Consider the following 115343-nt stretch of genomic DNA (forward strand, 5'->3'; position numbering starts at 1 on the left):
ATCTCACCACTGTTTAGAGGACGAACAACCTAAAAAAGCAACTGATGTGAAAATTACGACGAACGGATTTTTCTGGTAATGACAAATGTAAGGCATTTTATTTAATAGGGTCGCTACAAGCTTAACGTACCGCTGTAGAGGCCATAGGCTGCATATATGGCACTGACAGTAATGACTGCAAGCACCACTTTTTCGGCTGTATTGAACAGCTGATGCTTGTACTCTCTGCGTGCTTTTATATAGAGAACCACACCAGGAAGATACAATAAAGCGGATAGTAAAAAGTACTGAATACCGGCAGCATACAACAGCCAAATACTATAAAACAGTGCAGTTACCCCAATGATAATATCTTTTGTGGCGCTCTCAGATGTTTTGTAACCTTCTTTGCGATAGGCCACCAAAAATCCATAAGCGGCAGAAAAGAAATAGGGAATCAAAATCATGGAAGTGGACAGATAAAAAATATTGTTATAAGTACTTTTACTAAAGTAGGTGATGACTAAGAATAACTGTGTCGCTGCAGAAGACACCAATAGTGCATTTACCGGCACATCAACGGCATTTGTTCTATAAAAGAACTTCGGCATGGTTTCGTCTTTGGCGGCAACGAATAAAACTTCGGCGCAGAATAGCGTCCAAGCCAATAAACCACCGAGCAGCGAGACGACCAAACCTACTGAGATAAAGGTCGCGCCCCACGGGCCAACGGCATACTCTAGCAAATAAGCCATCGACGGGTTTTTCATCGCTGCAAGCTCAGGGAGTGATCTAACACCCATCGCTAAAAAGTTAACCATCATTAATAGTACTAACGTAAAAATGAATCCCAATACGGTGGCTTTGCCAATATCAGAGCGTTTTTTGGCGCGTGCAGAATACACACTGGCCCCTTCAATACCAATAAATACCCATACCGTCACCATCATCATGTTTTTAACTTGATCAGGGACTGACCCTAGATCCGTCTCTCTGCCCCAAAAGTCGCTATTAAAAAGATCCATATTAAAGACCGTAAAAATAATGACAATAAAGGTGAACAGCGGTATCACTTTGGCGATGGTGATCAACGTATTGACTGAGGTAGCCGTCTGGATACCTTTAGTAATCATGAAGTTATATGCCCACAATAATACAGAGGCACCCACCAATGCAGTCAGGGTATTACCATCTCCAAACACATTAAAAAAATAACCCAGCGTACTAAATATCAGCACGTAGTAACTGACGTTGCCTAACCAAGCAGAGAGCCAGTAGCCCCATGCAGAGTTGAAGCCCATATAATTACCAAAACCTGCCTGCGCGTAGGCATAAACCCCACTGTCAAGTTCAGGCTTGCGATGTGCTAAATTTTGGAACACGAAGGCAAGCATCAGCATACCGATGCCAGTGATTACCCAGCCAATTAATGAGGCACCAGGGCTTGCGGTTTCAGCGATGTTTTGCGGCAATGAGAATATACCACCGCCTATCATAGAGCCTACGACAAGAGCAATGAGTGCGGTAAAGTTTAGATTTTTCTCGGATGGATCATGCGTTGTTTCAGACATGGTGAAGACCTTTTATTCTCTAATTGAGAAATATATGAAAGCAACAAAATAGATACGGCCTTGAAGAATACTTAAAAACAGTATTTAATATATGAGAACTCCACAATATTAGCATGGATTATCGTGGTTTTGTTAGCTCAATGGCCATCATTAAAAATATTTATGTATCTATATCAGTAAAATAACTGTGATAACTCATGATAAAAATGTTTGCTATGGCAGCAGTTTTTGTACAACCAGTATCCTGAGTTGGTCAAAAAATTTGCAGGGCTATATTGGATAAATCATACAACACTCAAAATAAATTCAGTTTCCGATGGTTTATTGAGGTGGTATCGAGTACCATAACCACAATATAATTATGGATTTATTGGTATTTCTGACTAGGTCGTGTCCTAATCGGCCCAATATCCGATGATTCAACTGTATGCCGAACATCTTATATAAATCACTCACCATTCCGCCTTGGTGTAGAAATTGTCTTGTGCTCACACAGCGCCAATATTGCCAGTCATCTTGATCAACACGAGATGTGCATGATCTGATTTCCTATATTCAACACGCCCTATACTAAAAAATCATTAAAATTTCAAATTGAGGATATGCCCTAATACGGTTAAAAGACGTATTGGCTGGTTATTTTCTGTTTTATTTCCGCATATAAATAATATATAGGAACCGTTATGAAGAAAGCCTGGGTTTTGATTCTATTGCTTGTCGTAGCCGCTGCTGCCGGTTGGTATTACTGGCAACAGCAGCAACTTGCACAAGCCCTACCGCTAGGGATAGTCAGCTCAAACGGTAGGCTGGAGCTTGAGCGGTTTGATATTGCTAGCCTTTATCCAGGCAGAGTTGAGCAAATGCTGGTGGCGGAAGGGGAAGATGTCGATGTCGATCAGCTGCTTGTTAAGCTGTCTTCTTCACAAAGCGAAAGTCAGTTAGTAGCGGCACAGGCAACCGAGCAGCGCGCACATGAAATGGTGTCACAGGCACGGGCGGGTCGTAAGCAAGGAGAGCAGGCAATGGCGCGTGCTAACGCCCAAATTGATGCGCAGATTGAACAGCAAAAAGTAGCCAAAATGGAGTTGGATAATGCCCGCAAGATGCGCCGTGAAGATTTGGTTTCAGACTCAGAAGTGACCAAACGCCAAGCGGCATACAATGGCGCGGTTGCGGTCGTGCAAGCGGCTAGAGCGGCGTATGCAGAAGCGCAGGCAGCCGTTCAACAAATCGATGCTCAAGTAGCGGAAGCAAATGCTGGCGTCAATCAGGCCAAAGCTCAAGAAAAATCTGCCGCATCGATGAATGACGATATGTTGATACGCAGTCCTAAAGCTGGCCGCGTGGAATACCGAATTGCCGAGGTTGGTAGTGTGATTGCAGCAGGCAGCAAAATGGTTAGCCTGCTAGATACAGAGGATGTGTCTATGAATCTTTTCTTACCTAATGGGCAGATGAGTGGCCTACAAGTCGGTAATGACGCGAGAGTCGTGCTGGATGGTCTGGATAGTGTGTGGCCCGCAAAAGTATCGTTTATTGCATCACAAGCACAGTTTACGCCCAAGTCAGTGGAAACACAGAACGAGCGCGAAAAGCTCATGTTTAAAGTGCGTATCAAGTTACCTGTGGCAATAGCCAAAGAATACAAAGGCCTACTCAAAAGCGGCATGACAGGTAATGGTTATGTGCGTAGCAATACCGACGTAGCATGGCCGAATAACCTTGCTATAAACCTTCCCAAAAAAGGCCAATCCTAGTTTCTCACGTTCGAGTATGACAGCAGAAAATGAGGTCATAAATTATTCAGAGGGTTTTACAACCGAAGAGTTATCTTTATGAATAAATTAACGATACAAACTGAGAGATAACGTATGGATAGCCAACATACCGCCGTTGAAATTAACACTGTTTCGCATACATATGGCAAAACGGTTGCTCTTGATAATATTTCCCTAAATATCTTACAAGGAAGCACTGTTGGGCTAATTGGTCCTGATGGTGTTGGAAAATCAACGTTGTTGTCTCTTATTGCAGGGGTCAAGGTCATTCAAAATGGCTCTGTGCAAGTATTCGGTAAGAATATGGCAGAAAAATCTGCACGTGAGGCGCTGTCAAAACATATCGCCTTTATGCCACAAGGCTTAGGGCATAATCTTTATCCAACCCTGTCGGTATATGAAAATGTGGAATTTCATGCGCGACTGTTTGGATTGAATGCGCATGAGCGCCATGTACGAATAGCCCGTTTGCTTGAGGCAACTGGGCTAGCACCGTTTCCTGATCGTGCGGCTGGCAAGCTATCGGGCGGAATGAAGCAAAAACTGAGCTTATGCTGTGCGTTGGTGCACAATCCTGACTTACTGATTCTTGATGAGCCAACCACAGGGGTAGACCCCTTATCACGCCGTCAGTTCTGGTCATTAGTGGCCTCGTTACAAGCTGAACGTGAAGAGATGACAGTCATCGTGTCGACAGCCTATATTGATGAAGCCAAAAATTTTGAATACCTGCTAGCGATGGATGATGGCAAGCTCTTAGCCAATCAGCGGACGCAAACCGTCATGACAGAGCTGAATGTCACATCACTTGAAGAAGCCTACATCAAGCTATTGCCACCAGAGAAACAAACGAATGCAGGCGCGTTGGTTATCAAGCCATTTGTCCCTGATCCTGATGCGCCGCCAGCTATTGAGGCAAAAAACCTAACCAAACGTTTTGGAGATTTTACGGCGGTTGATAATGTCAGCTTTTGTATTGAGAAAGGTGAGATTTTTGGTTTTTTAGGCTCTAATGGTTGTGGTAAATCGACCACGATGAAGATGCTGACTGGATTGATTGATAAAACAGAGGGCTCAGCCAAACTGCTGGGTCAATCTATCGATGCAAATGATATAGCGACAAAAATGCGTGTCGGTTATATGTCGCAGTCTTTCTCGCTCTATGAAGAATTGAGCGTACGTCAAAACTTAGAGCTGCATGCAACCCTTTATCAAATAGAAGGGGAGCGTGGACAGGAGGCCGTAAAGGATGCATTAGATAAATTTGACCTCAGTGCCGTGGCGGATACAGCGCCAGCCTCATTGTCACTAGGTATCCGCCAACGATTACAGCTGGCAGCGGCTTGCCTGCATCATCCTGAAGTATTGATTCTGGATGAGCCAACCTCAGGTGTCGATCCTGGTGCTCGTGATATGTTTTGGCGACAGTTATTGACGCTTTCACGAGAAGATAAAATCACGATATTTATTTCTACTCATTTTATGAATGAGGCCAGCCGATGCGATCGTATCTCCTTTATGCATCGTGGTCGCGTACTGGTCGTTGGTACACCGACAGAGCTGACACGTAATAAACAAGCAGAGGATCTCGAAGAAGCCTTTGTAGAGTATCTGCTGGAAGATGAAAAAAATGACAATGAACCCACCAGCCAAAACGACACGACTGAAAATACGCCAGCAGAATCAGCGATCATAGCGTCTGAATCTGATAGTCAAACCGACAAAACCGACACGCTTAAGTATTGGTTTACCACTGTTTGGACATTTGCCACGCGTGAATTTAAAGAGCTATTACGCGATAAAATCAGGCTGTTTTTTGCTATCGTTGGGCCCATTATTTTGATGGTCATGACCGGTTGGAGTATTTCTTTCGATGTGCATGATCTACCGTATACGATACTCGATCAAGATCACTCTGCACAAAGTCGACAGTTGACGGAGTACTTTTCGGGCTCAGAATATTTTACATCTACGTCACCCGTAGACTCTATAAAGGCCGCTGAATACGCGCTTAGAAGCTCTGAGACGCAATTGGTCATTGATATTCCAGTGGATTATGGACGTGACTTATTGGCCAATAGACAACCAGAAGCGAGTTTTTACATTGATGGGACAGTGCCATTCAATGCGGCCAATATTGAAGGCTATGTAGGGGGGATTATGAGGATATATATCACAGACCTTCTTCAAGATACTGGCTTGCCTATCGATTTAGACCCTGCTGCTGAGGTGGTTCCACGCTTTATGTATAACCAAGATTTCAAAAGTGTGAACGCGGTCATTCCCAGTGTGCTAATGATGATACTCATGTTGATTCCGGCAATGATGACCACGCTGGGTGTGGTACGTGAGCGCGAAGTTGGCTCGATATCAAACCTCTACACATCACCAGCCAGTGTGCCTCAATACCTGCTCGGAAAGCAGCTACCTTATGTCGCTCTAGGGCTGATCAATTATCTCATACTTGTGCTCATGGCCATATTTTGGTTTAAAGTGCCCATAAAAGGCTCTTTCTGGGCAATGTCTTTTGGCGCATTGCTGTTGGTCTATGTGTCTACAGGACTGGGGCTGCTTGTGTCTAGTTTGGTTCGCACACAGGTTGCCGCCTTGTTTGTCACCGCCATCGTCACTCTGATACCCACGATTAACTACTCTGGGTTGTTGTATCCGCTCTCTAGTATGGACGGCATCGCTTATGCCATTGGGGTCGGGTTCCCCGCATCTTGGTATCAGCGTATCAGTATTGGCGGGTTTACTAAAGGACTGAGTTGGTCCAGTTTTTTGACGGAGTACATGGTTTTGACCGCTTTTGCCTTGGCATTTATCACATTTGCCTCTATTTTCCTGAAAAAGCAGGAGGTATAAGTGCAGACTTTTAAAAATATCTGGACGTTGACCATCAAAGAATTGCGCAGTCTGTTTGGAGACAAGATACTGTTTCTCATGATTGGCTTCGTGTTCTCTGTCACTATTTATACTGTGGCAGAAGGCATCAATACGGATGTACGTAATGCGCCTGTAGGTATTATAGATTTAGACCGCACAGCCCTGACCAGACAAATTCGAGATGCTCTACAACAACCTTACTTTCTGCCTCCTGTCGATGTGAAACGCGAAGATGTCGATGAGTTGATGGACAAAAGCAAGCTTATTTTTGTGCTGGAATTTCCACCTGGGTTTGAACGAGATGTGCTGGCTGGACGAAAACCGCAAGTTCAGCTGTTAATTGATGCCACCACCATGACTCAAGCAGGTATTGGGCAAGCCTATATTCTCCAAATATTTAATCAGGAAGTGAGTGATTTTTTAAAACAAGCCGATCCACAGTTATTGGTCAAGCCAGTACTGAACATGATATTTAACCCAAACGGAGACAGCTACTGGTACACACCAGTTATGGAAGTCTGCAATATGATTGCGCTCTTGGCAATAGGGTTGTCCGGTGCCGCTGTTATCCGTGAACGCGAACGTGGCACCATCGAGCATCTCTTGGTGATGCCCGTTAATACAACAGAAATCGTGATTTCAAAAATACTTGCCAATAGCTTGGTGATTTTATGTGCCTCCATGTTATCGATGGTTTTTGTGGTCCAGTATCTGCTTGGCATTCCCATTAACGGGTCCCTGCTTTTATTCGGTAGTGGTGTGGTCGTGTATCTGTTCTCCATATCTTCTCTCGGCATTATGCTATCAACCATGGCACCGAGTATGCCGCAGTTTGCCTTATTGATGTTGCCTGTCTTAGTCGTATCGTTACTCTTATCTGGATCTATAGCGCCGCGCAGCAATATGCCCGAAGCGGCACAAATGATAAGCGAGTATTGGCCCACGACCCAGTTTGTCAGTTTTACTCAAAATGTTTTATTCCGTAATGCTGGCTTGGACATTGTTTGGCCTGAGCTATTAGTCATGACAGGTATTGGCGTCATGTTTCTTATTTTTGCTTTAGTACGCTTTAAAGCGATGCTTGAAAAGCTAGGATAATGTACAAAACAGGCTGGCCCAATTTGGCTAAATAAAAGCCAGTCATACATATAACGACATCTTAGGATAAGTCCTAAAAGACGTTATAGGGCGTGTTTGATATTCGATCATGGCACTGAATTAAAAATAATGATAGAGAATATAAGGAGAAGAAGCGCATGTTTCCATTATCCAAAATTGTGAGTTTGGGAGCATTGGTCTTGATCTTAAACGCCTGCCAAAGCACACAGGTTGTACGCCAAAGTGACATTTCTATTCCGACAACATTTGACGAAAACAAAGCGGCGAAGGGCAGTCCAGAAATTAGCCACTGGTGGCGACAATGGCAAGATCCGTTATTGAGTCGCCTGATAGAGCAAGGCTTACAAGACAGCCCCGATATCCGCATCGCTGAAAGTCGTTTTGCAGAAGCAGTGGCAATCAGTCGTCTTGCCACTGCTGATCTTGGGCCACAAGCTGGCGTCAATGCTTCAGCGGGCATTATAAATGGTTCGGCTCATCTGTCTGCAAATGACAACCTCAGTCGTCTATTGGGTGCTAGTACAGCGCTGCTGGAGACGCACCAAGATATAGACAGCAATCATGCTAATGCAGGATTCTCTGCTGCGTGGGAGCCAGATATATTTGGCAGAAAACAAAGTGATGCTGATGCCGCCCGTTATGCGGCGTTGGGTGTACAAGAAAAAGTATATGGCGCGCAAATGCTACTGGCAGATCAAATTGCTGATCACTATTTTCAAGCCCGTGCCGCCCAGCAGCGTGAAGTCATTACCGCCCGCAATGTAGAGATATTGATGCGCTTTGAGCGATATATAAAAGGGCGTTTCCAAGCAGGTCAAGTCACCATGTATGAAGTTAATAATGTCCAAAGTAAACTCAATGCCATGCGTGCGAAAAAAAGCACAATCGATGCAGAGTATGCAATGCACGTACGTAGCATAGCCGTACTTATCGGGCAAGTACCGCAAGGTTTTGAGCTGCCCTCTACGACTGTAGACATTCTCAATCATCAACCGAGTGCGCCCAGTGGCCAAACGCCCCAAGGGTTGCTAGAACGTCGTCCAGATCTGCGCGCCTATGGCGCACAAGTCAATGCCTATTCTGCCAAACTGGCAAGTGCCAAAGCCGATCTGCTGCCACGTTTTTCCATTCGTTTTTTAGGTCAAGGTGGGCGTATTGACGTTGACAGTGATGTGCCAGATTTGAAAGGTTGGGGCAGTATATTGAGTGTGGGTATACAGGTTCCCATTTTTACAAATGGTCGGATTAAGGCCAATATCGAAAGCGCAGACGCTCGATTGCAAACGGCGCTACTGCAATATGATCGACGGCTACTGCGTGCGCTTGGTGAGGTGGATAATACCTATCAGGCGCATCAGGCTCTACAGCAGCAACAAAAATTGCTGAACAAGTCTTATCAGCAGTCTGCCAAGCGTGCCAGCGATGCCGAAAAACTGTTTCGTTATGGTTATCAAACGTTAGATGAAGCTCTGACAGCGCAGCTGGACTCAGAACAAATACAAGAAAACTTGATTTACTCGCAGCTTGCTCGAGCACAAATGCTACTGAACCTTTATAAATCACTAGGAGGAGGGTGGGTAGAAAATGTCACTGCTGAGGTATCATAAATTTCGCTAACTATTTGCTACTGATTTGCTCATCCCAGTACGGCGGCGTGCCATAGTAGTCCATCATAAAATTGTTAAAATATCTGACTTTATGGGGCAGCAGTTTTAGAGAGGCTGAACCGCCCCGAGTATACCGGAGGCTGATTTACTTGAGTCAGGCAGTGATGCCTGACAGGATTAAATTATCATAATACCGTCTTTCAAATCAGACCTATATGCTCCATTGACCGTTTCAGCCAATGCATTGTCGTATGAACCACCAGTCGTGCCAACAGAAGCAATAATGCTAGAGTCAGTCATTTTATCCTTGATCGTTGCGTGTTTATATTTAACACTCCAGTATTTTACTGTTAGTAGCAATATCAGCATTATTGTTAGTTTGGTTGGTTGCTGGTTACTTAATCCGTATGGCAGCGGTTAGAGCAAAGTGGCGATTACCCGTATTCCATTTGTTAGAAACTTCTAAATAAAATAATAACCCTACCGTTATAAAGATGTCTACGAGCGAGCTGTGTTGTTTTAGAGAGTCGTTATTATCTGTGAACATCTCATTTTTATCACCATTTTTAAAATGAGGATACGCCTGAATACTACTATACAGTGAGCGTAATTTTACCCACTGCTTTACCTGATTCAAGGTGATCATGTGCCCGTGCTACCTCCCAAATAGAGTAGTTACTATCATCTATGATAGGCGTGATTTTGCCAGTATCAACTAGCTCTGCAATCATTGTCAGGATACGACCGTGCGATTCATGGTTGACGCCATGAAATAATGGAATGAGCACCAAAACACCGTGAAAGGATAAGGCTTTGAGAGCAACTTGCAATGGATCAGCAATGGGTAAAATAGTGGCGACATGGCCATTGAATCTAACGGCTTGAAAAGATTTTTGAATATTATCACCAGCCACTGTATCGAAAATTTTGTCAAAACCCACGCCGTTAGTATACGTCGCCACATAATCATCAACCTCCGCTGTTGTATAATCCACTAGATGATCCGCGCCTAGTGTTTGTGCTAATGCACTATTAGCAGGAGAGTAGGTAGCGGTGACTGTCGCGCCAAGTACTTTTGCTAGCTGAACGGCAATATGACCAACGCCCCCTGTTGCACCATGAATCAAGACATTATCGCCTTCTTTGACATTCATTTTTTGTACGAGTGCCTCATAAGACGTGAGTGCGACCAACGGCAGGGCTGCGGCTTGCTTCATGCTGAGTGTTTTAGGCTTTTTAGCCATTAAACGCACATCGACCAACATGAATTCAGCAAGTGCACCATCAATACCGTTGAGGCCACCAGCCATACCATAAACTTCGTCACCAACACTAAATTCAGTGACGTCGGCACCTATCTCGCTCACAATACCAGCTACATCACCGTGTAGTATCTCTGGCAAATTTTCTGACCAAGGCAGCTCGACTGAGCGTAGCATAGTATCAATAGGGTTCACACTAGTGGCTTTCACTTCCACAACCATGTGACCTAGTGTTGCCGTTGGTTTTGGTTTTTCTGCCAATTGAAAAACTGCAGTTGTACCGATTTCTCTAATGATCATCGCTTTCATGTTATTACCCTTTACTGGTGTGGATGTCTTATTGTTTGTTTCAGGACAATCAGTTTAGACGTTGCTAATCCAGCAAACCATTACCCAGTAAACAAATTACTTTTGCCTTTTGAGCAAGCCATGGTTACAGTTAAATGGAATACCTATTAACTTAATAAAGGAGTGGCAATGAGCTCAATAAATCGATTGGCATACTTCAATAGTGTTGTCGAAACCGGTAGCATTTCAGAGGCCAGCCGCATCTTTGATGTACAGCCGTCTTCTATTTCACGGCAGTTAGCAGTGCTTGAGAAAGAGCTGGGCGTACGTCTGCTCAATAAAACGACCAGAAACACCAGTTTGACTGAAGCGGGGCACAAATATTACGAATACTCTCAGCGAATTGTGTCAGAGTTTGATAATGCCAAAAGAGCCGTTAATGACTTACAAATAACGCCACAGGGTAAGCTTAAAATAAGCATGACAGTTGGTTTTGGTGAAAGCATGGTATTACCGTTAATACCGAAATTTATGTCGTTATATCCAGATATTGATATAAAAATTGAGTTAACAGAGCGGGTTATAGATCTTATAGAAGAAAATATTGACGTGGCTATTCGAAGTGGACGCCTATCTGATTCGACCATGATTTCCAGACGCTTGGTATTTAATGATTTTCTGCTGTGTGCAAGCCCCCAATATTTAAAAAATAATGGCACGCCTTGTAGCATTGACGATCTAGCTGATCACCAATGTATCCGATATGGTTATAACGGTTGGAAAGAGTGGTTTTTGATAGCAGAAGATCGTAAAAAGTTGGTGATTAATAGTCAGGTTTCAGTGAACTCGGTGAATGGTCAGAAGCAGCTGGTATTGAGTCATGCAGGCCTAACGCTAATACCATTGTGGGCTGTTAAAGATGAATTGGCGAAAGGGTCATTGGTTCAAGTCATGCCAGATCATATTTTTAGTCCCTATGAAGAGCTTAGTGCTACTTACGCTATTTATTTAAAGCGAGATATGGTCTCACCAAAAACGCGCGTTTTTTTAGATTTTCTGGTAGAACACATGATAGCGATTTGATTTTGGGTCTGCAGCTTGATCGCACGAATTTTTATAGTCAACGACTGCTAAATGCACTTTCATGAATATTGATATTTTTAAAGACCGAGTATGAATAGTTTATGAAAAAATAGGAGACTGCCCAATCCGCGGATTATTTCATATACGATACATGGCTAGGCACTCATGACTTGATGAATGCTTCTAAATTTAAAATGACTATTACTCTTAAATATCAGCCTATGGAGCTTTTATGACATCTAAACTATTTATCAGTGGCTCAATTATGCTGGCCCTTGCTGCACTGTCTGGACTGATGGAAAGCTTATTTTACGGTGACATTGGTTCTGATGGCGTGCTCCAAGAAAGCTTGTTTTTACATCTGGCTTTTATTTTTTTAGCCTTAGCACTAATTCTTTATTGCTTATCATTAATCATGCACATAAAAACGAGCGTGACAGGTACTCAAATGAACTAGGGCGTGTCTTCAATTCACTCGATAGTCATCTCAATGGGCTAAAAATGGCTAAATCTTGCCAAACATCGTCAAATAGCTGGTTAATATCCCGATATTATCTGCGCTATTTTCCTTGTTTGACGGCAATTTATCTCATTTTTATCACCATTTCTGAAATGAAGACACGCCCTAAACACTTACTCCACAACCACATTTATTGTTCCCAAGAGAGCAATTATGATAAATGGATTTGATGCAAAAAACCTAATTCGCAAGATGCGTATATATTGAAAACATTAGGATGCTTTTTTCAAATAGTCTAACCAGAGGTATCTAAAGAGTTCATCAAAGCAGTCACCACTAAATTGTTTACATTTTTGAGTGAAAAAACCACCTCGTCATAATCTGAAGGTAGCTCCGCAATGGGCACCTTCACAAAACCATCCTTTCTTATTGTGCTTTCGCTCCATGCAAATCCTACACCTAAGTTTTGGTAAACCGCATCGTAAACACTTTCTTGGGTGTTTACGATATACGTAGGGGTTATCTCTAAATTAATTTTTACCAGTGCCTCATTTATAAGTTTTTGAGTGGTAGAGCCGTGCGTGCGGAATATAACGGTTTCCGACGCCAGTTCAGTTAAGCTTATAGACTCTCTTGATGCAAAAGGGTGGTTCGGTGAGCATAAGGCAACGAGCCGCTGGGTAGCACACTTCTTAAACTGCAACCTATCATCCTTTGGCATATTTGCAAGAATGCCAACATCTACTTGACCGTTAACGACTCTACTGAACGTTTCATAGAAATTACCAAAATAGATTTCAGTCTGTAGCTTGGGATAGCGCTTACTAAACTGCCTGATAATTTCAGTGCCCGGCAGCGGGCTGCATAGAGCTACCTTTAATATAGCCGCTTCAAAGATTTTACTTCTTTGAATCAGCTGCTCTAGATCATCTTCAACTGCTCGTATTTTACTCGTCAATGACCCAAGCTCTAAGCAGTAATCTGTTGGCACAAGGTGCCTGCCACGCTGCATAAATAGCTTAAATCCAAGATTGTTTTCAAGCGTAGATAGTGCTTGGCTAATGGCAGATTGAGACACGCCCAAACGTCTAGCTGCCTGCGTGTAATTACCTTCCTCAAGCACCGAATTTAATATGTTTAGCTGATTATAAGTGTAAGGTTTTTTCGTCATATGACCGCCGTTTCTCGTATCGGTTTCAGAGATTGTCAGGCCTATCTCTGGGAAGTACGAGAAGTTATACACGATAAATAAGACTGAATGATTAAATGTATAAGCTAACCTTATATTTGACGCCAAACTGTCATATTCATCTTCTATATTAGTTACATGTAAACGATTAAAGCATTGAACAATTTACCTAAATGTATTTGCTTGAGCTATCACTCACTGCCAATACCAAAATATAAGTTTGGGCTTGAATTATGTTAGAACTAAGAAATGTGACTAAGAAGTATGATGGCAAAGTTATTTTTGAGGATATCTCCCTAAAAGTGAATAAGGGTGAGATTGTTTCAATATTAGGCCCATCTGGCTGTGGGAAAACCACGTTGCTGCATATTATTTTAGGTCTAACCGATATTAGTTCTGGTCGGCTTGCTTATGATAATGAAGACATCACACGTGTGCCTATGAAGCACAGAGGTTTCAATATTGTATTCCAAGACTATGCGTTGTTTCCTAACTTGAATGTAAAACAGAATATTGAATATGGGCTACGTAATAGACCTAACGTCAGTACGCAAGCGGAGGTTGATGAGCTAGTTGATCTTTTGGAGATTAAGCCGCATTTGAACAAGCGAATCAGCCAGCTCTCTGGGGGACAAAAGCAGCGTGTTGCATTAGCGCGTACTTTAGTGATGAAGCCTAAAATTTTATTATTAGATGAGCCTTTATCTGCCTTAGACGGGGTTATTAAAGAGACCATTAAGGCACGTATTCGTGAGATTGCAGAGCGTTATGAGCTAACCACTTTGATTGTGACACATGATCCTGAAGAAGCGATGACACTCTCTGATCGCATTTTGTTGTTATCAGACGGCAAAGTAGCTCAATATGCTAAACCATCAGAAATCATCAAAAACCCTGCCAATGATTTTGTTAAGAGCTTTATCTTGAATCAGCTAAATATCAAACGTCGTAATATCTTGAGCCTATTTGAAGCGGACAATGCGCCAGCTGATCCATTAGAAAAATACACTCAAATGAGACCTGCACTAAACAGTAGCTCAGTCACTGAAGATATCAATTCCATAATCCAGCGCACAGCTACTAAATCAATTAAAGACACCTCCAAAGGTTAATCGCACTAGGCCAACGCTGGTCTCTCAAAACTTACTTATTTCGCGCGTAGGTCATTATGAAACTTAATAACTCACCGCTAATGAAAGCTTCGTGGCTTTTCATTGGTGCGCTATTTCTCGTCTTTATGTTTGTGCCTTTGGGTAAAATGTTGGTGCTGTCATTTGATGTGGCTGATGGATTAGATCTAAGCCATTACGTCGATATCATCAGCAGTAATGACTTCAGACAAGTGATGTTAAATAGTTTTTTTGTCGCCATTGTTAGTGCGATGAGTGCCACCTTTTTAGCATTTATCCTTGCTTATACGGTGCACTGGACTAACTTGCCAAAGGGTTTTAAACAAACCATTAAGCTTGCGTCACTGTTCCCTATGCTATTGCCAACAGTGACTTATGGGTTTGCCATTATTTACACCTTTGGTAAGCAAGGTCTACTCACCAAGATAATTGGCTTTCAGTTGTTTGAAGACATATATGGCTTCTATGGTATGTGGCTTGGCTACACCATCTATACCTTGCCAATAGCCTTTTTACTGCTTAACAATACCTTTCAGTATTTGGATAAGAAATTCGTAATCGTATCAGAACTGATGGGCGATTCACGCTTACGCCAGATAGATATGACGGTCATTCGTCCTTTAATTGGTACGTTTGCAGCCGCTATCATTCAATGCTTCTTTTTAGCCTTTACTGACTTTGGTATTCCAGCCTCTATTGGTGGTCAGTACAAGGTTATCGCCACTGAGCTTTATACCCAAATACTGGGTGCATCTCCCTCGTTTGAAAAGGGATCTGTGGTTGCTTTGTTTATGCTAATCCCCTCTGTTTTGAGCATTCTACTGCTTTGGTATGTGGCTCGATTTAATGTCAGATATGACTCAGTAGAGCATTTTGACTTGCCTACCTCTAAAGTCAAAGACAGAATTCTGGGTGTGTTGTCCAGTGGTATTTTGATTTCACTATTATTCGTATTTGCTGTGATATTCATCATTCCATGGATTAAGACATGGCCTTACGAGATGGTGTTTAGTACAGACACATTTACTAAGGTGACCGAGTCCTCGAACCTAATGCGAGTGTATAAGAACTCACTTATTGTCGCCACACTAACGGCTGTTTTTGGCACCATTATTACCTATGTTGCCGCGTTAATATACGAGCGTTCAGGGCTATTCAAGATAGGTAAGTTGACGATCGAAAGCTCAGCATTAGTAACCAATACAGTGCCAGGTATGGTTATTGGTATTGCTTACCTGATGGTTTTTTCAGGCTCATCGATATCGAACACCATCTTTATTATTGTGATTAGTAATATCATTCATTACTTCTCCACACCTTATCTCATGAGCAAAAATGCACTGTCAAAAATGAACTTAGGCTGGGAGACCACAGCTTCTTTACTTGGCGACTCATGGCTACAGTCTTTACGCCGAATTGTTGTACCCAACTCAATATTTACACTGATCGAAGTGGCCTCGTACTTCTTTATCAGTGCGATGGTCAGCATCAGTGCAGTGATATTCATTTCAGGTGCGAAGACGATGGTGCTGACTACAAAGATTGTTGAATTACAGCACTTCGCCCGCTTTGATGAGATCTTTATCTTGTCGCTGATGGTGCTACTCACAAATATCACGGCATTAATATTCTTCGCAGGGGCGCGATATCTTTATACCAGAAACATGTATGGAACAACAAAAATAAAATCAAAAAAAACTACAGTGACGACGGTTGCCTAAATATCTCCATCTACTTTAGGCATTAATGTGACGAAACCAATGTCACCTTTAATTACTCAAATAATCAGGAATAACAATGAATTTATTTAAAACTATAATAACGGGATTGACTTGTGGAGTTTTAGTGGCAGGTTGTGGGTCGCAAAGCTCGGACGATACAGCTGGCGAGGAGGTGATTATTTATAGTAATGCTGATGAAGAGGCAGTCGAGGTTATTCAAGAGGTGCTTGATGAGGCAGGCTTTGAAGGTCAATACATATTTCAATCGTTCGGAACGGGTGAGCTGGGTGGGCGACTATTAGCTGAAGGAAAAAACATTGAAGCTGATATGGTGACAATGAGCTCGTTTTATATCGAAAGTGCTCAAGCAAAGAACCCAATGTTTAAAACGTTAGCATTTACGGCAAACCCACAGATTGCAACGCCTAATTATTACGCACCGATTCTCAGCTTTACAGGTGCTATCTTACTCAACACCAAAGAGATGGAAGTCAATAATCTTCCAATACCTACCAGTGCCAAAGACTTAGCCAATCCTATTTATAAAAATCAAATTTCTATGGTTGATCCAAATGGCTCATCAACCGGTTGGTTGTTTGTACAGGATATTGCTGCTGAATATGGCACCGATGCTGAAGGTCAACAAATCATGAATGCTATTCGTGAAAATGCAGGACCTAATTTAGAGCTATCTGGCTCTGGTCCTCTTAAAAAGGTAATGGCAGGTGAGGTGCCTATCGGTTTCGGTCTACGTCATCAGGCAGTCGCTAATAAGGCAAAAGGTTTACCAATTGATTTTGTTGATCCCAGTGAAGGTAATTACACATTGACTGAATCGGTTGCTGTTATTGATAAAGGAGAGAAAACCAATCCTAAAGCAATGAAAATGGCTGAGTTAATTGTCACTAAAGCTCGCCCAGGTTTATTAGAGATTTATCCAAATATTTTGTATGACGGCGAGACAGTAGCTGCTGAGAATCAGATTGATAACTCTAAGACCTATCCAGAGCCATTAACTGCCGAGCTGTTAGATAAGCACCGTGCTTTTTTCCATGGTGAGTAATTTTAGTTGAATCAAAATAATGCCCATTCATGCTTAGCTATATTAGTTCATAGGTTAAGCAAGTAGAGGGCTAATTAATAAAGATGTATGGGAAGAGCAGATATGACAATGAGCAAAATACTTTCTGATAAAACATACGATGTCGTCGTCGTAGGTGGGGGTATCGTTGGGCTGGCAAGCGCCTACGCCGCCGTTAAAAAGGGGCTGAGTGTTGCAGTTGTAGAACGCCAGTCTCAGAACAAAGATGCTTCTGTTCGTAATTTTGGATTTGTGACCGTTAGTGGTCAGCGTCGAGGTGAGCATTGGCAACGCGCCATGCACTCGCGTAATGTTTGGGCCGAGATTGCCCCAAAAGCAGGTATTCAGGTAGAGCATATCGGTTTGCATATGTTAATGCAGAGACCTGAAGCGGTAGATGTTGCACAAGCTTTTTTAAGGACGGAAATGGGTGAAGGGTGCCGACTACTGACACAGTCTGAAGTTGATAAATCCGTACCTTATCTAAACAAGGGAGAAGGGGTGTTATATAGCCCGCATGAGCTTAGAGTAGAGTCCAATACTGCAATTGCTAAGCTGGCTCATTGGTTACAAGAGACGCAGAGTGTGGACTTTTATAATCACACCACGGTGACTTCGGTGGAATTACCAAAAGTGCATACCAGTCGTGGTGTACTTAACGCTGAGCACTGTGTGGTCTGCCCCGGATCGGACTTTACTGGCTTATATCCAGACGTGTTCGCTAAGACCAAAGCTAAAATGTGCACGCTAAATATGATGCGAGTCATGCCCAAAAAAGCATTTAGATTAAATGCCGCTGTCATGTCAGATTTAAGCTTTGCCCGTTATGATGGATTTGCTCAGTTACCTGAAGCTACGGTACTAAAAAGCTTACTTGACGATATTCAAAGTGCAGAGCGTCAAGCAGGTGTCCACCTAATTGTGGTTCAGTCTGAAGATGGATCACTAATCATCGGCGATAGTCATGATTATAGTGATAGAGAACTGCCGTTTAGAGACACCCGAATTGATGATCTAATCATTAATGAATTTAAGCAGGTGATGGATATTGGTGAGATGGATATTACTCAGCACTGGTTGGGTGTATATCCAAGTGCAGATGATGTGGTATTTAAGACATCACCTGAAAAAGGCGTGGTAGTCGGTTCAGTCACTAGTGGTACAGGGGCATCAACAGGTTTCGCTTTTGGCGAAGAGTTAATTGAATTGGTATTGGAATCAAAGCAATGAATACAGTAAATAATAATATAATAAGCAGCAGCTCACATAGTGATAGTTTAAACAATATTAAAAACAAATTTTTTGATATTAAGCTCTGTGTGTTTGATATGGCTGGCACAACAGTAGATGAAGGTAACCTAGTCTATAAAACCGTACGTAATGCGATCAATGAAGTACTGATGCGCGCTGGCAAGTCAGATAAGCAAGTGAGTCTTGAGTTGTGCTTAGAATATGGTGCAGGTAAAGAAAAACGCAACGCCATCCGCGATATTTTGAACATGCTAGATTTATCTGATGCTGATATTGAATCATTAACGGATACGGCGTTTGCAGCCTTTAAAGTCAATCTTGCAACTGCTTATAGCAAGGACACCTTATTTGAGTTTGAAGGCATGTCAGAGTTGTTCGAGCAATTGAAGGCGAGCGGTCGTCATGTGGTATTAAATACAGGCTATGATGCTAAGACTGCTAATAAAATTTTAACTATTTTAGGTTGGTCTGTGGGGGATCAAGTAGATGCATTAATAACAGCCGATGATGTAGACAATGGCCGTCCAGGCCCTGATATGATTACTCTTGCGATGAAACAGTTCAATGTTGATAATTCACAACAGGTGTTAAAAGCAGGGGATAGTGGTATCGATATTGAAGAAGGCCAAAATGCAGAGTGTGGGCTGGTTTTAGGTGTGCTATCTGGTGCACAAAACGAGCAGCAGCTAGTGAAATATTCACCTGATGCGATTTTAGATAAGCTGACTGATTTAAAGGCGCTTATTTAACTTAAAGCTAGGTCTAAGCTTCAATATATAAAACAGAATAGGAAAGCCATAAGAGCAATGACTTTTATGGCTTTTTTAATTTGGCTACGCTATCAATAAGCGCATAACCATTGAACGGTAAGGTTCTTTCAGCATAGATCATTTTCAAACTACAATACAAATCCGTAAATTTACCCTGCATAAGTAAAATATTTATTCGCTTATTTGTATCAGTACCAGTAAAATGCGCGAATGTTTTCTATACTAGTTTGTGAGTAACCAATGATACGTTTAACTGAAATTAAATTGCCGTTAAATCATGCACCTGAAGAGCTAACGACTGCTATAACGACAAAACTTAAAATTTCTGCTGAGCAAATAGACGCAGTTGTTATGTTTAAACGTGGTTATGATGCTCGTAATAAAAGAAATATCCAATTAATTTATACGCTAGACATCACACTGACCGACTCGGATTTAACCCATGATTTACTGGTTCAATTTGAGTCAGACAACCATGTTAAAGCAACACCAGACACAAGTTATAATTATGTTGGCCAAGCACCAGAGGATTTAACTGAGCGTCCTATCGTTATTGGTTTTGGACCTTGTGGATTGATGGCTGGACTTACTCTTGCCCAAATGGGTTTTAAACCTATCATTATTGAACGTGGTAATGAAGTAAGACAACGCACCAAAGATACCTTCGGCTTTTGGCGTCAGCGCAAATTAAACACAGAATCTAACGTACAATTCGGTGAAGGCGGAGCCGGTACCTTTTCCGACGGTAAATTATATAGCCAAGTGAAAGATCCCAATCATTATGGCCGTAAAGTCATGACGGAATTTGTAAAAGCCGGCGCACCAGATGAGATTTTATTTGTCAGTAAACCGCACATAGGTACTTACAAGTTAGTCACCATGGTAGAAAAAATGCGTGCTGAGATCATAGCACTCGGTGGGGAAGTCCGTTTTGCTACTCGCGTAGACGACTTGCACATCACTGACTCAAAAGTAACTGGCGTGACACTTAATAGTGGCGAAACCTTAAAAACTAGCCATGTTATTCTTGCTGTGGGTCATAGCGCCCGTGATACCTTCCAAATGATCCATGATAAAGGCGTGTATGTTGAAGCAAAACCTTTTTCAATTGGCTTTAGGATTGAACACAAACAGTCAACCATAGACCAAGCACGCTTTGGTGACAATGCTGGAAACGAAATACTTGGCGCTGCGGATTACAAACTGGTTCATCATTGTAAAAATGGTCGTTCTGTTTATAGCTTCTGTATGTGTCCAGGCGGAACCGTTGTTGCTGCCGCATCAGAAGAAGGCCGTGTTGTCACTAACGGCATGAGCCAATATTCAAGAAACGAGCGTAACGCCAACAGTGCTATTGTTGTAGGCATCGACCCAGAGCGAGATTACCCAAACCATCCTCTTGCTGGTATCGACTTGCAAAGACAACTAGAAACCTTAGCGTTTGAATTAGGCGGCAAAAACTACAATGCACCAGCGCAAACCATTGGCGATTTCTTAAAAGGCAAACCAAATTCAGAATTAGGGGATGTTAACCCGTCTTACACACCAGGCATTACCTTAACCGACTTAAGCAAAGCACTACCTGATTTTGCCGTGGATGCCATACGTGAAGCCATTCCAGCGTTTAATAAAAAAATCAAAGGATTTTCATCTGACGACGGTTTACTAACTGGCGTAGAAACCAGAACATCGTCACCAATCAGTATTAAACGCAATAAAGAATTTCAAAGCATTAATACCAAAGGCTTGTTCCCTGCAGGCGAAGGCGCTGGCTACGCAGGTGGAATATTATCAGCAGGGATTGATGGCATTAAAGTGGCCGAAGCTGTGGCAAAATCGATTTTAAAGATAGAGTAAGAGCGGCTTTAGGCAAATCATAATATTAGGGTCTGTTGAACATTCAAATGTGGTGCTGGGAGTTACTATTTTTTAGGCAATATGCAGTGAAATTTTTGATGCCTAGTCGTTCTAGGGTAGACAATTTCGCCATGTATTGGCAAAAAAGAGTATTGCCCTGAAAGGCCGATGCTAAAATCCCCAAACTAGGTGCAAGCCTAGCTAAGGTCTCGACATTATCGTCGGTTTACGCCTGATTTGATAAAATGTTTGATGCAATTTTAGCGATCAGCAGTCCTAATATTTGAATGTTCAACAGACCCTAATATAACGAAAAATATTAAAATAAAATAAACTCAAAAAATTCTTATATTAAATAAGGACAATCTATTTATTCATAGTGATGCTAGAAAGTAACCAACATAGACCTACCTTTAGATGATTTTTGATGCCCGAACATTACTAACGTTTTCAAAAGGTTGTTACTGCTTGACCCTTGACAACAGTTGATGCTATATTTCGTAGCGTGGCGAATTCCAACCAAATTTAGGATGTTTCGATAAATAATCTTAGGAATAAAAATAAATGATAAAAAGATTTGATCGGGCGGATGTTGAAAAGCTTTCACTAGAGTTTGCTAAAGAGATGATCGATTTTAGCGATGACGGTAGTAATGCAATGATTGAAGATCATTTAATCAAGCGTGCTACAAACATGGCTATTGCTTGGCTTGAAGGAGAGGATTTACGTTCGAAAATGTTTGAGCAGCAATGTGCTAACTGGATCGATTTGGCTGAGGTAGATATTTCAAGTCTTAATTTAGAGTCATATAAAAAATATTGGTTTATAGCGCGCGAGCACGGCTCTACTAATCCGCTTGAGTTGATTCATGGTAAGTTTATAAAGCCAGTTGAAAGTAAGCTTGTAGATGCTGGAAAATATAATAAATACTATGCCTCGTTTGCTGATATTCAAGATGACAGAGGCAACAATTACATAGCTCAGTATATTATCCCTGCAGAAGATGGGGCGATATTTAATCAAGACTTTGAGCCATTAGCACCCAAAGGTGTAGTGGTCAAAAATAAAAGCTTTTCGTCCACTATACATATACAGCCGAAACACTAATTGAGTGCGAAAAACGGTATTATGATAATTTAATCCTGTTCGGCATCGCTGCCTGACTCAAGTAAATCAGCCTCCGATATACTCGGAGCGGTTCAGTATTTGCAGATACCTGCTAGGATACCTTTAAAATGTTGTATGAAAATATATCGTAAGTTATATAAAATTAGGATGTAATATATCAAACAATAAAAAGACCCCACAGCGTATAGGCTATGGGGTCTTTTTATTGCTTCTGATAATATTCGTTGGTGCGCCCACCACGCAACGACTAACTTAGCATAATCCTTTATTATTAAGGGATAAGGTAGTTAAGTATTTATTTTTAACAACAAATTTAACAACTTCTTAAGGTCTATTGATTTGCCATCCGATTGAGATTGGCTTTTATATCATGAATGACCTGATTTGATAATTCTTTCTCAATGTTATGATCTTTAATAACAGTCAAAAAGTCCTCAGCAACTGATGCTACCTGATCAATAATAGCTTGTGCCTTGTTTTGCTTAATATCAGCAAGTTTAGCCAGTTTTAACAAGTGAGAGAGGGTAGGATGCCGAGCTTCACCAGTTACATCCATTTGGTGATAACCATTCATACCTGAGTTATAAGCGAGATCATAGACGGGCGATAACGACCACCTGCCAGCCTTGTCCATCATAAAAGAGAAGTTTTTACTATGATCGTCTTTATTATTAAAGATGACATTAAATACAGCATGTCTAAAACCCTCTTCTACAGCAACTTGCGATTGAGTCAACATACGCACGCAGCGCAAATACTGCAAATAATCTATTGAAGGAATACGAAAGTCAATATCTAACAAACCCGCCAGTGTATGAGTATGAACGCGTTGATTGCCCATGCGGTCAAAACGCTCAACCCCAAAAGCAGCATGTTGTTCACCGATATCAAAATAATGATGCGCAGGCATGTTTAGGCCTGCTTGCTTAGCCATATCAGCATAAAGTGACTCTAATAGACAAACGCTTTTATGCTCAGATTGGGCAGGGAACTTAATCAGCCACGGCGTTGCGGATGGCTGTTCGCTTGTTAAGTCCGTAGCAATAAACTCGGTTGCTTCATCATATAGGACAAGTGCTTTTGGCCTTGCGCCTTGTGGTGAGCCACCAATGACGATGAGCTCAGCCAGTATGTCACTATCTTGTCCAGATAAAATCGATTGATTGGCAGCGGCTAGTTTAGATAAAGTAAAATCAGTGATATCTATATCAGCGCCTGACAGGTCTTGTTGTGGCTCAAAGCTAAGCGCACCCATTGCAGAATCACCAATATAAGCCAAACGATCCAAAACATTCACTTGTTGTGCAGAGCTGTCCATAAATTTGCGAAAAAACCTATCCATTAGTAGCATTCCCCAACCATCGGGTAAGCTGTCTGATAATAATCCGCATAAGTAATGGCTCGACGCATGAGTACCATAATACGGTGCTGCTCGTAATGGCATCTCAATGGGTGACAGCTCCAGTCCATCAGCCAGCCACGCTGCATCATAGCCAAAGGTAGGGCGTCGCCCATCCATTGTTAATTTACCGATAAGACGTTTGTCCCCGAATCCCTGGTAGTAAATATTGACAATTGATATCGGTTGATACACTGAATTGGTTACCTTATGTCAGCTTTTATTTGAGGCACGCAAGCGCGAATTTTTCTTAGCGATAACCTCTTCTATGTTGGTAGGTACTATATCAAACAATTCAGCAAAGTGATGGACCATACCAAGCCCCATAGCGAGCCTGATCACGTTATCTAATGTACCGCCTTGACCTGATTCAATGCGAGCTACAGTGCTGACGCCAATACCTGCCTTCTCTGCTAAGGCGGCTTGTGTTAAGTTTAATGCCAATCGCTGCGTTTTTAAGCGTTCACCTAAAATCTCGGCAATCTCACTTGGCGTATAAAAATCAAACCTTACATTCATAATTTAATCAATCATATAAGAGTGTTAAACCATTATTTTAGCACTTAGTCATTCAAATATGAATGCTTATTTTTCTGAAATAAATAATTAGCAAAAAATATTTGTAATTAAACCCCGATATTAAAAAAGTCAGCTAAATAATTTTAAAGATAATAAATGTTTGGTAGGCTATAACATCAGCGGCTAGCGATGACTTTGCACTCAAGATTTTATCTCTTTATGCTGTTGAAAATATTCTATTGTTGATAATGTTGTACGCCAAAAATCTAAGACTGCGGCACCTGATAAAAGTATGACTATCAAAAAAATACTTGATTTCTTCAAGAGCGGCCATAGTGTTAGGGCAATATGTTTTCTTCAGCATAGCCTAGTATTGTAGCTAAGCGTATCACATCATCAAGCAGCATCACTTTAACAGCTCAGTTAGTGGCAAAGGCAACTGCTTTGATAACGCACACATAGAAAGCTTTTCGGGTGGGGAGTACTGCTCCTCAAGTAAGAATGAGCTTATGTATCATCAAGACTTTGAAATAACAACTGGAGCCATCAACGATATTATTAAGTATGTTGAGCTTGATTATAATGAGGAGCGATTAGCAAAGCACTGCTTTGAAACGAGAATTAAAAAAGGTTTAGGCTATAGATCGCCAAGGCAGATGTGGTTTGGTTATTATCGTTAGGTTGCATGACTAAAGTATCTCAAGTTTAATTATATGGATTTGAGGGCAGGGTTCACTACGGTTTCTTCAGCATAGCTCAAGCAGTGTGACAGAGCCCATCCCGAATTCTGTTTAACTACCAAAAAAATGCACTGTGAAGTACACTACAATTATTTATATAACTCTAACCATTACTACCAATAGTCTACAGACCAAGATCCAAGTCCTCACTAGGGTGCCGAACCAGTGAAAGCACTTTATTGGTTCGCAATAGGTATATTCAATAAAATTCAGACGAACAATAGAGGCTCTAAAAACAGAATGCGTTCCTATGTCATTTAGTGTTTTTAACTTTTTTACGCCTACAGGTTCCGACTGTAAATCCTCGATTTTGGATTGTTATTAGTAAAGTAAAGACATAACTAATGGAGGCTAAAAGGGTATGTATCTAAACCATCAAGGCTTAGGTGGGTTTATTATTTTAGAGTAATGAGCATGTAACAGTTGTATTAATTCCTCATTGGTAGCAATCCGACCTTCCACAAAATCGTCAAAAAGGTACTGAGTGTCAGGGTTTGCAGGTATATTGTCTACTGCAAAGCTACCTGAAGTAAGTGCATTGCTATGCCGGCGCTTCGCAATTTCGGCTTCACTTACAAGGATAGGGCGATCATCAGACATTTTTCTTTCCATTTCATAAGTTGAGGCAGTTGTCGCAATTTTTGCGATAACTGCATTTTAGAAAATGGTGTAACTGTCGCAAAATTTGCGATAGTTGCCCATTAACTATTTCTTACTATTTTTTGGGCTCTCGATTTCTGCGTCATTTAGTGTGATAGCGTGCAAATGGTACTTAAACGTTAGATATATATGGAAAGCTTACAAGATTTTAGAAGTCATTGAACAGAATAAAATGTAGCCGTGATCAAATTCCTACCAAACTGAGATTTTCCCAAACTTTGCGTAAATATTGGTGCAGTAGGTAAAGGTCTTCGATGAATTCTACACGGTAAATATATGGCAGCAGTTACCAAATATACTAAAATCTAGAAGAGTAATACACGCTCTGAACCGTCCCGGGATTGTCGGAAACTTAAAGAATGAATATTAATATTTTTAGTTATTTCGTCCCCTGCATAAGAGAGCCCATCCCAGATTCTGTGTAACTGCCCTTTAGATTAAATGCTTACTGATACGATCATCAAACATAATCACAAAACGATTAAGAGCAGCCGTCCAGTTACGAATTGGCAACGACCACTTTTTGGATACCTGCTGGGTGGCTAAGTACACCACCTTGAATGCGGCTTGATCAGATGGGAACACCTTACGCTTATTCACCGCCGTACGAATCACGCTGTTTAGTGATTCTATAGCATTGGTGGTATAAATGGCTTTTCTAATGTTTTTAGGATACTCAAAGAACACCGTCAAGCTGCGTAACTAAAATCTCCCAAGTTTAACTGTACGGATTTGACGGCAGGGGTCAATCCAGGTGAAAATGTTAAAACAGATGAACAAATTGCAGAGTATGCACGATCATCATTTGTCAGTTACCATCACCAAAATGGCACCTGTAAAATGGGAATTGATAGTTTGGCAGTGGTAACACCACGATTAAAGGTTCGAGGTGTTAAAAGATTGCGTGTGGTAGATGCCTCTATTTTCCCGTTCGTTATGGCTGGTAATACCAATGCACCTACAATTATGGTAGCAGAAAAGGCAGCTGATATGATTAAAGAGGACAATGTATAAATTACATATTAAGTCGGACATCTAAATCCGACTCCATGTAAATACTGTTTAGCTTGTAAAATAAATGAAGGGAACCCATAAGCTGATAGCTTATGGTTTTTTTTGGCTATGCTGAGTATCATTGGATATATTGAATTGTATTATAGTCAGACTAGGATTCGAAAGGCTTTAGGTTATAAATCGCCAAGACAAGTGTGGTTTGATTATTATCGTCAAGCTGCGTAACTAAAATCTCCCAAGTTTATCTATACGGATTTGACGGCATAGGTCAAGGAAGGTAGTGCAGATAATATCGAGATATTAGCAAGCTACGTGACACAGTTTGGCAAATATTTATTGTTTAGATTGAGGGCACGCCTTAGTATAGATACCGTCCAGTCGAAAATTCTTGAAGTAACTTAGGGACTTTGTAGGATTGGGAAGTGGTTGAAAAAAATACGCAACGTCTTACAATTTTGTTTACCACAACAAAGAAAAAGGCTATGACGGGTAGCGACGTAAGAGATTGTATCTTTGAGAGATGTGAATGCTCGTTAAGCCAAATTAAAAACGCAACAACAATACGCTAAACTGGTACTTATATGGCTGTCGCCACTTGGTAGAAAATGTTCAGAGGTATTACTACTCGCTTGTGTCTTTATTTAGTTTAGGAACTATAATTTATAGTATTTTGACTTCCACTCTAGCGTCGATCAAGCCAAAAATAATATTTTTATCATCAAAAAAATGGTTGTCTCGTATTTATGAAGCATGTCGCCTTATATTCATGAAAATATAGATTGGACTAAATGACAGTGGTCAGATAAAAAACTGCGGTTATGGGCTAGTAATATGCAAATACCACTAGGCCGGTTACTTGGAAAACTGCTAATGCTATGGTTCAATTTAAATGTTGAGGTACGATTAGATTCTGTTCATAACAAAAAATATCGAATCACTAGACGAACCCTGTGCGAAAGAGCGTACCAACGACAACAAAGGCGACAGAAAACAAAGTGACCAATATGATATTGATTGAAAACCCTTTCAGGGTCTGAACAGACAGTCTGGGTATCCGATAGAAACGAGCGTGTAAAGCAACCAGAACAGTCATTAGCAATAATAGTAATTTGAGACTAATAAGAATACTAAAATCATTATCAAGTTTAAACCATGCAGCAATGTTGGGTAATAGCTGGTAGGCCATCCAAAGTCCAGTGATTATTTGCAGCACCAAAGCTGGCATCCCAACCCTCTCAAACAGCTGCTCAAACTGCATCAGACCATCAATATTTCGGGATGATAGCGCTTTTGGTAATACCACCAAGGTCAAAATCAGATGACCACCTGTCCAGACAGTAGCGCCTAACAAGTGTAATATGAGTATATAATTAAGCATAGATAAAAATCCTTAAATGCTACTGATATATGACTTTATGTCGATTAACTGAGGTACTTAATCATGAAACGCACCGCACAATTACAACCATTATCTCGTCAACATCATCTAGGTCTGAATCTATCTCGCCATGCTAAAGAGTGTGCTGATGAACCTAACGCAATTGCCGAGCATTGGCTAAATATCACGTCTTATATTAACGAGATGCAACAGCATTTTCAGATTGAAGACAATCTAATTGCTCATGCCTTACGGCCTCATAGCAGCTCCAAACCTGAGGTGGCATCGCTACTGAATACACTTGATGCGCAGCACAAGTCCCTGCATGCACTCATGGCAGAGGTTCAGGATTTGCCGCAATCTCAAAGCAATCACGTCACAGTTGGACAAGTCAAAAAACTCGCCACCTTGCTATACGATCATATTCGTTTTGAAGAACGAGAATTGTTTCCTATCGTTGAGCGCTATCTGACGACAGAAGAATTAGAGGTTATTTATGATGCCAGTCCAGACAGTATTAAACGCTCCGATGAGAACCGCTAGAGCGCATCTCGTTCAAAAATGAGTGCATGGATACCTCTGCTTAATGTGCTGGCTTGATGCGTTAAATATAACAGCGTACCCCTTTATTTAGCGCATCTTTTATTAAAGTTATCTTAATCTATAGCGAGATAACCTGCGTCAGAAAAATACTGTTGTCCAGCAGGCGAGCGCAAATAGTTTGAAAAATCTGTCGCGGCAGTAGTATCACTAATCACCAACCCGTCTTGCAAAATAGGGGGGTAAGCGTCTGGCGTTAACGTATAGAACTGCTCAGGTGTGGCCTTAATTGCTGTCAGTTGTGATTGAGCGACAAAGCCATAATCGACATTGCCAGTATGCGCATATTGAAACGCTTGCCCGATATTTTCAGCTTGAATAATGCGACTTTGCTCAGTGAGAGTGTCAAAGATATTTTGCGTTTGTAGATAGGCTTGTGCCGATTTGCCATAAGGGGCAAGTTCTGGATTAGCAATGGTGATCTTGCTATCAGACTCAGACATCAATAATGCATTTAAGGTAGTAGGATTGAGTCCTTTAAGGGATTTGTTAACACTATAGAGTGCCAGCTGACCTCGGGTATAAGTAAAGGGCTCGTGGGTTGCTTCGTCAGCAGATTTTACGTTATCTAGTTTTTCTTTGGCTAGCTTGGTAGGAAATTCTTGATTGGCGGATAAAAATATATCGTAAGGTGCGCCAGAGGTAATCTGCGCATATAACTTACCTGAAGAGGCGTAAGTCACGTCAATCGCTTGTGAAGGCGGGGGTTTATCCGCTTGATACGCAGCAATGATTTCAGTCAATACATCTGATAAGTTGGCAGCTGCAGCGATACGCAGTGTTTGATTTTGCTCAGTGGCTTTGTCGGCGTTTGATTGAACAAGCTCAGCGGTTTGCTCTTTGCTACAAGCGGTTAGCGTTAATGCTAAGCAAGCTGATGATATTGTTATTATTTTAATCATTATTATGAAGCCTTCTTATTATTACTCGCCAGTATCGCTTTGAGCAGTTATTTAAATTACAGTTTTAAGTCCAGTGTTAGACCCAGTTTTTAAGACCTGATTTTCAAGACGGCTTTAGCCGTTATTGCTAAGCCACTTAGAAGAATCGTCTTGGTAATATTCTTGCTTCCAAACTGGAATGTCGGCTTTAATAGTATCCAATATCCAGCGACAAGCATCAAAGGCAGGATAGCGATGGGCAGAAACCACGCCAACCCAAATAGCGACATCACCAATCTCTAATGCACCGATACGATGAATGGCAATGGCATGGGTCATCTCAAAACGCTTTTTGGCTTCTTCGATAATGGCGCGACCTTGATTGATGGCAAGATCTTCGTAGCCATAATAAGTCAAACGATTGACGCTACTGGCATTATTATGATTGCGTACCCGTCCTTCAAAGCAGACAAACGCGCCGCAACTGTCATTATCAAGGGTGCTTTTAAGGCGGCTTTCATCAATATTGGTATCTAACAGCGCAAAACCATCACGTTCAGCGATGAGGTACGCCTCATCGATGCTACGCTTAATGCTCATCGACTGCCCATGTATATTGTCTGTCATAACTATTTTCTCTATTTATTATTTTAAGATTATTAGCGATATAAATAAATATTTGGAGGGTTTTAACCGCCAGCGACCGGCGTGATAAAAACCACACTATCACCCTCATAAATCTCATCTGTCCACTTAGCAAAGTAATCATTTACTGCCACACGTAACTCCGACTGCGGACGACTAAAACGATGCTTTTGGCGTAGTTGTTCGTACAGTTCGGTCAATGAAGTCGACTGTGGCACCTTGATTTTTTCTTCAGGGCAATTGGCTTCATCAGCCAAGCTGGCAAAGTATAAAACATTAATACTCATCGTGGCATCTATCTCTGAATCTGTATTGCTTTCTACTAGAGTGCTCATAGCAATCTCCATTATTTATTCATTACTAATATTTTTGTACATGATATTCATAAAACCAATTTAAGTATGTTGATAGTCGGACTTACCGCCGGTTTTTTTCATAAGATGGATATTATCAATCACAATGTCATGCGAGATGGCTTTGGTCATATCGTAAATAGTCAAGCAGGCGACACTGACGGCGGTCAACGCTTCCATTTCTACCCCAGTTTTATGAGTTACTTTGACAGTTGCGGTCACAGTGATACTGCTTTGGTTGTCATCATATTCAAAGCTTAAGCTGATTTTATCTAGGGGCAGGGGATGACAAAGTGGAATCAGGTCATGGGTACGTTTGGCTGCCATGATACCGGCAATATGAGCGGTCTGGGTGATGCTGCCTTTTTTGGTCATACCGTCAGCGGCTTTGATTTGCGTATAAATATCTGCAGGAAAAACGACTTGTCCGACTGCATGGGCTTCTCTGGTGGTGGGCGTTTTGCCACTCACATCAACCATGGTGATAGCACCGTCGCTATCTAAATGCGATAGGACAGATTGATTGTTTTTTTTATTGTCGTTATTCATTTTCACGTCTCTTAAATGACTGGTTTATCTTAATACATATTTTTATATATCACGCAAAGCAGTGCAGGCACAATCAAACGCATCCGGCGTATTAAAATTGGTTAAATATTGCCAGTTTTGTGGCAGTGCCACAGGTTTTACGATGGGCTTAATAAATCTCATCACTTGTCGCTGTCCATTATCAATATAATGCTTTAAATCAGGTTCAATACTTAAATGATATAAACCTAACAATGGATATAAATGACTGTTATCAGTTAGGCAAATGACAGATTTGTCTGCAGCTTGCGTGATATGAGGTTGCAGTTTTTGCCATAAATCGCTGATAGAAATCAAGCTATCGCAGCTAATGACCAGCAACCAAGATTGCTGCCAGCTTGCGTCTTTCGTTAATTGGTTTGAACTTGCCAAAGCTTGCAATGCTGCTTCAATCGCTACCAATGCGCCACCGGTTTTAATCGGTTTATCATCATTGCTTGACAGAATCTTGTTAGAAAAACCGTTGGCAGATAGATAGTCAGTAATAGGAAAGACTGACGATTGTGGATTTTTCTTAAGAAAATCCGGAGTGATAGTAAAACCACGCTTATTATCCGCAATCATAATAGGCACGTTATTTATAAGGGCTGCACTTAATTCAAGCGCCTGCCTGACATGATAGTCAAGCAAACGTTCGCCTGTTGGTAAGATAAGCTCAGCTTTTGGCGACCCCATACGCTTGGATGCACCGCCTGCCAAGATAACGATACCGGCTAATAGATTCAATCTATCTACTTCGATTAAGCTATCCGCCACTTCAAGCATGAATCAATCATGACCTGGGTTGGTACGCATAAAGTGCGGCACAAAGTTACAAGGACGCGTGCGGCTATCGAGCTGCTCTTGTAAGATACCTTCCCAAGCGGTGCGGCAAGCACCTGACGAACCGGGTAAACAGAAAATACCCGTGCCATTTGCCATGCCAGCCACGGCGCGAGATTGAATCGTCGACATACCGATATCGTCTTTTGAGATTAAGCGGAACATCTCACCAAAGCCATCAACCGATTTATCAAATAATACGCTGACCGCCTCTGGCATGCTGTCACGGATATAGAAACCAGTACCGCCAGTGGTAATAATAGCGTGCACATCTGGGTCGGCAATCCAACCACTAATCACGGCTCTGATTTTATAAATATCATCGATAATCAGCTGACGATCGGCCAGTTGATGACCTGCTGCTGTCAATTGATCGACCAAATACTGCCCTGAGGTGTCTTCTGCAAGAGTACGACTGTCAGAAACCGTTAAGATGGCGATATTAAGCGGGGTAAAGGGGGCTTGCAGCTTACTCATGGATGTTCCTTAATAAATACGCTTGTTATAAAAGGTGAGAAATTTGATTATTAGTATGTTTTTGATTTTATCCGCCAATCATCGACAAGTTATTCATCATGCCACTATTAGACTCATGAAGGTGATGATGCTCAGGTTTAATAGGCATAAAGCTATGTAAAGTGTTCACAAGCCCTGCAACATCATCTTGCTCTAGGTGCTGACGAATATCGTAGTTACCTTGGTCAAATAAGCACAGATGTACCTTGCCTTGACTGCTGACCCGCAGACGATTGCAGCTATCACAAAAATGAGCGGCATAAGGGGCAATCATACCGATACGCCCTTGATAATCTGGATGGCTGTACTCTATCGCTGGGCCATCGTTGCTGCCGCGTACATGGGTTTGCCAGCCGTTTTTTAATAAATAGTTAGTAATAATATCGGACTGTGCATGCTGCGCAAAAAATAAGTCGCTGTTGTCACTGGTCTGCATAAATTCAATAAATCGATAGGTCACGGCTCTGTCTTTGATGTATTCGATGGCATTCATCAGATTTTCAAAGGCCGTTTCTGCCATTAAAATACTGTTTATTTTTAGCTTAATGTCTGTGGTCGCAAGTAAAGTATCCATATCAGCCAAGAGCTGCGGCAACATGTCAAAGCCAGTCATCTTATGAAAAGTAGCAGCATTAAAGCTATCCATACTGATATTGAGCTGATTAAGCCCAGCAGTTTGCCAATTTGCTAAGTGCTTGCCAAGCTTATAACCATTACTGGTCATGGCAACCGTTTCAATACCTTCGGTGTTTTTGATAGTTTTAATGATTCCTACCACATCACGGCGTATAGAGGGTTCACCGCCGGTAATCCGTACTTTTTTGGTGCCAACTTGGGCAAAGCCGCGGATTAACGTGGCAATTTCAGTGACACTCAGCTCATTTTGCGGTGGCTTGCCTTGATAGCCATCAGGCAGGCAATACTCACAGCGAAAATTACAGAAATCGGTAATCGATAGACGCAAGTAGGTCAGACGTCGTGCAAAACCATCGGTTAATGGTTGGGAGAGCGTAGCAGGGGAGTGAATAGACGAGATAGCAGTTTTCGATGCCACTTTCAATGATGAGTCACCATCAGAAATAGCGGGTGCAGTGGCAGGCGAATACAATTGCACATTGCCTGCGTTGGGGGCAAGATGGTTCATAGATGATTACCATTAATATTAAGTATAGTGTGTACTTTTAGGCGTTGCCTCAGGTTATGAGTGGAATGTTCTATTTAGGTATGATTATGACAGCTTACTAGCAAATAACCATTCACCGTAAGTGACTGACAGACTACCACCAAAGTAGTAGCTGCTCATTAATTGTGATTTTTAAAATCAAGACATACCCTAATCAGTTTCTCATGATTCATGACTAATTAACTATACAGTGACTAATAATTTAATTATTTAGCTATTATTCAGCTATGTAACCAAGGGAAGGGCTGCACTTTTACGGTTTCACCGGCAGCTATATTGCCAGAATCTTGCGCCAAGACAATAAAGCAGTTGGCGTGGCTAAGTTGTTTGATACGGTGCGATTGTTGCTTGCTAAAGCTCTCAACTTCAAACTCGCCCGCTTCATTCTGCGACAAAATCCCTCTTTGAAAATCCATACGGCCCGCCGATTTTTTAACATCATTTTTAAGCGTTGCCGTGAGGCTTAACTGCATAGGTCGCTCTTGTGGCGCAGCGCCTACCATCTGCCACAAGGCTGGAATCACAAATTGTAAGCTGCCGACGACAGTCGATAGCGGGTTGCCAGGTAAGCCAAAATATACTACGGGCTTATCCAGTTTTTTATTTTTATCACCAAGCAACTCACCAAAAACAAAAGGCTTTCCTGGTTTCATTGCTACTTTATAGTGATTGATTTGTCCCAACTGCTCAATAACAGTGGTTAAAAAATCATAATCACCTACTGATACACCAGCGGTGGATATCAGTACGTCACACTTTTGTACGGCTTTATTCACAACCTTTATAGTCTTATCCAAATCATCAGGAACAATACCATAGTCATGAATAATAATTGGTAATTGGGCAAGCATGCTTTTGAGGGTTGGGGTATTAGAGTTATATATCTGTGCTGAATCTTTTAATTTATCTCCAAGCGCTACCAGTTCATCACCTGTTGCCAAAATACCGACGATGAGTGGCTCAAAAACTTTTACTTTATCAATTCCTAAATTAGCCAGTAAGCTAATATCAGTCGGATTTAAGCGCTTGCCTTGTTGTAGTATCAATTCGTTCTGTTGTATTTCCTCGCCTTGTTTACGGATATTAGTATCAATATTTGCCGCCTTTGCCAATATAATCTCGTAAGGTTGAGTCTTATCGATGTTGTCTTTTATAAACTCAAAATTAGTATCCTCTTGCATGATGACTGTATTACAGTTAATTGGTACTACAGCGCCGGTAAAAATACGAATACCTTGATCTTTTTTAACTGTACCACTAAAAGGGCTGCCTGCTTGTGATTCACCAACGATCTCAATAGAGCTGGCTTTTGAGATTGTACTACCTGTAGCAATAGCATAACCATCCATTGCTGATACATTTTGCCGTGGTATAGAAAACGGCGATATAATATATTCAGCTAATATCTGATTAAGACTTTCCAAGAGTGGGCAGATTTGTGTTGCTCTTTTGTTTATAGGAGCGTCAATTTTATTGTAAATCTCTATCCGTTTTTTAATAGCAAGAAGTAATTGATCGGGGGTAATCATAAGTGCTAGACCCTTATTGGCTATAACTTTATCAATAACTTCACGTAATTAGGGTATGTGCTCATTTTTAGCCCATTTGATCGCTTTTATTAAGATTGAGGACACACCCTAAGTATCAAAAGTATCAAAAAATAATGAGCTGATATCTCACTAGCCGCGGAACACGTTCTCTTGCTCAAGCATCATCTCGATGCCTTCGATTTCTGCTTCATTGGCTAAGGTAAACAGATAATCGCACAATGATTGATGAAAGGCTTGTTGGCTCAGCTTATTATGAATAGCAGGGCTCACTTGCTCATAGGTCATCTGTATCCCAGCTTCCTTATTCAGCACATCAACGATATGAAAACCGTAACGGCTTTCGACAGGGCTTGGTGCCAGTCCTTTATCTAACTTAAATAACACGCTTTCAAATTCTGGCACGGTTTGTCCTTTACTAATAACACCCAGTTCGCCACCTTGCTCTTTTGAAGGGCAAGCTGAATACTGGCGCGCTAATTGAATAAATTCTGCATCAGGATTGGCATTATTTTTGATTTGTTCAATAAACTCGTAAGCAGTTTTTTTGAGTTTTAAGCGCTCATCGCCATCTTCAGGTAGGCATGCCAGTAAGATATGGCGTACGGTCATGATGGGATCGGTCTTAAAATCAGTGATATTTTGCTTATAATAACGCTCACACGTTACTATGTCTGGTATCGTTGCTTGAACGTTTTGGTCTATCAAATTAGAGATGGCTTTTTCTTCATCTTCCAACCATGCTTTCTCGCTAAGACTTGGTTCATCTAAAACAGCCAATCTGAGTAATTCACGTACAACTAGCGCTTGTGTTGCTAAATATACCGCATCTTCTTTGTTTTCCGCTGGATGATACTGCAGCTCTTGGGCGATATTGGTTCTATCTATCATCACGCCATTAACCGTCACTGATGGCAGCTCATCACGGCTGGAAGCAATCAAGTTTTTATGGTTGCTGCGTTCTTCAGCCATTGCTTTTTCGATAAACTCTTGATCAGAATGTGGTTTTTGTAGATCCGTTAAGGTTGGCATCAGATGCACGATATCATTACCATGGCTATGATTGTGCTCGTGGCTGTGGTCGTGGCCACAATCATGACCGCTGTGTGTGTTATCAGCACCAGTAGCGGCATGATCAGTATGAATGTCACTACTAACGCTATTATTTACGCTGTTACTTACGTTATTAGTCGTCGTGTGGTCGGCTGGATTGTAGGTACTGACAGTCATGGCTTTTGCTCCACTAAAGTTTTCGATAAAAGTTTGAGTACGTAAGCGTTATTGATTAATTATTAAAGGTATAGACTGCTCTACGAATTTATTGAGATTTCTTTTGTCTGACGATCTGATAACGGCGACCTAAATACCATACTGGCGCGCTGATAATATGAATCAGTCGAGTAAACGGGAATATCGCAATCAGCGTGATGCCCAGTGCCATATGCAGCTGATAAATTAAGTCGGTCTGCTCGATACGAGCCGCTGCTTGCCAAGGTCTTAAGATAGTGATGTCTTGTGCCCAACCAGCCAAATTCATCATGGTGTAGCCATCTAAATGCTTCACTGAGGTAAAGATGGAAATAAGACCTAAGTTAAGCTGAATAAAGAGCAGTACAAGGACGAGCTTGTCCGAAAACGATGAGGTGTTTGAGATGCGGTCATCCATAAAGCGCCGCCATATCAGCATTGCTAAACCAAACCAGCAGAATACCCCTGCAATACCACCGACGACCACCGCTAAAATCTGCTTATGACCGGCACTAATAAATCGATCATAGAGAAAATGTGGCGTCAACATACCGAATAAATGCCCAAGTAATACGACGATAATACCAACGTGGAATAAGTTGCTGGCAAGACGCATATTTTTGGTTCTGAGCATCTGCGTTGAGCCTGTCTTCCACGAATACTGAGACAAATCAAAACGTACCCAAGTGCCAATGATAGCGATGGTTAATGCCACATAGGGATAAACACCAAAAAGGAATATTTGCAGCCAATTTAGATTGGCTAAAGACTGTACACTAGGATCTGCAATATTCATGTCCTTTCTCCTTATTATGGTTTAACCGTTGGATTGGTTTTAAAGTCTACCCAGTGCACAGGAGCGTCGACAGCGTTTGGATTGGCTCTAACGCCTGCTTTTGCCGCTAGACTTTGGGTGCTAGTCTGAGACGAGCAACGCTCTTCTTGTTGCGCATCCAAGAACGTGACCACTTCTTCTTCCCACTCTTTGTCCAATGCTTCAAAGCTGTCATCGGGTTTTTCTTTGCTGATTTTTTCTTGATACTCCTCGACCATATCTAGAGGCTTGCCAGCAATCTGCAACAGCGCATTAAAGCAGCCTTTATACATACTGCCGCGGTGTTCAAGTCTGGCAGCAAGCAAAGCAATGATATGGCTAACATCGGCAATATCCATACGAATTTGAATGTCATCTTCGATAACCGTTGCTTGATACGCCAAAAATTCTAGATATAAAGGCAGATAATCAGGCAGTTCTTTGACGCTAATGGCAAAGCCAGCTTCTTCGTACTGACCCATCAAATCGACCATGGCTTGCCCGCGATCACGCGACTCGCCATGTACATGCTCAAACAACCAAAGTGATAAAGAGCGACCGCGCTCAAACAGTCCGTCATAACGCGCTTGTGCTTCAAGAGAGCCGGTATCGATTAAGTCTTCAATCAAGTCAATGATTTGTATGCGGACTTCAGGGCTAATAATGGTGGATCTAGCAACAATCTCTGTGCAGTCAGCCAAGGTATCGCCAATAAACAGCTCATTGCTTGGATAGTCGATAAGTAAGCTTAATACTTTGAGCAGCTTCAATTCTGATGTGCCAATCACTGGTGGCATGACAGAATCAATGACAGCACTGTCGGTATAATATTGAGTAGTTTGCATCTTAAGACTCCCATTTCTGTACAGTATCGATGAAATCACGACGGTTAGTTTTGCGTTGTCCAAACATACTGTTGTCAGAATGTCCTGAACAACCTTCACCGAAAGTGAAACCACAGCCATTACGCTCAGCAAATGCATCACTCAATGCTTCTTCACGATGCGCGGTTGGAATCACAAAACGATCTTCATAGTTGGCGATAGCGAGATAGCGATACATCTCTTCAACCTGAAGTTTGGTCAAACCAACATCATCTAAGATGCTTTGAACCTCTTGTTTTTCGACCAGTTGCATACGTTTGTAGCTACGCATCGCCAGCAGACGTTTTAGCGCAAGACGAACAGGTTCTTCATCACCTGCGGTCAGTAAGTTGGCTAAATAGCGTAGCGGAATACGTAAGCTGTCAACATCTGGAATCAGACCGTCCATACCGACTTTGCCTGCTTCAGCCGCATTTTGAATCGGTGATAATGGCGGTACATACCAAACCATCGGCAAGGTACGGTATTCAGGGTGTAGTGGTAGGGCAAGCTTCCAATCTACGGCAAGCTTATATACTGGCGAGCGCTGCGCAGAGTCAATGACTGACTGCGGCACACCGTCTTTTAGCGCTTGAGCAATAACTTCAGGATCGTTAGGATCTAGGAATAAATCCAATTGTGCAGGATAGATGTCTTTCTCGTTTGGCGTGCTAGCGGCTGCAGCAATTTTATCAGCGTCATACAGCAAGACACCTAAGTAGCGGATACGACCGACACACGTTTCTGAACAGACAGTCGGCAAACCGGCTTCAATACGCGGATAGCAGAAGATGCATTTTTCAGATTTACCGGATTTCCAGTTGTAGTAAATCTTTTTATAAGGGCAGCCTGAGATACACATACGCCAGCCGCGACATTTTTCTTGATCAATCAAGACAATACCGTCTTCTTCACGCTTGTAGATCGCGCCACTAGGGCACGCCGCGACGCACGTTGGGTTCAAGCAATGCTCGCACAGACGCGGCAAATACATCATGAAAGTATTTTCGTACTCGCCGTAGATATCCGCTTGAATATTGTCAAAGTTTTTATCTTTGCGACGTTTTTCAAACTCCGTCCCTAGAATCTCTTCCCAGTTAGGACCCCATTCAATTTTTTGCATACGCTTGCCAGTGATGGCTGAGCGCGGGCGGGCGATAGGCTGATGGGTACTGATAGGTGCGGTATGAAGGTGTTGATAATCGAAATCAAACGGTTCGTAATAATCATCAATCTCTGGCAAATCAGGGTTGGCAAAAATATTGGCCAATACTCTGAATTTCCCACCAATGCGTGGATTGATCGTGCCATTGGCGTTACGTATCCAACCGCCTTTCCATTTGGTTTGGTTTTCCCACTCTTTGGGGTAGCCGATACCAGGCTTTGACTCAACGTTGTTAAACCATGCGTATTCCATACCTTCACGGCTGGTCCAGACGTTTTTACAGGTGACTGAGCAGGTGTGACAACCGATACATTTATCAAGGTTAAGCACCATGCCGACTTGCGAACGAATTTTCATTGATGTGCTCCAAATATTGGTAGAAAAAGCAGCTCTTTATTCTTCATCGATGTCTTTTTAAAAGTTGTTGTTTCAAAATCTGACTTTTAAAAAAACCTATTTTCAATAGAAGAAAACACTTTAATCTTCGATGGTGGTTGGTAATGGACGAGGTAATTCGTTATCTGGTTTATCTTCTAGCCAGTCGATTTTTGACATCTTACGAATTACGACAAACTCATCACGGTTACAACCTACGGTGCCATAATAGTTAAAGCCATAAGATTGCTGGGCGTAGCTGCCAATCATATGCGTCGGTTTCAAGATAGTACGGGTCATTGAGTTATGAATACCGCCACGCGTACCGGTCTGCTCAGAACCTGGAATATTTACCAGTTTCTCTTGGGCGTGATACATCATGGTCATGCCTTCTTTGACACGTTGACTGACGATGGCACGAGCGGTAAGCGCGCCGTTGGCATTAAACAGCTCGATCCAGTCATTGTCGACGATACCTGCTTTTGCCGCATCGACTTCTGACATCCAAACACAAGGTCCACCGCGGCTTAGGGTTAGCATCAGCAAGTTTTCAGAGTAGGTACTGTGGATGCCCCATTTTTGGTGTGGTGTTAAGAAGTTCAGTACAATCTCTTTATTACCGTTTGGCTTGGCATCTTTTACCATCGCCGTGGTTTTAGTATCGATCGGTGGACGATACTGCTGCATTTGCTCACCAAATGCTTGCATCCAAGGATGATCTTGATAGAACTGTTGACGACCGGTAATGGTGCGCCAAGGAATCAGTTCATGGACGTTGGTATAACCTGCGTTATAACTTACTTCATCCGACTCAATACCTGACCACGTTGGGCTTGAGATGATTTTACGCGGCTGCGCGACAATATCTTTAAAACGAATTTTTTCATGTTCGCTAGATTTGGCAAGATGCGCATGCTCGCGACCAGTAAATTCAGATAATGCTTCCCACCCTTTTACCGCAACATGACCGTTGGTTTCAGGTGCGAGCATCAAAATCATCTCAGAGGCATTAATAGCGGTATTGAGACTTGGCCTGCCTTCAGAAATACCGGGCTCAGTCACTCTATGATTTAAATCACCGAGTTGTTTGACTTCGGTTTTCATATCCCAGTTTAAGCCTTTTGAGCCGTTGCCCAGTTTTTCTAGGGCAGGGCCCATAGAAGTGAACTTTTTATAAGTGCTAGGATAATCACGTTCAACCACTTTAATCATCGGACAGTTTTTGCCCGGCACTGGTTTTTCGCCCGCTGTTTTCCAGTCAGTACCCCCGAATGGCTGCGCCAACTCACCTGGGGTATCATGTTGCATAGGCATAGTGACAACGTCAGTCTCAACACCTAAATGACCTTTTGAGATTTCAGAGAAGCTCTTGGCAATGCCTTTATAAATTTCCCAGTCCGTTTTAGATTCCCAAGCTGGGTCTGTGGCGGCGGTTAAAGGGTGGATGAACGGGTGCATGTCTGAGGTGTTCATGTCATCTTTTTCATACCATGTCGCTGTCGGCAGTACGATATCTGAATACATACAGGTAGACGACATACGGAAGTCTAAAGTGACGACCAAGTCCAATTTGCCCGTAGGGCCTTTTTCTACCCAATCCACTTCTTTTGGTTGCAGCTGACCTGCGACATTTTCTTCATTGAGCAAGCCATTTTTGGTACCCAAGAAGTACTTGAGCATGTATTCATGACCTTTACCTGATGAGCCCAATAGGTTTGAGCGCCAGATAAACATGTTGCGCGGGAAGTTATCTGGATTGTCAGGAGATTCACAAGCAAAGCGGATGCTGCCATCTTCAAGAGAGTCAACGACATACTCTTCCACGTCTTTACCACTTACTTTGGCTTTAGCGGCGATAGTCAGTGGGTTGCAGTTTAATTGCGGGGCAGAAGGCAGCCAGCCTGCGCGCTCCGCTTGAATGTTGTAGTCAAGCATGTGTTCTGGGAAGAATTTTTTATCGACAAGCGGTGAGAGTATTTCATGGGCAGAAATAGTTTCATGACGCCACTGTGAGCTGTGCGCATAGAAAAAGCTGGTACCAGCCATCTGGCGTGGTGGACGCATCCAGTCGAGTGCAAATGCCAATGGCAACCAGCCTGTTTGTGGACGCAGTTTTTCTTGACCAACATAATGTGCCCAGCCGCCGCCAGATTTACCGATACAGCCACACAGCATGAGCATATTGATCACGCCGCGATAGTTCATATCGAGGTGATACCAGTGATTCATCCCCGCACCGATGATAATCATCGATTTACCATGGGTTTTATGGGCGTTTTCAGCAAATTCACGAGCTACTTGGATGACGCGTTCACGACTTAGACCAGTAATCACTTCTTGCCAAGCAGGGGTACCTGGTACAGTCGCGTCGTTATAGTCATCAGTGACATGCTCGCCACCCACACCATTATCCACACCAAGGTTAGCAACGGTTAAATCAAATACCGTAGCGACGATAGCAGTTGTACCATCGGCAAGGGTAATGGTTTTACAAGGAACGGTTTTTTGTTGTATCGCTTCGCCTGGTACTGATGCAAAATGTGGATGTTCAACATGACCAAAATAATCAAAGCCAACTATGCAGGTTTCATTGCTGTCTTTTAAAGTTAGTGTTAGATCAATGTCTGCGCCTGTCGTACCATTTTTCTGCTCAAGATTCCATTTGCCTTTTTCGCCCCAACGGTAGCCGATAGAACCAAGGGGAGAAACCAGCTCGCCATCGCTATTTAGACCAATAGTTTTCCATTCTGGGTTGTTTTCTTGCCCTAAGTTATCAATTAAGTCAGATGCACGTAGATAGCGACCTGCATGGCGCGCGCCTTCTTCGCCTTCTAGCATCACTAGGACAGGTAAGTCGGTGTAGCGTTTGGCATAATCTAAGAAGTAATCACTAGGCTGCTTAAGATAAAACTCTTTGATAATGACATGGCAGAATGCCTGTGCAACGGCAGCATCAGTACCTTGTTTAGGATTGAGCCATAAGTCCGTTAATTTAGAGACTTCCGCATAGTCAGGGGTGATCGAGACCGTTTTAGTGCCTTTATAACGAACTTCAGTAAAGAAATGCGCATCGGGTGTACGTGTTTGTGGGACGTTCGAGCCCCAAGCAATAATATAGTCAGAGTTGTACCAATCGGCTGATTCTGGTACGTCAGTCTGCTCGCCCCAAACCATTGGCGAGGCTGGAGGTAGGTCACAATACCAGTCGTAAAATGATAAGCAAACACCTCCAATCAATGATAAATAACGGCTACCAGCGGCATAACTGACCATCGACATCGCAGGAATCGGAGAGAAGCCAACGATACGGTCAGGACCAAAGGTTTTGGCAGTATAAACGTTACTGGCAGCGATGATTTCGTTCACTTCTGCCCATGTTGAACGGATGAAACCACCCAAGCCGCGCTTAGATTTATATTGTTCTGCTTTGATAGGGTCTTGGACAATGCTGCCCCACGCATCAACTGGATCAGGATACTGCGCTTTGGCTTCACGCCATAATTTGAGTAGTGGTTTACGCACTTTAGGGTATTTGACACGGTTAGCAGAGTACATATACCAGCTGTAGCTTGCGCCACGCGGACAGCCACGTGGTTCGTGGTTTGGTAGATCTGGTCGGGTTTCTGGATAGTCAGTCTGCTGAGTTTCCCACGTGACCAAGCCATTTTTGACGTAGATTTTCCACGAGCAAGAGCCAGTGCAGTTGACGCCATGCGTTGAACGCACGACTTTGTCATACTGCCAGCGGCTACGATACACATTTTCCCAATCACGAGACTCATCGCGTGTCTCGCCATGCCCATCGGAGAATTCGCCCTGTTTACGTTTAAAAAAACGGAATTGGTCGAGTAAATGGCTCATTTCTCTATCCTCTGTGTTATTGCCTATGGTGTATCTAAAGCTGAGTGCAGGGTAGTTCTGTATGAGTAACTATATGCACATCAGCCATAAATATTATTCGATAGTGCCATTTTAAATAAACGATCGCTGCCTGACTATCCGCTAACATGAGCAGAGCACTACCACCTTAGTAGTAGCTACTAAAAGTAAAGCGTCTTTAAAAATACGGTTAAGAAACCTTTATCAATGCCTATTAATGCTCATCAATCAGCTAAAATGGCTCGGCTAATGCTAATTGGCAAAAATACCCATAAAAAAAGTGCTGCTTAAGCTGGCAAGTAGCACTATAAAGAGAAACCTTTTAATTTAAAAAAGTGTTCAATAGACTGAATTTTAAGCAAATGACTTTAGCAAGGAATTTCAGCATTACGACCGCTGTAATACCACCATGTCAGAACGATACAGATAATATAAAAGACGATTAGCGCGATAAAAGTGCCAGCAACTCCCAATCCTGAGCCAAACATTTTAGGGATAAAGAACGCGCCATAGGCGGCGATCGCTGATGTAAACCCAACCACAGCTGCAGACTCTTTACGTATCTCGACGAATAACTCTTCTGTCCCTGCTTTTTCTGGCTCACGGCGATCATGGAAGGTTCTGAATATGACCGGAATCATGGTAAAGGTAGAGCCATTACCGATACCTGTAGTAATGAATAGCACCATAAAGGAGATAAAGTAGCCGACGAAGCTGCCCTCATGAGTCTCATTCGGCAAGAAGTACATTACTGCTAAGACGGCCAGCACCATCACGATATAGTTCCAAAAGGTAACCTTTGCACCGCTAGTTTTATCAGATATCCAGCCACCTAATGGGCGAAATAATGCGCCAACGAAAGGACCCAAAAAAGCAAATTTGAGTGCATCAATGGTGGGAAACGAGTTTTTGATCAACATCGGAAACGCCGCTGAAAAGCCGATGAATGAGCCAAATGTCGCCATATACAGGATACACATGATCCAGTTATGTTTACGTTTAAAGATAACGGATTGGTCTTTAAACGAGGCTTTAGCAGTGGCAATATCATTCATGCCAAACCATGCTAGTGCTGAAAATAGCAGGATAAAGGGTACCCAAATAAAGCCCGCATTTTGTAGATAAAATAGCTGACCGCTTGCAGAGACTTGTGGGTCGCCGCCTAAGCTACCAAAGGCTGCTACTAATATAATCATCGGTACAACGAATTGCATCACCGACACGCCAAGGTTGCCCAGGCCAGCGTTTAGCCCAAGAGCAGTGCCTTGTTCTGCTTTTGGAAAGAAGAATGAGATATTGGACATGGAGGAGGCAAAGTTACCACCACCGAAGCCGCAAAGTAGTGCAATGATGGCGAATATTATGAATGGCGTATTAGGGTCCTGAACGGCAAAGCCCATCCATAGTGCTGGAATTAACAGGGATAAGGTGGATATCGCTGTCCAACGACGACCACCAAAAATAGGCACCATGAAAGAATAAAAAATTCGTAGTGTCGCCCCTGATAGCCCTGGTAGGGCAGCTAACCAAAATAGTTGTCCGCCATCAAAATCAAAACCAATCTCTGGCAGACGTACGATGACTGCGCTCCATACCATCCATACCGAAAATGCCAATAACAACGATGGTATCGATATCCATAAATTTCGAGTAGCGACTTTCTTACCGCCGCCTTTCCAGAACTCATCTATTTCGGGTCGCCAGTCAGTGATGAGCTTACCACCTTTGAAGTTGTAATCATTGCTCATATTGTTCCTCACTTAGTAACATCTATGCTTGGTTATAATGAATTTTTATAATGTTAAACAGCTATAAAAATTGTCGTATACATTTGTATGGTTAAGATGACCGCTTGTGTATGTGGTAAATTGATCCGGTCAATTTTTGCTCGTTGCCTACTCCGTTATTTATGATGACAACTAATGTTTTATCTTCTGATAAACAGGCAAATATAATAGCTTCTTAGTACTGATACTCGGCATTACTAAGTATTTATTGCCTGTATAATAAATAAATACTTATAGAGATTAATGACTCACAGTACTTCGTTATCATGGTTATGAGTATTCATACATAGTGGTATACTGATGGCTAAAAGGGGTATATTGTGGGCATAGTTCTTACTGAAATTTTGGGGTTTTATTGTCAAGTAGGTGATTTTTTTAAGCATTTATAGCTTTTGATGTTGGCCTTCTTAATTCTGGTTTTTTGCCAATTTTGATGAGTAAATACAATTCATGAAGTCTATTCAACGACGCCAGTCTTTAACTGTTCATGCTTGGGGCGCTGTCATTATCATTGCTATCTTATCTTTGATGTCAGCGTTAGGAAGTGGTGTGCTAGCTTGGATCGCGCGGCCTGATGCTGAGGCGATTAATACCGCAGGGTCGATACGTATGGCCACCTATCGCATTAGCTTTCAAATTGCGTCTGGGTTTTTGGATAACCATCCTTTTAGCTCAAGTTTAAATATTGGCCGAAACAGCTTAAGTGACAAAGAGAACGATCTGCCTGTTAAACAAGATAAATTAGACTTTTCTAATAAAAGTACTGCTGAAAAGATAGATGTCCTGATTAAGGATATGGAGAATCGGCTCGCGGAATTACAGGTCTATCAGCTTACGAGCGCCAATAAACATGTGCACATCAACAAGCAGCTTGATGAGATAAAAGAGCAATGGTATCAAGACTTAAAACCGGCATTATTAGCGCAAGACAAGCAAGGTTTTTATAGCGTCTCAGCAAGTTATATCGAAGATGTAAATCAATTTGTCGGTGAGCTGCAGTATCGAAACGAGCAGCGCCAGACCTGGCAGCAAAACCTGCAAATTCTCTCGTTGATATTGACCATTATGATTGTGCTGATTTGCATGCGCAGATTGCATCAATTGGTGCTCACGCCTATTTATCAATTGATAAAAGCCAATAACCAATTTAAAGACGGTCAGTTCAATACCAGAGTTTCCATCGCAGGCTATCGAGAGTTTGAAGTGCTTGGCAATTCTTTCAATGATATGGCAAGTACGATTGAGACCTATCAGCGCTCGCTTGAGAGCGAAGTGCAGGTAAAAACCCAGCACTTGGTCAAAGCCAATCAAGTGCTGTCGCTGTTTTATGACTTCTCAAAATCGCTGACCACCAGCCAAGTGAGCTTATATCAGCTCGATGCTTTGATTGCAGATTTCAGTAAGACCTTACCGCATTTAGAATTTACCTTGTGCATACAGAATAAATATATCACCAGTAAAAACGCCATCGTCTTGCATGGCGAAAAAATGAAAGAGCTATGCAAAAAGCTCAATTGTGATAACTGCGCAACTAAAAATGGCGAACATACCAAGTCTTATCCTATTGTTCATCAACAAGAAGAATTTGGTGAATTACGCGTGCGACCAAAGTCGGCGCTAATGATGAATTACTCTTTCATCGCTGATGATGGCATTAATGATGCTAATAATGAGACTGGTCATGGCATCGCGCCAGAGCAGCGCATAAACATGACAGAGGCGGGGAGTGTATTTCCATTTAGTAGTCCTGAATTGGATAAGCAAAATAACGAGCTCATCGTGGCGCTGACCAACTTAATCAGTACCGCCTTATCACTACGTAAACAAAGACAACAAGAGCATCAGCTGATTTTATTTGAAGAGCGTTCGACTATTGCTAGAGAGTTACATGATTCTTTGGCGCAGTCGTTGTCTTATTTAAAAATTCAAGTCAGCGTGCTTGAGCGACACCTTAAAAACGTTGGCAGCGAGCCCGTAAAAGAACCGATAGCGCAAAATATCGAACAGATAAAAATGGGACTAGGTTCCGCTTATCAGCAGTTAAGAGATTTATTGGTAACCTTTCGTTTGACCATTGATAATGACAATTTTGATGAAGCTTTGAACGACGCCGGCAGTGAGTTCGCCTTAAAAGGCGGTTTTAAGATAAAGGTAAACAATAACATTATGACGCTTAATTTGAGCGTCACTGAGCAGATAAATTTGATCCAGATTGCTAGAGAAGCGCTGTCAAATATCAGCCGCCATGCAAAAGCGCATAACGTCGCAATACATCTGAAGTACGAGGACGGCGACCAGTACATCGTCATGAGTATCATTGATGATGGCGTTGGGATGTCTGGCGGTGTCGATCAAACCCAGCATCACGGCTTGATGATTATGAAAGAGCGCGCCCATAATATCGGCGGCGAACTTATCGTGACCGATAATAAACTACGCGGCACTATCATTACGGTCAGATTTGAGCCCAATTTCTTCGACGAAGAGAGTAATAAAGACGCTTATTTATAACCCCATAACATTATGATTTTAGGTAATTAATTAGCTTTCTTTAAATTTGTTTATTTGCGATTTTTTGGTGAGGTTTTCTAACAAGCTTTATTTTCAAATATTATTTACGCTAAGCAGCTTTTAAGTACTGTAATACTGAACTATTAAATTTAAATTATTAGGGTCTGGTGAACATTCAAATATTAGGGCTGCTGATCGCTAAAATTGCACCAAACTAGGCGCAAACCGACGATAATGTCGAGACCTTAGCTAGGCTTGTAACAACGTTTGGGGTAATTTTAGCATCAGCCTTTCAGGGCAGTACTCTTTTTTGCCAATATATGGCGAAATTGTTTAACCTAGAATGACTAGGCATCAAAAATTTCACTGCATATTGTCTAAAAAATAGTTGCTGCCAGCACCACATTTGAATGTTCAACAGACCCTAAATTCTTGTACCATTTTTTTAATTTGTGAGTATGTTATGAGCACCAAAGTTTATACTAGCACGTCGCCCGCTCGCCTATTATTGGTCGATGACCATCCGATGCTACGCCGCGGCATCTCTGAATTATTAAGTCTTGAGGACGATGTCAAAGTCGTTGGTGAAGCCAGCAATGGTCAAGAGGCATTAGTATTTTTAGAAAATAATGACGTCGATTTGGTGATACTTGACCATAAAATGCCGGTGCTTACCGGTATCGAAACCTTAAGAGAAATCAAAGCCCGAAACATCAATACCAAGACAGTATTATTCACCGTTTCTGATAGCGGTGAGGATGTACAAGAGGCGTTAAAATTGGGTGTCGATGGCTACCTATTAAAAGATATGGAGCCTGAGCTGATTATTATTGATATCAGAAAGATACTCCGCGGCGAGTTGGTCATTAGCCCCAATCTAGCCTCGATACTTGCCCAGACGTTGCGCACACCCAGTATCCAAGATATCGCTAGTAATCTGACTAGCAGAGAGTTACAAGTGATTCAGATGATTGCTGAGGGGCTGAGTAATAAGATGATTGCTAATAATCTAGATATCGCCGAATCAACGGTGAAAGTACATGTCAAGCATATCCTCAATAAAACTGGTCTACGGACACGGGTAGAAGCGGCAGTGTGGACGGTGAATCATTTATCTAAATAGCTTGTTAAACTTAATAAGCAAGTTAGAAACCTTTATCTCATTTATCCAAAACTAAAAACTCCACCTAACAATATGCTAGGTGGGTTTTTAGTTTAAGATATAATAATCAGAGAGTATGATTTTTATGTCTTAATTCTTAATTCTTAATATGAATATTAGTGGCTAATATCAGCTTTTAGTATTTACTTTCTGCCGCAATTTGGCGATCAACGGATGACATTTTATATTCATCACCAAAAGCATCTTCCGGTTCTGCCAACCAGAAATAACAGACAACCCATGCAATCATTGCGCCGACTGCAATGATATAAAAGAACTGATTGGGCTCCATAAAGGTATAAATAAATAAGTAGAATACCGCGCCAACGTTGCCATAAGCGCCTGCCATGCCTGATATCTGACCAGTCAGACGACGCTTAATCGAGGGAATAATACCAAAAGTTGCGCCTTCTGCGCCTTGTACAAATACCGAGCATAGAATAGTAAAGACCACGGCGATAAATAGCGGCCATTCCGCATTGAGCATGCCCATCAGCGCAAAACCAATACCGATACCAAACATATAAGTCAGCATCACCAAACGACGATTACCGACTTTATCGGAGATATAACCGCCAAGTGGGCGCGCCCATAAATTGACAAAGGCAAAGGTAGACGCAATCAAACCAGCCGCAGTCGGATCAAGTTTCCAAGTCGCAGCAAAGAACATCGGTAGCATGGAAACCACCGCAAGCTCTGCGCCAAAGTTAGCAAAATAGCTTACATTCAGCGCCGCTACCGATTTAAACGGATATTTATCATCTTCTGGAATGCCAGCTTTAATCATAGGTACATTGACACTGATGGCTTTATAAATCTGATAAATTACCATCAATACAATCACACTATAGGCGATGATAGCACCCATGGTACTCAAAAAATCCATCGCTTGTGTGCGATACACCAGCAATCCCAATATGCCGTATAAGGGAACTATAAATAAGCAATATAACCACAAGTCTTTCCAAGTCGATACTTCTAACGCGCCAGCTTTACGGGATTTTTTATGCGTACCGATTTCTGGTCCATCGGTGATTAAAAACCAATAAGCCACGCCGTACAATGCCATTAATAAGCCAGATAAAGCAATTGCCCAGCGCCAACCATCATCGCCGCCAAAGAACTGTAAAGCGACAGTAGGTATGGTAATCGCAGCTGCTGCTGAACCAAAATTGCCCCAACCTGCATAAAAACCTTCGGCAAAACCGATGTCTTTGGGTTTGAACCATAATGCCGTCATATGAATACCGACGACGAAACCAGCGCCGACGATAGACATAAATAAGCGCGAAACGAATAATTGCATGGCAGAGTCACCAAACGCGAAAAACCACGTCGGTATAGCCATTACCACCATCAGTATAGAAAATACTCGACGTGGACCAAAACGGTCCAATGCCATACCAACGATGACACGCCCCGGAATTGTCAACGCGACGTTGGCAATTAAAAATAATTTGATGTGATCAGGCGTTAAATAGCTTTCTGTCTGCAGCATTGATGTTGCGAGCGGTGCCATATTGAACCAGACATAAAAGGTCAGAAAAAAAGCAATCCACGTATAGTGAAGCGCTCTTATCTCACGGCGTTCAACCTCGAGTAATTCTTTTGCATGCATGATAATGTCCCCATTATAAATTCTGATGCCTGTAATGGGCACAAGATAGCAATAAAGGGGGCGTCATAACTATTGAGCAAAAGCAGTATAGCGACTACTTTCTATACTACTTAATGGGGAGTAGGCAAACACTTTCGGGCGTTATATGTTTATTAATAATCAAGCTCATACAAGGGTAGCAAAACCATTTAAAAGGTGCTATTTTATATTAATGATAATTATTATCAATTGAATATTGACCTTTAAGGCAGATTGAGAAATAAAATCTATATTAAGCAAACTAGCCAAGGAGTTATCATGAGTGCCACTACGAATACTAAAAATACCACTAGCACCACCAATCCCAATCCCGTCATTCCAAGCCATTGGAAAATAAAACGTTCAACACACTTCTTCACCAAAGATAAAGTGCCTAACGCCTTATTAACCCATCATAATACGGCGGAAGGTGTCTACGGGCAGATTTGTGTCATGCAAGGTGTGGTTACCTTTTATGGTTTTTCAGACGAGGCAGCTATCGAGCCAGAAAAGACAGTCGTTATTAACGCCGGACAGTTTGCGGTCAGCCCGCCTCAATATTGGCACCGCGTAGAATTAAGTGATGATGCCCAATTCAATATTAACTTTTGGACAGAAGGAGACACAGGCAATAAGTCGATGTTTAATAGCTCTACTATCCATACTAAACCTATTGAAAAATTATTTGATAAGCCAACTTAAACCCCAGTATTAACAAACCCCAATATTAATCACATCACCTAAGTAAAATACTAACTAGAGAAAGGTTGCTAACACTATGCCTAGTATAGTGTTAGCAACCTTTTTTACTTCTATCAAAATCAGTCATACCGTATATGAATTTATGATCTTGATATTCTTATACCCACACTAACGAAGTAGTTGGCATCTGACAAATATCAAGCCAGCCTATAAAGTGATTTTTCTATAGCGTTAAACTTAGTTAAAGATAGAGTGGATTTTGAGTATCAGTCAAGCTAGATAAGTCATTTTATTATACGAATGAAATGACTTATCTAGCTTGATAGTGGCGAATCCATATATCTGATCAGATAATAAAGAGCTACTCCCAATGCTCTTAACTTAAAGGCATCCGGTCAAGTAAGTCACGTCTGGATCTCCAGTCAGGCATGTACGTATCTAGTGAAGCTTTAGACCTGTCGTTATTGAAAGTGTAATAACTCATACACGATAATACACTCTAAACAGGGAAGGGGCTTTTTAGCTAACTGAAGATTAAGTAATATTCCCCTTTCCTCGATATTGTATCTGCCGAATTTAACTGCGGATCTTTATCCTACAAAATTATTGTTCAATTACCCTCGATTTGTGCAAATTAATTGATAAGTAAATAATAATTGTATATCGTTACGATTCTTCAGGAACTGTGACATTTGTAAGCCATTGCGCCACTACACATCGGAAAGGGGTATAAAATAACTAGTAATCCTTTTTATGTAGTTGTAATCCGTGTGATTGCTAACTAATGATATGAAAGTAAAGATATTAAATAGTTTTGACTGAACTACTAGCTTATTAACACAAGAAGCTTTATGACCTTACTATGCAAATATAAAACTAGTTGTTCATTAGCAATGGAGTATCGTGTGAACGCCCCACAAATAGCAGTGATTATTGCGACCAAAAACAGACCTAATCTACTAAAACAGCGAGCTATAAACTCAGTATTAAATCAAACCATATCACCGAGCTATATTATTGTTGTAGACGACTCTCCAGAACAAATTCAGTGTCAAAACAGACTGATAGTCGAATCTATTCCATCAACTAATTCCCATATTCAATATTTACTAAACCAGCGAACTGTCGGTGCTAGTGGAGCATGGAATACGGCAATAGAGTATCTGAGCAACAAACAAAAACAGGACTTCGGTTCACTATTTCTAGCATTTCTTGACGATGATGATGAATGGCATCCTAACTACTTAGAAAACTGCAAATCGTTAGCAATCACACAGCATTGCAATATGGTGGCAGCTGGATTTTACCGTTGTGAAGGTAATGCACAACAGCCTATCAAATGTATACCTCCTGACTCAATAAATGAAGAGCTGTTCTTGTGCGGAAATCCAGGCATTCAAGGCTCTAACCTATTCTTATCACTAGATATTATGTTGATGGCAGGCGGTTTTGATGAGCAACTATCAAGTTGCACTGATCGAGATTTGTGTATACGCCTCTGTGAATTAGAGGCAACACGCTACTGCAATATAAAAAAACCACTACTAAATCACTATGCCGATAGTGACCGTCAACGCCTTAGTACACCAAACTCACCAGCCAAGAATAATGGGTTGGCAGTTTTTTGGCAGAAATACCATGGACGTATGAGCGTTGATCAAAGTAACGCGTTCCTTGAGCGCGCAAAGCGCCTATTTTTCTGGCAACCAGAAACATTACCAAAAAAAATACTAAAGCAGGAATCTCAAATCGCATTAACTCTTGGCGTTGAATTAGGAAGTCTTTTATTTAACCAATTAGAGCAAGCTATTGAAAAATTTCATCATTTAGGCCAAAAAAATCTGGTTAGCTTCAATATCGTTTTGACCGCAACTAAAAAATTAGATCAGATTGATTTGCGTGCGTTTATTGAACAGATGAATCAACTGGGAGTTACTTGCTATAATTTATGCCATCAGCAAACGTGTATTGAAACAGCCACAGCATTTGTTGCCAAAGAAAATATCGGTAATAGCGTATGGGTATTAAAAGATGGTGACTTTCAAAAGCAACGCTCTATTGAAAGCGAGAACGATTTATCAACAATACTGACGGACTTAGGCGCTCGTCATTTATGTACTAACCGCTGTAATGAGCTTCTCTTAAAACCGCATGCAACACTCGCTAATAGAATAAAACAATGCCGCATTGATGCAGCTAATGATCGTATCAGAAGACTATTTGGTATTCATGAGCTTCTACTACTTGGTGTGGGCTCTGAAGCTGTTGTTATGACAGATGGTAAGCGTATTTTTAAATGCATTGACTATTGGAAAACCAACATACCTACTGAGCAAATCAATTTTTTAAAATGGTTCAGTTCACAACAGTACAATCTACCTGGTTTATATACCCTTGACGAAGTTATATCAGATGGAAAAACTTTGGTACTCACTTATCCCTTTGAAAATAGCATTCCTTATCAAGGTGGCAACTGCGAACAAGTGATTGACTTGCTACATAGTTGCAGCAAAGCAGGAATTGTATGTAATAACATGCATTCGAAAAACTTAATAAAAACCCAGAGTGAAGTGAAACTGATTGATTATGGCGCGGATATTCGCCCATGGAATGAATTAGGGTTCGAACATATGGCTCGGAGGGCTTATCTAAGTATTCATCATGTGGATCATCCAAATCTTAGGCACTTAATGCGACAATCTCTGCATACAATAAATATCCCAGAAATGCAGGGCTATCAAGCATTTCGTCAAAGATTAACAGGTATTGATTGTAACCTTAAACAAGCACAGGAGGCATGGCTGCCACTTACTCTACTAGAAAAACCATCCAAGCCATTTGCACTAACTATTGGTGTGATTACCGGTGATGCGCATAAGTTATTGCCGTTATTGAATAGTATTGCTGATCTTGCACAATGTAATTTTTTATCCAGTATAAACTCCATAGTGCTATGCAACGGTTGCTCAGATACCTCTGTGAAAGAAACGCTTTCATTCAGCAAAAGGCCATTGGGTGATATAAAAATAATAAGCGAAACACAACAGATAGAAGATGCTGCAAACGGCCTATTTGGTTCTGACTTGGCAAAACGACCAAAAGGCCAAGTGGGAATTGCACATGCACGGAGCATGCTGCAAAAATATGTTGGTTTAAAATGCATAACGACTCCAAATAACTATGCTTGGATCCTTGATGACGATATGCGTTTAGATGCCCGAGCCAAACAGTTTCTAGCTTGGCTACCAGTGTTTAAGCAAGCAGATGTCGATGTAGTGATTGGACAATACGAAGGCTCATCGCCTAATCCTCCATTAAATGGTCTACGTGGCCAATTGGTAGATCTGCTTCATAACTTACGCTGGCTTGATAAACTACCAAACAATATCGAATTGCCTGATCGCAGCCACGAAAATACAATACTTCGAGATAAGTATCCTGATTATTACTATGACTTATCTCGTAAACATACGGCTCATATCGAAGCACCATTTTGGCTTGAACCCGCCTACAAAGGTGAAAGCGTCACTGAAGCTCGCTCTCGATTGATTGCACATGCGCCTTTATTGGTCACGGGCTTCCCGCTCACTCGTGGTATTGTTCCAGCATGTTCAACATCTCCATTAGCTGCAGCAAAAGATACGGTAAACCGTGGAGGCAACACCTTTGTACTAAACGCTAAAGCCTTAATACAAACGCCTAACCTAATTTTTAAGATTAACGGCCGTGAAGCTCGCCGTTCAGACATGGTCTGGGCAATAGTCAATAAACATTACCATGGACTAACTATTAAAAGTGCGCCATTTCCTGTTCAACATACTGGGCGCATACAGCACGAACCAATTTTGAATTTAAGTAAAGTACAGGATGAAATCATGGGATCGGCATTGTATGCTGGTCTGCAAGAATTTCTACGAAACAACGAACGACATAACTTGGTCTTTACTGATATTGAGATTAGCCAGGTATGGAAAGCAACCAAATCAGAATACAACACTCGTCTTTCACGTTTAAGGCTCAGTTTTTACCGAATCAATGGTTTAACGCAAGCTTTATCCAAATATCCAGAACTAAGCGAGTTGTATAAATACTTGGCTAGCTCGTTTAACCCAGATACTTTTACTAAATTAGAAACCCAAGTTCAACAAATGAACGAGTGCCATATTTACGAATTTTTAAATCAAATAGTGCCGCAGAGTAACCGCTTTGCAAAAGCACATCAGAAAACCCTTGAGAGAATAGAATAAAATGCCTTTTAAAGATTACTGCGAACTCCCAACACTACACGGCACATTTAGAATGTACGATACTGGCAACGAAATGTTACGAGTAGTCACCTTTGGTGATATCAATAAACTAGAGAGTAAACCAATACTACGATTACATTCTTCTTGCCTAGCTTCTGAAGTATTTGAAGCAAGGGACTGTGACTGTGCCGACCAATTGCGCGAATCCATGAAGATAATGGCACACAATAGAAGTGGGATCATTTTCCACTTACATCAAGAAGGCCGTGGTCAGGGCCTTTCTAATAAGATTCAAGCAGTATACAAAATGCAGAGTGAAGCTTTAGATGCAGCAGAGTCATTTGAGGCACTGGGTTTAGAACAAGACGTTCGCGACTATGCACCAGCCATAGATGTGCTAAAAGAAATGGCAATAAAACAAGTACGATTGGTATCAAACAACCCACGTAAGCGACGCGCACTAGAACAAGCAGGAATCGAAGTAGAACTACTTAATACACACCCACAGATACGGCCTGAAAATATAGATTACTTGAAAAGTAAAAACGAAAAATTAGGGCACTGCCTGCCTTTAAGTTTAGAGTATGACAATATTAACTCTATTTTATTTTACCATTCAGACCAAACCTGGGGAGAGCTTTCCAACTTTTCAAAACATGCCATATATCTGCATAATAAAATTTGGCCGACAGCAGAACACTTTTACCAAGCACAAAAATTTATAGACCCTATATTGCAAGAGCGCATACGCTGTGCAGCAAGTCCTATGTTAGCCAAACAAATGGCTAAGCAGTTAGAATCACAACACCTACAACCTAACTGGCATAACATTAAGGAAGATATAATGCTGCAAGCACTTACAGCCAAATTTACTCAGAACCCTGAACTTGAAGCGTTATTATTATCAACACAGCAATATCACATAGCCGAACATACACTCAATGACAGCTATTGGGGTGATGCAGAAGATGGTAGTGGCTTGAATCGGTTAGGTGAACTGTTAATGCAATTGCGTAATCAGCTACAGTTCAACAAAGAAGCGCAACTATGTGCGGAATAGTCGTGCTTCATGGTGATACCGCCGAACAGAATATATCAGCTACTTTAACTCGCCTTTCTCATCGAGGTCCTGATGACCAACACTGTTGGATCAAAGGGAAATTAGCTATTGGGTTTGCACGTTTGGCAATTAACGATGAAAGCATTACAGGACGCCAACCTTACAAATCCAGCTGTATGATAGGAGCTTTTAATGGCGAGATTTACAATGCAGATTTACTTGCAAAACAATATAACCTCCTCCGTAATAGCGACTGCGATACACATGTAATCGCACCACTATTCGCTCAACTGGGTGAGCAGGTACTAAGCGAGTTAGACGGATTTTATTCAGGGGTTATCTATCAGCTGGAGACAAATTCGATTCTATTGTTTCGCGACCATATGGGTAAAAAGCCACTGTTTTATGGTCAAGCCAATAACAACCTATTTGTTGTCAGTGAACTTAAAGCCCTACAAAATATTGACTGGTTCGAGCAAGTGCCCCTTGGTATTAGTCAGCTTGACCTGAACACGGGCATGCTTACCCAAATAGCACGCCACCAACAGTTAACTAATACAACACCCAATCTGCTTTCAGCAATGGAACAAGCAGTCATTAAACGCTTACCTAAACAGCCCTTCGGTGTTTTCCTGAGCGGAGGTCTAGATAGCTCGATTATTGCGGCTATAACCTGCCAGCATCGCCAAGATGTAACTTATTTTACTCTGGGAGATTCCGATAGTATTGATGTTGCTATGGTTGAAATGCTTGTTAAACACCTAGGATTAAAGCAAGTTATCTACATCCCATTACCAAGTGAGCAAAAGTTACCCGGATTGATTGATAAAGTACTTTACACAACTGAAAGTTATAATCCATCGATCATTAGTAATGGCCTTGCGACCTATTTATTAGCTCAAGCAGCACACAGGAAAGACTTAAAGGTAGTACTAACTGGAGAGGGGGCAGATGAGCTGTTTGCTGGTTACCATGAGCAACTATCCGAACAAGAGTGGCAAGTTATTCGTACCAAGCTGATAACCGATATGCACTTTACGGAACTTCGCAGGCTTGATAAGTGCAGCATGGTACATAGTATTGAAGCTCGTTGCCCATTTTTAGATCGTACAGTAAAGAGGGTTGCCGATAACCTTGAGCATAAGCAGTTCTATATTTCCGGTCACAACAAAATAGCACTTAGGGACGCCTTTAGGCACTTATTACCTGCCGAGATCGCAAACCGAAAAAAGACCTCTTTTGATGTTGGTAGTGGCATCCGAAAGTTGGTAGTGGACTATTTAACCCGTAACGGCAATACAGAAATGGTAGAACTTAAGGAAATATGGAAAGATACATTCACATACGATGTAGACGACCCTTACTTTTTTAGCTACCCCACATTTGACTCTGCTATTGCTAAACGAGGAGGGGCTCATAGATGACAGTGCATTTAGCTCAACAAATACTACTCGATAAATTTATTCAAGAGCCATTCCATAATTTATACCTACTCAACAACGTACACCCTGTAACGATGGCATATGGTGGTACCTGTTCAGACAAAGCTCTAAGCTACTTAGCTGCAACCAAAGTAGCTGGATTAGATGCATACTTGCACTCTGCTCGCATTGGTGGAAAAGATATTCATCGACTAATAAGACTTGAAATAAACAACCAGCGCTACTTTGCAGATATTGGCAATGGATGGCCATCAATTCAACTTATTCCAGCCGCAACTCCTATTTTATATGAGTGTTACGGTATGCGCTTTAGGACCGCAATAGAAAATAGTGTGATCACAGTCTACCACCGAAAACGTAATGTAGAAAAAAAACAAATGGAAATTGATATCGCTGCAAAGTCTGAAACCGAAATCTATCACAGTATTGAAAACCGCTTTTCTGCCGATATTATCTATCCATTTAGTAGCCAGTTGCGTTTCTCGATGGTTGTTGGTAAACGCTTTTTATTTATTCGCGATACCCAATTAGAAATTTACAGCAATAGTGGCTACGAGGAGATGCTGAACATCAATATTAATAACCTGCAAGACGTTATAGAGGAATATTTTGGCTATGATATTAAGCCACTTGAATCTCAATTTAGCAATAGAAACTAATTCTAAAATTTGATCTGATAATTTCATTCCACACGCAATACTACAATCTCCCAAGTTGATGTGTACGGATTTGACGGCATAGGTCCCACGTCAGTGGGCCTATCTTCCTGAAGATACAATCATTATCAGGGGAACGCAAAACACTGATAGCGGCAATTCAGTATGACCGATATAGTGGGTAGATATGCAGCGAGCCAGCTTACCGACCAGTGAGTATATTGGTTCGATTGTAAAAAGCCACAAAGTGGGCGAGCTTGAGCAAGCGATCGCGGATGTATTTGCATAAATGGTTGATGATTATTCTCTTAATGCGCTCAATGGTATTTTCAACTATATTTAACTATAGCGTGCCGTGCCAGGGTCGTCAGTCGGTCGTAGAATGCTTTACTAAGCTAAACGGTCTGGTGGTATTCAGGCGTAATGATGACGGGCTATCTGATACGGATTATCTATGCTAATTGGTGAGCGCTGGCAAGTGAGCGCGGGCTGGGATTTTTGCAGTTTGTTCTTGATATGCTATACCCCAAACAAAATGAAATTGTGAGGCTTTGGCACTCTAAATCCTTAGCGCACAAATATCCCTCATATCTGACCGATACCGCGCGTACAGATAGGTTTTTGACCAGTCGTATTCGTATTAAACTTGATGCAGTGGTAAATAACTGCGAGCTGTCAGAGCTTGCTCCTACATTATCACGGCTTGTGCTGTGGCAGGTTGTGCCAGAGATTGCAGTTAACCTACCATCAACTCAGAATATGGACGTCAAGGCTGCGATGGCTGGCGAGGTTATCGCAGTAGCTGATTTTCCCCCTTTTTGAAATATTTAAGAATAAATTTGACATATCATAACCCTAGGGTTATATTGTACTTAATAATTTATAACCCTAGGGTTATGTTCATTACAATAAAAATGAATTTTGATTATAGGAGGTTTTTATTAAGTCATCCGAGCTTATAGATATGCTCATAGCAGATGGATGGTATTGGGTCGCCACTAAGGGTAGTCATTTTCAGTATAAGCATAAAACGAAAAAGGGCAGGGTTACTGTCCCACATCCTAAAAAAGACCTACCGAAAGGTACTGTTAATAGTATTTTCAAACAAGCTGGATTGAAATGATCCAGTGGCTTTAGCAATAGTTAGCTTTGTTTGCAAACGAAGCTAACGTTTGACTACAGCTAACTTGTAAACGCTAATAAAAAATCTGTTTTGAAATAACCTATACCGTTGAATTAATAAAACCTATATAAAGGAGTCTAGCCATGTTTTATCCTATCGCAATCGAGAGAGGAGATAGTCATACAGCGCATGGTATCCGTGTACCTGATTTACCAGGATGCTTTTCTGCTGCTGATAACTATCAAGATGCTGTTGATATGGCGATTGAAGCTATCGAGCTGCATTTAGAAGGCTTGGTAGAAGATGGAGAACAAATCCCACTTCCTTCTGATATCGGTGCTTATATGGATAATCCAGAGTACGAAGGTGTAACTTGGGCTTTAGCGCCAGTCGATGTAAATCGTTATCTCGGAAAAACTGAAAAAATCAATGTAACTTTACCAAGTCGTCTGATTCATATGATTGATGAGAAAGTTGCAAGCAATAAAGAACGTTATAAGAGTAGAAGTAATTTTATTGCATTATTGGCAGAAAAGAATTTTTTTGCACATTGATATTAGTGTTCTAATAAAAAGCCTCGCATTTGCGGGGCTTTTTATTAATGGTAAAAAATACAAACATTTTATTTCAACCCTTTAAGTAGCATATTTCTTGCGTATTCTACGCCAGCAGCCTCTTGCATTTCTTGCCAGCTTTCGTAAGTAGTATTTTCTTGGATAAAGCTCTCCCATTTTTCGTCTGGAATAGCCTCAAAATCTTCGTTTGATTCAATCTTGAACCCAGAAGCATTAAATAATTCATTAAGATTGGAGTATTGACTACAGTTCGAGATGAATTTGGGATTCATAAGCTCACCCATCTGAACACTATGCTCCCCTGATAGTTCTGAAGCGTTTTTACTTAGCTGCTCAAGTCCTGTGAAATCTACTTCATGTTTCATGTTTTTTCCTCGTGGTGGATATTTGTATTTGTGCTAAATTTTAGTAAAAAAAGTTCAAACCCCAATTTTGACAAACTCGCCTGAGTAAACTTCCGAACCCAAAAAGGGTGATAGCAATATGCCGTATATATCGTTAGCATCTTTTTTTCTACTACTTATATCTAATCATTATCGATATTTATTCATCACAATAATAATCTTAAACCCTCGTTAACAAGGCAATAAGCATCTAAGAAATTACTACTTGATCCATAAAATAATTTTACCAAAAGCATAATCGTCAGTGAGCTTTAGCACTAGCCAGCTGTTTAAAGACTAATAAGTACACAATGATAAATTATGAATTTATGTCGCAGATTATCGATTATGATAATAAGGATATAGAGAAACTAAGTCTTTAAGCTCGCTATTTGCAACCTATGCCACGTGAGAGTCTCGATGATGATGAGGTTGGTTTCAGTAATATTATTATGAGTCACTACCGCTTTTCTAAGCTACGTCAATAGGATTTAAAGCTGTAAGAGGATAGTTTCTTTCCGCTGAATACTGGTAGCAGTGGAGCTAACAATGCTAAGAATAAATAGGAGAACTGACTATCAAAAATAGTCACAAGGTTGAATGAGCTATTCGATACTGAAAATCTGACCGATAGAGACCTAATCAATTAGTCGCAAACTATCTGGGATAAAGTCAACGAGAACCAAATCGTCATGAATACGAATAGAGTTAGTGTTTTAAGTGAGAGGAATTGATTATGGCAGATAAAAATATCAGTTTTTTAGCTGAAAGTAGATTTGATTATTTACTTGCTAATAAAGTCACTTCTCCACATAGCATGCTCACATACTGCACAAAACCAACTCTCTTTTGCCCGCATATAGGCGATATCAGCAGGTACCTCAATAGGACAGGCGCTACCACAATATTCACAGCAGACATCATCTAAGCAAGCATAGCATTGGCTTATAGTTTCAAACAATGTTTGCGAGCTAATATTGTATTTTTGACAGAGCATACGCACATAATCTACATAGCTGATTTTATGATTATAGGCCCAATAATCTTCACAGACCCGTTTGTCCCAAGCATTTTGTGTCATGCTCCATTCAATCTTGATGCCCACAATATACTCCTTTTTAATGGAAAAATGACTATGATTAGCGTCACATTTTTATAGTCACTATATCTATCGAACAAGTCGCACCCATCATAGTTAGCCAGCTATTGAGCAGCAAGATGAGTCTGTGACATAATAAAGCGTTAGTCAGCACAAAATAGTTTTTGAAGGGAACTTAGTTATTGCCAACAAGTATTATTTTAACAGAAAAGTAATCACTGGCAAGTATTTTTTACTTACCAATAAGGATTTTATTGTGATTTCATGTAATCTACCAGTGCTTTTAGCGGAAAGAAGATTGCGAGTTGCAGATTTAGTAAGAATGACAGACATCAGCAAATCAACGCTTCATAGAATTTATAACGATGAGACAACTCGCATAGAATTCGATACCCTGAGTAAGTTGTGCCAGGTATTAAAAGTCACCCCAGGGGATGTTTTAAAGTATGTTCCCGATGATAATGAAGAAAACTCAGCTTGATAGGAAGATCGACTGATATAAGACGTTAACCTCCTCACCCAACTAAAATTGAAATGTTTAAATACTCTTCATGCCTTTATAAATATAGGTTGAAGAGTATTTTTTTGTCTAAAAAATGGTTGTAAGTCAATATTTGAGTTATCCAAAGATAAAAATATAGCAGCAATCTTAAAGGCTTTACAATCGATAAGTTATAACATATCATAATTAGTATAATTCACTATTAATGATATTAAAATGAATATTATTCACCTAAAGCCTACTCAGAAGTTTATAACTTTCAGTAAATATAATTTGGTTGTTCATCAAGATGCGCAAAAAGCATTGCTGATATGGCATCAATTTAGGCCAAGAATAGCTAGTATAAATATGGCTAGCTTGGGTGATTATTATCGACCACCACTACGTTTGGTAAATGATAAAAACGAGACTTATTATTTTTTTAATGAGTTTAGAAGGTTTGATGAAATTCTAATAGAAGAGACCAGTTCACGTCAGCCTTGCTTAGTTGCCGCTGAAAGCCTGAGAGATATTAAGCGCTTGGCTTGGAGTGAGGTTGTTGAGCTGGCCTTCTCAAGGGGAATTAATCATCCTGAATTTCTAAAGGCTTTAAGCTCTAGTGCACCAAAAAGTATTATTTGCGAGCTCATGAATATTGATCGCCTTACGGTAGACAATTATTGTAGGTTTGCTGGTATCAGCCAAAGTGCTTATGAGTATCAGCAGTGTAAGGTATCCAATGATGAGGCGATGCTGGGGCTGCCCAAAAACCTGAGTTGGATGGACACTTCTTATGGGTCACACTAAATTATTTAATGATGTGACCGACAGGCGAGTGTTGGATAAGCTTATTCCAGTAGGCTCACCACATCACATACAAATGTCTCAGCTTGTGATTGATGTAATTAATTTAGTGCCAGATGATGATATTGATTTACTGTCCTCAACATCGGAGTCTAATTTTGCAGACTTTACTGGCATAGACTGCACTGAGGTAATGACACAAATCATACGGCAGGGTAAAACTGGAGAGTGGGCAGTCAGCTATCTGCTAATAGTCTTTTATCAGGCGTATGGTGCGATAGACGTTAAGAGTAATGCTTGGCGGTTTATGAGTAGCTACTTAAAAGTGATATTTATGATCACAGCACGTCATGATAAGCACTTTGCCAAAATAGATAAGCTTGGTGTGCGTGTTCGTATGGCGCTAAGACCTTCTGATCCACAGCGTAGCATTCTCGACCAGTTAATCCGCATTCACGATCAATGCGATAGCTTGTCTTCATGCTTATCTTATATCAGACAATATGAAACGAGTGTCAAACAGGAAGAGGCAACAGGTAAAACAGCCAATCAATATCTTGCTAGTAAAATCGGTCAAATCAGGTTGGCTTATGAGGTAGCGATTGATAATAAAGCTTTTATTGGTAAAACCTATACTGAAAATACTAAGCGCGTAAAGTCGGCTCAAACAGTCACCAAGACAGTGGTGCATATCAATGATGAGCCGCTACAAAGAATAGTATTTGGTACGAAATAATCAAGAAAGCACAGTAACGTAGCAATCGCTGAAAATATTGCCGATGACGACGAAGTACCCTTGCTAGACAATGACTTTAAGCCCGTCACACAAATTGCTAAATCCTCTGAGCTGCAGCAGTGGCGATTAAAGAACAACCATCAACATGCCCGCCGTAATCAGTTTCATTTCCCAACCAATCATCGTCAGCTAAGCATTACCGGATACCAAATGCTATTTGCCACGCTTTGGCAGCGCCTTATGAGTGTTGATAAAGAGAGTGGCACTGGGTACGCCGTTTTAATACTATCACTGCTAAGTGGACTTAGTATTGATAGCATCATTGCTGATTGGCAATGTAGTCACAGTCAACGGCAGTATTTGGTCTATGACCGTGTCCGTAAAGTTAGTAGCATTGCCATCATGATTGATGTGACGACCAATACTCGAAGTCATCTGCTTGCCCACAGACAAAGCTATGGTAGTACCTTTTATCGTGCAATTCCTGAAGCTTTACAGATTATGCTTGAGGATAAAATTACCGTTTCATCCGATACTGTTAAAGACGCTATCTCTTATGCTAAAGATCTGCTTAACCTGCCAACACTGAGTCCGCAATATATTGAAGCAGGCCTGTTTGTATTGATCAAAAACGAGCTTAATAAGCCATTATATGCTGACCTGATCACAGGTGTTGATGTACGGCATAGCTCTGCGCTGTATTACCTTAGCACTAAAACGGTAGAGTTAGAGCAAACTTATATAAAAGCGGTAGAGCTGATAACTGAATACTGTAATGATGAGCAAAAAGCACTTTTAATAGATGAGTGTAGCGTACCGATGAACGGGCATAGAAGCCACATTGGTAGTGATATGGCACTAAAGACCACAATGTGCCAGCAGTTCTTTAATCAACTGGCTGTCAGTGCCGAGAGCTTTAATGGCAAGCTAAAGTCTCACATGGATCGCTATATTGCGCAGTTTAATAGCTATAGTATTTGGTTGTGGCATATTGTCATGATCCAAACCGGTATTCGCCCAGTCAAGCATGCACCAGGCTTGCTACACCAGTTTGACCTTCAGCGGCGCATGCTATGGGTATCTGACAAAGAAGAGCGTCATGCGCAGTCTGATGGTAGGCTCATTCCTCTTAGCAAGTTTTTGATAACGGCTATTCAAAACTACATTATTTATATTAAGCAATTTGCTGCCATCTATAATTCATTATGTCCAGCAGCACCTTATCCCATCAATGACATCTTACAATCAGAACAACCTCTCATTCAAATTTACCAAAAAAATCCAAAAGGCTTTGCCAGTATTACGCCAAGCCGTGTCCGCTATCAGTTGCAAGACTTTTTTAGTCATCAGGATAACTGGCTGCGTCATCAACTAAGATCAATGCTTACAGGACACGTGCCAGATTATCTGATCTGCGCGCTTTATGGTCATGAGCATGCTGATCAAGAATTCATGCACCCGATGTCATCAAGCTTCATAAATCAACTGCATACGCTCAGTCCCCATTTAGATGCGATTGCTGATGAGCTTTGTTTAAAACAAATTGAGGTTCGTCTATATGGATAATATGAGTGCTCATAAACTGCGACAGCTTAATAGAGAAGAGTCTAAAAAGAGTATCAAGCGTGATGCTAAAAAATTAATCGAAGAATATATCAATCAAAATTCTATGCAACTGCCTTGTGAGTTGCAGCATCATTACGAAGCAATTAACCAGTTACTAGAAGAGCGGTTCGATACCGCTCAAAACTTCCAATTGGCGCGGCGCGGGTTTTTAGAGTTTGTTCGTGATTATAATAAAACTCACCAGATATATCTTAATGAGCCTGTGGTACCGATACTGGCAACTCGTGAGCGATTGACCATTAACTATGATTGGTTTGTGAATGGACGTGCTGTGGCAGACAGTAGCGCGACAATGATAGAGGTTTGGCAGCGAAAACGGCGTTTCTCAGTAAACGACTTGGTTGAGGGATTGCTGTATTGCAGCATCATGTATGGTGGTATGAATGACATTGAGGTGGTAAGAGCGCTATACGATTGGCTGTTTGGTGAGCACCGTATGTATAAAATTGACATGCCAGCAACTGATGAAAAAAGTAGGGCAGAGTCATTGGCTGTGATACCGCTTAGGGTATGTGATAATAATTATGGCTGCAAACTAGATGATAACAGTGAAAGCTTACACCGTTTTGTTGATTATATTCCTGATGATATGAGCTTGTGTTTTTTATATGCTCTAAAGGATAAGGAGTTAAACACGGCCAAGATAAAGCCATTTAATACCGTAATTAACGATATCTCAAAAACGCTTAAACTCACCAATAAAGATATCGATCGCCCGCAGCACTCACTGCTTATCAAATATGCGAACTACCACTGGCGACAGCTAGAGGGTAGTCTGATTGATGGTGCACTTGCCGTGGTAAAGCAAGGTGATCTCAAAACCACGGGGCTATCGACTGAGAAACTTATTTATTATAACCAAGAAACCATTAACCCAAATCCTGAGCCACTCAAGTGGTCTGAGTTGTTTGATGTCAGTTATCAGACGGCAGGGAAATCACAAGACAAGAGAAATACCACAGCTTATCCAAGCTTTAGCAAAAACCTGATCAAAGAGCTGCAAGATGCGCTCAAACTGACCAGAGTTGCTGCCATCTCTACTATCACAATATTAAAGACAGACGCTAGCCAGTCTAATGCGCGGCGCTTGCTTAGTTGGACTTTGTCGTTGCTCGGTGATAATAGCATTCGGCTTAATACCATCAGTAAATATGCTGGCTGCATTGGCCGTGACTGGTTGATGCTGACGATGGATGAGGACGTTGATCCGTGGGAGAGTGAGGATTTTGAAGAGATATACGAGCAGATTATTCAAAGTAAGGTAAAAGATGGTCGCAAGTTGTCTGTACTGTGCAAGTCTTCAGAGTTTGATGATATGTTTAGTGGTATAGATAATAACAACACTACTACTGGTCAAACGCTATCTAATCTTGATCGCCTAAAAGACAGCCAGAAATTCACCTACGGTCGTCTGAAAGCATTTCATGATTATCAGCGTATGCACTTTGATGCCCCGTATGTGTATTTTCCATGGGGGAGTAATCGGCAAGTCGTTAAAGCGAATATAGTATCTCCGCGTGTCTATCATGCGATGAAAGAGTATGTGCAGTCATCAGAGTTAGAGATTGATCAAAAGCCACTTTGTTTGATTGTTTTAGCGCTTGCTTATCGAACTGGTATGCGAATTAACGAAATTATTGGTATTAAGGTTCACGACATTGCAGATATAGGGTTTATTAATGAAAAATTGGTTGAAGCGCCAAAAATCATCCTCAAACCCAACCGCTATCGCCGTCTAAAAAGCAGTAGTGCCAAACGAGTGATACCGATAGATAGTCTTTTCAAGCGTGATGAGTTACAACAGTTCATCGCATTCTATTATCAACAAAAAAGATTAAAGCGCCGTTATTTATTCTCACAAGGCTCAGGTGATCAGCCACTACCGTCTATATTTTTCAGCAATATGATGAAAATAATATGGGATCGATTGCTAATTACGCATGACTTTACCTTTCATAGCTTTCGGCATACTGCGATTAGCCAACTGGCACTAGTGTTAAGTAGCTCGCCACTTGCTCAGGTGATGACAGATTATGATAAAGCCCATATCGGCGCTATCGTTAAAAGCCTCCTTGCTAATAATAAAGAAAAGGGTGTGTGGTTTGGGCTGGCTAGCCTTGCTGGGCATCTAACGCCAGATACTACGTTTGAGCACTACATTCATACCGCTCATTTGCTCGCGGGCTGGCAGATGAGTCAAGCCAAACTTGTTATACCTATAACCTTATTTGAGATGGTGACAGGTATTGGTTACCAGACGGTGAATAGGCAAGACAGCAGGGCATATAATGCCAGTACTAAACAGGTGCATCTTGATAAAATTCGTGGCTATTTAATCAATAAAGTTGCAAGCAAAGAATCTCTATTTTCTTATGATAACCTATCAGCTGATACAGCTTGCCAGCAAGCCCCGCAAAATGACGCAGTAGATACTCAGCTGTCTATATTTATTCATCCTAAAGTTTATGATGTCATTGCGCTGTTAGAAGAGCTACAAAACATAAATATTGATAAAAGAGCTGAGCGGTTGCAAGAGGTCGTACTAAGGCATGGGATCGCTATCAATGAAGCTAGACAAATTTACGATAAAGCTCGTCAGGTTTTTACCGATGATAGGTTGCTGCTAAGTGCGCCAACGGGACATAAAAACCAAGAAGTTCTAGTTAGAGCGCTTGATCGAGCGTATCAAATGTCAATTGATGAGCCTGCTAGACTGAAATCGTTTGTAGAAGTATTTACAGGTAAACAAAACTTAAACACCTCATCGATTCATTTTGGTATTAAAGAGACCCAGATTGAGATGCTACAGAATTTTATGGTAGTAGGTTGTCAATTGATAGATGCTAGTTATTGGCAGATTAGAGCGCATAGCGAGCAAGCAGTAAGAGATATTAAAAAAGAGCTAGGGCTCGATAGCTTAATACGTGTTGGTGCTCGTGAGAGTTTCCATGGTTATGAGGTTAGGGTAGTACAGAAAAAACGTAGGCGGTCTGATAAGAATTTGGCTATGACGGATGATTATTATGCTTCGTCGGGTATGCTGAAATATTTGGGTTATTTGCTGATAATACTCATCTTAGTGAGGTGACACAGCGACAAGTTATATATTGAAAGGTCTATAAGCTAATTTTTGACCTATATGATCAAAATACTGTCACGGATAATTATTGCACTGAATACTATAGAGCGTAAGGGTTGTCACGTTGTCACGTTGTCACGTTGTCACGGTAAAAAAGGTGTAGGGGCATAAGATGACTGAAATGCCCTATTTAATTAGATATTACAGTTGGTGATCACAACGCGTGTCTTACGCACCTGCTGGCATGTTATGAAAAGCTTGTTTAAATCTAAACTAAAACTATATTAAACAGAAAAGTGAGAACACAGTAAACATCATGAAAACAAAATTCAGCTTTAGTAGACAAATAGTTAAATTGTCAGCAAATATTTGCTATTATCTACCGATAATTATTTAATTATTCGAGAGCTAGTATTGTGACATCGAATTACTTGTTATCAGTAGTTGCTATTAGCAGCCTTATTACTTTATCAGGCTGCGCTGAAAGTTAGACAATGGGCAGTACAGTAGCAAAAAATATGGGCTCCTTGGTCACAGAAGATGGATACATATTTAAATTTAGAGCCGAATCGTCAGGCGGTAAAGATGTTTTAAAATTTGCATCAAATGCAGATGTGGCAGCTATTTGGCCAAACTTTACTACTCGTACCATGGAATACTGGGGTGAAATGACGGATATAGGATCAACCTATAGACATCAAAACAAAATAATTACTTGCATGTTTGATTAAACGTTAAGCTTAACCCTCTAATCACTTTCATGGTTAGGGGGTTGAGCTTTGTTTTTAATATCAGTGTTCTTTTGCATTTCCTTGAAATATTAAGTCTCCGGTAATGATAGCAGCGAAGTGTAGAGTAGGTGGTTTTAGCGTGACAACGTGACAAGCTATATACTGTATAGCGTACAGCTACGCTATATCCGTGACTTCTTAATACTATCCATAGCTTATAATGTGCTGAAAGATATGTATCTAATAGCATGTCACGTTGTCACGTATAAAGGTGCAAACCTTAATATTAATTACCCCCTCTTAGCAAAGATAAAAATAGTATCCATTAATAATATTAATAGGCAATAGAATGACAGATTTAAAAAATAAAATAATTACATTGCAAGAGCATTTAAACCATGGACTGGTAGGACGCAAAGATGAAGTTAAAGCCGCCTTACTAACCTTGCTGGCAGGTGAGAACTTATTATTAGTAGGTCCGCCAGGTACAGCAAAAAGCTTATTGGCACGTCGTGTTGCTGGCTGTTTGCAATCTATTGACAATAACAGTGATAATCCAATTTATTTTGAATACTTACTAACAAAATTTTCAACACCTGAAGAAGTTTTTGGTCCGTTATCCATATCTGAGCTTAAAAAAGACAACTTTAAGCGTAACACTACAGGCTATCTTCCTACCGTACAGATTGCTTTTCTTGATGAGATATTCAAAGCCAGCTCTTCAATTCTTAATGCTCTACTCACTATCCTAAATGAACGCCAATATCATAATGGTGCTACGCTGAGTGCCGTTCCACTACAAGCATTAATCGCGGCATCAAATGAGCTACCTACTGGACAAGAAGAGCTGAATGCTCTGTATGATAGATTTTTGATTAGAAAGTTCGTTGATTACGTAAAACCAGATGATATTGCATTTTTATTCGAGTTAAGTGATGACGATGATGGCGATATCGAAAATATTAGTATGGAAGAGATTAAAGAATTAACGAAGCGAAGTGATGACGTCATTGTGCCTGCGCAGATTGTTAGAATAGTTCAAGATATATGGCTAAAGCATAGAGAGATATTTTCAGAAGACCGCAGAGAAAGCTTGTCAGATAGACGCTTAGTGAAGCTCATTAAGCTATTACGTATATCTGCAGCCAGTAATGGCCGTCATGAGGTTGACCTATCTGACGTAGTGCTATTCAAAGATAGCTTATGGAATCATCCTGAAAATAAAGAAGCTGTATTTGATCTTATTTTTGACGTACTTCGGAAAAACAGCTGCACTGTTGAAGTAATGCCTAATGATAGTTCTACAAAAGATAGCCAGAAGAAAATTGAAAAACCACAAAATACCGAACGAGATATCACGGCTGAATCCAGACTAATAAAAGGGTGTAAAGGCAGTGGTACAAAAAACAATCCTATACTAATTAGTAACTATGAAGAGCTTTTAGATCTTGAACGAAAAGACGTTGGGCAACAAGGCTACTACTTTGAGCAAACTACCGATATAGATTGTACAGAAATAAATACTTGGCCAAATATTAATTTTATTGGTACTTATGATGGTGGTGGTCATACTATTAAGTATAAGAAAGGAAAAAATAAGAGTACTACTGTTGACGGTGTAATTGGGTCCTTAATAGGGAGCCAAATGCTTTATGGATATAGAGCTAGTAAGTATGAAGCTAGTAAAATCGAATATTTATTTGAATCAGTTCAAAGTAATTCTAACTTGGTCAATATTAACTTAGAAGATCTTTGTCTTTGTCAAGACATCACTGACAGTAATATAAAAAACTGTAATATGGTTATCAAACCTAGCACTATTATTGGTGACAAGCGTAACTTAGAGATAAGTTATCTCATAAGAGATGTTAAGAAAAGTAAAATTACTAACTGTCAAACCTCATCTGCATTGGCTCATAAAGTATCAGACTCTATAATAAATCAATGCACTTCCACTTCATCAATATTAACTCATACGGTAACAGACTCTCTTATTCAATTAAGTGTGGCAGAACTTAGCATAGCATTATACTTAAAAAAATCTATAGTAAAGCAATGTCAATCTTCTGGCGTGTTGGTGGGTAAATCAGCCGTAGATAGCTATATAGAGAATTGCGTTGTTCTATTGAAAAATATTGATGGTAACCACCTTTATAGTTATTCATCTCAATATAATTTACCTAACAAGTTATTTGGTGTTAGGTCTGATGAAATAAAGAATAAAAGCTGTTATGCGAATGATCGTTCTAATGTAGGTCTTGTGGTTAGCCACCTTGAAAGTAGTAAGGTTCTGAATACTTTAGTAACTGCATATGATGAGAGCATCGACATCGTTATGACAACAGACATAACGTGGTCAGGGATTGCATTTGGTTGTTTCGACTCAGAGATCAAAGGTTGTGTTTTGGGTTCTTATAAAATCCTCAAACATAGTAATGTTGGAGTGAGCGTAGAACGTGCTAATCGCATTGTAGGTTATGCAGAGCAGTCTACGCTTGAAAACAACCTAGCCGCTGATATTCATAGAAGTATTAAAAGTAAAACTGGCGATAATGGTGTAACTATTGATAGAGCAAGACTTACCAAAAACTATTTTGAAAACACTCTACATTGGAATTTTGATAGTATATGGCAGTGGGATGAAGGTAACAATATTCCCGTATTACAAATGCAAGCAGGAGATTTGGTAGCCAGCACTCATTTAGTACAAAAGGTAGATACTGAGGACTTACTAACTCGACAAATAAGTCAAAATATCTGGTTATAAGGAAGTGTAATTATGTTTACAGCACTGATAGCCAGAGGTCAGGGTTTACTAAATGCTGCGCTTCCAATAGGTATAAAAGCATTTAAATACTTTGTCGATAGTACCTTTCGTCAAAAAGTTGAGCCTATAGCGGGCAGTGTGGTTTATAGTGACTTATGGTTTGCAGTTGAGCACTCTGGTATATACATCGGCGAAGGTAAGATTGCTAATATTGTAGTGGACAAATTTACCGAAAGCACAGTACTGCTCAATAATCCTGAAGACTTTACTAGTAAAAGTAAATTAGGTAAAAAAATCTATGTCTCCTGTGATAATCGTAGTGAGAGTGTAGGTGACACTAGCATCGCTAATGCTGCCTATAGTTGCTTAGGACAAGAGTATCGGTACAATTTAATTCTAAAAAATTGCCATCAGTTTTCTACTAAATGTGTTAACCAGAAGCTAGCAAACGTTACGAATGCTCCATTTACAGATGCATTTATGGCAATGTTACCATCAGAAACTTGGGAGCCTACCTTAAAAGCTCTAAAAAATGCAGCTCAAAAAAAGCTAGGAACAAAAAAGTGGCTGCTGTGGGACTGGGATAATAATGCTGATAGCGAGCCTGAACCAAACTGGCAAGCTCATCAAGACTACTTTGAGAGTTTAGAATTAAACTCTCAAAGTAGTCTTGATATAAAAAAACAACGAATACAGACTCAGGCTTATCTAGATGAGATTTCAGATGAGGATTTGCCTGACTCAGTCCTTAAAAGATTGGTTAACTATCAAGAGCTAATGCAAGATATTGAGAAAACTTATAAAAAGCATGAAGAGTTGATAGCATTATGCCCAGATGCTAGGTTTAGCTATTCCAAATTAAAAAAGGTTAAAACTGACATTAGTAAGCTTAGTCAGATTCTAAAAGATAATGAAAAAATCAAGGAGCTAGTAAAAAAGCTAGGCCGCAATAATATTTCTGAAGAAAAGAAAAAGCAGAGCAAAATACCTTCGATGAGTAAAAGTGAGGTGCATGGTACACATCTTAGTGATGATCTACTGCGCTTGCTGCCCGTTGAGTTGGTAAACCTAGAAGATGAGACGCTTGAGTATCTATTTTATTCGCGAATGCTAGAAAAGCAACTAATAACCTATGAGTTGAGCGGTACAAGTCTAATAAATGGTGAAATAACGGAAACTCATAAGAAAACAACAGGACCTGTGGTAGCGTGTCTCGATACATCAGGTAGCATGAGTGGAATGCCGTTACTATATGCAAAAGCTTTATTAGTCGCCACTGCTAATATACTTAAAAAAGAAAATCGTTCTTTACATGTTTTGCTGTTTGGTGACCAAGGACAGTTATCTGAATTTGTCATGAGTGACAGTCAAGAGGTTACTGAGCTATTGATTTTTTTACAATCAGGATTTAATGGGGGTACTGATTTTGAAACTCCTTTATCTCGTGCACTAGATATTATAGAAAGCTCAGAGGATTATATAAAAGCAGATATTTTAATGATTACTGATGGTTTATGTCAAATTTCAAGTAGCTTTGAGGAAACACTAAAGCAAAAAAAGCCCTTGTTAGATTGTACTGTTTATACGGTATTGTGCGCAGGCAGTGCTACGAAAGATACCTTTAGTGATGAGGTTATAGTGTTGAATGCGGATATGCATCAAAGTCATTTGTCGAATATGCACCAAAGTCATTTGTCGAATATGCAGCAAAGTCAATTTGGCTAAGATAAATAATTATCTGTTTTGATTCTGTATGTTGCGGCTATACAAACCCAAATATCAACCAACTCAGCTGAGAAAAGCTAAAAATAGTAAAAATCTATGCCCGAGAATTTTGAATGACTTTCAAAACTTATAACTTGCTGAAGGCATGTATCCAATAGCATTTAACGTTTTCTCGTATATAGATGCAATACTTACTATAGCGAGTTTTTAATCACATGACACCTAATTTTGTGTATAAGGCTTTTTTGCTTATCATATTAGCGTCTAATGGAGCTAAACGTAATGCAGCTTTTAAGTAGGCTACTGCACCTGAGTAATCACGCATTTGCTCGCAAACTAGTATTAATTGGCAAAGCACTTTAAATTTCATTGGCGTCTTTTGATTCACTTTTTCCAAGAGGGCTCTTGCTTCTGGATACTTAGCTTCAAGACCAAGTATGGAGGATTCGAGATACATTGTAGTAGTGTTTTCTTCTGCAGCTTGCTTTCGCTTTAATAGCCAATATTTAGCCTGATTAATATCACGAATTTGTAGATTTGCTTTAATGATTAATTCGAATAAATCTAATGGATGCTGCAATTCGCCCTCTAACAAAACTGCTCTGTTCTCTTCAACAATCTTTTCAAACTCAAACAAGCGGTTCGCTCTATATAGTGCAATGAGTTGTTGGTGTAATGCTTGTAGATCTTTACTACGATTGTATTCTTGGGCAGAGAGTAGAGCGGCTTTTTGATAGGCTTGCTCAGACATGGCAGCTATTACTGCACTAGACCAATCTTGCTCAGGCTTACTTTGATATATAGGGTTGATAGTTATTGATTTAAGTTGTTTCTCAACGGCACTATCAAATGCTTCAACTAATAGCGATACTGACTGATACCTATGTCTAGGTTGTTTTTGAAGGCAAGTCAGCACTACTTGCTCTAAATCTGAGTGAATAAAGTTATTAATTTCTGTAGGTCGCCTAAAAGGTGCATGGCGTTGAACTTGTGCTGGCGTATTATGTGGTAGTTGCCCTGTAATTAGTTGGTATAGTAGTACTCCTAGACTGTAGATATCTCCCAGTAGCAACTCTTCCAAGCTACCTTTCCGGCTATCCACATTAGAGAACTCAGGTGCTGAATAGAGCACGGTGCCGCCATTTTCCCTAGAGCGAACGTAAATTTCATCAGGTAAAGCTGAGCTACCGAAATCTGTGAGCTTCACTAAATCTTGCTCGCCCACCAAAATATTATGTGGTTTGATGTCACCATGAGAGATTGGCACTGATAGATTAGCCAAGTAGTGTACAGCGTCAAGTACTTGCCGATAGATACTGAAAAGTCGCTCGTAAGTTTGACCAAAATTTCTCTGATGGTCATCTAACTTTTGCGCCAATGTTTGACTGGGAAAGTATTCCATTTCAATATAAAACCATTCATTCTCGATTCGGCCCATATCAAATATCTGTACTATATTAGGATGTACCTCAATTCCTAGTAGCTCTTTTCCTTCAGCTAACTCTCTATCTTCACGTGTCATATCTTTAGGTATTTTAACTGCAACAATTTGATTGTCTTGTAAGCGCTCAGCGCGCCATACCCAGCCATGACTACCATCACCCAAGCATTCTAGAAGTAAGTATTTATCACCCAAGCGCTTATTTGTGCCTGGTAAGAAATGTGCTGACTTTATATTCACAGTAACACCTCATTGTGAATTCGGTCTAATGCTATTGTTGACAGGCTTTTTATAAATATAAACCTGCTAAGAGTAACTTCTAGATTATGATGAGCAGAAACAGGGTTACCAGTTGAAGAGGTAAAGCCATATTTACAGATATTTTTTAGACTTTTTACATCAGGTGCGTTTACCAATCCTTGGCTCCAAGTACTGAGTACAAGTTGTATTGGGGAGTGCTGCCATCGCTGCGCTGATTCAAGTAGGTTTTTCAATTTCTCTTCTAGCTTAAGCTGACTAGGTTTTGATCCATCGTATCGCTCAAATTCAATTAAGCACAGCGGTTTTGTTGCGTGTATCTCGAACCATCCTGAATCTGAGCGTATATCTGCACCAGAAGTCCCAGGCGCTGGACATTCAACAACTGCCATGTAACCTTGATCATGACCGAAGGTATTCCAAGCACTACAACCTAAGCTATGTACTAGAACATCTTGATCTATAAGTTTTGCACTGGTTAATAATGGAAAGTTGTTTGATACCCACTCAAAGTTGGGCAAAGTCATATTAGCCATTAAATGAGCCCCAAACACGTAATACCTCTGGCGATTCACCACCATGAATGAGAGCTTTACTACCAACTTTAACTAATAGGGGCGCAGGGATTGAACGTCCGCATACTAATGCTTCACCAGTAGACAGGCTTGGTAACTCATCAAGGTCAGCTTTACTTATCATATCTGAGGCTTTAGCAATAAAGCGTTGATCGTCTGGATTCTTTAGTCGCATAGTAATTAGAGTGTTACATTGTGAGGTTACGTCAGGATCTAGTTTAGATGGTCGTTGGCTAACAATGCCAAATCCCACACCAAATTTACGTCCTTCCCCGGCGATTTTTTTAATAATGCGATGACTAACAGCTTTACCGCCTGCAGGTGCAAAGCTGTGGCCCTCTTCATAGATAATAAAGCAAGGACGAAGTGGATCTGTTTTACTTGAAGCCGCTTTAAGGATTTCACTGGATAATAGAGCACAAACGACTTGTTTTGCTGTATCGCTGAGACCTTGCAAGTCTACAACAACTAAGCGTCCTTGTTGGTTGTTAGGACGACCAATCATTTTGTATATGTCAGTGGGCTCTGACATAGCAGCACTATAAAAGCTTTTGCCCTCATTAAGAACTCTAGATAGCTTCATAGAAGCGACTGCAGCACTTCTACCAGAGAGTGCCTTTGCTTCTGCTTCAGATAAATCACTCCATTCTTTTAACTCTTCAAGTCCATCACCTAAAAAATGTCTCAAGCGGTTAATGTCTCGTGGTTCAGTCTTATCGGTATAGCGCCAGTAACGAATAGCAACGTCTAAGACACGTTGCTGTGGTTCAGTGAGTCCTGGAAGGATTTCAGCGATATCATCCATCTCAAAATGATCAAACTGCAAAGCTAAAGGAATGTTCTTACTAGCATATTTGTGTTTGAACTCCTCATTTTGCGGTGTATAGATTTGAATGCCAGCACCGGCAGCTTGAAGTTTTTCAAAAGTTTGTTTTATGATCGGTAGCGTTTCTTTATCACGCGTATCTTCACTAATCTCTAAGTTATCTGCAAACTGTAAGTTACCACCAGCAAGTGCTTTACCGTATTCGCCATGAGGATCAAACACTACGACTGTACCGTTATTGAGAGTTACCAAGCGTTCAATAATTCTACCTACTGTGTATGACTTCCCTGAACCTGTCATAGCTAATACTGCCATATGCTCAGTCACTAACTTGTTCACATCGATAAATACTGGAACTGTATTTTCGCCCTTGTCGTATCCAACCAAATTACCAAGGTGTAGGCTTGTATGCTCATTAAATTCGTAAAAATCACTTAAAAACTGAAAATCAACGGTTTCTACAGCAGTTCCGGGATTTAAAGGTCTACGTGGTATTTTTATTTGTCGTGAAATAGGATCTCGATATCCGACTAACTCAACTTGTGCGAACATATTCTCGCCAGTAACGTTTGCACTTGGTAGTAGTTCTAACTCAGTAACGCCATCACCAAACCCAGCGTTGTAAAGCATATTGCTACGATTAATTTTAGTTATTCTCCCTAATACTGCTACTTCGCCTTCATCTTTTCTTTCTTGATGCATAATACGGACAAATTCACCGCGTCGAACAGCAAAAGAGTCTTGCACGACCATAGTTAATTGGTTTGCGTCACCTGTATTACCAACGAGTTTTCCCAAAACTTTATATACCATTATTTAATTCCTCATCTAAGCCAGACAACCAGCGAGTTTCAATATCATTGTTTTTAAGTGCACCATGTAAGCTTTGGCGATAAAACTTAGTAAATTTGGGCAAAACCCCCAGTTGCTGATAACCTAAAAGCTGAGGTAGTGGCATAGCATTAGCCTTGCTTTGCATATCAAGCACCATTAAGCGAGCTGCTACTAAGTCTAGGCCTGTCGTTTCCCAGTCTGGCTCGTCGCCAGCAAGCTGTACCATCTTTATTTGGCCACCACGAGCACTGCGATAATGAAAACCAATTAAGCCTTGTTGAACTTCCATACTTGGCTCTATACGATTTTCTTTTTCAGATAAACGAAACGCAATAGTACGTGAATAATTTCCTAAAACCCCATTGATGAAGCGCAGATCGCCAACTCCAGCTAGGCTTTCATCTAAATCAGCTAAGTTCATCATACGCTCTTCAGAGAACCCGTCACTTAGAAGTATTTGTTGACGACCTTTTTCTGAACGTAAATCTTGTTTGGCAATACTGACGATAGCGCTAAAGCGCTCGGCTAATATGCTGGCAAGAACTACACCTTTTTGGTTCCATGGAAACAGTTTTGCACGGTGTTTTTGCCAAAATGTCTCAATAGCCTGTAAGGTATTTTCATATTCCTGCTTATGGCGAATATTTCGATCGAGTGGTGCCATATCCCTTGCCAAAAATAGCGGAGTATCTAGTAAGATTAAATCACAGGGCTCCCCACTTAGTAGTTGCTTTTCCACTAATTGATAAGCTTGACGAATCTCTATCAAGTCTAGACGCTTACGCTGTGCTTCAAAATCAATATCATCGAGTTCGGAAACAGAGTCGCTACCTTGTGTGCTAACTTTATTGTCTTCAATCAGCAAGTCCGTGCGGACAGCAGCACTAGCATAAATAAATCCGCCAAGCGCTCTATCTATGCAAGATTTAGTTGCAATGCCTGATACCCGGAGATTAACCACAGTTGACTTTGGTACTGCTTTAACCAATCCAGCATCACGAAACAATGGAGCCACTTGCTCAATGTCTCTAATTTGCTTAAGCAATCTACCAGCACTTCCTGGCAGACGTAACTGGCTATCTATCGCTAAAGACTGTGCTAAATTAATATTTTTCATTATTGCGTCCCTGTTCTTAACTGTTCGCATAATAGCTCAGCATAAGCCCAATAGTCAGAATTCATGAGTACATTAGACCCTTTTTCAGTTAGTCTATTTTCACTAATAAAGCCGTATTGGCATAGATCTAGCCAGCGTTGATCAATTGCTAGGGTAGAGGTATCAAATAATATTTTAACCGTTTGATGCTGACAAATCTCTTTCGCTGTCAATCCTGGGATGGCATAGATTAGGAGTAATACTACCTCATCTTTTTTGTCAGGAATAAAATCAGCCTTATTAACTTCAACTATAGAGGGAGTCGTATCTCCCGAATGAGTAATGAGCCAATTTAGCCAATCCAATAATATATCGCTATGATCTAGTAGGTTTAGAGACCAAAGGGGTAAGGTAGTCATCGCAAATAGACCACTGTTACTGTGTTTACGAATATATCGCGTATGAATTACATCAGCTACCTGATGAAGGGTTGCATTAGAGCTGCCACTAAAACCTACAATTTTTTGGGTGATTTCATCGGCTAGTAATTTTGTTAGCCCATCAGCATCGGTATCGATAATATTTGGAGCGGCTGCCAGATGCCAATCAATTTCAAGTTCAGGTGCTTGCCAGCAGTCAGTTTTACTGGTTAACGGATCCACTACTAATGCTGCGCAACCAGTTTGCATTGACCAATGATACAAGGTTCGCCAATCTTCTACTTGGTTTAACTCATCACCTTGCACCAGTAGTAAACCTTGTTGGGGTGGGTTGGATTGCCAGTCACTCGTCAATGGCTGCGCTTGTACAATACTATGCAAAAAACGCCCTTTGCGATTACTACCCAGTTTAGCTGATATATATATTGTCACTAAGCCCCCAAGCTTTCTGCAAAAGTTAAACGCATTTTTAGGATGCCTTTATCTACCAATATTTGTTGTTGCTGAATGTTTAGCTTTGGCTCTTCATTCTGATTAATGGACTCATAGATACGTTGCCACTCATCTAATGAAAGTCCAGTCCCACTAAGTGCTTTATTAGCTATTTCTTTCCAGTCATGTACTGTTCTATCACATATCAGTAGCACCTCACTTACCATAAGCTCTTTCATATCTGAGAGATTCAATACAGTAGCATGAGGGCTAGAATGCTGCTGCGAGATGAATAAAGGCTTTAGCATGGGTAGCCAGGCATTAACCTCTTTAATAGAGTTATCTTTCATTTGATTTAAATGTTGACTGATCTTTATTAGATCGCCATGTATGGGGGCGATTTGACCACGGGCAGGCTTTAATAGCTCATCTGGCAAATCTCGAAGGGCAGTAAACTGACCATTACGAAGGCTGGCTTGTATCAGCTGTCGTTTTTGTTCAGCATCAGAAGGCAAATCTTCTATTGCGTCTTCGATTAACTGTAGTTTATTAATCAATTTAGGTAGTTCTGCTATATCGTTTGGATGGGGGTAAGCAGCAGGAGTATCTGCTAGCTGCCTGTGCAGGCTCGCGGCTTGAGTCTTCTGTTCAGTCAAGTTGTCCAACAGCTTTTCAAAGCGTGTTTTAAAATCACGGTAACTCGTCAAAATATAACCTTGAATATCAGCAAGAGGCAGTTGTTGTTCGCTTTGTAGGTTTAATCCGACTTCATATGCTAACGCATTCAATTTATCCTGTGAATGAGATAAATCGAGTTTTCTTAAATAATGTAACAGTGTATCGCTACCAGCTTGCTGCTCTCTTTTGCCTGTAGCACTTGTATTATCTTCTTTCAAGGCTCCATCAAGAATATGGCCTATGGTACGTAAAGAATTGGTATAAAGGGATTTTGGAAAATTGCTTAGAGTAGAGACATCGTTCTCAATGTCTGCGATTAAGTCGATTAAACGCCTATTGATTTTTTCAGCACTATCTTCAACGAACTCCGCAAACAAACAGGCTTGTTCGACACGCTGGAATAATGAGGTAGTCTTATCCTCTAAGTTTAAGTCATGTGAGCTCTTTAAGTTTATTTCAGAGCATTGCATAGGTTTTACTTTCGCTACTAGCGCTAATATCTTAGCTCGTTTAGCGATTAGACTAGCAAGTACACTTGTATCACTGAGGTGAGAGATATCCTGTAGTTGCTCTTCTTTTTGTTTCAGGTCTATAAAAAGCTGGCGAGCTTTCTCAAGTTGCTCTTTGGCTTCCACGGTAGCGTAACCTAATGATTTTCGACCAATAGGTGCAAATATATCGTCTATACGACCTTGACCATAGACTCGGCTCATCACCTCAACTTTGGCTTTGTACCCATCGATGCTATCGTCATTAAACCAGTTATTGGCTTCGATAATCGCATTATCTAATCGGGATCTTGGATAGTTTTGCCATAAAGCTTGTCTATCGTTAGGGTTTTCCAAAGTTAGAAGGTTTAGTTTGCTACACCACCACATCCACTCATCAAATATACTCTTCGCGGTATTATTGGTATCAGAAACATAGCCAAAATAAAATTTCTGTTTGAAAGATTCGAACTTCCAATTCCATTGTTTGTTGGGATGTGCGATACGAGATAAAAACAGTGGGATTTGCGCCTGACTACGCTGTGGATTATTAAGCTCAGTAAAAAGACCTGCATTTTCATCAGCAGTAAAGCCTTTAGATATAAAGCTACCAGGAACTTTTAATTTGTCTAGTAAGCTCCCGAGCTCGTCCGATGCAACACCATGTTCACGTTGTAAATCCATCAGACCGTTAAGGTTGGGATAGTCGATGGCTAAGGTATACCATCCTCTAAATAGTAAGTTGCGATCATTCGTTGACGTTGATAGCTTGCCATCAGCTTTAAATGGCCAAGCAATTAAACCCCGCTCATGCAAACGATGTCGCCATTTTTGAATAGCATTGGTTGCAAATGTCGTTAGAGCATTTAGCTTATTCCTAAATTTTGCAGTAAAGCTCTCAGTGTTTAAAGTGATGCTGTGTTTTTCGCACAGCGCTAAGCTCAAGCCTATACGCTCTAACTGATCTGTTTCGCTGGAATTCATATAATGTAGTAGTACCGCATCACGCAGTAGAGAATCATTCTCTAAACGGCTGTATTGTTCCATTAAGTGAGCAGAAGCCGTTAGTGCCAACACAGGTGTGCGACCATTTTTGCGTGCGTAATCAGATGCAAAGTCGTGCAATTGGTCCAACTCGGTTTTGTTGCTTATCCATGCAAGTAACACCTTACCATCAGGATGTAGTTTGAAACCATCTAATGTAAACAATCCGCCTCGTGGTTCGCTAAGCAGTACTAAAGGCTGACCATTACTACCAGCACTATTACTTAGTAGGGTTTGATCGTATCTCCAGTTGTTGTCTAATAAACGGATAAAGCCTGTCAAACGAGCCAAAGATTTTAGAATGGGCTTGTGATTACTGTCCTGTAAAAGCTCAGCCATGGCTTTTTTATGACCATCACCCATACTAGGGTCTTTGAAAATAAGCGAGTTTTGTTGCACGCTGCGGTAGCGCAAGTCTAATCGTAATAGCATCGCAACGCTGGGTCCAATGTGGGTCGCTTCATTTATATCAAGCTCGGTCGCTTCACCGACCAGTTTTTGCCATAGCGCATCGGCGGCAAATTCAATCGCTGGATGATCATATAGTAAGCTCAGTAAGTGCTTAAACTCACCTTTAGACAGCGGTAGTAACACGGCATGTTTGTCTTCGCTTTGGACCTGCTCTTTGATAGAAAAGGTAGATATATTATCGAGCAAAGTATCTAAGCTAAGGGCTTGTTCTACAGCGGGATAGTACCATTCTTCACCTTCACGTCGGAATTTGGCTTCTTCTAGAGCTTTTCGACATTGCCAGCGTTCTAAACTTAACTTGCGATAAAGAGCGGCAATCGGCTCTTCATCTTCATTTTTAAGCGCTAATAAGTCTTGAGCATTTGCTATTTGATTGATTCGAACAGGTAACTGACCATAGAGTAAGTTTTTACATTCAGCTAATAACGTTTGATCACGAGTTTGAATGCCCTCGATAGCACCTTTATCTAATACATGTTTGGCCACTCGGCCAGAACTTGCAAGTACCGCTTCAAACAGCTCTCCAATATCATTCAATTGACGATTCGCTTGCTGATACTGATATAAAACAGCATCAACGTTAGCCATAATGACGTTAAACCAGCCAAAGTTTGCGCCGCTCATCGCATAAGCTGCTTCTACCAAGCCAGTAGGGTACTTATGTGCTAGCTTTTCGTCTCCGTCTAGGCTTGCTACGTAGTCAGAAACATCGGCAAAGGCATTGTGCTCTAGCTCAACCAATTCAAAACGACGGGCAACAGATTGAATCTCCCGAAGTTGTTGCCCCAGCAGAGGTGAACATAGTGCTACATAGCGCAGCCAATGGAGCTTACGACGAGGGTCTTCTTCCTTGATTGCTTTACCAATTAAGCGAATAGCCTGACCGTCTAAGCGTTTACTATCATCATCTTCTAGTCCAAAGGTGGCAGCTTCAGCGACAGTTTCCAGCTCGTCTAAGACTACGAGTACATAAGATATGCCAAAGCGTTCTAATACCTTATATGCGGCTTGAACAAGATCTACTACTAAGGTTGGATCGGTATATAAGTCCTCTTCACTGTGGTTGGCACTGAGCTCTAACGCATCCGCTAAATTTTGTGCTGTGAAGCCAAGCGGCATTAAACGCTCATAGGCCTGTTTAGCAATTTCACTTTGAATTGAGCCGTCGAATTTCTGCGTTGCCAAAGGCAATAATGCCTGATACAAGCCAAAGGCAAACCAGTTATCAGAATTTTGATAGTCAGAGGCGACTTGAGAGTAGCGAATATAAAGCGCTAGATATTTATCTTGCGCTTGTGAGTCGAAAAGCTGCTGATCATGTAGACTGCCATTTTTATCACGTACAAACCAACCTCTAGAACAGTCATTTATTTGCGCTACCAGCTCATGACCCAAGCGCGATTTACCACGGCCCCATTCAGCCTCTATTGCAAAAACATGGGCAAAACGGTCTTCTTCATGGTCTACGGTGTGTAAAAAGGTTTGAAAGCGCTTAAAAAATCGGCTTTGGCCTACCAGCGGATCACTCGGTGGATAGTCAGAAACACCAGTAGCCGCCCAGCGATGTTGCTTGACAAGCGTGGCAACTGATTGGTCATTTAATTCAAAATTCATAGTCCACTTCCTTGAATATTAATAAGCTTCGCTGCTCGTATGTCTCGTGCCGTTTGTTTAATAGCTTGTTGTAGGCGCGCGCTTCTATAGCTAAAAATAGGTGCTAGCGGCAAGCTATAGCAAGCATCACCAAAGTCTGGGTGAATGCTATAAAGCCCTGTTTCGTTACGTCCACCTTCCTTAAACTGCCAAATCTGACGGCTTAGTAGGTTTGCAACTAACGGCGCTAATGCTCGGTTGAGGTCATGAGTATCTGGTATTTTTGGATATAGCGAGATATTTAGGTTATTAAGCAGTGCCAGTAAAAATGCTGCCAAATTTCCAACATTGACTTCATCGCCTTCGATGCCTTGCACGACTATATTGATTTCTGTTGGTGAAAAAGCATTCTGGTTACTTGGTAAAACTAGTAGCAAGCTATCACGTTGTTCAGCTGCCCAAGCATCCTGTACAAATACCAGTAAGCTTAGAAGGAACAACCAAGGTTGCTGGGTGAACAGGGTTAAATGTGATGAGGTGTCACTACTTGAACCTCGTTCAGTGAGTATCCACGATGCATGAGGCTTAGTTTGATTTAATAGCGAATAAGGTAATGCTAATAATCGTCTTGCACACCAGTTTTTATCAAGGGCTTTAGCGCTAGGATCAATGGGCGGCAGCGAGGTTATTGTAGAATCGGATTCGTGAGCGCTACACTCGGCACAACCAGTCAACTGATAACTGGCTCTTAAAATCCTAAGTAGGGCTGGCAAGGCAGCATTATCATGCAGGCTATGTCCGATCAGCTCATGCTCTAGATCACTTAATGGTCCAGCACAAAGCTGAGGATTCATAGAAGTGCCTTCCAGCTCTTCTAGTACCCATGCACTAGCATCACTAAGTTGGCTAATGATTTTAATCAGCATCTGCGGATCGCGCATACTACCAGCTTCACGGCAGCGTGCAGCAGCCAAGCATAGCCAATGTTCGCGAAAGCTTGGGTTTAAACCTAAGAGAGCCAGTTGCCATTCACCAAGTTGGCTCAATCTGCTAAACGCTGTCAATAAGGGTGCAGTCAAAGTATATGCAATCGGAGTATCTGGGTCTTCATTATCACCAATAGGCTGTAACAGTGCGTTTTGTAAACATGGCATAGCAGCGAATACCTCAGCAGCTCGTTCGGCGCTTATGCCGGCCCGTTGCCAAAGTAGGGCGCAAGTTGTGCTGGCACGTTGCGCCTGAAGCAGTAATGAATTTTCGCTGATGGCCGTCATCGCTAGTCCTCACTGTCGGCAGCGGCATTGGCGCTTGCCAGTAAGCTATAAAGTTCATCTACATCACTGAATAGTGGTACAGCGCCTTCTACAGCATAGCCTTCGTTACTGAGTTTATTTAAGATGGCCTTATCTAGGGTATTATCGCCATCTTCTAGTGCTTGTTGAGCTTGTATCAGTTGCTCTTCAGTTAGCTGGCCTTCGATTAAGGCTTCGACTAAGGTTTTTGCTACTTGAGTTAAGAACTTAGAATAGCGATAAGCTAGTCGGGCACTGAGTAAATTATCAGCCAAACGATCTTCAAGCTCTTTGTCCAGTCTTGGAATCAATATACGTCCGATATCTGACAATGAAGTATGTTCAACGGTTGTTTTTACCGCCCATTGATTAAGCTGCATCTGACCTTCGGGACGGTTCAGCCAATGAGTGAGTAACTCTCCTCGAATGTTAGTAGGTGATAGCATTGCAACCCTTTGGTTAACTAACATAGGTAATTCATCAGCAATAAAAAATTGAGAGCGGAAAATTCCATCCATTCCAACAACTATCATTTTTTCTTTAGCATGATATTTTGTCGAATCTTGATAGACGTCTTCACCTATACCAGTATCAAGTCCAATGAAATCATCAAAACCAATATTACGAATTCGAACTAGAGGAATGCCTTCGTTCTCAACAAAATCTTTGCTTGATACAGGGCAACCCGATGCTAACGTTGTTATTTTACTGATACTTTCATGATCGATACTTTCAATAGATTCGGTCAGTTTTAAATAATGTGAACGATAAGGCCGAGGATCTAATCTATCTTCCATATCCTTAGCAGACATCAAGTTAATCATCTGAGGAGGTTCGTTAATAGGAAGTTTTAGATTATCAAGTTGTGAGTCAACACTATCTCTAAGTTCTTTAGCCCAAGCACGTAATTGCTCAGCTTGGCGGACTTTATCTCCAATGTATTTTTGGGCTAGTACTTCTGTGACAGGTATTTTTATACTTCTAATATCTTCCAAATTGATACCAGCTTGAACGGACCCGGTGATATAACGCTCGAACTGTAACTTTCCTATTTTACAAGCTATAAAAGCCCATATAAATCGTGTTTCTGCAACTAAAGGATCAATTTTTACTCTTGCAGTATGTCTTCCAATATTACAAATTGGAGTGTCTTCAGGGCAAATCGCTGCTTTACCTGCATAGCCACCCATTGCTATCAGTAGATCTCCAGGTTTTATGTGCGAACCTTTGAATGCATCATGTTGTTCAGATGAAATTCGTTTTAACTGATCAAAGTTTATACCAGGTTCATCAAATGAAGCTATTGTGACCATTAAAGGAGAATTAGCCTTTTCAACGAAATTAGGCATATCAATACCGCGGCGAATGGGAGTGTTTTTATCTCTCATAGCTTCAAGTGTTAAGCACTTACTTAATTGATCTATTTTTTCTGCATTGTTTACATATACTTTTCCATAATACTCAGCGTCTAAGCGCTGGATTTCTAAACTAGTAGAGTCAACACGATTATACTGAGCCATTATGCACCCCGCTTATAAGCAGAAGCGATTACATCTAAATCATTTGGCACGCCAGCGTTATAGTCTTCGATATTGTTCTTCACTAAATAACCTAACGTTTCAGCCACTGCCATAAATACGTCAGTTTGTGGCTCAGGTAAGAACTGCTCGGGCTGGTCAGGGCTAGCACGCCGCTTTTGTAAATACATGATTGAAGTCTTCGCACCAGTACCTGACAGTTTAAAACAATCACTAGGTAGTGATATCACCGCCTTTACAATGGCCTTTCCACCGACGAACTCACCAGTCTGCTCATCTTTTTTACCCATAATGTACTCACGCACATAGCGGTCACCTGAGTTGCATAGTATGCCATCAGGTAACACAATCATCAGCCTTCCACCAGGCTTTAACAGTTGCAAGCAGCGGTCTATAAATAGTACAGCGGGGTCAATGCTCGCACCGACGGGCTTCCAATTACCTTTACTATCAGGCTTGCTGCCAAGTGCCAAGCCATCAGTAGAAGGCGCTAAACTATAAGTTGGTTTTTTATCAGTACCACCAGTTTGGCGTAAGTCGGTACGGTAGCCTGCCCATTTAGGGTTGCCGTTTTCATCAAGATATAAGTCGCCAGTATCGTCCCAACGCATTTTTAGATGGTCGTAATAGGCGTTATAACTTTCAGCCACCTGTTCTGTTGGTCGAAAGCCACCAAGTATCTGCTCCATATCAGCTTCATAGGTCTTTTTCGACGCTTGTGCATTTTTATTGTTGGCGAATTTTGGGGTGCCAAACGGCGGGTTAGTGCAGATAAGATCAAAACTATTTGGTTTAAGCGCTGCCGTAGTTAGCGAGTTTTTAGTATGGAATATTTGAGCTTTTGGAGCGCCTTGCAATGCCATGTTGACCCGTGCCAGCATCACCATACGCGGTGCAGCATCAGCACCCGTAAAGCCTTCATTGCGTAGTTTTTCCTTTAGCGCTTTTTTCTCATGATCGTTTAATCCACCAAGCTGGGTATCGATAAGGTGGTCTAATTGACTTAATGCGACTGAGCCAAACCCGAATGAGCCACAGGTTGGGTCACAAAATCTGAAGTCACCATTAGATAAGCGTGCGATAGCCTCATCGTCATTAGCAATATCATTGATGGCTATCTCTAACATGGCTTGTTTGACCGGGTTAGGAGTGAGGTAGACACCTAGGCCGCCTTTGGACTCAAAGTTAGCACGCAGGAATACATCGAATACTCGGCCTAATAGATCGCCAGAGACATCACCTAGGGTGCCTTGCTCTTTGGCTATGCGTCCATCATTATAGATAACGGGACCAAGGTCTTGTAGAGCTTCAAGTAAATTCTCATAGTTTTTCGATACGGACAACCTTAAATGAGTATCTTCTGAAAAGATGGCATTATCTGTCCCGTCATCACTGGTGACAATATAATCCTCGTGTGATTTAAACTCATTGAAAGCATCTTTGATTAGATTGACCGCTTTATCACCTTCTTTTTTCACATATTGCCAATTAAATACGGAGCTAAATAGGTGTTTATTACCCTGTTTATCAGTGAATTGAATATCAGGGTGGTAAATACGAAAGCTCTCTAAAAATAACAGCTTGGCCACTTCTTCGATAATATCGTTTTTGTCGTTGACATCATCTTTAGTGACACGAAATACACTTTCATGAAAAGCATCGAAGCGGTGCATTAGGTGTGTATAGATACGCATGGACCAGCGAAAAGTGCGATCACGCTCTAACCGATCGAAACTGTTTAATTCCTCTAAGCTGGGAAGAACATCGACACCATGGGTACCATCAGAGCCATCAGAACCAAATAAACTCAGAATACGGTTATTGGTGCCATCGCTGATAACCGCGAATACTGGCCAATCACTGTCAGTATCACTGAGTAGCGTATAGGCTAAATCATCAAACTTAGCGGTATCAGCCGCATTTTCCCAATGACCTTCTGCCAGCGCTAGTAGCATAACAGGTGGTGTCAGATTGCCTGCTACCATTCCCTGTATTAAGCCTGCTTTGGCAAACTCGTGTGATGATAGCTCTAATACAGGTTGGTCGAAATTTCGATGTTGTTTAACCAGATGATTAAATAGGTCAGTCAGTTGAGCTTGTTTGTCGATTTTATTGTCTTTTGCCATGAGATATTTCAATTCCTAAGGTTTGATGTTTGGATTCACAGATGATTGTTTAATGTATTCTAAGTATCAAGTACTAAAAATGGTCCTTTGACACTTATTTGTTGGTTTTGTTCAGCCAGTTTACGTAATTGCTGCTCAGTGATAGTCGTGCCAGCTGGTAGTTTCTTTAAAACTTGTGTGAGAGGCATACGCCCACCAGAATTTCGCAATAGAGTAGCTATGTGCTCTGTGATATTCGAGGTTGTTTGATATGCTGATTTAGGTTCGTTTAGTATATTACGTGCTGGCAAAGATGCTAGCCATAGTGCTACTTGGGCTTGATTAAAACCTACAGCATGCCAAAGTTCCTGCTGTTCACTAAAGAGGTCATCTGCAGATTTTTTTGACGTTTTCAGTTGATCGATAAGCTGATTAAGCAGTAAGTTTTGAGTTTCCTGATTCATAGCTATTCCTTGATCGTGGGTTGTTCAATTTGTTTTAACACCCAAGCATCAAGATCACTACGTTTAAAACGCCAAGCATTTCCTACGCGAAATCCTGGTAACTCATTACTAGCCGCCAGTCGATAAATAGTACGCTCATTCACCTTAAGATATTCGGCGACTTCTTTGATAGTCAAAACTTCATTGTCCATGACGAATAGCTCCTAGCTGTGTCGAAAGAGTACATATAAATACAGTCTATACTAGCGGCTAGCCGTGTCAATGAATTCCGCAGTTTTTAAGAGCATGCAAGTCTTAACATTATTTTTGAAAAATAATGAAGCTAGACAAAAAAATGCCCGAGACATGTGTTAAACATATCTCGGGCTTTAAGGGAAACGCGTGCTTCAATATTTTAGAAAATACCTGATGGTTAATACCTTAAGTTATCTGACATAGAGTCAAACGCTACGATAGATAACGCGAAAAAGTATCTTTGAAGTCAATGACGTCGTAGCCCTTGCCTCGTACTTCATTTCCATTAATATCAAATGCTCGTAGGTCTCTAGACGATATACGAAATGCACTCAGTTTTTTTGCAATTTGTCGCAGTGTAATTGTTTTGCCCTCATTATATGTTGACCAACTCATTTCTGGGTCTCGACGTAACTCAGTTAATAAATCTCTACTTAAGAGTCTGTTAGTTTGATTTAGGCTAAAAACGGTTTTAATATCAGATAATAGCTGCTCATTTGAGCTGGGCTCATCGCTATCACTACCTGATATCTCCATGCATGATGTATGAGCTTTTTCTAACCACTCATCACCTAATAACATAGCTATTTTAAATAGTATCTGCCAATTATCTTGCGCGCGATCATTAATAGAAATCGGTAATACAGGATCAGCCTCTTTAACTGCTGACATATTGTCATCAGACCATCTAGCCAGCTGGGATTGAATCATGTTAGTAACATTAAGCGGTAAATCACGAACTCGTTTTTTTGTCTCACTTTTCATTTTGCGCCGCAGAGTTAGAGGTATTGATCGATCTATCAATGTGCTAGGGATTTTGCCAATGCCTGAAATCGCTTTCGCACCATAAACATTAAATGCTGTTGGTTCATTATCATCGCCAACACAGCGTATAATATATGGGTTATCGCGACTATGCCCGGCATTTAATACGCCTCGTATGCCCTCATTATCATTGATAAAAGTATCAATCTCGTCAATAAAAAGCGTTGGTTTATAACTTTCAATTGAGCGGAATAATGCCGATCCTGTTATGTTTGACGTTGATAATGACCGTTTACTCATGCGACTTATTAATGTTAAAAGCGTACTTTTACCGCAGCGTTTCTCTGGAGCATTGATCCAAGCTATGGGTAAAATATGGCTTACTGGTATAACCCAGGTTAATATTATCCATAGTGTAGCTGCAGTCTTTACTGCGTCAGTGCAGGCTATGTGATCGTCCAATATCTGGGATATTTGGTCAGCTAATAAGGCGATGTCTGCTACTGGTTCTGCGTATGGCTCGATGTCAACAACCAAACTTTCTGAGGTTTCAGACTTCAATTTACCTCTAGCTTTCTTGACTAACTTATCAAGTGAGCGAACAGACATATTATTAAGAGATTTCGCGGTTTCAGTGCGTTCTAGTTCATACTCCAGTTCTGATAATGTGGCAAGTCTATCAATAGTAGCCTGTGCTAAATCCGAGCTAATTTTTAGATCTTCCTGTGGTAAAATAACTGATGATGGCTCGTCAATGTCATCTGTAGTAGTTTTTGAAAGCTGAGCATCTGGCAGGATGTTCGGCTTTTTTATTGTGTCAGCTAATGGCTCAGCAACAAGATTAGGAGGTGTAGCATTGTTGTGTTTACTCATGATGATGCCTCCTTATTATTAGATGAAGTATGACTATCAAGCCATTCATTAATATCGGATACGCGCCAAAGACTAGCCCGTCCTATTTTAATAGGAGCAGGAAACTCGCCAATTTTGATGAGATGGTAGAGATGCTTCGATGAAAATCCAGTGATGCCAGAGATGCCTGGTCGAGCTGTAACGGTACGTTTCTGACCTGAGTCAGTGACATAGTTGCGAGCTGAGCGCTCAGGTTGGTTTGCGAGATCTGACATTCGCAAAAATTTATCATGTAATTTCATTTTCTTACTCCATAGCACATCTGGTGTTACCGGAAGTGGTGTAGTGCTATGGAGTAATATTATGCGTTCTATGTAGTAACGTAAATCACTGTGCGTGCATGATGTACACTGTGCGCGCACAGTGTAATCCTACGAGAAATTATTTTCATTAGCTTCACTTAACCATTTACAGACTGTCCTATAAGTAGGTTTAGGTCCGGTGTCTATGTACTGTTTAATATATGTGGCAGTTTCAGCAAATGTTGAAAATCCTTTTTCTCTCATAATTTTCAAATACTCTATCTTTTTCTCTCGTCTAAAATCTTGTTTAGGCTTAGCACCTACATTGGCAGCTTTAGTATTCTTTTTGGACTGCTCGCTCTTGAAATACTCTCCACTATCGTAGGAAACTTCAATAATACCCCCACTATAGGTAGTCATTACAAAATCATGATACATCAGCGCTACATCATAAGCCTTTAAACGATAAGCCAGAATTGAAATGGTCTTATACAAATATACTTCAACTATAGACTCTACATTAGAGTTCAGTCTGTCTATCTCTGACTCTTGAAATAAAGAGATTTTGGCTCTAAAAGGTACATAGTTTTCAGGATTATTAATAAAATCTGAAAACAATTTGGATAAAGCGTTTTCTATATAACGATGTCGTCGATAGTTAAGCTCAATTTCTCCAGTAGCTCTGCACTCATCTACGTGTTCATTAGATAAAGGGTAATTTTTAAAATCGTCTAAACCGAACTTGAAATTGAAATTTTTCTTACAATACGAAATAGTTTTTTGTTCGATATTAGCTAAAAAAATAATATTATTTTCTTTCTCTAAAACTGAGCATTTGCTATGTTGTAACATACTCTCAGCAATATTAAAATTAGTAGGTACACTAAGGACTTTCTCGATTGCAATAGTTAAACTATTATTCCTAATTTCCAAGCTAGTGATAGTTTCTTCCATAGCAACTATATCAGTATCTTGTCCTTCACTAAGTTCATCTCTATCCTTAGAGGATTTATCAGTAGTCATAGTTTTAAATATCCTAGTCTTTAGGAGAATTTGAATTTTATTAGATAATACTCGCAAAACTCGCAAATCTATAAGTTATAAATATAAAGTTTTATAATTGAATATAGCAACTCTTATTTCGATATTAAATAAGAGTAGGGTTTGAAATTGAAACGTAGATTCAACGTTCTAAAATGATCTTTATTCAATATCTTGGAGTATTAAAATGCTGAAATAGTAAAAGATATTATTTAGATTGAGACTCCTGGCTCTTCGAGTTAAATAAGTTTATATTAGATCTCTTACATAAGTCATCGCTAGCCCTTGTGACTGTGTTAGTAGAAGTTAATGAACTGGCGCTTTTGTAAGAGATCTATTGTTTTAGAAAACTGTAAATGATAAATAGATTTATCTAAGTGCTACTTTATATAATCAACAAGCTGTCCTAATAACTCATCAGGTACCCCTTGCGCTTGTAAACTCTTTATTAAAACATCTTTATCATGCAGCGCTATATCGGCAGCCTGCTCATTTCGATTATTCATTTCTCTCTTAATTTCATCTGGCGTCAGTAAGTCAAAACTGACAGCAGTACCAGCTCGAAGGTCATCTAAATGATTTGCCCATTGGTTCAACATAATCTGCCGTTCTGCTAAATGTGCAGATAAATCGTATCTTTTTTTAACACTAGACTGTTCAAGGTGGGCTAGCTGTATTTCTATAAGATTTTGACTAAATTGCAACTCATATAATCCTGTACTAGCAAGTTGCCTGAATCCATGTCCAGTCATTTTAGGATAGGGGTCACCTATATAGCCCATACGTTTTAATGCCTGATTGAACCAGACATCGCTATAGGGTTTATTACGCTCAAAGTTATAAAATACGTAACCAGTCTTTTCTGTCAAAGGTCGCATGCGCTCGATAATGGCCATTGCCTGTGGTGACAAGGGAATAATGTGATCTTGCCGCATTTTCATCTTATGTGCTGGGATACGCCAAACATTTTTATGATAATCAATCTCTGACCACTCAAAAAACCTTAGCTCTTTCGTTCTGACAAAACACAATGTCATCAGTTGCATGCCAGCTATAGTCTGTTGATGCGCATTTGGATTGTCTGCACCGTATTGATCAATATTGCGCAGTAGCTCAGGGAATTGGTGCTGCTCAATCGCTTTCATACGCTCAGCTTTATGAGGTCTTAATGCTTTGTTGCGACCATAAGCGATGTTGATGATATCGTACCCTAGTGTATTAATAGCATACTCAAAAACTGAGCTAATGAGGGCAACACACTTGTGTGAAGTATCAGTTGTCCACTTTCCCCGCTCTTCAAAATAGGTTTGGATTGCTAATCCAGTTTTGATAACGTCTTGAGCCGTTATAGAGGCAATAGGGTAGTCGCCTATATGCGGTGCAATATGCTTATTTAGATAGTTATGTAGTTTTTGAACGTTCTTAGGTGTGGTACTAGATCTTTCGTTAATATAGCTCTTAGCGATAACTCTAAATAAGTCTTTTTGCTCAAAGTTATTCTTTTCATAGTTTTTATGTTCAGTTGGATCAACGCCATCACTGAGTAGCGCCTGAGCTTTATCACGTGCCAGCCGAGCCTCTTTTAGCGAGACTTCTGGTTTAAAGGCAGAATCAATAGTTTGTTTGGCAGGCTTATAAATGCCAATCTGGTAAGTTTTTTGCTTGGGTTTAAGATCTTTATCGGATTGATAGCGGTAGGTCATTTGCCAAAACAATGAGCCATTTGGGTGTTGTATCAGGTATAAATTGTTGCCATCACCATGGCGCGTGACTTTGGTGGGTGTGGACTGTTTAGCAATTGCTTTCACGCCAGCGTCAGTTAATCGGTAGTCTTTTTTTCTTGTCATGGCTTATACCTCAAGGTGTCGAGAGGTTTAACAACAACCTCGCTGTATCATTAACAACAAAAAATGACGTTGTATATTATTTAACAACGCATTTAACAACATTGTAGAGGTGCTAGTAGGTAATGACAAGTGTTTAATAAAGACTGATAACTAGGTATGATAGGGGTTTAGAGGGTTTTAGGTAATGCGAGGTTATGGGGAAATACAATGATTGGTGCGCCCACCAAAGCCCAAACTGATAACGTAATACATTGATACTTATAGCTTTTATTAATTTGTAACGACAGGATACCGCCAACGATACCGTCAAAAGCCAAAATGGTTAAGTTCGACTCCTGAGTGTGGCTCCGTGTTTGCGTCCTTAACCTACGCTTCGACCTCACCTTCAAGCATAGCATCAATAGTAACTTTCAACCATTTATTAGGTCTGCCTTCTAAGTGAGGCTCAGGGAACTTGCCTTTATTTATTCTATTCTTAATCGTGTCCGCATGTTTCCATTTAAAAAGAAATTGTACATCCTTAGTGGTGTAATAAATGCCAGTCATATTAAATATCCTTAAATTGATTTGTCGTTGTGATAAGTGTCGTTTATAAATTGTCCGTCATTGCGTATTAATCGCCGTAGTGCTTATTCTTGATCCAGTCTTTAGCCGCTCTTAAACTATCAAATCCGCTTTCGGTCTCAGTGTCATTATTTAGACGGTTGGTAAGTTTGACGGTAAAGCCAGTGACCTTATCGTTATAGGTCATGTAAAAGTGGGTAGATGACATGGCGATGTTGCCAGTCTCCCAGTCAAGCGGTAATAAATCCTTACCGTGTAAAATGGGGCGGTCGACATGGCTGTGATCCTTATCTTTACTTTCGGTTGTATCATCTAAGCTGCTATCGGCTGGCAAGCTAACATCGATTGCCTCAAGCTCATCTGTCAATGTTTTTATCTCATCGTCAGTGTAGATTCTGTTTCTATGCAAAAAGTCATTCATGATCTGTATCCCTTTTATTGATGGCAAGCGGTGGGTTTAAGACCGCTTGACTGGCTGGCTATACAATATGAGCGCTTGGTGTAAAGTTTGGCTCAGTGCCATTGGTTAGCTTCACATGACCGCACAATTTAGTTGCGGCGTACTCTTTGCCAGCGACAGGATGACCGTTAGTTTTAATAACGATTTCTACATTATCACCCTCGCCAAACAATTCACTTAAGGGTGTACCAGCGACGACTTCAAGCAAACTCTCAGCGGATAACGTGTTCAAGTTAAGGTCGTCGTCAGGATCGCCCTTTTTAGTAAATTTAATACTGATAACTGTGCCGGTCGCAATAGCTGAGATAATAAGCATGACGACGGTGATAATAACTAAGTATATTGTGTCCATTTTTCGCTACCTTTCTTATTAACGTTGACCATCAAAATGAGGCGCGAAAGGAATATCGTCATCTGTGGTTCCACCGCCGTTTTTCGCGGTGGTACTGCCTTTACTGCGATTATTCTTGTACTGCTGGTCGTTATTTTGCTGCTGCTGCTGGTTGTTCTGCTGGTTGTTCTGCTGCTGGTTCTGCTGCTGCTGGTTCTGCTGCTGATTGTTCTGCTGCTGATTGTTCATCTGCTGGTTGTTCATCTGCTGGTTGTTCTGCTGCTGCTGGTTCTGCTGCTGCTGGTTCTGCTGCTGATTGTTCATCTGCTGGTTGTTATTCCGTTGGTAGCCTTGCGGGTTGTTGTCACCAGCCCCGTCAAGCATTTGCATTTGCTCAGCTTTAATTTCAGTGGCATAAGTATCAACGCCGTTCTTATCGTATTTGCGAGTCTGCAATTTGCCTTCGATATATACCTTGCTGCCTTTACGCAAGTATTGAGCCGCAATCTCACCCAGTCTATTAAATAGGACGATGCGATGCCACTCAGTTGCCTCTCGTTTTTCGCCGCTTTCTTTATCAGTCCATTGTTCGGACGTAGCGACCGATATATTGGTAACGCTGCCACCATTATTGAATTGGCGTGTCTCAGGATCAGCGCCTAGATTACCGATAATGATTACTTTATTAACACCGCGCATGATATTTCCTTAAATATTGATTGCCTAAATTGGCTGTTAATTGGTTAATTATTTGGTGAGCTAATTTAATTCTCTTAAGGCGTTGGCTTGCTCATCGCTATAGCAATACTTGTCATCGTTTGCAAACATGCTTTTTGGATAGTTGCCGCTTTTTACATGCTCAATCATTGTTTCAAACTGCTCAGGTGAGAAGATGCGGCGACTGCTTGAGTCATACATTTTGTTGCCCACGGTTTTACATATTGACTGTGTTGGTGCTGGTAACGATGGTGTGTTCTGCTGCTGCTGCTGGTTGTTGTATGGCTGCTGATTGTTGTATGGCTGCTGCATTGGCTGGATAGGCGGATGGACATACCCATCAGGGTCATTATCCCCTTCGGTTGGTATAGCGAACACTTGAAAGCAAGCGTACTTATAAGCGACACTCATTGCTTTATTTGTGCCCTTATCGCCACTGTCCATCGCCTCACCAAACGTTGTTACCGTGTGCTTGCTACCGTCCATCGCTGATATAAATTCAAAGTCACCAGTAACCGTTGTGTAAAACAATATGCTGCCTTTACTGGTCTTGCGCTCAATAACCTCACGATCTCTAAAGCGTGGTGCGATAATTAATCCGTGCCGCGCTAACATAGGGCTTAAGGCGTTATAAACATCATCAATACCACGAAACTTGAAGGTAGCGCCGCCCTTCGTGGTGTGGGCTTTACTAATCCCTAATCTTGCTAACTCAGCTTGCACTGCATTGATTGCGCCAAACACACAAGGCGCGGTCGGCATTGTTGGCTGCTTATCAACTGGGCTGATAGCGGTCGGTTCAATGTTGGCTGGTAAGTTTTCTTGCGTTAAGTTGCTCATTATTTATAACCCCATAAATCGCCGTTAAAGATTTGATCTAGCTGATAGTCGCTTGGATTGTTAAAGCCTTGCACGGGCAACCTATTAATCATTGCTTGCTCTTTATTGGTGCTGGCTGGCTTGTTCTGTGCGTTGAGTAAACCTCTATTACTGGGTGAGGTCTCCGCTAAGAACCGGCTTAATCCGCTTTTATCTGACTGGCTCATTTAACACCGCCAGCGGCATACAAATTCATTTCAGCGATACGTTTATTGGCATATAGGGCTTGTTCTGTAAATTCTTGGCGTTGCTGGTCAAGATCCGTGCTCTTATAGGTGGTCGATGTGGCTATGTCCTGCTCAACTTGGCTCATCAAGTAGTCAGTACAGCCGGTAACATTACCAACCGCTGATAACACCAATGCGAGGGTAAAGCCGCCTAACAGATATTTAACAGATGACTTAACACATTTTGCTAAAAGAGACTTAGCCGGTGCATTTAAAAGTTGGTCGCTTGTGTTACCTGCCAGCAACTTGGCTGGCGCGTAATTCATATTGCGTAAACCATCCCATCCGATGTGTCTAATATAAGCACCGGTAACGGCGTCTGTTAAATCGGCGTAGTTTTCAGTAGCATGAATATTAAGGTGCTCATTAGCACCAAATTTGTAGGTCGTTGGTACAGTACGGCTACCTTTATTGATTAACTTTAATACGTGTGACATAATTGCTCTCGCTTATTTAGGTAAGTAAAAGCCCCTTTGATATCGAGTCGTGAGGGGCTTTTTTGTGTCTGCTATTCGTAGTCTTTCTCAATAATTTTTAGGCTGGCTTTTAACATTGCCAGTCTCTCTTTTAATGCGTGTTTGATAAATTCATTCTTTTGTTGTTTAGGGATACCATCGACAAGCTCATCAATCGCACCTTCAACGGCGCTTATGGTGTAGCTTGATACTGCTCTATAAGCCTTTAACTTTTTTATTTGTTCGGCGTCATGATCAACGATTGGGGTAGGCTTATCACCAACTTCATCAACATATTCTAAGGTTCTTAGTTTTTCACCTTCTTTTAGGGTGTCGTTGAAATGCTGGATAGTATCTTTTGCCCACGCTTGGCTATCCTCGTTCAAGCCGATTTCATAATCCTCAGTCCATTTTCGATCACTGGTATCTGATACTGTCAGCCTTATTAACTTTTTGTTCATAACCTTGTCCTTTTATGAGTAAGTTATATTCCAAGTAGGATGCAGGAATACCGCTTTTGCCTTACTTTCAAGTTTGACCTTGACGTATTGACCGCGAACCCCTTTAACCAAGCCTTTAATAGCTGGCTTGTCCATCCCATCGGGGTAAAAAAGAAGCGCTTGTCCGTCGTACAAGCTGATATCGTATTGCTCTTTAAACCATTCAAAATCATTCATAGTAAAGTCCATTAAAACGGTAAGTTTTCAAACGCCCCTTTGTATCGAACGCCACATAAAGGGCAAAAGATAAAACTGAACGTTGATTTTTTCGGTGTCTTTCGCCCTTCTACTTCAATCGTGATATTTGTTTCTAACATCGACTGCAACATACCGTTGTCATCAGCCATGAATACCAAGTCTTTAAACTTGACCTCAATTATTGGGTTTTGCTGATATTCCTTTTTCATATTGCAAAGGTTCTTAATATCTAGCGCCGCCTCTTTTAAACACTTGCATGTCATAAATACGCTCTTATTAGTAGTGGTGATGGGCGATACATTCATCGACCGTCTTAAACACCAACTCTCGACCTTTAAGTTTTAAATCCTCGTTCCATTGCTCAGCCAATCTCACAAACTGATTTTCCGAGCCTTTAATAAGCATGTGACCAGCACATTGCAAATTCGTGTTCTTGTGACAGACAAATGAGCCAGTACCTAATAGCTCAGTCATCCGTTCTTCACCTAGCCAGCCTTGCATTGAGTCCTTTCTAAAGGGGCAATCTTTGCAAGGCTTTTTAACGCATGGAATTTTGATAGCACAATCCTTTTTAGAAGTTGGTAAGCAATAGGCGACTGACAACAATAATCGCCTATAACTTTCTAACTGTTTTCACTTTAGGGTGTTAAATAACTTATCGATAACTCGCCGTTTCTCGATTTTCTGCTTATATTTTATCGCTTGATTGAGACTGTATTATAAGTAAACTTTTATTATAAGTCAAACTCACATCAACAAACTTATATTATAAACAAGTGATTGTATAGATAAGTATCTAATACTATTAGTGAATAATAAAAGCAACACGCACGAAAAAGCCGCTTAACATAAGCGGCTTTTATTATTTTGGTTTTAGATATTAGTTATTTTTTAGAGTGTACCGCCTCGCCATACGATGCGACCTTGAATGTTCAAACTTTCCATTCCTGAGCGGTCAATAGAAAAGTCAGGGTACATGTCTTTATCTTTGTTATCCGACTTTAATAGCCAGCCAACCGGTGTGTAGATAAGGCGTTTAACGAATAGCTTATTATCAAGGCACAGTAAATAAACGCGAGAACTCTTTGGTTCTTTATCAGACACATCAACTATCATCAACTGACGATCGCTCATGGTCGGTTCCATGCCAGAGGTGCTTAATTCTAATACCGCAAGGCAATGTGAGCTTGGTAACTCATAGTGTTCAAGCAGCAGCCGTGAGAAGGGGATAGATTCGACTAACGCCACTTCGTTCAGCTCAATGTCAGGTATGCCAACAGACGCAGGGTTGTAGCTTGGAATGATGACAGGATCAGCTTTACCGGCATAACCCAAGTCCTCAATGTCTGTCTTTCGATAAGACACCTCTGCCAGTCCGTCGGTAAGTAATTCAACGTCTATATTAAAAGCCTTGGCGATGGCGATTAATTTGCCGCTCTCTTTGGTTTCGCCGCGTTCAATTTCAGATATCGCCGCTTGCGTAACGTCTACTTTGTCACCCAGCACCTTCTGAGACCATCCACGACTCTTACGTTCTTCTTTAATACGTTCTCCTAAAGTCTTAACTTTATCGCTTGCTAATTGCATATTTACCTCATTAGGTATGACCCTTGTTGAATGATGAATATAGCAGACAAAATACAATAATACTTTTATTATTTTAATAGAGTTACTTTAAAGTGAGTTGTGTTACACTTATATCCTAATAAAAGTATTATTATATAATTTAAAAGGAAATCATTAAATGCTTGTAAGTAGTCATAAGCCAACTAATAGCGCTAGAACCGCCAAGCCACCGTTACCTATAACCAAATGGCAATTATTGCTCAAGAGCCTAAAGCGTCTAGGTTGGACACAGACGGGTATAGGTCTTAAATGTGGCGTATCACAAGCAACAATTTCAGAAATACGTTTAGGTAACACAAGGGAGCCTAAACATGAGTTAGGGGAGCGCTTATTAGAGCTATCGAAAAACCCCAAAAATAAAACCTGAACAACGACCGGAGCCAATCATGACCAAACCAAGCACCAAACCAAACACCAAGTCAAAAACCCAACCTCGCAAACCTACTTATATCAATCTTGACCCTACTAATGATCCTGAGAAAGTTTGTGAGGCGTATCGCCAAATCGCCATCAAGTCAAAACTTAAAGCGTCACTCAGCCATAAGCGACATTTTGATGCCCAACGTGAAGAAAACAAAATCGTTGTGGCTAAGTCCAAGGCAAAATCAATCTCTATCAAGCAAACCAAAGCGATCCGTTACCAAAACAATATATTGACTCACAATGCGACTAAAAGACGCACAGATATTCGCAACCGGCTTATTGCTGGCGGGTATAAGTCTAATCCTGAGAAAGCCAATGAGTGCAAAACGGCTAGAGAGGATATTGAGGTATTGCGGGCAGATGGACTTGATATTGTTGCTATCAATACTAGCGGAAGCTCGGTTACGGCAGATAAAGCCGTATCGATATGGGCGATTGACAACCTAAAGCGCGTCAAAGGCATTATCAATGGCACGAATACCACCAACTATGCGGCAATAGTATTGCTGCTACGCCCTATTTTCGAGGAGGGCTATTTAATCAGTCTTAGCAATAGTGACGGTTCCAAATTTTCGGTTACTCAGGCAATCACTCTTATGCGTAAGGCTGGCATGCCCATCTGTTCAGTTAAGAACAGCAGGCGTGAGACTGTATTGCGAGGCTGGGTGCTACCTAGTGTCGCTAATGGTCTTGCCAGCGTTGATGACACACAAATATAGCAGACGTAGAAAAGCCCACGGACAAGGTGGGCTTCGTATCAATTAGCCAAACAAAGATAATCAACAAAGGAATTATAGCACATGAATAACTTAGTGGTAATGAATAACTTAGTAGTAACGAATAATAATAAAAAATTGGGGTTACCAATATGAGCTTTAAATTAGTCGCACAGGTTTTCGATATTAAAGTGGGTAATCCACTTAGAAAGATGGTGCTGATAAAACTTGCTGACCAAGCTAACGACGACGGCGCTTGCTGGCCTAGTTATGAGTCTATAGCTAAGTCATGCGAGATTGTCAGACGTTCTGTTATTACTCATATCAAATGGTTAGAGGTTAATAACTTTTTATGGATAGAAAGACGCTACAACCCCGAAGCTCAAAAGAATTATAGCAATATTTATCACCTAACTTTGGATAAGGGTGTGATACCTAGTGCAGCAGATGCACCACCCACCCCTAGTGCAGTAGATGCACCACCTAGTGCAGCAGATGCACCATTAGGTAGTGCAGCAGATGCACCACCTAGTGCAGCAGATGCACCCAAACCTATCAATGAACCTATCACTAAACCTATCAAGGAAACTATCAGGGATTTAGGGGTGGCTGAGACAGTTGAAAAAACATTAACCGCTAAAGAAATTAAAAAGATTGAACGAACAGAAACTATCAACTTACTTTTCAGTAAATGGCTAGAGCTATCAGGTCAAAGAATTACCGCATCAGATAAACGTCTTAAACATATCAACGCAAGATTGAATGATGGTTTTACCGTTGAGCAGATAACAGAGGCAATGACGTTTGTAGCGACCGATGACTGGCATATCAGTGAAGGACATAACACGATAGAGATTGCCATACGTTCTACTGAACAGATTGAGGCTAAGTTGATTAAAGCCGCCGCCGTCAAAGTCAAGCAAAGCAAACCAGCCAACAGTAAACGCACCACAAGCGACCCACTAGCAGTGAATGACACATGGGGTGTATCTAGCACACCAATGACCGATGAGCAAAAAGCAGGATGGTTCAGAGACACGGCAGCCACCAATGACGATGACGACTTACCAGCCATGTTCACAGCCAACAGTCAAGGAGTGATAGACCTATGAATACTCAGACACTAGACAGACGCGCACCAACGCCCGCTAACCTAAGCTCATTTCATACCGCCCATCATGGCAAGTCACTCTCTCAGCTAATGGCTCAGATACCAGCAGACATAACGCTACATGAGATTAAAGCCGATTGCGTTGCACACGGTAAGCACACTTGGAAAATCAGCCAACGCGCTTATGACGCTGGCGAGACCGGTTGCCCAAAATGCAAGTCAGATCTTGATGAGCGCCGCAACAAGTTTATCGCAGGACGCCGTCAGTTATTAAACAACATCGATATGCCGATTGAACACATCAACGCCGATTTCTCTAGCTGGTCAGTCGGTGGCAGTGACGATATCCAAGCCCGCCAAGACAAAATCATTGCCTTTGCTGAGTCGTATGCCAAGTCCTATGCCAAAGGACACGCCAATATCTTACTCAGTGGTAGCACAGGTACAGGAAAAACCAAACTGGCTTGCCTCATAGCCAACGAGATTGTTAGACGTGCCTACCGTCCAAGTATGACCGTCCTATTCAAGCGCTCAGAACAAATCCAACAAGAAATTAAAGACACATGGAAACACAATTCACCAGTCACTAAAAAAGCCTACCTCGATATGCTCAGCCGTGCAGCGGTATTGGTCATTGATGAAGTGGGTGAAGCGGACACAGGGTTCAGTGAGAAAGCCAGTGACGCCGACCGTGAGACTTTATCCGCGCTCATCGACCGCCGCTATCAAAAAGGGCTGCCAACCATTATCACCACCAACCTATCGCCGGATGAGTTTTACGAGCAGCTCGGACACCGTGGCAGCGACCGCATCCGTCAGAACCTTGTATCAATCAACTGCGTGTGGGAAAGCTACCGCGAAGTGACCAGCCAACTGTTAGAGCTTTAACGGTGCTGGCACGTTCAATCATCAATCACCAAACCTGCTAGACAATCAATTTAATTAAGGCAATAAGCATGGACGTAAGTTTTGAGCGTGAAGACCAAAAAGATGAGTGGCTAACGCCGCCTGACATTCTAGCAATGCTGGGTGATTTTGACCTAGACCCATGCAGTCCTATTGGTAGACCGTGGGATACCGCCGCCAATCACTACACGGTTGCTGACGACGGTTTTCATAAAGAATGGGCTGGTCGTGTGTTCTGTAACCCGCCTTATGGTACAGAGACCAAGAAATGGCTGAATAAATGCGCCGATCATGGCGATTGTGTGGCACTGGTTTACGCCCGTACTGAGACCAAAATGTTTTTTGAGTCGATATGGAATAAAGCCAGCGCCATCTTCTTTTTTAAAGGACGCCTCAGATTTTATTCAGTGGATGGCATCAGAGGTGGAACCGCTGGCGCACCGTCAGTGCTCATTGCTTACGGTAAAGACAACGCTGAATTTTTAAAGAACATTGGCATCGCCGGTTGCTATATCGACTTGACCGATAGTGTCATGACGCAAAAAGTGGCGATATGAGAGTCATAGAGGGCGGTAATACGCCAGTCGATAGATATTTTGTCGCACTGGTTGAGGTGTTTTTACCGTGGGGCAGTCATAAGGACTGGGTAAGGTCGTTTGGTGACACCTTCTTATTTGAGCAGCCAACCCAGCTTAGTTATGACGAGATATTAGCCACCGCCGCCGCATCATGGACGATTGCCACCGACTTTGAAGTCACCAACTTTTATGAATTGAGCGCCGCTGATTACAAGGTGTTCATGGGTGATGACAGCCAATGGACGGTCATAGAGGAATAACCGCATGATTAACATATTGCTGATCAACAAGAATACCAAGCAGGACGTGGACGCTATTATCTTTCGCCCAAATGAGAACACCGTAATTTATACGGATGGTAAAAAAGACGTGATGACCGATAGCGACTATGAGCAAAACATTGTTGCAAAACCTAGTGAGTGATAACGCTGGCATGACACTCGACGAACACCGCTTTGAGCAATTAAAACAGAACGCCGCTCAGCATAAGACCAACGCTCAGACCCGTTTTAATAACATGGCACTGACGCAAGCGGGCGAGCTTTGCATTGGTATGTCTCGTAGCAACGAATGGAACCGCTATTCATGCAGCTACATGGAAGTGGACGGCGTGAGACTCAATGACCCGCGCCGATGGGATTTATACGGCAACAGCAGCGACCACCTAAGCGATTTGAGACTAGATACGGTACAAGTGGGTGTCAGAACCATTTAAACAGCAAGGAGCTACAAATTATGGCTAAATCACCGCGTATTAAGTGGGATGACTTGATGAAAACCCCAGCGGCAACTTTGAATAGTAAGAAACTGGCCGATTTATACAGCACCGCACCCGTTAAAAGTAAGAGCAAGTACAACAACAAAATTGTGATCTATAACGGTATTAAGTTTCATAGCATGGGCGAGGGCGACCGCTACCTAGTATTAAAAGACGCAGAACGTATTGGCACAATCGAAGACTTACGCTTACAAGTGCCTTACACGCTCGTTCCCGCCCGCATGAACGAAGCTGGCAAGAAAGTCCAAGCATTGAGATACATTGCCGATTTTGTTTATACCGATACCGCCACCGGCAAAGAAGTGGTTGAAGATTTTAAGGGCAAACGCACACAAAGCTATATCGATAAAGCAAAAATGATGTTTGACGTTTACAGCATTGAGATTTACGAAACTTTCGCACCAGCCAAACCAAAAAGGAAGCGCCGCAAATAACCGACCAACCGACCACCAACAGAGTCGCCACGCTGACAACCAACAACATAAATAGAAAATGTTTTAAACCTATGGAATATAAACAATGAGCAATAAAAATAAACCGATTATTTCAGACTATAACTATCAGTCAATGAATAACGGTCATTTAGAAGCATTAATCATAGAGACCAGTAATAAAATCAAAAAAAGAAAACATATGATTGAGTTATTGGCAATCACCCGTGATGAATTTATCGGTAGTTTATGGGTAAGCAAAAAGACACCAGACTTCATCATTGAAATATACGACATTGAAAACATAGACGGTGAGCCGGTTGTGAGTTATATGACGGAATACAGTGTCGGCGTAGTCGTTTGCAATATCAGTCATTTTGCCGATAGCTTTAAACCCATGCCCGCCGCCGTGCCACTCATGCCAGCAGCCAAAGCCATCGACCCTATCCGCTACTTTTATGTGACCTACGACTATAGTACCCGCCGTAAAAACAGTTACAACAAGGGCTGTATTTTTATACGTGTTGATGCTGGCGAGTTATTCAGTATTCCAATGCTAGAACGCTTTATCAAACATGATCTAAGTCGTGACTTAAACATTAAAGCCACCACCGTTATTATTAGTAATTGGAAACCCGTTTTAAAATCAGACTATGACAACTTTGTTAATGAGGCTCACGCATGAATACAGCAACCACATTTTTTAATCGACCACCCAAAAACCCGTTCTATTTTATAACGTTATTCATGGTGCAAATGGTCGCTATTATTATTCATTCACGGTTGGATGACTACTTTAAATACGCGGATAATATTTTTATAGTCATCGCTATTATTATTGCAGGCTTGATGATCATTAATGCGATTAGAGCGACCGCACAAAATAGAAGGCAGGCTAAGTATCAATGAAAGTATTAAAAGGCAGTCGCTAAAAGATAGGCAATAAAAAAGTACCGATGTTGACGCAAAGGTACTTTGGTTAAGCGATGGATGAGCAGAGCAGCCCATGTATTGATTGTATAAGGATTAATCCGTACTTACAACGTCATAGGCTCAGGGGATAAATTAGTGGCTAAGCAAACAGGTTATACCAAGCGCGACTTAAAAAAAATTAACGTCATCATGGGCGCAAACTTAAAAGCAGCACGTAAGAACGCGGGTATGACTCAAAAAGACGTGATGCAAGAGATATGGGGCGTATCGACCCGCAGCAACCGTATCAGTGAAATTGAGAACGGCAAAAAAGATTTGAGCGTGGTTGACCTATTAGTATTCCAGCGTATCTATGGTCAGTCCGTCGATTATATCTGTGGTCTATCATGTGAGCCGGAAATTGACATGTTGGCAGGTACGGCGAATCACATTGTCTCGTTATCCCACAACCTCATTGAAACCGTCACTACCAAATTTTCTGAGGTGCTGATTGAGCACATGAAGGTTATTTGTAAGAGTGATCATGAAGCGCTAGTAGACCGCTCAAAAGCCCTATGCCATGCCGTTAAATCAGAGTATTCAGAACGTGACGTTAGCCCAGTCGTCGGACGTGCCACTAATGATGTAATGCAAGTTATGCGAGTGATCGAAACCAAAAAGACCCTCCAGTCTAAGAAGGTTGAGACTCAGATGGTACAGATTATGGAGCGCATGGATAAGTTGGACGGGCATCGTTTAATCAGAGAGCGCGATGAGCCTTACCAATATTCAATGGCGTTGCCGTGTCCTGACATGATGGATGTGGTAGACAATATGATTGTCGGTGCTGGCAAGGAAGATGACGCCCGTTTTATAGGGGTATCTTATGAGTAAGGCCACCGCTGACGATGTATGGGCAGCCGCTAAGCTGATATGGGAAAACACCGCCAAGATTAGTGACCGTGATTTGATTGAGCAACTGACGATTAGTTTTGGTGAGCTTGCCCCAAAATCAAACGGCACGATTAGCAAGCGCCGCAAGAAAGAGGACTGGGAAAAGTCAAAGGACGTTAAGCAGGCCAACGCCAAAAGAGCACGGCAAAAATTGGAACCAAAACAAGCGGAAAGCACGGAAAACCGGAACCAAAATGACTCAGTTTTAAAAGTGGTTCCCTCAACAACCAATAGAGCACAAATATTGGAACCAAGCCCTCACTTGGAACCAAAAAGTCCCACACTAACGGAAATTACCGACACGATTATCATGAATGAGAAGCAACGCGCCGCTATCATCATTAAATCCCGTAAGCGTGTTGCACAAGTAGGAGAATTGACGGATGAGGGCTTGAAGGTTGCTTTGAGCGTTATACAGCACATGGACAGTGAAGACGGCGAACAAATACAAAAAGCCATTGTGATCTCAGACGCCTTGGCAACGACCGTCGATAAGCTGTCCCGTTCCATCAAATTGATTGCCGAGATTGAAATGCCACTTTGCGGTATCACGCCTGACGACTTTACCCAGTCCGACCGTGAGCGTCGAATGGGTGCGCTTGATAGCTTTGGTAATATCAGTGAGGAGGAAGACGCCGCCCGTGCGTTAAAACAACCGCTATTGATGGCTAGGCTGGCACGTTTGAAGGAAAGAGAGGATGACCCCAACTTTGGACGCGCCACTGATCCGAACCTTGAAGATGATGAGGGTTATGAGGGTGACGACGAGGATTATGACGATATCGATTACACGTCACTGGACGATTGACCCAAACGATAGACATTAAAAAGCCGCCCAACAGAATTGCTGGGCGACTACCAATTAACCCCGTAATTATGACACGCACTATCGCCTAAAAACAATGACAAACCCCTTGCATACCCAGCAGGGAACCCCTGAGCCGCCGCATCGGTTAGAAGTGACATACTAAGTGACCTAAACAGACAACGTAAGGCACGTATTATGACCATCCTAGACTACGATAGCAGCGGCTTTATCGTGGGTATTGACCGCATGAGCAAAGGTATTGATAACGTTCATGACGATACCCAAGAAATCGTGCAGATACTTAAGAGCCAAAATCAGATAGCCAATACTCGCATGAGTGAATTAACACGGTCTATCCAAAAATCAAACCATCAAGCCCGCCAGCAAAGTACCTTAAGTGCTAACCGTATTCACTTGCCAAGCAGTCCACGACAAGGGCAGCCCGCGCCACTTAATGCGCGTAATAGTGAGTCCGGCAACCGCTCAACCATCAGCCGCAATAGTATCAATCCGAACGAACGTGCCCGCCAGCGCTCATCGACCAGTGGCGCTGATCGAAACAGCACTGGTGCTAGTAGTGAACGTGACGCACAAGGACGGTTCTTATCCGGTAGTAGTAAGGACGGCTCATCATCTTTTAAAGGCTTAGGACACGGCAACATAAACACCAGCGGCGTTGACCCCGTGCTTGACAGTATGCGAGAGGCTAAAGAGCTACTATCTCCATTAGGGCGCGGCACTAAGCTGGCAGCCCGTGGCGTTAAGTTTAGCGTCTCAAAATTGAAGGCATTAAAACGCCGTGAGCCATTGCCCAATGATCAAACCCGCCACAATAACGAAAACGTCAAACTGCTAGATAAGATTTGGAAAGCCATTAGAAAACAGCGTGGTGGTGGTGGTGGTGGTCGTGGACTGGGCGGTGGCTTACTGGGTAGCTTGCTGGGCGGTGGTCGTGGTCGTCGTGGCGGCGGCTTACTAGGCAGACTGACGGGCTTTTTGGGCAAAAAACTGCCTTACATCGGCGCGGCTATTGGTGCTGGCTCGTTGGCGACTAACTGGGGCGACATGACCGACCAAGAGAAAGCCGCTGGGGTTGGCAAGCAGGGCGGCATGGTTGCTGGCATGGCAGCAGGTGCGGCTGGCGGGGCAGTGGTAGGCTCAGTGGTTCCCGTTATCGGTACAGCTATCGGCGGGCTAGTAGGTGCAGGCATTGGTGGCTGGATAGGTAGCGGCGCTGGTGAGGCGTTAGGCAATACCGCCTCACCCTACATTGAGAGTTGGACAAGTGCCATTACCGCCTATAACTTGCCTAAAAAGATGGGCGACACATGGGATAACGGCATCAAGCCCTTTTTTACCCGTATGGATAGCATCGCTGGCAAGATGAGTACATGGCTTGAAGGCAAGATGACCGGCGCGGCTGATTTTGTGAGTGGGGCTGCCGGACTAGCAATGGATGGCATGGGCTTTGGTGACGAAGGTTTAGGCTCATTATCTGCTAAGTATGAAGGTAAAATTGGTTCAGCCAATCCCGACAATAAGGGCTGGGCTTATGGTAAGTATCAATTCAACTCAGAGACCGGCGGGCTTGACCAATTCTTTCAAGACAATCCGGACTATGCCAAACAGTTTAGCGGGCTTACACCAGCCAGCGACGGGTTCAATAAGAAGTGGAAGGACATAGCCGCCAATGACGGGGAAAACTTTGGCAAGGCACAAGATAAAAGCGCCGCGAAGTTATGGTACGCACCCGCCGCCAAAAGTGCCAAAGAGAAAGGCTTTAAGATGGATGATCGCGGCGTTCAAGAGGCGATTTTTAGTGGCAGTATTCAGCATGGCGGGATTAAGAAAGTCATTGCCAGCGCATCGAGTCAAAAAGGCTTTGCTGACATGAACGCTGAGCAACAGATAGAAGCGTTTTACAAAAGCCGTCGTGCCTATGCTCGTAAGAACGTCAAGCCATCGGTCATGAAAGGGCTTGATAAGCGCTATGATGCTGAATCACAAGATGCAGTCGCCTTATCGCGTAGCTCAAAACAAAAAGATGAGGTCAAAGCCGCCCTCAAATCGGCAGTCTCAACGGTTGCTGAGGTCATAACCCCGAACACGCCAGCCGATACCAGCAAAGAAAATGCCAGTTCAGTGAGTCGTAAGGCTAAATTGAACAACAGCGCGTTAGGCGTGAGTCTAGGCGGTATGACAGCCACTAACCCTAGCCAAAATACACCCACCAGTGAGTTGCCGCTCATCTTTAAGCCATCTGCCAGTAAAACGGTCAATGACTTTAGTTCTGCGCCCGCCAACTTGCCATCCATCCCCACGCTTAAGTTACCGGTTGCTCAAAAAATGAGACAGCGATTAGACAGCGGCGGTGACAACAAGCCGATGATCATGCAGTCCAGTAGCGACACCATTAACCAAAATGTGTCAGACAGAGACTTGGCTCATGCTATCACTGGTGGCTTAGGACAAGGGCGTTTTACCGGTTAAGCACCCTTGGCTGGCAGGTCATGCCAGCAGCTAGGAACCCCTTAAAAAGCAAGTCTGCAATGCCCCTTAAAATAGACGTAACAACAACGTTCATTTAAGGGGCATTTTTCATGTTAAAGAAAACCAAGTTAATCACCTATAACTTAGGCGACCGTGGACGTTCAGAGGGCTTAGGCACTGACCGATCAGACGTTAGCATTCAATCGATGGTTGAACGTATCAACGCATCGGACACCCAAGAGCTGGTCGCCTCCGGCGATATGTACGGCTATTACGGTCATGAGTTGCGCGGTCGCTTTGGTATGAACCCGCCTGACGTGTGGGTTAATCCTGAGAGTGGCGAGTCCATTCGCTTAGAACCCGCTATCCGTACCATCAAATTGAGCGCCGACAATGACGGCAACGTGACCCATCAAGAGGAATTTTTAGACACCGACAACGGTAAGTATTCAGAACGCCTTTACGCCAACAACGCGGGCGGCTTTAGTAGTGCCGTCATGCGTAAGATGGGCAATGCTGGCAAGTACGACGTGACTGGTTTTCATGGCTTTGATTATGTGCGTCAGCCCAACTATCACACCAACCGTGGCAATGGCATGTTTGATGCGATGTTTTGGTCGGATGAAGACGTAGAAATGGCGTTTGATAGCCTGACTGGGTTAAGTCCTGAACGAGTGGCAATGAAAGCGGCTTTAGAGACTGCCATCATTCACCAGTACGACAGCGTGGCAACTGCCATCAACGCCGACACCATGATTGCTCATTACCAAAATGAGGCGCTTGTGTCACAAAACGCCCTTATCACGAGAGACAAACGACAAGCCAGCCTAGCCAAGCGCCAAGAGGAACGCCAAGAAGCCATCTATGACAACCTCATTTGCCCCTCAGTATCGTTTGATGAGATTACCGCCCAGTGGGATAACTTTGCCAATTTAGGGACAAGTGACGCCGACTTGCGTACCACTGCCACCGCTCAGCAATTCTTTGCCGATAAAGAACATGACCAGCAACGCACTCACTTATTCAAACGGTCGTAATAGGAGACAGTCATGAGCAACGTTAATCCTTTATTTTCGCCGCTTGAAAGTATGCAACTCGCATGGGGCTTGAAGTTGAGAGACTTTAGGCAATGGTCGTCGCCAAGAGGCCAACAGTCAATTCGTGACTGGAAAACCCGCCAGCTTGAAGGCTCAATTATTGTCGCTAAAAGCAGCATGATGGACGATACCGAGGCAATGTTGAGAGCCGTTCAAGAGAACAACAACGCCCGCGCCATCGGTGACAAAACCAATTCCGGTACGTCGGTCTATTTACCGGTCATGATTACCGCTATCAGTGGTATTGAGTCACCACCTGACCGCGATGTGGTTATTGATCATCCCAACTGGGCAAACGTGGTGATAAGCAATGACCCATTACAGCGCGTCGTACAAATGCGAACGGCGTCGTCGTCTTATCGTTGCCAAATCGCCTTTTTTAGTCCCGATCCACATGCGGCATCCGCGATTGCCAATCAGTTTGTCAGCTTTTGGAAGCATGAGGGCAAACGCGGCGTTGATGTTCATTATGACATTGGCTTTGCTGGCGTGAAGGTTATTAAAGATAAGTGGAATTTTAGAGTCGTTGAAAACACCCTTTATCCGGACAAAATCGATGTAGGTATGGACAACATTTATGGGGCAAGTGTCGATTGCATCATTGTTGGCGTTGAACCAACCGTCGTCGGACTGGGCGGGCTTGACGATGACATTACCGACACTGGGGAACCTGACGGTAGCATCCCGCCAAAATTGCCACCCGTTGAAGGCAACCGTGACCCCGCTGATCAACTCAATAGCTTTGTGATTGAGGCCGATATCATTGAGCGTTCAGCAAAACGGCATACCCGTGTGGCTATTGATGCTGATACCGGCGTTATTACCGAAAGCAATATTAAGGATGACGCCCCATGAGTACCGATGACCAAACCGCCCAAAAGCAATCGATTAAGGATAAGGTCATGGCAAAGGTGAAGGAGGCAATCACCCCAGCGCCAAAACCCAAGGTTAACCCCAATCTTATCGCCATTGATTCCCGCGCCGCTACCTATGACGGTGAGCCTATCCGCGTCATGGCAGTGACCGCATCCGACACGGGAAAAATCCTAGTCAGTAAACAAAAAGAGTGGCGTGATCCGGTCGAGCCAGCGGGCAATACCACCGTCGTTACCGATACCCCCAATACCTTCAATCATTGGAGCCTATCGTTTGATGAGGGCACACAAATGAAGGAGGTCATGGCAGCCTATAAAGCCAGTCTTGCCGCTGGCTTGTTATCGCTTGATGACAGCTTAAGACGTTATGACCCCGCTGGTGTTATTCAGACCCGTAAGGTCGATGAGCGCGGTAAGTCATTGGACTTTGACAGCATGGGTATGAATAACGGGCATATCGCCATTTTACTGGCAATATGGGCGGCTCAAAAGTCACACGGTGGCTATATTATTACCCTCCCGCCTGACCAGTCCAGTGAGGATGAGGATGAGTCGGACGGTGAGTTTGATATGTTGCCGTTTAGCGTCTAATGATAGTAATCAAGGGCGTGACAGATGGATGACTTACTAGACTTACCTGAGTGGAATGAGGCGTGTAAACGTTATCGCTACGACATAACGCGCTTTGCCGTTGAAGCGTTAGGCATGACCGAAAAAGAAGGTCAAGCAGTGACCTATCAGCAGCAGCTACTTTTTGAGTCTATCGTTATTCCCAGTAGTCGCACCAGTGTGGCATCCGGTCACGGTTGTTTTGGTTATAACACTGAAATCATGTTGTCCGATGGCTCAGTCAAGTATGTGCAAAACATTGGCATGGACGACCTCATCATGGGCGATGACGGGGTGAGTGCTCGTCACGTCATGGAGGTGGTCAAAGGACGGCAACACCTTTATCGTTTTACCTATAGTGATGGAACCAGTCACGTTTTTAACGACAGCCATACCCTCATCATGCGGCGGGCTGGCACGACCAAAACAATCACCGTCAGTGACTACCTTAAGGATGGGGCGGGCATTGGCTTTTACTGTTACCGGTACATTAACGGCGTCTATGTGGACATGCCTATCAAGTGCGTTGAGGCGATAGGCATTGGCAACTATTACGGCTTTGTGCTCGATGGCAACAGCCAGTTTTTAGGCGGTGACTATACCGTGCTACACAATACCGGTAAGTCTCGCAGCGCGGGCATTATCGCCTTGTGGCATTTACTGTTTTACCCTGAATCGGTGATGTTGTTTACCGCCCCGCAAATTGGACAGCTACAAACGGTCGTTTGGAAAGAGATCAATATCTGTTTGCAGCGCCTTAAGAACAACAAGGCATTAGGCTGGCTTGCTGAATACGTCGTCAATTTAACCGAAAAAATCTACATTAAGGGCTTTAAAGATACATGGTTCGTCTTTGCTAAGACCGCCCCAAAGCATCAACCGACCAACATTGCCGGACAGCATGGCGATTATTATATGGTGTGGGCTGATGAGGCTTGCGGTATCGATGACGCGGTAATGGAAGTCGCTATTGGTGCATTGACTCACAAGAATAACCGAGCGGTACTGACTAGCCAGCCTGCGACCAGTACCGGCTTTTTCTATGACACGCACCACAGCTTAAGTTATAAGAACGGCGGCTTATGGATAGCATTAGAGTTTAACGGGGAAGACTCGCCACTGGTCAGTGAAGAAAAATTGATTGAGGCTCTGTACCAATACGGCAGTCGTGATCATGCCGGTTACATGATCCGCATCCGTGGCAAGTTCCCTGAAATGAAAGGCAAGTATCTACTGACGCGCTCAGAGATAACCGCCATGCTTAAGCGTAAGCCCGCCGTCAAAGAGAGCGATGAATACGGCTATATTATTACCGTCGATGTGGGCGGCGATGTGGGGCGTGATAGCAGTGTGATATCGGTCTTTAAAGTCATTGATAAGGACTACAAAAAACGCGTTGAGCGCCATGTGCATTTAATCGATATACCGCTATTCAGTAATAGGGCAAACATCAATGAGCTTAAGGCTCAGATTTACGCGGCTGTGGCTGAGTATGCGGGCGCAACGTTGGTGATTGACCCTATGGGTGCTGGCATGGGTTTATGTCAGTCATTGAAGGCTGAGGGCTTGTATTTTGAGTCGGTCAACTGGGGTGTGCCTTGTTTCAATAATAACCTTAAGTTGCTTTACTTCAATAAGCGGGCACACGCCTATGTGACTATGACCAAAAGCGTTGAGCGCGGCTTGTTCAGTATCAGCAATAAAGTACGGCGCATGTTTCAAGTGACCAAGAACCTTGAAACACAGATGAGCCGGTTGCCGTATTTCTTTGATGAGAAATCACGCTGGGGCATTACCAGTAAAAAGGACATGCTGAGCAAGGGCATAACCTCACCGGATATTGCCGATACCTTTGCCTTTGCCTTCATGGAGCGGATCAGCTATTCACCGGTCAATAAAGTTGAATTTGTGGGCACGGCAAAAGATAAAGAGCAATGGGGCGATATTAATGAGTTGGCGGCTATGCTTTAGGCTATATCGATCAGATCGTAAGATGCTGATAAATATAATTATATTTGCTAAAAAGGCTGTTTTTAGGCTATATTGGTCATTTGGTTGTTAGCTGTGCATTAGCTGCATTATTTGCTATAATGATTGCGCTAGCAGAGTGTATCGAGCAGGGGTTCCTATTTGATGTGCACAGCATGAAACTAGCTGACTAATAAAGCATTCGCGTAAGGCGTAAACTAGGTTGTAGCTTCAACTAGGAAGCCCTGTGCGTTGGTTAGTGCCCAACCGCAACCGAAAAAGCCCATCTATTAATTTAGATGGGCTTTTTCTTGTCTGCGAGTTAGACCAACTACCGAGAGTTTATCGTAGTTCAGCTATTAGATATTATCTAACCACTGGAACACCGCCCGCCGTACTTGCCAGCACACGCTACACTGATACCATAATTAAA

104 protein-coding genes and 3 pseudogenes (1 of these 107 only partly in view) are annotated in these 115343 nt (G+C 41.7%); 54 read left to right on the plus strand and 53 right to left on the minus strand.

All coding sequences use genetic code 11. From position 1 onward, the window contains the following. Nucleotides 1-113: 113 nt before the first annotated feature. Nucleotides 114-1550: an arginine-ornithine antiporter gene (gene arcD / locus AAEY72_RS00260; RefSeq protein WP_352308967.1), complete on the minus strand. Its 1437-nt coding sequence runs from the start codon at nucleotides 1548-1550 to the stop codon at nucleotides 114-116. A gap of 683 nt (nucleotides 1551-2233) precedes the next feature. On the opposite strand from arcD, the gene AAEY72_RS00265 reads away from it, so the two are divergent. From AAEY72_RS00265 to AAEY72_RS00280, 4 genes are all read left to right on the plus strand, one after another. Then, nucleotides 2234-3307 (plus strand): HlyD family secretion protein, encoded by a 1074-nt coding sequence (locus tag AAEY72_RS00265; RefSeq protein ID WP_352308968.1) that lies wholly within the window; start codon nucleotides 2234-2236, stop codon nucleotides 3305-3307. 114 nt (nucleotides 3308-3421) lie between these two features. Then, nucleotides 3422-6193, plus strand: a complete 2772-nt coding sequence (gene rbbA, locus AAEY72_RS00270; RefSeq protein WP_352308970.1) for a ribosome-associated ATPase/putative transporter RbbA — start codon at nucleotides 3422-3424, stop codon at nucleotides 6191-6193. After that, nucleotides 6194-7312 (plus strand): ABC transporter permease, encoded by a 1119-nt coding sequence (locus AAEY72_RS00275; protein WP_352308971.1) that lies wholly within the window; start codon nucleotides 6194-6196, stop codon nucleotides 7310-7312. Between the two features lie 158 nt (nucleotides 7313-7470). Then, on the plus strand, nucleotides 7471-8940 hold the full coding sequence (locus tag AAEY72_RS00280) for an efflux transporter outer membrane subunit (protein WP_352308972.1): 1470 nt from the start codon (nucleotides 7471-7473) through the stop codon (nucleotides 8938-8940). Between the two features lie 177 nt (nucleotides 8941-9117). Here the strand turns inward: AAEY72_RS00280 and AAEY72_RS00285 are convergent, their stop codons facing one another. Continuing rightward, on the minus strand, nucleotides 9118-9240 hold the full coding sequence (locus tag AAEY72_RS00285) for a hypothetical protein (RefSeq protein WP_275691790.1): 123 nt from the start codon (nucleotides 9238-9240) through the stop codon (nucleotides 9118-9120). A 293-nt stretch (nucleotides 9241-9533) separates the two neighbouring features. After that, nucleotides 9534-10511 (minus strand): zinc-dependent alcohol dehydrogenase family protein, encoded by a 978-nt coding sequence (locus tag AAEY72_RS00290; protein WP_352308973.1) that lies wholly within the window; start codon nucleotides 10509-10511, stop codon nucleotides 9534-9536. 168 nt (nucleotides 10512-10679) lie between these two features. Here AAEY72_RS00290 and AAEY72_RS00295 point away from each other — a divergent pair, with 168 nt between their 5' ends. Both AAEY72_RS00295 and AAEY72_RS00300 read left to right on the plus strand, forming a co-directional pair. After that, a complete protein-coding gene (locus AAEY72_RS00295) occupies nucleotides 10680-11573 on the plus strand; it encodes a LysR family transcriptional regulator (protein ID WP_352308974.1) in 894 nt (297 codons plus the stop codon). A gap of 232 nt (nucleotides 11574-11805) precedes the next feature. Further along, nucleotides 11806-12030: a hypothetical protein gene (locus AAEY72_RS00300; protein WP_352308975.1), complete on the plus strand. Its 225-nt coding sequence runs from the start codon at nucleotides 11806-11808 to the stop codon at nucleotides 12028-12030. A gap of 298 nt (nucleotides 12031-12328) precedes the next feature. On the opposite strand, the gene AAEY72_RS00305 is transcribed toward AAEY72_RS00300, so the two are convergent. Continuing rightward, nucleotides 12329-13204, minus strand: coding sequence for a LysR family transcriptional regulator (locus tag AAEY72_RS00305; protein WP_352308976.1), 876 nt, complete (start codon nucleotides 13202-13204; stop codon nucleotides 12329-12331). Nucleotides 13205-13455: 251 nt separating this feature from the next. On the opposite strand from AAEY72_RS00305, the gene AAEY72_RS00310 reads away from it, so the two are divergent. From AAEY72_RS00310 to AAEY72_RS00340, 7 genes are all read left to right on the plus strand, one after another. Beyond that, nucleotides 13456-14334 carry an ABC transporter ATP-binding protein gene (locus AAEY72_RS00310; RefSeq protein WP_352308977.1) on the plus strand — a complete coding sequence of 293 codons (879 nt, stop codon included), beginning with the start codon at nucleotides 13456-13458 and terminating at the stop codon, nucleotides 14332-14334. A gap of 56 nt (nucleotides 14335-14390) precedes the next feature. Next, nucleotides 14391-16073: an ABC transporter permease family protein gene (locus AAEY72_RS00315; protein WP_352308978.1), complete on the plus strand. Its 1683-nt coding sequence runs from the start codon at nucleotides 14391-14393 to the stop codon at nucleotides 16071-16073. Between the two features lie 76 nt (nucleotides 16074-16149). Next, on the plus strand, nucleotides 16150-17136 hold the full coding sequence (locus AAEY72_RS00320; RefSeq protein WP_352308979.1) for an ABC transporter substrate-binding protein: 987 nt from the start codon (nucleotides 16150-16152) through the stop codon (nucleotides 17134-17136). Between the two features lie 102 nt (nucleotides 17137-17238). After that, on the plus strand, nucleotides 17239-18384 hold the full coding sequence (locus AAEY72_RS00325; RefSeq protein ID WP_352308980.1) for a TIGR03364 family FAD-dependent oxidoreductase: 1146 nt from the start codon (nucleotides 17239-17241) through the stop codon (nucleotides 18382-18384). Next, the gene (locus tag AAEY72_RS00330; protein ID WP_352308981.1) at nucleotides 18381-19154 is read left to right on the plus strand and encodes a phosphonatase-like hydrolase; all 774 of its coding nucleotides are present in this window, start codon (nucleotides 18381-18383) and stop codon (nucleotides 19152-19154) included. Before AAEY72_RS00325 ends, AAEY72_RS00330 begins: the two co-directional genes overlap by 4 nt. A gap of 261 nt (nucleotides 19155-19415) precedes the next feature. Continuing rightward, on the plus strand, nucleotides 19416-21032 hold the full coding sequence (locus AAEY72_RS00335; RefSeq protein WP_352308982.1) for an NAD(P)/FAD-dependent oxidoreductase: 1617 nt from the start codon (nucleotides 19416-19418) through the stop codon (nucleotides 21030-21032). A gap of 564 nt (nucleotides 21033-21596) precedes the next feature. Beyond that, the gene (locus tag AAEY72_RS00340) at nucleotides 21597-22139 is read left to right on the plus strand and encodes a hypothetical protein (RefSeq protein WP_352308983.1); all 543 of its coding nucleotides are present in this window, start codon (nucleotides 21597-21599) and stop codon (nucleotides 22137-22139) included. A gap of 352 nt (nucleotides 22140-22491) precedes the next feature. Here AAEY72_RS00340 and AAEY72_RS00345 read toward each other — a convergent pair whose 3' ends face one another. After that, nucleotides 22492-23754 (minus strand): type II toxin-antitoxin system HipA family toxin, encoded by a 1263-nt coding sequence (locus AAEY72_RS00345; RefSeq protein WP_352308984.1) that lies wholly within the window; start codon nucleotides 23752-23754, stop codon nucleotides 22492-22494. A gap of 18 nt (nucleotides 23755-23772) precedes the next feature. Further along, entirely contained in the window at nucleotides 23773-24078 is a 306-nt protein-coding gene (locus AAEY72_RS00350; protein WP_201599331.1) for a helix-turn-helix domain-containing protein, read from the minus strand. A 383-nt stretch (nucleotides 24079-24461) separates the two neighbouring features. On the opposite strand from AAEY72_RS00350, the pseudogene AAEY72_RS00355 reads away from it, so the two are divergent. Further along, nucleotides 24462-24758, plus strand: a pseudogene (locus AAEY72_RS00355) (hypothetical protein); the annotation flags it as partial. Nucleotides 24759-25193: 435 nt separating this feature from the next. Here the strand turns inward: AAEY72_RS00355 and AAEY72_RS00360 are convergent. Together AAEY72_RS00360 and AAEY72_RS00365 are read right to left on the minus strand one after the other, a co-directional pair. Further along, nucleotides 25194-25418, minus strand: coding sequence for an antitoxin VbhA family protein (locus AAEY72_RS00360; RefSeq protein WP_201608376.1), 225 nt, complete (start codon nucleotides 25416-25418; stop codon nucleotides 25194-25196). A 492-nt stretch (nucleotides 25419-25910) separates the two neighbouring features. Next, nucleotides 25911-26174: pseudogene (locus AAEY72_RS00365) on the minus strand (transposase); the annotation flags it as partial. A 36-nt stretch (nucleotides 26175-26210) separates the two neighbouring features. On the opposite strand from AAEY72_RS00365, the gene AAEY72_RS00370 reads away from it, so the two are divergent. Together AAEY72_RS00370 and AAEY72_RS00375 are read left to right on the plus strand one after the other, a co-directional pair. After that, complete coding sequence (locus AAEY72_RS00370) at nucleotides 26211-26492, plus strand: GMC oxidoreductase (protein WP_352308985.1); 282 nt, start codon at nucleotides 26211-26213, stop codon at nucleotides 26490-26492. A 99-nt stretch (nucleotides 26493-26591) separates the two neighbouring features. Beyond that, a pseudogene (locus AAEY72_RS00375) lies at nucleotides 26592-26717 on the plus strand (IS3-like element ISPar1 family transposase); the annotation flags it as partial. A 712-nt stretch (nucleotides 26718-27429) separates the two neighbouring features. Here the strand turns inward: AAEY72_RS00375 and AAEY72_RS00380 are convergent. Further along, nucleotides 27430-27870, minus strand: a complete 441-nt coding sequence (locus tag AAEY72_RS00380) for a CopD family protein (protein ID WP_352308986.1) — start codon at nucleotides 27868-27870, stop codon at nucleotides 27430-27432. A gap of 63 nt (nucleotides 27871-27933) precedes the next feature. On the opposite strand from AAEY72_RS00380, the gene AAEY72_RS00385 reads away from it, so the two are divergent. Then, nucleotides 27934-28413: a hemerythrin domain-containing protein gene (locus tag AAEY72_RS00385; RefSeq protein WP_352308987.1), complete on the plus strand. Its 480-nt coding sequence runs from the start codon at nucleotides 27934-27936 to the stop codon at nucleotides 28411-28413. A 113-nt stretch (nucleotides 28414-28526) separates the two neighbouring features. Here AAEY72_RS00385 and modA read toward each other — a convergent pair whose 3' ends face one another. The 14 genes from modA to AAEY72_RS00455 form a co-directional block, all read right to left on the minus strand. Further along, a complete protein-coding gene (modA, locus tag AAEY72_RS00390; protein ID WP_352308988.1) occupies nucleotides 28527-29372 on the minus strand; it encodes a molybdate ABC transporter substrate-binding protein in 846 nt (281 codons plus the stop codon). 114 nt (nucleotides 29373-29486) lie between these two features. After that, nucleotides 29487-29978: a molybdenum cofactor biosynthesis protein MoaE gene (locus AAEY72_RS00395; protein ID WP_352308989.1), complete on the minus strand. Its 492-nt coding sequence runs from the start codon at nucleotides 29976-29978 to the stop codon at nucleotides 29487-29489. Nucleotides 29979-30040: 62 nt separating this feature from the next. Beyond that, entirely contained in the window at nucleotides 30041-30331 is a 291-nt protein-coding gene (locus tag AAEY72_RS00400) for a MoaD/ThiS family protein (RefSeq protein ID WP_352308990.1), read from the minus strand. 60 nt (nucleotides 30332-30391) lie between these two features. Then, entirely contained in the window at nucleotides 30392-30898 is a 507-nt protein-coding gene (gene moaC / locus AAEY72_RS00405) for a cyclic pyranopterin monophosphate synthase MoaC (RefSeq protein WP_352308991.1), read from the minus strand. 42 nt (nucleotides 30899-30940) lie between these two features. Beyond that, nucleotides 30941-31702, minus strand: a complete 762-nt coding sequence (mobA, locus tag AAEY72_RS00410; protein ID WP_352308992.1) for a molybdenum cofactor guanylyltransferase — start codon at nucleotides 31700-31702, stop codon at nucleotides 30941-30943. A gap of 3 nt (nucleotides 31703-31705) precedes the next feature. Continuing rightward, complete coding sequence (gene moaB / locus AAEY72_RS00415) at nucleotides 31706-32236, minus strand: molybdenum cofactor biosynthesis protein B (RefSeq protein ID WP_352308994.1); 531 nt, start codon at nucleotides 32234-32236, stop codon at nucleotides 31706-31708. 67 nt (nucleotides 32237-32303) lie between these two features. Then, nucleotides 32304-33419: a GTP 3',8-cyclase MoaA gene (gene moaA, locus AAEY72_RS00420; RefSeq protein WP_352308995.1), complete on the minus strand. Its 1116-nt coding sequence runs from the start codon at nucleotides 33417-33419 to the stop codon at nucleotides 32304-32306. A 260-nt stretch (nucleotides 33420-33679) separates the two neighbouring features. Further along, nucleotides 33680-34987 (minus strand): molybdopterin molybdotransferase MoeA, encoded by a 1308-nt coding sequence (locus AAEY72_RS00425; protein WP_352308997.1) that lies wholly within the window; start codon nucleotides 34985-34987, stop codon nucleotides 33680-33682. Nucleotides 34988-35137: 150 nt separating this feature from the next. Beyond that, complete coding sequence (locus AAEY72_RS00430) at nucleotides 35138-36235, minus strand: peptidylprolyl isomerase (RefSeq protein ID WP_352308998.1); 1098 nt, start codon at nucleotides 36233-36235, stop codon at nucleotides 35138-35140. A gap of 88 nt (nucleotides 36236-36323) precedes the next feature. Beyond that, nucleotides 36324-37049: a respiratory nitrate reductase subunit gamma gene (gene narI / locus AAEY72_RS00435; protein WP_352308999.1), complete on the minus strand. Its 726-nt coding sequence runs from the start codon at nucleotides 37047-37049 to the stop codon at nucleotides 36324-36326. A 14-nt stretch (nucleotides 37050-37063) separates the two neighbouring features. Then, entirely contained in the window at nucleotides 37064-37912 is an 849-nt protein-coding gene (gene narJ, locus AAEY72_RS00440; protein ID WP_352309001.1) for a nitrate reductase molybdenum cofactor assembly chaperone, read from the minus strand. A gap of 1 nt (nucleotide 37913) precedes the next feature. Next, entirely contained in the window at nucleotides 37914-39452 is a 1539-nt protein-coding gene (gene narH, locus AAEY72_RS00445; protein ID WP_352309002.1) for a nitrate reductase subunit beta, read from the minus strand. Between the two features lie 120 nt (nucleotides 39453-39572). Beyond that, on the minus strand, nucleotides 39573-43331 hold the full coding sequence (locus tag AAEY72_RS00450; RefSeq protein WP_352309003.1) for a nitrate reductase subunit alpha: 3759 nt from the start codon (nucleotides 43329-43331) through the stop codon (nucleotides 39573-39575). Nucleotides 43332-43717: 386 nt separating this feature from the next. Next, on the minus strand, nucleotides 43718-45097 hold the full coding sequence (locus AAEY72_RS00455) for a NarK family nitrate/nitrite MFS transporter (protein WP_352309004.1): 1380 nt from the start codon (nucleotides 45095-45097) through the stop codon (nucleotides 43718-43720). Nucleotides 45098-45586: 489 nt separating this feature from the next. On the opposite strand from AAEY72_RS00455, the gene AAEY72_RS00460 reads away from it, so the two are divergent. Continuing rightward, a complete protein-coding gene (locus tag AAEY72_RS00460) occupies nucleotides 45587-47647 on the plus strand; it encodes a histidine kinase (protein WP_352309005.1) in 2061 nt (686 codons plus the stop codon). 463 nt (nucleotides 47648-48110) lie between these two features. After that, nucleotides 48111-48770, plus strand: coding sequence for a two-component system response regulator NarL (gene narL / locus AAEY72_RS00465; protein WP_352309006.1), 660 nt, complete (start codon nucleotides 48111-48113; stop codon nucleotides 48768-48770). Between the two features lie 175 nt (nucleotides 48771-48945). On the opposite strand, the gene AAEY72_RS00470 is transcribed toward narL, so the two are convergent. Then, complete coding sequence (locus AAEY72_RS00470; RefSeq protein WP_352309007.1) at nucleotides 48946-50427, minus strand: MFS transporter; 1482 nt, start codon at nucleotides 50425-50427, stop codon at nucleotides 48946-48948. Nucleotides 50428-50724: 297 nt separating this feature from the next. On the opposite strand from AAEY72_RS00470, the gene AAEY72_RS00475 reads away from it, so the two are divergent. The 8 genes from AAEY72_RS00475 (at nucleotide 50725) to AAEY72_RS00510 (ending at nucleotide 60229) form a co-directional block, all read left to right on the plus strand. Continuing rightward, the gene (locus tag AAEY72_RS00475) at nucleotides 50725-51147 is read left to right on the plus strand and encodes a TehB family protein (protein WP_352309008.1); all 423 of its coding nucleotides are present in this window, start codon (nucleotides 50725-50727) and stop codon (nucleotides 51145-51147) included. Nucleotides 51148-51998: 851 nt separating this feature from the next. Continuing rightward, nucleotides 51999-55394 carry a glycosyltransferase family 2 protein gene (locus AAEY72_RS00480; RefSeq protein WP_352309009.1) on the plus strand — a complete coding sequence of 1132 codons (3396 nt, stop codon included), beginning with the start codon at nucleotides 51999-52001 and terminating at the stop codon, nucleotides 55392-55394. Nucleotide 55395: 1 nt separating this feature from the next. Beyond that, nucleotides 55396-56454 carry a riboflavin biosynthesis intermediates N-glycosidase gene (ybiA, locus tag AAEY72_RS00485; RefSeq protein WP_352309010.1) on the plus strand — a complete coding sequence of 353 codons (1059 nt, stop codon included), beginning with the start codon at nucleotides 55396-55398 and terminating at the stop codon, nucleotides 56452-56454. Next, on the plus strand, nucleotides 56442-57878 hold the full coding sequence (locus AAEY72_RS00490; protein ID WP_352309011.1) for an asparagine synthetase B family protein: 1437 nt from the start codon (nucleotides 56442-56444) through the stop codon (nucleotides 57876-57878). Before ybiA ends, AAEY72_RS00490 begins: the two co-directional genes overlap by 13 nt. After that, a complete protein-coding gene (locus tag AAEY72_RS00495) occupies nucleotides 57875-58555 on the plus strand; it encodes a hypothetical protein (RefSeq protein WP_352309012.1) in 681 nt (226 codons plus the stop codon). Before AAEY72_RS00490 ends, AAEY72_RS00495 begins: the two co-directional genes overlap by 4 nt. A gap of 513 nt (nucleotides 58556-59068) precedes the next feature. After that, nucleotides 59069-59374, plus strand: a complete 306-nt coding sequence (locus AAEY72_RS00500) for a hypothetical protein (protein WP_352309013.1) — start codon at nucleotides 59069-59071, stop codon at nucleotides 59372-59374. Nucleotides 59375-59492: 118 nt separating this feature from the next. Further along, nucleotides 59493-59675, plus strand: coding sequence for a type II toxin-antitoxin system HicA family toxin (locus AAEY72_RS00505; RefSeq protein ID WP_198332463.1), 183 nt, complete (start codon nucleotides 59493-59495; stop codon nucleotides 59673-59675). Nucleotides 59676-59818: 143 nt separating this feature from the next. Continuing rightward, nucleotides 59819-60229 carry a type II toxin-antitoxin system HicB family antitoxin gene (locus AAEY72_RS00510; protein WP_105245849.1) on the plus strand — a complete coding sequence of 137 codons (411 nt, stop codon included), beginning with the start codon at nucleotides 59819-59821 and terminating at the stop codon, nucleotides 60227-60229. Nucleotides 60230-60297: 68 nt separating this feature from the next. Here AAEY72_RS00510 and AAEY72_RS00515 read toward each other — a convergent pair whose 3' ends face one another. Continuing rightward, complete coding sequence (locus AAEY72_RS00515) at nucleotides 60298-60615, minus strand: hypothetical protein (protein ID WP_352309014.1); 318 nt, start codon at nucleotides 60613-60615, stop codon at nucleotides 60298-60300. Between the two features lie 802 nt (nucleotides 60616-61417). Next, nucleotides 61418-61738: a hypothetical protein gene (locus AAEY72_RS00520; RefSeq protein WP_201607061.1), complete on the minus strand. Its 321-nt coding sequence runs from the start codon at nucleotides 61736-61738 to the stop codon at nucleotides 61418-61420. 250 nt (nucleotides 61739-61988) lie between these two features. On the opposite strand from AAEY72_RS00520, the gene AAEY72_RS00525 reads away from it, so the two are divergent. The 8 genes from AAEY72_RS00525 to AAEY72_RS00560 all read left to right on the plus strand — a co-directional run bounded on the left by AAEY72_RS00525 (nucleotide 61989) and on the right by AAEY72_RS00560 (nucleotide 73681). Beyond that, nucleotides 61989-62213 carry a helix-turn-helix domain-containing protein gene (locus AAEY72_RS00525; protein WP_352309015.1) on the plus strand — a complete coding sequence of 75 codons (225 nt, stop codon included), beginning with the start codon at nucleotides 61989-61991 and terminating at the stop codon, nucleotides 62211-62213. Between the two features lie 369 nt (nucleotides 62214-62582). Then, the gene (locus AAEY72_RS00530; RefSeq protein ID WP_352309016.1) at nucleotides 62583-63020 is read left to right on the plus strand and encodes a hypothetical protein; all 438 of its coding nucleotides are present in this window, start codon (nucleotides 62583-62585) and stop codon (nucleotides 63018-63020) included. Next, the gene (locus AAEY72_RS00535) at nucleotides 63007-63753 is read left to right on the plus strand and encodes a hypothetical protein (protein WP_352309018.1); all 747 of its coding nucleotides are present in this window, start codon (nucleotides 63007-63009) and stop codon (nucleotides 63751-63753) included. Before AAEY72_RS00530 ends, AAEY72_RS00535 begins: the two co-directional genes overlap by 14 nt. Nucleotides 63754-63813: 60 nt before the next feature. Further along, the gene (locus AAEY72_RS00540; RefSeq protein ID WP_352309019.1) at nucleotides 63814-65319 is read left to right on the plus strand and encodes a hypothetical protein; all 1506 of its coding nucleotides are present in this window, start codon (nucleotides 63814-63816) and stop codon (nucleotides 65317-65319) included. Nucleotide 65320: 1 nt separating this feature from the next. After that, complete coding sequence (locus AAEY72_RS00545) at nucleotides 65321-68467, plus strand: tyrosine-type recombinase/integrase (RefSeq protein WP_352309020.1); 3147 nt, start codon at nucleotides 65321-65323, stop codon at nucleotides 68465-68467. Nucleotides 68468-68952: 485 nt separating this feature from the next. Next, entirely contained in the window at nucleotides 68953-69189 is a 237-nt protein-coding gene (locus tag AAEY72_RS00550) for a hypothetical protein (protein WP_352309021.1), read from the plus strand. Between the two features lie 349 nt (nucleotides 69190-69538). Beyond that, a complete protein-coding gene (locus AAEY72_RS00555) occupies nucleotides 69539-71956 on the plus strand; it encodes an AAA family ATPase (RefSeq protein WP_352309022.1) in 2418 nt (805 codons plus the stop codon). A 12-nt stretch (nucleotides 71957-71968) separates the two neighbouring features. Beyond that, nucleotides 71969-73681, plus strand: coding sequence for a VWA domain-containing protein (locus tag AAEY72_RS00560; protein ID WP_352309023.1), 1713 nt, complete (start codon nucleotides 71969-71971; stop codon nucleotides 73679-73681). 211 nt (nucleotides 73682-73892) lie between these two features. Here the strand turns inward: AAEY72_RS00560 and AAEY72_RS00565 are convergent, their stop codons facing one another. The 27 genes from AAEY72_RS00565 to AAEY72_RS00695 all read right to left on the minus strand — a co-directional run bounded on the left by AAEY72_RS00565 (nucleotide 73893) and on the right by AAEY72_RS00695 (nucleotide 100215). After that, complete coding sequence (locus tag AAEY72_RS00565) at nucleotides 73893-75362, minus strand: protein kinase domain-containing protein (protein WP_352309024.1); 1470 nt, start codon at nucleotides 75360-75362, stop codon at nucleotides 73893-73895. Beyond that, a complete protein-coding gene (locus AAEY72_RS00570; RefSeq protein WP_352309025.1) occupies nucleotides 75359-75916 on the minus strand; it encodes a hypothetical protein in 558 nt (185 codons plus the stop codon). Before AAEY72_RS00570 ends, AAEY72_RS00565 begins: the two co-directional genes overlap by 4 nt. Next, on the minus strand, nucleotides 75909-77594 hold the full coding sequence (locus AAEY72_RS00575; RefSeq protein ID WP_200662256.1) for a helicase HerA domain-containing protein: 1686 nt from the start codon (nucleotides 77592-77594) through the stop codon (nucleotides 75909-75911). The genes AAEY72_RS00570 and AAEY72_RS00575 overlap by 8 nt, the downstream gene beginning before the upstream one ends. After that, a complete protein-coding gene (locus tag AAEY72_RS00580; RefSeq protein WP_352309026.1) occupies nucleotides 77584-78732 on the minus strand; it encodes a hypothetical protein in 1149 nt (382 codons plus the stop codon). The genes AAEY72_RS00575 and AAEY72_RS00580 overlap by 11 nt, the downstream gene beginning before the upstream one ends. After that, complete coding sequence (locus AAEY72_RS00585; RefSeq protein WP_352309027.1) at nucleotides 78732-79532, minus strand: hypothetical protein; 801 nt, start codon at nucleotides 79530-79532, stop codon at nucleotides 78732-78734. Before AAEY72_RS00585 ends, AAEY72_RS00580 begins: the two co-directional genes overlap by 1 nt. A gap of 50 nt (nucleotides 79533-79582) precedes the next feature. Further along, nucleotides 79583-83878 (minus strand): hypothetical protein, encoded by a 4296-nt coding sequence (locus AAEY72_RS00590; RefSeq protein ID WP_352309028.1) that lies wholly within the window; start codon nucleotides 83876-83878, stop codon nucleotides 79583-79585. Beyond that, nucleotides 83875-85131, minus strand: a complete 1257-nt coding sequence (locus AAEY72_RS00595) for a hypothetical protein (RefSeq protein ID WP_352309029.1) — start codon at nucleotides 85129-85131, stop codon at nucleotides 83875-83877. Before AAEY72_RS00595 ends, AAEY72_RS00590 begins: the two co-directional genes overlap by 4 nt. Nucleotides 85132-85133: 2 nt before the next feature. Further along, entirely contained in the window at nucleotides 85134-86669 is a 1536-nt protein-coding gene (locus tag AAEY72_RS00600; RefSeq protein ID WP_352309031.1) for a restriction endonuclease subunit S, read from the minus strand. Beyond that, complete coding sequence (locus AAEY72_RS00605) at nucleotides 86669-88813, minus strand: HsdM family class I SAM-dependent methyltransferase (RefSeq protein ID WP_352309032.1); 2145 nt, start codon at nucleotides 88811-88813, stop codon at nucleotides 86669-86671. The genes AAEY72_RS00600 and AAEY72_RS00605 overlap by 1 nt, the downstream gene beginning before the upstream one ends. A gap of 59 nt (nucleotides 88814-88872) precedes the next feature. After that, entirely contained in the window at nucleotides 88873-89256 is a 384-nt protein-coding gene (locus tag AAEY72_RS00610) for a hypothetical protein (protein ID WP_313974220.1), read from the minus strand. A gap of 2 nt (nucleotides 89257-89258) precedes the next feature. After that, entirely contained in the window at nucleotides 89259-89447 is a 189-nt protein-coding gene (mads1, locus tag AAEY72_RS00615; protein WP_352309033.1) for a methylation-associated defense system helix-turn-helix domain-containing protein MAD1, read from the minus strand. 256 nt (nucleotides 89448-89703) lie between these two features. Continuing rightward, nucleotides 89704-91128, minus strand: a complete 1425-nt coding sequence (locus AAEY72_RS00620) for a DUF3631 domain-containing protein (RefSeq protein ID WP_352309034.1) — start codon at nucleotides 91126-91128, stop codon at nucleotides 89704-89706. Further along, nucleotides 91125-91409, minus strand: a complete 285-nt coding sequence (locus AAEY72_RS00625) for a helix-turn-helix transcriptional regulator (RefSeq protein ID WP_352309035.1) — start codon at nucleotides 91407-91409, stop codon at nucleotides 91125-91127. Before AAEY72_RS00625 ends, AAEY72_RS00620 begins: the two co-directional genes overlap by 4 nt. A 129-nt stretch (nucleotides 91410-91538) precedes the next feature. Beyond that, entirely contained in the window at nucleotides 91539-92432 is an 894-nt protein-coding gene (locus AAEY72_RS00630; RefSeq protein WP_352309036.1) for a hypothetical protein, read from the minus strand. Nucleotides 92433-92830: 398 nt separating this feature from the next. Continuing rightward, a complete protein-coding gene (locus AAEY72_RS00635) occupies nucleotides 92831-94297 on the minus strand; it encodes a tyrosine-type recombinase/integrase (RefSeq protein WP_352309037.1) in 1467 nt (488 codons plus the stop codon). Nucleotides 94298-94663: 366 nt separating this feature from the next. Beyond that, nucleotides 94664-94843, minus strand: a complete 180-nt coding sequence (locus AAEY72_RS00640; RefSeq protein ID WP_352309038.1) for a hypothetical protein — start codon at nucleotides 94841-94843, stop codon at nucleotides 94664-94666. 67 nt (nucleotides 94844-94910) lie between these two features. Next, on the minus strand, nucleotides 94911-95282 hold the full coding sequence (locus AAEY72_RS00645; protein ID WP_352309039.1) for a hypothetical protein: 372 nt from the start codon (nucleotides 95280-95282) through the stop codon (nucleotides 94911-94913). A gap of 58 nt (nucleotides 95283-95340) precedes the next feature. Then, nucleotides 95341-95673, minus strand: a complete 333-nt coding sequence (locus AAEY72_RS00650) for a hypothetical protein (RefSeq protein ID WP_352309040.1) — start codon at nucleotides 95671-95673, stop codon at nucleotides 95341-95343. Between the two features lie 18 nt (nucleotides 95674-95691). Continuing rightward, nucleotides 95692-96351 carry a single-stranded DNA-binding protein gene (gene ssb, locus AAEY72_RS00655; protein ID WP_352309041.1) on the minus strand — a complete coding sequence of 220 codons (660 nt, stop codon included), beginning with the start codon at nucleotides 96349-96351 and terminating at the stop codon, nucleotides 95692-95694. A 60-nt stretch (nucleotides 96352-96411) separates the two neighbouring features. Next, nucleotides 96412-97209 carry an ERF family protein gene (locus AAEY72_RS00660; RefSeq protein WP_352309042.1) on the minus strand — a complete coding sequence of 266 codons (798 nt, stop codon included), beginning with the start codon at nucleotides 97207-97209 and terminating at the stop codon, nucleotides 96412-96414. Beyond that, nucleotides 97209-97415: a hypothetical protein gene (locus AAEY72_RS00665; RefSeq protein WP_352309043.1), complete on the minus strand. Its 207-nt coding sequence runs from the start codon at nucleotides 97413-97415 to the stop codon at nucleotides 97209-97211. Before AAEY72_RS00665 ends, AAEY72_RS00660 begins: the two co-directional genes overlap by 1 nt. Next, on the minus strand, nucleotides 97412-97912 hold the full coding sequence (locus AAEY72_RS00670) for a hypothetical protein (RefSeq protein WP_352309044.1): 501 nt from the start codon (nucleotides 97910-97912) through the stop codon (nucleotides 97412-97414). The genes AAEY72_RS00665 and AAEY72_RS00670 overlap by 4 nt, the downstream gene beginning before the upstream one ends. 71 nt (nucleotides 97913-97983) lie before the next feature. Continuing rightward, nucleotides 97984-98391, minus strand: a complete 408-nt coding sequence (locus tag AAEY72_RS00675; protein ID WP_352309045.1) for a hypothetical protein — start codon at nucleotides 98389-98391, stop codon at nucleotides 97984-97986. Nucleotides 98392-98403: 12 nt separating this feature from the next. Next, entirely contained in the window at nucleotides 98404-98607 is a 204-nt protein-coding gene (locus AAEY72_RS00680; protein WP_352309047.1) for a hypothetical protein, read from the minus strand. Between the two features lie 11 nt (nucleotides 98608-98618). Further along, nucleotides 98619-98837 (minus strand): hypothetical protein, encoded by a 219-nt coding sequence (locus AAEY72_RS00685; RefSeq protein ID WP_352309048.1) that lies wholly within the window; start codon nucleotides 98835-98837, stop codon nucleotides 98619-98621. A 67-nt stretch (nucleotides 98838-98904) separates the two neighbouring features. Beyond that, a complete protein-coding gene (locus AAEY72_RS00690) occupies nucleotides 98905-99234 on the minus strand; it encodes a DUF6283 family protein (protein WP_352309049.1) in 330 nt (109 codons plus the stop codon). A gap of 285 nt (nucleotides 99235-99519) precedes the next feature. Then, nucleotides 99520-100215, minus strand: coding sequence for an XRE family transcriptional regulator (locus AAEY72_RS00695; RefSeq protein ID WP_352309050.1), 696 nt, complete (start codon nucleotides 100213-100215; stop codon nucleotides 99520-99522). 157 nt (nucleotides 100216-100372) lie between these two features. Here AAEY72_RS00695 and AAEY72_RS00700 point away from each other — a divergent pair, with 157 nt between their 5' ends. The 19 genes from AAEY72_RS00700 to AAEY72_RS00790 form a co-directional block, all read left to right on the plus strand. Further along, nucleotides 100373-100621, plus strand: a complete 249-nt coding sequence (locus AAEY72_RS00700; protein WP_352309051.1) for a hypothetical protein — start codon at nucleotides 100373-100375, stop codon at nucleotides 100619-100621. 19 nt (nucleotides 100622-100640) lie between these two features. Beyond that, on the plus strand, nucleotides 100641-101396 hold the full coding sequence (locus AAEY72_RS00705) for a hypothetical protein (RefSeq protein WP_352309052.1): 756 nt from the start codon (nucleotides 100641-100643) through the stop codon (nucleotides 101394-101396). Nucleotides 101397-101545: 149 nt separating this feature from the next. Further along, entirely contained in the window at nucleotides 101546-102505 is a 960-nt protein-coding gene (locus tag AAEY72_RS00710) for a helix-turn-helix domain-containing protein (RefSeq protein ID WP_352309053.1), read from the plus strand. After that, nucleotides 102502-103392 (plus strand): ATP-binding protein, encoded by an 891-nt coding sequence (locus tag AAEY72_RS00715; RefSeq protein ID WP_352309054.1) that lies wholly within the window; start codon nucleotides 102502-102504, stop codon nucleotides 103390-103392. The genes AAEY72_RS00710 and AAEY72_RS00715 overlap by 4 nt, the downstream gene beginning before the upstream one ends. Nucleotides 103393-103460: 68 nt before the next feature. Continuing rightward, nucleotides 103461-103967, plus strand: a complete 507-nt coding sequence (locus tag AAEY72_RS00720; protein WP_352309055.1) for a DNA N-6-adenine-methyltransferase — start codon at nucleotides 103461-103463, stop codon at nucleotides 103965-103967. After that, on the plus strand, nucleotides 103964-104248 hold the full coding sequence (locus AAEY72_RS00725) for a hypothetical protein (RefSeq protein WP_352309056.1): 285 nt from the start codon (nucleotides 103964-103966) through the stop codon (nucleotides 104246-104248). The genes AAEY72_RS00720 and AAEY72_RS00725 overlap by 4 nt, the downstream gene beginning before the upstream one ends. Before the next feature lie 4 nt (nucleotides 104249-104252). Then, nucleotides 104253-104411, plus strand: a complete 159-nt coding sequence (locus AAEY72_RS00730; RefSeq protein ID WP_352309057.1) for a hypothetical protein — start codon at nucleotides 104253-104255, stop codon at nucleotides 104409-104411. Next, complete coding sequence (locus AAEY72_RS00735; RefSeq protein ID WP_352309058.1) at nucleotides 104377-104703, plus strand: hypothetical protein; 327 nt, start codon at nucleotides 104377-104379, stop codon at nucleotides 104701-104703. The genes AAEY72_RS00730 and AAEY72_RS00735 overlap by 35 nt, the downstream gene beginning before the upstream one ends. 20 nt (nucleotides 104704-104723) lie before the next feature. Next, nucleotides 104724-105200, plus strand: a complete 477-nt coding sequence (locus AAEY72_RS00740) for a DUF1064 domain-containing protein (protein WP_352309059.1) — start codon at nucleotides 104724-104726, stop codon at nucleotides 105198-105200. A gap of 85 nt (nucleotides 105201-105285) precedes the next feature. Continuing rightward, nucleotides 105286-105882 carry a hypothetical protein gene (locus AAEY72_RS00745; RefSeq protein ID WP_352309060.1) on the plus strand — a complete coding sequence of 199 codons (597 nt, stop codon included), beginning with the start codon at nucleotides 105286-105288 and terminating at the stop codon, nucleotides 105880-105882. Continuing rightward, nucleotides 105879-106106 (plus strand): hypothetical protein, encoded by a 228-nt coding sequence (locus AAEY72_RS00750; protein ID WP_352309061.1) that lies wholly within the window; start codon nucleotides 105879-105881, stop codon nucleotides 106104-106106. The genes AAEY72_RS00745 and AAEY72_RS00750 overlap by 4 nt, the downstream gene beginning before the upstream one ends. Nucleotides 106107-106265: 159 nt before the next feature. Then, on the plus strand, nucleotides 106266-107003 hold the full coding sequence (locus AAEY72_RS00755) for a helix-turn-helix transcriptional regulator (protein ID WP_352309062.1): 738 nt from the start codon (nucleotides 106266-106268) through the stop codon (nucleotides 107001-107003). Beyond that, nucleotides 106996-107871, plus strand: a complete 876-nt coding sequence (locus AAEY72_RS00760) for a hypothetical protein (RefSeq protein WP_352309063.1) — start codon at nucleotides 106996-106998, stop codon at nucleotides 107869-107871. Before AAEY72_RS00755 ends, AAEY72_RS00760 begins: the two co-directional genes overlap by 8 nt. Nucleotides 107872-108066: 195 nt before the next feature. After that, nucleotides 108067-110361, plus strand: a complete 2295-nt coding sequence (locus AAEY72_RS00765; RefSeq protein ID WP_352309064.1) for a VgrG-related protein — start codon at nucleotides 108067-108069, stop codon at nucleotides 110359-110361. A gap of 110 nt (nucleotides 110362-110471) precedes the next feature. Further along, on the plus strand, nucleotides 110472-111398 hold the full coding sequence (locus AAEY72_RS00770; protein ID WP_352309065.1) for a hypothetical protein: 927 nt from the start codon (nucleotides 110472-110474) through the stop codon (nucleotides 111396-111398). Nucleotides 111399-111410: 12 nt separating this feature from the next. Continuing rightward, nucleotides 111411-112313 (plus strand): hypothetical protein, encoded by a 903-nt coding sequence (locus tag AAEY72_RS00775; protein WP_352309066.1) that lies wholly within the window; start codon nucleotides 111411-111413, stop codon nucleotides 112311-112313. After that, nucleotides 112310-112924 carry a hypothetical protein gene (locus AAEY72_RS00780; RefSeq protein WP_352309067.1) on the plus strand — a complete coding sequence of 205 codons (615 nt, stop codon included), beginning with the start codon at nucleotides 112310-112312 and terminating at the stop codon, nucleotides 112922-112924. The genes AAEY72_RS00775 and AAEY72_RS00780 overlap by 4 nt, the downstream gene beginning before the upstream one ends. A 24-nt stretch (nucleotides 112925-112948) precedes the next feature. Continuing rightward, a complete protein-coding gene (locus AAEY72_RS00785) occupies nucleotides 112949-114913 on the plus strand; it encodes a Hint domain-containing homing endonuclease (RefSeq protein WP_352309068.1) in 1965 nt (654 codons plus the stop codon). 244 nt (nucleotides 114914-115157) lie between these two features. After that, nucleotides 115158-115343, plus strand: the beginning of a protein-coding gene (locus AAEY72_RS00790) for a hypothetical protein (RefSeq protein ID WP_352309070.1). The gene runs 2286 nt beyond the window's last position; the window shows 186 of its 2472 coding nt (coding positions 1-186); the start codon lies at nucleotides 115158-115160; its stop codon lies off the right edge, out of view.

Source organism: Psychrobacter sp. W2-37-MNA-CIBAN-0211, from assembly GCF_040309405.1.
Classification (GTDB): Bacteria; Pseudomonadota; Gammaproteobacteria; order Pseudomonadales; family Moraxellaceae; genus Psychrobacter; species Psychrobacter glaciei.

Coding starts and splice junctions, on each gene's coding strand:
- AAEY72_RS00765 (WP_352309064.1), top strand. CDS start 108,067: ATGACCATCCTAGACTACGATAGCAGCGGCTTTATCGTGGGTATTGAC.
- moaC (WP_352308991.1), bottom strand. CDS start 30,898: ATGAATAACGACAATAAAAAAAACAATCAATCTGTCCTATCGCATTTA.
- AAEY72_RS00335 (WP_352308982.1), top strand. CDS start 19,416: ATGATACGTTTAACTGAAATTAAATTGCCGTTAAATCATGCACCTGAA.
- AAEY72_RS00670 (WP_352309044.1), bottom strand. CDS start 97,912: ATGTCACACGTATTAAAGTTAATCAATAAAGGTAGCCGTACTGTACCA.
- AAEY72_RS00430 (WP_352308998.1), bottom strand. CDS start 36,235: ATGACTGTCAGTACCTACAATCCAGCCGACCACACGACGACTAATAAC.
- AAEY72_RS00650 (WP_352309040.1), bottom strand. CDS start 95,673: ATGGACACAATATACTTAGTTATTATCACCGTCGTCATGCTTATTATC.
- arcD (WP_352308967.1), bottom strand. CDS start 1,550: ATGTCTGAAACAACGCATGATCCATCCGAGAAAAATCTAAACTTTACC.
- AAEY72_RS00360 (WP_201608376.1), bottom strand. CDS start 25,418: ATGTCTGATGATCGCCCTATCCTTGTAAGTGAAGCCGAAATTGCGAAG.
- AAEY72_RS00775 (WP_352309066.1), top strand. CDS start 111,411: ATGAGCAACGTTAATCCTTTATTTTCGCCGCTTGAAAGTATGCAACTC.
- AAEY72_RS00620 (WP_352309034.1), bottom strand. CDS start 91,128: ATGAGTAAACACAACAATGCTACACCTCCTAATCTTGTTGCTGAGCCA.
- AAEY72_RS00710 (WP_352309053.1), top strand. CDS start 101,546: ATGAGCTTTAAATTAGTCGCACAGGTTTTCGATATTAAAGTGGGTAAT.
- AAEY72_RS00325 (WP_352308980.1), top strand. CDS start 17,239: ATGACAATGAGCAAAATACTTTCTGATAAAACATACGATGTCGTCGTC.
- AAEY72_RS00575 (WP_200662256.1), bottom strand. CDS start 77,594: ATGGTATATAAAGTTTTGGGAAAACTCGTTGGTAATACAGGTGACGCA.
- AAEY72_RS00340 (WP_352308983.1), top strand. CDS start 21,597: ATGATAAAAAGATTTGATCGGGCGGATGTTGAAAAGCTTTCACTAGAG.
- ssb (WP_352309041.1), bottom strand. CDS start 96,351: ATGCGCGGTGTTAATAAAGTAATCATTATCGGTAATCTAGGCGCTGAT.
- AAEY72_RS00780 (WP_352309067.1), top strand. CDS start 112,310: ATGAGTACCGATGACCAAACCGCCCAAAAGCAATCGATTAAGGATAAG.
- AAEY72_RS00635 (WP_352309037.1), bottom strand. CDS start 94,297: ATGACAAGAAAAAAAGACTACCGATTAACTGACGCTGGCGTGAAAGCA.
- AAEY72_RS00785 (WP_352309068.1), top strand. CDS start 112,949: ATGGATGACTTACTAGACTTACCTGAGTGGAATGAGGCGTGTAAACGT.
- modA (WP_352308988.1), bottom strand. CDS start 29,372: ATGATTAAAATAATAACAATATCATCAGCTTGCTTAGCATTAACGCTA.
- AAEY72_RS00455 (WP_352309004.1), bottom strand. CDS start 45,097: ATGAGCAATGATTACAACTTCAAAGGTGGTAAGCTCATCACTGACTGG.
- AAEY72_RS00400 (WP_352308990.1), bottom strand. CDS start 30,331: ATGAGCACTCTAGTAGAAAGCAATACAGATTCAGAGATAGATGCCACG.
- AAEY72_RS00290 (WP_352308973.1), bottom strand. CDS start 10,511: ATGAAAGCGATGATCATTAGAGAAATCGGTACAACTGCAGTTTTTCAA.
- AAEY72_RS00515 (WP_352309014.1), bottom strand. CDS start 60,615: ATGAAACATGAAGTAGATTTCACAGGACTTGAGCAGCTAAGTAAAAAC.
- AAEY72_RS00500 (WP_352309013.1), top strand. CDS start 59,069: ATGCTATACCCCAAACAAAATGAAATTGTGAGGCTTTGGCACTCTAAA.
- narH (WP_352309002.1), bottom strand. CDS start 39,452: ATGAAAATTCGTTCGCAAGTCGGCATGGTGCTTAACCTTGATAAATGT.
- AAEY72_RS00610 (WP_313974220.1), bottom strand. CDS start 89,256: ATGAATCAGGAAACTCAAAACTTACTGCTTAATCAGCTTATCGATCAA.
- mads1 (WP_352309033.1), bottom strand. CDS start 89,447: ATGGACAATGAAGTTTTGACTATCAAAGAAGTCGCCGAATATCTTAAG.
- AAEY72_RS00535 (WP_352309018.1), top strand. CDS start 63,007: ATGGGTCACACTAAATTATTTAATGATGTGACCGACAGGCGAGTGTTG.
- AAEY72_RS00750 (WP_352309061.1), top strand. CDS start 105,879: ATGAATACAGCAACCACATTTTTTAATCGACCACCCAAAAACCCGTTC.
- AAEY72_RS00595 (WP_352309029.1), bottom strand. CDS start 85,131: ATGACGGCCATCAGCGAAAATTCATTACTGCTTCAGGCGCAACGTGCC.
- AAEY72_RS00695 (WP_352309050.1), bottom strand. CDS start 100,215: ATGCAATTAGCAAGCGATAAAGTTAAGACTTTAGGAGAACGTATTAAA.
- AAEY72_RS00395 (WP_352308989.1), bottom strand. CDS start 29,978: ATGACAGACAATATACATGGGCAGTCGATGAGCATTAAGCGTAGCATC.
- AAEY72_RS00720 (WP_352309055.1), top strand. CDS start 103,461: ATGGACGTAAGTTTTGAGCGTGAAGACCAAAAAGATGAGTGGCTAACG.
- AAEY72_RS00295 (WP_352308974.1), top strand. CDS start 10,680: ATGAGCTCAATAAATCGATTGGCATACTTCAATAGTGTTGTCGAAACC.
- AAEY72_RS00770 (WP_352309065.1), top strand. CDS start 110,472: ATGTTAAAGAAAACCAAGTTAATCACCTATAACTTAGGCGACCGTGGA.
- narI (WP_352308999.1), bottom strand. CDS start 37,049: ATGAATATTGCAGATCCTAGTGTACAGTCTTTAGCCAATCTAAATTGG.
- AAEY72_RS00665 (WP_352309043.1), bottom strand. CDS start 97,415: ATGAGCCAGTCAGATAAAAGCGGATTAAGCCGGTTCTTAGCGGAGACC.
- AAEY72_RS00700 (WP_352309051.1), top strand. CDS start 100,373: ATGCTTGTAAGTAGTCATAAGCCAACTAATAGCGCTAGAACCGCCAAG.
- AAEY72_RS00675 (WP_352309045.1), bottom strand. CDS start 98,391: ATGAACAAAAAGTTAATAAGGCTGACAGTATCAGATACCAGTGATCGA.
- AAEY72_RS00640 (WP_352309038.1), bottom strand. CDS start 94,843: ATGACTGGCATTTATTACACCACTAAGGATGTACAATTTCTTTTTAAA.
- AAEY72_RS00350 (WP_201599331.1), bottom strand. CDS start 24,078: ATGAATGTAAGGTTTGATTTTTATACGCCAAGTGAGATTGCCGAGATT.
- AAEY72_RS00550 (WP_352309021.1), top strand. CDS start 68,953: ATGGGCAGTACAGTAGCAAAAAATATGGGCTCCTTGGTCACAGAAGAT.
- AAEY72_RS00545 (WP_352309020.1), top strand. CDS start 65,321: ATGAGTGCTCATAAACTGCGACAGCTTAATAGAGAAGAGTCTAAAAAG.
- AAEY72_RS00570 (WP_352309025.1), bottom strand. CDS start 75,916: ATGGCTAATATGACTTTGCCCAACTTTGAGTGGGTATCAAACAACTTT.
- narJ (WP_352309001.1), bottom strand. CDS start 37,912: ATGCAAACTACTCAATATTATACCGACAGTGCTGTCATTGATTCTGTC.
- AAEY72_RS00475 (WP_352309008.1), top strand. CDS start 50,725: ATGAGTGCCACTACGAATACTAAAAATACCACTAGCACCACCAATCCC.
- AAEY72_RS00320 (WP_352308979.1), top strand. CDS start 16,150: ATGAATTTATTTAAAACTATAATAACGGGATTGACTTGTGGAGTTTTA.
- AAEY72_RS00460 (WP_352309005.1), top strand. CDS start 45,587: ATGAAGTCTATTCAACGACGCCAGTCTTTAACTGTTCATGCTTGGGGC.
- AAEY72_RS00745 (WP_352309060.1), top strand. CDS start 105,286: ATGAGCAATAAAAATAAACCGATTATTTCAGACTATAACTATCAGTCA.
- AAEY72_RS00470 (WP_352309007.1), bottom strand. CDS start 50,427: ATGCATGCAAAAGAATTACTCGAGGTTGAACGCCGTGAGATAAGAGCG.
- moaB (WP_352308994.1), bottom strand. CDS start 32,236: ATGAGTAAGCTGCAAGCCCCCTTTACCCCGCTTAATATCGCCATCTTA.
- AAEY72_RS00385 (WP_352308987.1), top strand. CDS start 27,934: ATGAAACGCACCGCACAATTACAACCATTATCTCGTCAACATCATCTA.
- AAEY72_RS00560 (WP_352309023.1), top strand. CDS start 71,969: ATGTTTACAGCACTGATAGCCAGAGGTCAGGGTTTACTAAATGCTGCG.
- AAEY72_RS00680 (WP_352309047.1), bottom strand. CDS start 98,607: ATGAATGATTTTGAATGGTTTAAAGAGCAATACGATATCAGCTTGTAC.
- AAEY72_RS00630 (WP_352309036.1), bottom strand. CDS start 92,432: ATGACTACTGATAAATCCTCTAAGGATAGAGATGAACTTAGTGAAGGA.
- AAEY72_RS00490 (WP_352309011.1), top strand. CDS start 56,442: ATGTGCGGAATAGTCGTGCTTCATGGTGATACCGCCGAACAGAATATA.
- AAEY72_RS00645 (WP_352309039.1), bottom strand. CDS start 95,282: ATGAATGACTTTTTGCATAGAAACAGAATCTACACTGACGATGAGATA.
- AAEY72_RS00380 (WP_352308986.1), bottom strand. CDS start 27,870: ATGCTTAATTATATACTCATATTACACTTGTTAGGCGCTACTGTCTGG.
- AAEY72_RS00310 (WP_352308977.1), top strand. CDS start 13,456: ATGTTAGAACTAAGAAATGTGACTAAGAAGTATGATGGCAAAGTTATT.
- AAEY72_RS00705 (WP_352309052.1), top strand. CDS start 100,641: ATGACCAAACCAAGCACCAAACCAAACACCAAGTCAAAAACCCAACCT.
- AAEY72_RS00740 (WP_352309059.1), top strand. CDS start 104,724: ATGGCTAAATCACCGCGTATTAAGTGGGATGACTTGATGAAAACCCCA.
- moaA (WP_352308995.1), bottom strand. CDS start 33,419: ATGAACCATCTTGCCCCCAACGCAGGCAATGTGCAATTGTATTCGCCT.
- AAEY72_RS00300 (WP_352308975.1), top strand. CDS start 11,806: ATGACATCTAAACTATTTATCAGTGGCTCAATTATGCTGGCCCTTGCT.
- AAEY72_RS00530 (WP_352309016.1), top strand. CDS start 62,583: ATGGCTAGCTTGGGTGATTATTATCGACCACCACTACGTTTGGTAAAT.
- AAEY72_RS00285 (WP_275691790.1), bottom strand. CDS start 9,240: ATGACTGACTCTAGCATTATTGCTTCTGTTGGCACGACTGGTGGTTCA.
- AAEY72_RS00660 (WP_352309042.1), bottom strand. CDS start 97,209: ATGAGCAACTTAACGCAAGAAAACTTACCAGCCAACATTGAACCGACC.
- AAEY72_RS00510 (WP_105245849.1), top strand. CDS start 59,819: ATGTTTTATCCTATCGCAATCGAGAGAGGAGATAGTCATACAGCGCAT.
- AAEY72_RS00265 (WP_352308968.1), top strand. CDS start 2,234: ATGAAGAAAGCCTGGGTTTTGATTCTATTGCTTGTCGTAGCCGCTGCT.
- AAEY72_RS00600 (WP_352309031.1), bottom strand. CDS start 86,669: ATGGCTCAGTATAATCGTGTTGACTCTACTAGTTTAGAAATCCAGCGC.
- AAEY72_RS00280 (WP_352308972.1), top strand. CDS start 7,471: ATGTTTCCATTATCCAAAATTGTGAGTTTGGGAGCATTGGTCTTGATC.
- AAEY72_RS00425 (WP_352308997.1), bottom strand. CDS start 34,987: ATGATTACCCCCGATCAATTACTTCTTGCTATTAAAAAACGGATAGAG.
- AAEY72_RS00555 (WP_352309022.1), top strand. CDS start 69,539: ATGACAGATTTAAAAAATAAAATAATTACATTGCAAGAGCATTTAAAC.
- mobA (WP_352308992.1), bottom strand. CDS start 31,702: ATGCTTGAAGTGGCGGATAGCTTAATCGAAGTAGATAGATTGAATCTA.
- AAEY72_RS00495 (WP_352309012.1), top strand. CDS start 57,875: ATGACAGTGCATTTAGCTCAACAAATACTACTCGATAAATTTATTCAA.
- AAEY72_RS00315 (WP_352308978.1), top strand. CDS start 14,391: ATGAAACTTAATAACTCACCGCTAATGAAAGCTTCGTGGCTTTTCATT.
- AAEY72_RS00605 (WP_352309032.1), bottom strand. CDS start 88,813: ATGGCAAAAGACAATAAAATCGACAAACAAGCTCAACTGACTGACCTA.
- AAEY72_RS00735 (WP_352309058.1), top strand. CDS start 104,377: ATGAGCAAAACATTGTTGCAAAACCTAGTGAGTGATAACGCTGGCATG.
- AAEY72_RS00760 (WP_352309063.1), top strand. CDS start 106,996: ATGAGTAAGGCCACCGCTGACGATGTATGGGCAGCCGCTAAGCTGATA.
- AAEY72_RS00730 (WP_352309057.1), top strand. CDS start 104,253: ATGATTAACATATTGCTGATCAACAAGAATACCAAGCAGGACGTGGAC.
- narL (WP_352309006.1), top strand. CDS start 48,111: ATGAGCACCAAAGTTTATACTAGCACGTCGCCCGCTCGCCTATTATTG.
- AAEY72_RS00450 (WP_352309003.1), bottom strand. CDS start 43,331: ATGAGCCATTTACTCGACCAATTCCGTTTTTTTAAACGTAAACAGGGC.
- AAEY72_RS00330 (WP_352308981.1), top strand. CDS start 18,381: ATGAATACAGTAAATAATAATATAATAAGCAGCAGCTCACATAGTGAT.
- AAEY72_RS00625 (WP_352309035.1), bottom strand. CDS start 91,409: ATGAAATTACATGATAAATTTTTGCGAATGTCAGATCTCGCAAACCAA.
- AAEY72_RS00715 (WP_352309054.1), top strand. CDS start 102,502: ATGAATACTCAGACACTAGACAGACGCGCACCAACGCCCGCTAACCTA.
- ybiA (WP_352309010.1), top strand. CDS start 55,396: ATGCCTTTTAAAGATTACTGCGAACTCCCAACACTACACGGCACATTT.
- AAEY72_RS00725 (WP_352309056.1), top strand. CDS start 103,964: ATGAGAGTCATAGAGGGCGGTAATACGCCAGTCGATAGATATTTTGTC.
- AAEY72_RS00480 (WP_352309009.1), top strand. CDS start 51,999: ATGACCTTACTATGCAAATATAAAACTAGTTGTTCATTAGCAATGGAG.
- rbbA (WP_352308970.1), top strand. CDS start 3,422: ATGGATAGCCAACATACCGCCGTTGAAATTAACACTGTTTCGCATACA.
- AAEY72_RS00580 (WP_352309026.1), bottom strand. CDS start 78,732: ATGAAAAATATTAATTTAGCACAGTCTTTAGCGATAGATAGCCAGTTA.
- AAEY72_RS00590 (WP_352309028.1), bottom strand. CDS start 83,878: ATGAATTTTGAATTAAATGACCAATCAGTTGCCACGCTTGTCAAGCAA.
- AAEY72_RS00305 (WP_352308976.1), bottom strand. CDS start 13,204: ATGACGAAAAAACCTTACACTTATAATCAGCTAAACATATTAAATTCG.
- AAEY72_RS00685 (WP_352309048.1), bottom strand. CDS start 98,837: ATGAAAAAGGAATATCAGCAAAACCCAATAATTGAGGTCAAGTTTAAA.